118 protein-coding genes and 1 riboswitch (2 of these 119 running past the window's edge) are annotated in these 110,923 nt (G+C 64.4%); of the genes, 74 read left to right on the forward strand and 44 right to left on the reverse strand.

What is annotated here, in order from left to right; all coding sequences use genetic code 11:
- The 4 genes from pgi to V6B15_RS03880 form a co-directional block, all read left to right on the forward strand.
- On the forward strand, positions 1-1,027 hold the 3' portion of the coding sequence (pgi, locus tag V6B15_RS03865) for a glucose-6-phosphate isomerase (RefSeq protein ID WP_334200102.1). Its footprint begins 530 nt before the window's first position; only the last 1,027 of its 1,557 coding nucleotides appear in the window; its start codon lies off the left edge, out of view; the stop codon is at positions 1,025-1,027.
- A 108-nt stretch (positions 1,028-1,135) separates the two neighbouring features.
- The gene (locus V6B15_RS03870; protein ID WP_334200103.1) at positions 1,136-2,221 is read left to right on the forward strand and encodes a PAS domain-containing protein; all 1,086 of its coding nucleotides are present in this window, start codon (positions 1,136-1,138) and stop codon (positions 2,219-2,221) included.
- Positions 2,218-2,571: a response regulator gene (locus V6B15_RS03875; protein WP_334200104.1), complete on the forward strand. Its 354-nt coding sequence runs from the start codon at positions 2,218-2,220 to the stop codon at positions 2,569-2,571. Before V6B15_RS03870 ends, V6B15_RS03875 begins: the two co-directional genes overlap by 4 nt.
- A gap of 248 nt (positions 2,572-2,819) precedes the next feature.
- The gene (locus V6B15_RS03880) at positions 2,820-4,208 is read left to right on the forward strand and encodes a DEAD/DEAH box helicase (RefSeq protein ID WP_334200105.1); all 1,389 of its coding nucleotides are present in this window, start codon (positions 2,820-2,822) and stop codon (positions 4,206-4,208) included.
- Here V6B15_RS03880 and V6B15_RS03885 read toward each other — a convergent pair.
- Positions 4,205-5,305, reverse strand: coding sequence for a mechanosensitive ion channel family protein (locus V6B15_RS03885; protein ID WP_334200106.1), 1,101 nt, complete (start codon positions 5,303-5,305; stop codon positions 4,205-4,207). The two genes, V6B15_RS03880 and V6B15_RS03885, sit on opposite strands and share 4 nt — an antisense overlap.
- Positions 5,306-5,459: 154 nt before the next feature.
- Here V6B15_RS03885 and gorA point away from each other — a divergent pair, with 154 nt between their 5' ends.
- Positions 5,460-6,824: a glutathione-disulfide reductase gene (gene gorA, locus V6B15_RS03890; protein WP_320182077.1), complete on the forward strand. Its 1,365-nt coding sequence runs from the start codon at positions 5,460-5,462 to the stop codon at positions 6,822-6,824.
- Here the strand turns inward: gorA and V6B15_RS03895 are convergent.
- Positions 6,821-8,221, reverse strand: coding sequence for a glycoside hydrolase family 140 protein (locus V6B15_RS03895; RefSeq protein WP_334200107.1), 1,401 nt, complete (start codon positions 8,219-8,221; stop codon positions 6,821-6,823). The two genes, gorA and V6B15_RS03895, sit on opposite strands and share 4 nt — an antisense overlap.
- A 190-nt stretch (positions 8,222-8,411) precedes the next feature.
- Between V6B15_RS03895 and V6B15_RS03900 the strand changes: the two genes are divergently transcribed.
- Genes V6B15_RS03900 through V6B15_RS03910 form a run of 3 tightly spaced genes read left to right on the forward strand, consistent with a single transcriptional unit; the run spans position 8,412 to position 10,315 of the window.
- Positions 8,412-8,975, forward strand: coding sequence for a hypothetical protein (locus V6B15_RS03900; protein WP_334200108.1), 564 nt, complete (start codon positions 8,412-8,414; stop codon positions 8,973-8,975).
- A gap of 21 nt (positions 8,976-8,996) precedes the next feature.
- A complete protein-coding gene (locus V6B15_RS03905) occupies positions 8,997-9,233 on the forward strand; it encodes a hypothetical protein (protein WP_320182082.1) in 237 nt (78 codons plus the stop codon).
- Between the two features lie 29 nt (positions 9,234-9,262).
- Positions 9,263-10,315 carry a TIGR00341 family protein gene (locus tag V6B15_RS03910; protein WP_334200109.1) on the forward strand — a complete coding sequence of 351 codons (1,053 nt, stop codon included), beginning with the start codon at positions 9,263-9,265 and terminating at the stop codon, positions 10,313-10,315.
- Positions 10,316-10,347: 32 nt separating this feature from the next.
- On the opposite strand, the gene V6B15_RS03915 is transcribed toward V6B15_RS03910, so the two are convergent.
- On the reverse strand, positions 10,348-11,463 hold the full coding sequence (locus V6B15_RS03915; RefSeq protein ID WP_334200110.1) for an NAD(P)/FAD-dependent oxidoreductase: 1,116 nt from the start codon (positions 11,461-11,463) through the stop codon (positions 10,348-10,350).
- A gap of 71 nt (positions 11,464-11,534) precedes the next feature.
- Here V6B15_RS03915 and V6B15_RS03920 point away from each other — a divergent pair, with 71 nt between their 5' ends.
- The 7 genes from V6B15_RS03920 to V6B15_RS03950 all read left to right on the forward strand — a co-directional run bounded on the left by V6B15_RS03920 (position 11,535) and on the right by V6B15_RS03950 (position 17,386).
- Positions 11,535-12,554, forward strand: a complete 1,020-nt coding sequence (locus tag V6B15_RS03920; RefSeq protein ID WP_334200111.1) for an NAD-dependent epimerase/dehydratase family protein — start codon at positions 11,535-11,537, stop codon at positions 12,552-12,554.
- A gap of 75 nt (positions 12,555-12,629) precedes the next feature.
- A complete protein-coding gene (locus V6B15_RS03925; protein ID WP_334200112.1) occupies positions 12,630-13,178 on the forward strand; it encodes a TspO/MBR family protein in 549 nt (182 codons plus the stop codon).
- A 295-nt stretch (positions 13,179-13,473) separates the two neighbouring features.
- On the forward strand, positions 13,474-13,719 hold the full coding sequence (locus tag V6B15_RS03930; protein ID WP_334200113.1) for an accessory factor UbiK family protein: 246 nt from the start codon (positions 13,474-13,476) through the stop codon (positions 13,717-13,719).
- Positions 13,720-13,956: 237 nt separating this feature from the next.
- Positions 13,957-14,244 carry a GIY-YIG nuclease family protein gene (locus V6B15_RS03935; protein WP_334200114.1) on the forward strand — a complete coding sequence of 96 codons (288 nt, stop codon included), beginning with the start codon at positions 13,957-13,959 and terminating at the stop codon, positions 14,242-14,244.
- A gap of 181 nt (positions 14,245-14,425) precedes the next feature.
- Positions 14,426-15,022, forward strand: coding sequence for a DNA repair protein RecO (gene recO, locus V6B15_RS03940; protein WP_334200115.1), 597 nt, complete (start codon positions 14,426-14,428; stop codon positions 15,020-15,022).
- Positions 15,023-15,143: 121 nt separating this feature from the next.
- Positions 15,144-16,211, forward strand: coding sequence for a 3-isopropylmalate dehydrogenase (gene leuB, locus V6B15_RS03945; RefSeq protein ID WP_334200116.1), 1,068 nt, complete (start codon positions 15,144-15,146; stop codon positions 16,209-16,211).
- 32 nt (positions 16,212-16,243) lie between these two features.
- Complete coding sequence (locus V6B15_RS03950) at positions 16,244-17,386, forward strand: glycosyltransferase family 2 protein (RefSeq protein ID WP_334200117.1); 1,143 nt, start codon at positions 16,244-16,246, stop codon at positions 17,384-17,386.
- Between the two features lie 223 nt (positions 17,387-17,609).
- Here V6B15_RS03950 and V6B15_RS03955 read toward each other — a convergent pair whose 3' ends face one another.
- Entirely contained in the window at positions 17,610-18,881 is a 1,272-nt protein-coding gene (locus V6B15_RS03955; protein WP_334200118.1) for a phospholipid carrier-dependent glycosyltransferase, read from the reverse strand.
- 43 nt (positions 18,882-18,924) lie between these two features.
- Positions 18,925-19,311 carry a hypothetical protein gene (locus V6B15_RS03960; RefSeq protein WP_334200119.1) on the reverse strand — a complete coding sequence of 129 codons (387 nt, stop codon included), beginning with the start codon at positions 19,309-19,311 and terminating at the stop codon, positions 18,925-18,927.
- A 75-nt stretch (positions 19,312-19,386) separates the two neighbouring features.
- Between V6B15_RS03960 and V6B15_RS03965 the strand changes: the two genes are divergently transcribed.
- Positions 19,387-19,926: a TetR/AcrR family transcriptional regulator gene (locus V6B15_RS03965; protein ID WP_334200120.1), complete on the forward strand. Its 540-nt coding sequence runs from the start codon at positions 19,387-19,389 to the stop codon at positions 19,924-19,926.
- Positions 19,927-19,966: 40 nt separating this feature from the next.
- Positions 19,967-21,172 carry a trans-sulfuration enzyme family protein gene (locus V6B15_RS03970; protein ID WP_334200121.1) on the forward strand — a complete coding sequence of 402 codons (1,206 nt, stop codon included), beginning with the start codon at positions 19,967-19,969 and terminating at the stop codon, positions 21,170-21,172.
- Here the strand turns inward: V6B15_RS03970 and V6B15_RS03975 are convergent.
- Positions 21,169-21,582, reverse strand: coding sequence for a DUF6628 family protein (locus V6B15_RS03975; protein ID WP_253515054.1), 414 nt, complete (start codon positions 21,580-21,582; stop codon positions 21,169-21,171). The genes V6B15_RS03970 and V6B15_RS03975 overlap by 4 nt on opposite strands.
- 143 nt (positions 21,583-21,725) lie before the next feature.
- Positions 21,726-22,040 (reverse strand): excalibur calcium-binding domain-containing protein, encoded by a 315-nt coding sequence (locus V6B15_RS03980; protein ID WP_334200122.1) that lies wholly within the window; start codon positions 22,038-22,040, stop codon positions 21,726-21,728.
- A gap of 53 nt (positions 22,041-22,093) precedes the next feature.
- Here V6B15_RS03980 and V6B15_RS03985 point away from each other — a divergent pair, with 53 nt between their 5' ends.
- A complete protein-coding gene (locus V6B15_RS03985; protein ID WP_334200123.1) occupies positions 22,094-22,705 on the forward strand; it encodes a 2-hydroxychromene-2-carboxylate isomerase in 612 nt (203 codons plus the stop codon).
- Between the two features lie 486 nt (positions 22,706-23,191).
- Entirely contained in the window at positions 23,192-23,590 is a 399-nt protein-coding gene (gene apaG / locus V6B15_RS03990) for a Co2+/Mg2+ efflux protein ApaG (protein ID WP_253515177.1), read from the forward strand.
- Positions 23,591-23,600: 10 nt separating this feature from the next.
- On the opposite strand, the gene V6B15_RS03995 is transcribed toward apaG, so the two are convergent.
- From V6B15_RS03995 to V6B15_RS04005, 3 genes are all read right to left on the reverse strand, one after another.
- Complete coding sequence (locus V6B15_RS03995) at positions 23,601-24,209, reverse strand: DUF305 domain-containing protein (protein WP_334200124.1); 609 nt, start codon at positions 24,207-24,209, stop codon at positions 23,601-23,603.
- Between the two features lie 61 nt (positions 24,210-24,270).
- A complete protein-coding gene (locus V6B15_RS04000) occupies positions 24,271-25,803 on the reverse strand; it encodes a Ppx/GppA family phosphatase (protein ID WP_334200125.1) in 1,533 nt (510 codons plus the stop codon).
- On the reverse strand, positions 25,800-27,965 hold the full coding sequence (locus V6B15_RS04005; RefSeq protein ID WP_334200126.1) for an RNA degradosome polyphosphate kinase: 2,166 nt from the start codon (positions 27,963-27,965) through the stop codon (positions 25,800-25,802). The genes V6B15_RS04000 and V6B15_RS04005 overlap by 4 nt, the downstream gene beginning before the upstream one ends.
- A 132-nt stretch (positions 27,966-28,097) precedes the next feature.
- Between V6B15_RS04005 and V6B15_RS04010 the strand changes: the two genes are divergently transcribed.
- The 5 genes from V6B15_RS04010 to V6B15_RS04030 all read left to right on the forward strand — a co-directional run bounded on the left by V6B15_RS04010 (position 28,098) and on the right by V6B15_RS04030 (position 32,540).
- Complete coding sequence (locus V6B15_RS04010; protein ID WP_253515060.1) at positions 28,098-28,895, forward strand: LysR family transcriptional regulator; 798 nt, start codon at positions 28,098-28,100, stop codon at positions 28,893-28,895.
- A gap of 230 nt (positions 28,896-29,125) precedes the next feature.
- Positions 29,126-30,736 carry a TadE/TadG family type IV pilus assembly protein gene (locus tag V6B15_RS04015; protein WP_334200127.1) on the forward strand — a complete coding sequence of 537 codons (1,611 nt, stop codon included), beginning with the start codon at positions 29,126-29,128 and terminating at the stop codon, positions 30,734-30,736.
- The gene (locus V6B15_RS04020; protein WP_320179910.1) at positions 30,733-31,356 is read left to right on the forward strand and encodes a TadE/TadG family type IV pilus assembly protein; all 624 of its coding nucleotides are present in this window, start codon (positions 30,733-30,735) and stop codon (positions 31,354-31,356) included. The genes V6B15_RS04015 and V6B15_RS04020 overlap by 4 nt, the downstream gene beginning before the upstream one ends.
- Positions 31,349-31,975 carry a TadE/TadG family type IV pilus assembly protein gene (locus V6B15_RS04025; RefSeq protein WP_320179911.1) on the forward strand — a complete coding sequence of 209 codons (627 nt, stop codon included), beginning with the start codon at positions 31,349-31,351 and terminating at the stop codon, positions 31,973-31,975. Before V6B15_RS04020 ends, V6B15_RS04025 begins: the two co-directional genes overlap by 8 nt.
- Positions 31,976-32,015: 40 nt before the next feature.
- Positions 32,016-32,540, forward strand: coding sequence for a GNAT family N-acetyltransferase (locus V6B15_RS04030; protein WP_334200128.1), 525 nt, complete (start codon positions 32,016-32,018; stop codon positions 32,538-32,540).
- Here the strand turns inward: V6B15_RS04030 and V6B15_RS04035 are convergent, their stop codons facing one another.
- From V6B15_RS04035 to V6B15_RS04055, 5 genes are all read right to left on the reverse strand, one after another.
- Entirely contained in the window at positions 32,541-33,194 is a 654-nt protein-coding gene (locus V6B15_RS04035) for a GNAT family N-acetyltransferase (RefSeq protein ID WP_334200129.1), read from the reverse strand. It abuts the gene before it with no gap.
- 115 nt (positions 33,195-33,309) lie between these two features.
- Positions 33,310-35,403 carry a catalase gene (locus V6B15_RS04040; protein WP_334200130.1) on the reverse strand — a complete coding sequence of 698 codons (2,094 nt, stop codon included), beginning with the start codon at positions 35,401-35,403 and terminating at the stop codon, positions 33,310-33,312.
- A gap of 97 nt (positions 35,404-35,500) precedes the next feature.
- A complete protein-coding gene (locus tag V6B15_RS04045) occupies positions 35,501-35,815 on the reverse strand; it encodes a hypothetical protein (protein WP_334200131.1) in 315 nt (104 codons plus the stop codon).
- 53 nt (positions 35,816-35,868) lie between these two features.
- Positions 35,869-36,030 (reverse strand): hypothetical protein, encoded by a 162-nt coding sequence (locus tag V6B15_RS04050; RefSeq protein ID WP_253515070.1) that lies wholly within the window; start codon positions 36,028-36,030, stop codon positions 35,869-35,871.
- Between the two features lie 91 nt (positions 36,031-36,121).
- Complete coding sequence (locus tag V6B15_RS04055) at positions 36,122-36,838, reverse strand: hypothetical protein (protein WP_334200132.1); 717 nt, start codon at positions 36,836-36,838, stop codon at positions 36,122-36,124.
- An 880-nt stretch (positions 36,839-37,718) separates the two neighbouring features.
- Between V6B15_RS04055 and V6B15_RS04060 the strand changes: the two genes are divergently transcribed.
- From V6B15_RS04060 to rpmD, 27 genes are all read left to right on the forward strand, one after another.
- Positions 37,719-38,012 carry a helix-turn-helix transcriptional regulator gene (locus tag V6B15_RS04060; protein WP_334200133.1) on the forward strand — a complete coding sequence of 98 codons (294 nt, stop codon included), beginning with the start codon at positions 37,719-37,721 and terminating at the stop codon, positions 38,010-38,012.
- A 4-nt stretch (positions 38,013-38,016) separates the two neighbouring features.
- Positions 38,017-38,916, forward strand: coding sequence for a reverse transcriptase family protein (locus tag V6B15_RS04065; RefSeq protein ID WP_334200134.1), 900 nt, complete (start codon positions 38,017-38,019; stop codon positions 38,914-38,916).
- 194 nt (positions 38,917-39,110) lie between these two features.
- On the forward strand, positions 39,111-39,734 hold the full coding sequence (locus V6B15_RS04070; RefSeq protein ID WP_334200135.1) for an SOS response-associated peptidase: 624 nt from the start codon (positions 39,111-39,113) through the stop codon (positions 39,732-39,734).
- Between the two features lie 381 nt (positions 39,735-40,115).
- Positions 40,116-40,487 carry a 30S ribosomal protein S12 gene (gene rpsL / locus V6B15_RS04075; protein ID WP_006831873.1) on the forward strand — a complete coding sequence of 124 codons (372 nt, stop codon included), beginning with the start codon at positions 40,116-40,118 and terminating at the stop codon, positions 40,485-40,487.
- 166 nt (positions 40,488-40,653) lie between these two features.
- On the forward strand, positions 40,654-41,124 hold the full coding sequence (gene rpsG / locus V6B15_RS04080) for a 30S ribosomal protein S7 (RefSeq protein ID WP_253515075.1): 471 nt from the start codon (positions 40,654-40,656) through the stop codon (positions 41,122-41,124).
- A 117-nt stretch (positions 41,125-41,241) separates the two neighbouring features.
- The gene (fusA, locus tag V6B15_RS04085; RefSeq protein ID WP_253515077.1) at positions 41,242-43,335 is read left to right on the forward strand and encodes an elongation factor G; all 2,094 of its coding nucleotides are present in this window, start codon (positions 41,242-41,244) and stop codon (positions 43,333-43,335) included.
- A 94-nt stretch (positions 43,336-43,429) separates the two neighbouring features.
- On the forward strand, positions 43,430-44,620 hold the full coding sequence (tuf, locus tag V6B15_RS04090; protein ID WP_253515080.1) for an elongation factor Tu: 1,191 nt from the start codon (positions 43,430-43,432) through the stop codon (positions 44,618-44,620).
- A gap of 324 nt (positions 44,621-44,944) precedes the next feature.
- Positions 44,945-45,256 (forward strand): 30S ribosomal protein S10, encoded by a 312-nt coding sequence (rpsJ, locus tag V6B15_RS04095; protein WP_006831877.1) that lies wholly within the window; start codon positions 44,945-44,947, stop codon positions 45,254-45,256.
- 275 nt (positions 45,257-45,531) lie between these two features.
- Positions 45,532-46,398: a 50S ribosomal protein L3 gene (rplC, locus tag V6B15_RS04100; RefSeq protein WP_253515082.1), complete on the forward strand. Its 867-nt coding sequence runs from the start codon at positions 45,532-45,534 to the stop codon at positions 46,396-46,398.
- A gap of 3 nt (positions 46,399-46,401) precedes the next feature.
- Positions 46,402-47,025, forward strand: a complete 624-nt coding sequence (rplD, locus tag V6B15_RS04105; protein ID WP_253515085.1) for a 50S ribosomal protein L4 — start codon at positions 46,402-46,404, stop codon at positions 47,023-47,025.
- The gene (locus tag V6B15_RS04110; RefSeq protein ID WP_253515088.1) at positions 47,018-47,326 is read left to right on the forward strand and encodes a 50S ribosomal protein L23; all 309 of its coding nucleotides are present in this window, start codon (positions 47,018-47,020) and stop codon (positions 47,324-47,326) included. The genes rplD and V6B15_RS04110 overlap by 8 nt, the downstream gene beginning before the upstream one ends.
- Positions 47,327-47,340: 14 nt before the next feature.
- A complete protein-coding gene (rplB, locus tag V6B15_RS04115) occupies positions 47,341-48,177 on the forward strand; it encodes a 50S ribosomal protein L2 (protein ID WP_253515089.1) in 837 nt (278 codons plus the stop codon).
- A 6-nt stretch (positions 48,178-48,183) separates the two neighbouring features.
- A complete protein-coding gene (rpsS, locus tag V6B15_RS04120; protein ID WP_253515090.1) occupies positions 48,184-48,459 on the forward strand; it encodes a 30S ribosomal protein S19 in 276 nt (91 codons plus the stop codon).
- A complete protein-coding gene (gene rplV / locus V6B15_RS04125) occupies positions 48,459-48,836 on the forward strand; it encodes a 50S ribosomal protein L22 (RefSeq protein WP_253515091.1) in 378 nt (125 codons plus the stop codon). Before rpsS ends, rplV begins: the two co-directional genes overlap by 1 nt.
- A 1-nt stretch (position 48,837) precedes the next feature.
- On the forward strand, positions 48,838-49,533 hold the full coding sequence (rpsC, locus tag V6B15_RS04130) for a 30S ribosomal protein S3 (protein WP_253515092.1): 696 nt from the start codon (positions 48,838-48,840) through the stop codon (positions 49,531-49,533).
- Between the two features lie 21 nt (positions 49,534-49,554).
- Positions 49,555-49,989 (forward strand): 50S ribosomal protein L16, encoded by a 435-nt coding sequence (rplP, locus tag V6B15_RS04135; protein ID WP_253515093.1) that lies wholly within the window; start codon positions 49,555-49,557, stop codon positions 49,987-49,989.
- Entirely contained in the window at positions 49,989-50,198 is a 210-nt protein-coding gene (gene rpmC, locus V6B15_RS04140; RefSeq protein WP_253515180.1) for a 50S ribosomal protein L29, read from the forward strand. Before rplP ends, rpmC begins: the two co-directional genes overlap by 1 nt.
- A 10-nt stretch (positions 50,199-50,208) precedes the next feature.
- Positions 50,209-50,499, forward strand: coding sequence for a 30S ribosomal protein S17 (gene rpsQ, locus V6B15_RS04145; RefSeq protein ID WP_253515094.1), 291 nt, complete (start codon positions 50,209-50,211; stop codon positions 50,497-50,499).
- A gap of 65 nt (positions 50,500-50,564) precedes the next feature.
- Complete coding sequence (rplN, locus tag V6B15_RS04150; protein WP_067464754.1) at positions 50,565-50,933, forward strand: 50S ribosomal protein L14; 369 nt, start codon at positions 50,565-50,567, stop codon at positions 50,931-50,933.
- The gene (gene rplX / locus V6B15_RS04155) at positions 50,933-51,253 is read left to right on the forward strand and encodes a 50S ribosomal protein L24 (RefSeq protein WP_253515095.1); all 321 of its coding nucleotides are present in this window, start codon (positions 50,933-50,935) and stop codon (positions 51,251-51,253) included. The genes rplN and rplX overlap by 1 nt, the downstream gene beginning before the upstream one ends.
- Complete coding sequence (gene rplE / locus V6B15_RS04160) at positions 51,246-51,824, forward strand: 50S ribosomal protein L5 (RefSeq protein ID WP_334200136.1); 579 nt, start codon at positions 51,246-51,248, stop codon at positions 51,822-51,824. The genes rplX and rplE overlap by 8 nt, the downstream gene beginning before the upstream one ends.
- A gap of 26 nt (positions 51,825-51,850) precedes the next feature.
- Entirely contained in the window at positions 51,851-52,156 is a 306-nt protein-coding gene (rpsN, locus tag V6B15_RS04165; protein WP_050599045.1) for a 30S ribosomal protein S14, read from the forward strand.
- A gap of 11 nt (positions 52,157-52,167) precedes the next feature.
- Entirely contained in the window at positions 52,168-52,563 is a 396-nt protein-coding gene (gene rpsH, locus V6B15_RS04170) for a 30S ribosomal protein S8 (protein ID WP_067464745.1), read from the forward strand.
- Positions 52,563-53,096 carry a 50S ribosomal protein L6 gene (gene rplF / locus V6B15_RS04175; protein ID WP_253515098.1) on the forward strand — a complete coding sequence of 178 codons (534 nt, stop codon included), beginning with the start codon at positions 52,563-52,565 and terminating at the stop codon, positions 53,094-53,096. Before rpsH ends, rplF begins: the two co-directional genes overlap by 1 nt.
- A gap of 1 nt (position 53,097) precedes the next feature.
- Complete coding sequence (gene rplR, locus V6B15_RS04180) at positions 53,098-53,442, forward strand: 50S ribosomal protein L18 (RefSeq protein ID WP_253515100.1); 345 nt, start codon at positions 53,098-53,100, stop codon at positions 53,440-53,442.
- Positions 53,442-54,275 carry a 30S ribosomal protein S5 gene (gene rpsE / locus V6B15_RS04185; protein ID WP_334200137.1) on the forward strand — a complete coding sequence of 278 codons (834 nt, stop codon included), beginning with the start codon at positions 53,442-53,444 and terminating at the stop codon, positions 54,273-54,275. The genes rplR and rpsE overlap by 1 nt, the downstream gene beginning before the upstream one ends.
- 5 nt (positions 54,276-54,280) lie before the next feature.
- Positions 54,281-54,466: a 50S ribosomal protein L30 gene (gene rpmD, locus V6B15_RS04190; RefSeq protein ID WP_253515105.1), complete on the forward strand. Its 186-nt coding sequence runs from the start codon at positions 54,281-54,283 to the stop codon at positions 54,464-54,466.
- A 58-nt stretch (positions 54,467-54,524) separates the two neighbouring features.
- Here the strand turns inward: rpmD and V6B15_RS04195 are convergent, their stop codons facing one another.
- Positions 54,525-56,045, reverse strand: a complete 1,521-nt coding sequence (locus V6B15_RS04195) for an ArnT family glycosyltransferase (protein ID WP_334200138.1) — start codon at positions 56,043-56,045, stop codon at positions 54,525-54,527.
- A gap of 120 nt (positions 56,046-56,165) precedes the next feature.
- Here V6B15_RS04195 and rplO point away from each other — a divergent pair, with 120 nt between their 5' ends.
- The 12 genes from rplO to V6B15_RS04255 all read left to right on the forward strand — a co-directional run bounded on the left by rplO (position 56,166) and on the right by V6B15_RS04255 (position 66,923).
- On the forward strand, positions 56,166-56,690 hold the full coding sequence (gene rplO, locus V6B15_RS04200; protein WP_253515109.1) for a 50S ribosomal protein L15: 525 nt from the start codon (positions 56,166-56,168) through the stop codon (positions 56,688-56,690).
- A 104-nt stretch (positions 56,691-56,794) separates the two neighbouring features.
- The gene (secY, locus tag V6B15_RS04205; RefSeq protein WP_253515110.1) at positions 56,795-58,159 is read left to right on the forward strand and encodes a preprotein translocase subunit SecY; all 1,365 of its coding nucleotides are present in this window, start codon (positions 56,795-56,797) and stop codon (positions 58,157-58,159) included.
- A gap of 31 nt (positions 58,160-58,190) precedes the next feature.
- A complete protein-coding gene (locus V6B15_RS04210; RefSeq protein ID WP_253515111.1) occupies positions 58,191-58,838 on the forward strand; it encodes an adenylate kinase in 648 nt (215 codons plus the stop codon).
- A 67-nt stretch (positions 58,839-58,905) separates the two neighbouring features.
- On the forward strand, positions 58,906-59,550 hold the full coding sequence (locus V6B15_RS04215) for an SRPBCC family protein (protein WP_334200139.1): 645 nt from the start codon (positions 58,906-58,908) through the stop codon (positions 59,548-59,550).
- 84 nt (positions 59,551-59,634) lie between these two features.
- Positions 59,635-60,996, forward strand: a complete 1,362-nt coding sequence (gene gdhA, locus V6B15_RS04220) for an NADP-specific glutamate dehydrogenase (protein WP_334200140.1) — start codon at positions 59,635-59,637, stop codon at positions 60,994-60,996.
- Between the two features lie 279 nt (positions 60,997-61,275).
- The gene (gene rpsM / locus V6B15_RS04225) at positions 61,276-61,644 is read left to right on the forward strand and encodes a 30S ribosomal protein S13 (RefSeq protein ID WP_253515113.1); all 369 of its coding nucleotides are present in this window, start codon (positions 61,276-61,278) and stop codon (positions 61,642-61,644) included.
- A 55-nt stretch (positions 61,645-61,699) separates the two neighbouring features.
- Positions 61,700-62,089, forward strand: a complete 390-nt coding sequence (gene rpsK / locus V6B15_RS04230) for a 30S ribosomal protein S11 (RefSeq protein ID WP_253515114.1) — start codon at positions 61,700-61,702, stop codon at positions 62,087-62,089.
- A 107-nt stretch (positions 62,090-62,196) separates the two neighbouring features.
- Complete coding sequence (locus V6B15_RS04235; protein WP_253515116.1) at positions 62,197-63,252, forward strand: DNA-directed RNA polymerase subunit alpha; 1,056 nt, start codon at positions 62,197-62,199, stop codon at positions 63,250-63,252.
- 217 nt (positions 63,253-63,469) lie between these two features.
- Complete coding sequence (rplQ, locus tag V6B15_RS04240; protein WP_253515118.1) at positions 63,470-63,892, forward strand: 50S ribosomal protein L17; 423 nt, start codon at positions 63,470-63,472, stop codon at positions 63,890-63,892.
- Positions 63,893-63,983: 91 nt separating this feature from the next.
- Entirely contained in the window at positions 63,984-65,366 is a 1,383-nt protein-coding gene (locus V6B15_RS04245) for a serine hydrolase domain-containing protein (RefSeq protein ID WP_334200141.1), read from the forward strand.
- A 133-nt stretch (positions 65,367-65,499) separates the two neighbouring features.
- Positions 65,500-66,066, forward strand: a complete 567-nt coding sequence (locus V6B15_RS04250) for a hypothetical protein (RefSeq protein WP_253515122.1) — start codon at positions 65,500-65,502, stop codon at positions 66,064-66,066.
- Between the two features lie 116 nt (positions 66,067-66,182).
- Positions 66,183-66,923: a hypothetical protein gene (locus V6B15_RS04255; protein WP_334200142.1), complete on the forward strand. Its 741-nt coding sequence runs from the start codon at positions 66,183-66,185 to the stop codon at positions 66,921-66,923.
- Here V6B15_RS04255 and V6B15_RS04260 read toward each other — a convergent pair.
- The 3 genes from V6B15_RS04260 to V6B15_RS04270 are packed head-to-tail and all read right to left on the reverse strand — an operon-like array spanning position 66,920 to position 69,587.
- Positions 66,920-67,540, reverse strand: coding sequence for a trimeric intracellular cation channel family protein (locus tag V6B15_RS04260; RefSeq protein ID WP_253515126.1), 621 nt, complete (start codon positions 67,538-67,540; stop codon positions 66,920-66,922). The genes V6B15_RS04255 and V6B15_RS04260 overlap by 4 nt on opposite strands.
- The gene (locus tag V6B15_RS04265; RefSeq protein ID WP_334200143.1) at positions 67,537-68,238 is read right to left on the reverse strand and encodes a PepSY domain-containing protein; all 702 of its coding nucleotides are present in this window, start codon (positions 68,236-68,238) and stop codon (positions 67,537-67,539) included. The genes V6B15_RS04260 and V6B15_RS04265 overlap by 4 nt, the downstream gene beginning before the upstream one ends.
- Positions 68,239-68,252: 14 nt before the next feature.
- Positions 68,253-69,587, reverse strand: coding sequence for an amidase family protein (locus V6B15_RS04270; protein ID WP_334200144.1), 1,335 nt, complete (start codon positions 69,585-69,587; stop codon positions 68,253-68,255).
- 127 nt (positions 69,588-69,714) lie between these two features.
- On the opposite strand from V6B15_RS04270, the gene V6B15_RS04275 reads away from it, so the two are divergent.
- Positions 69,715-71,400, forward strand: a complete 1,686-nt coding sequence (locus V6B15_RS04275) for a dipeptidyl-peptidase 3 family protein (protein WP_334200145.1) — start codon at positions 69,715-69,717, stop codon at positions 71,398-71,400.
- On the opposite strand, the gene V6B15_RS04280 is transcribed toward V6B15_RS04275, so the two are convergent.
- The 9 genes from V6B15_RS04280 to V6B15_RS04320 all read right to left on the reverse strand — a co-directional run bounded on the left by V6B15_RS04280 (position 71,382) and on the right by V6B15_RS04320 (position 82,149).
- Positions 71,382-72,191, reverse strand: coding sequence for a hypothetical protein (locus V6B15_RS04280; protein ID WP_334200146.1), 810 nt, complete (start codon positions 72,189-72,191; stop codon positions 71,382-71,384). The genes V6B15_RS04275 and V6B15_RS04280 overlap by 19 nt on opposite strands.
- Positions 72,192-72,240: 49 nt before the next feature.
- Complete coding sequence (gene lpdA, locus V6B15_RS04285) at positions 72,241-73,653, reverse strand: dihydrolipoyl dehydrogenase (RefSeq protein ID WP_334200147.1); 1,413 nt, start codon at positions 73,651-73,653, stop codon at positions 72,241-72,243.
- Between the two features lie 10 nt (positions 73,654-73,663).
- Positions 73,664-74,902, reverse strand: coding sequence for a 2-oxoglutarate dehydrogenase complex dihydrolipoyllysine-residue succinyltransferase (gene odhB / locus V6B15_RS04290; protein ID WP_334200148.1), 1,239 nt, complete (start codon positions 74,900-74,902; stop codon positions 73,664-73,666).
- Between the two features lie 17 nt (positions 74,903-74,919).
- Complete coding sequence (locus V6B15_RS04295; protein WP_334201324.1) at positions 74,920-77,751, reverse strand: 2-oxoglutarate dehydrogenase E1 component; 2,832 nt, start codon at positions 77,749-77,751, stop codon at positions 74,920-74,922.
- A 97-nt stretch (positions 77,752-77,848) separates the two neighbouring features.
- The gene (gene sucD / locus V6B15_RS04300) at positions 77,849-78,739 is read right to left on the reverse strand and encodes a succinate--CoA ligase subunit alpha (protein WP_320179935.1); all 891 of its coding nucleotides are present in this window, start codon (positions 78,737-78,739) and stop codon (positions 77,849-77,851) included.
- Positions 78,736-79,224 (reverse strand): hypothetical protein, encoded by a 489-nt coding sequence (locus V6B15_RS04305; protein WP_320179936.1) that lies wholly within the window; start codon positions 79,222-79,224, stop codon positions 78,736-78,738. Before V6B15_RS04305 ends, sucD begins: the two co-directional genes overlap by 4 nt.
- A gap of 8 nt (positions 79,225-79,232) precedes the next feature.
- On the reverse strand, positions 79,233-80,195 hold the full coding sequence (mdh, locus tag V6B15_RS04310) for a malate dehydrogenase (RefSeq protein WP_253515140.1): 963 nt from the start codon (positions 80,193-80,195) through the stop codon (positions 79,233-79,235).
- 405 nt (positions 80,196-80,600) lie between these two features.
- Positions 80,601-80,942 carry a hypothetical protein gene (locus tag V6B15_RS04315; RefSeq protein WP_320179938.1) on the reverse strand — a complete coding sequence of 114 codons (342 nt, stop codon included), beginning with the start codon at positions 80,940-80,942 and terminating at the stop codon, positions 80,601-80,603.
- A 118-nt stretch (positions 80,943-81,060) separates the two neighbouring features.
- On the reverse strand, positions 81,061-82,149 hold the full coding sequence (locus tag V6B15_RS04320; RefSeq protein ID WP_334200149.1) for a cell wall hydrolase: 1,089 nt from the start codon (positions 82,147-82,149) through the stop codon (positions 81,061-81,063).
- 161 nt (positions 82,150-82,310) lie between these two features.
- Positions 82,311-82,501: riboswitch (cobalamin riboswitch) on the forward strand.
- A gap of 90 nt (positions 82,502-82,591) precedes the next feature.
- Here V6B15_RS04320 and V6B15_RS04325 point away from each other — a divergent pair.
- Genes V6B15_RS04325 through V6B15_RS04340 form a run of 4 tightly spaced genes read left to right on the forward strand, consistent with a single transcriptional unit; the run spans position 82,592 to position 86,986 of the window.
- Positions 82,592-84,499: a TonB-dependent receptor plug domain-containing protein gene (locus V6B15_RS04325; RefSeq protein ID WP_334200150.1), complete on the forward strand. Its 1,908-nt coding sequence runs from the start codon at positions 82,592-82,594 to the stop codon at positions 84,497-84,499.
- Positions 84,496-85,311 (forward strand): ABC transporter substrate-binding protein, encoded by an 816-nt coding sequence (locus V6B15_RS04330; protein ID WP_334200151.1) that lies wholly within the window; start codon positions 84,496-84,498, stop codon positions 85,309-85,311. The genes V6B15_RS04325 and V6B15_RS04330 overlap by 4 nt, the downstream gene beginning before the upstream one ends.
- Positions 85,308-86,261 carry a FecCD family ABC transporter permease gene (locus V6B15_RS04335; protein ID WP_334200152.1) on the forward strand — a complete coding sequence of 318 codons (954 nt, stop codon included), beginning with the start codon at positions 85,308-85,310 and terminating at the stop codon, positions 86,259-86,261. The genes V6B15_RS04330 and V6B15_RS04335 overlap by 4 nt, the downstream gene beginning before the upstream one ends.
- A complete protein-coding gene (locus V6B15_RS04340) occupies positions 86,258-86,986 on the forward strand; it encodes an ABC transporter ATP-binding protein (protein ID WP_334200153.1) in 729 nt (242 codons plus the stop codon). Before V6B15_RS04335 ends, V6B15_RS04340 begins: the two co-directional genes overlap by 4 nt.
- On the opposite strand, the gene V6B15_RS04345 is transcribed toward V6B15_RS04340, so the two are convergent.
- The 9 genes from V6B15_RS04345 to V6B15_RS04385 all read right to left on the reverse strand — a co-directional run bounded on the left by V6B15_RS04345 (position 86,987) and on the right by V6B15_RS04385 (position 96,780).
- On the reverse strand, positions 86,987-89,230 hold the full coding sequence (locus V6B15_RS04345; RefSeq protein ID WP_334200154.1) for a M3 family metallopeptidase: 2,244 nt from the start codon (positions 89,228-89,230) through the stop codon (positions 86,987-86,989). It lies immediately after the preceding gene.
- Between the two features lie 132 nt (positions 89,231-89,362).
- A complete protein-coding gene (locus V6B15_RS04350; protein WP_334200155.1) occupies positions 89,363-89,989 on the reverse strand; it encodes a hypothetical protein in 627 nt (208 codons plus the stop codon).
- Positions 89,986-90,531, reverse strand: coding sequence for an RNA 2',3'-cyclic phosphodiesterase (gene thpR, locus V6B15_RS04355; protein ID WP_334200156.1), 546 nt, complete (start codon positions 90,529-90,531; stop codon positions 89,986-89,988). Before thpR ends, V6B15_RS04350 begins: the two co-directional genes overlap by 4 nt.
- Before the next feature lie 107 nt (positions 90,532-90,638).
- Positions 90,639-91,550: a lysozyme gene (locus V6B15_RS04360; RefSeq protein WP_334200157.1), complete on the reverse strand. Its 912-nt coding sequence runs from the start codon at positions 91,548-91,550 to the stop codon at positions 90,639-90,641.
- A 171-nt stretch (positions 91,551-91,721) separates the two neighbouring features.
- Complete coding sequence (locus V6B15_RS04365) at positions 91,722-92,900, reverse strand: GGDEF domain-containing protein (protein ID WP_334200158.1); 1,179 nt, start codon at positions 92,898-92,900, stop codon at positions 91,722-91,724.
- A 161-nt stretch (positions 92,901-93,061) separates the two neighbouring features.
- Positions 93,062-95,110, reverse strand: a complete 2,049-nt coding sequence (locus tag V6B15_RS04370) for a M13 family metallopeptidase (protein ID WP_334200159.1) — start codon at positions 95,108-95,110, stop codon at positions 93,062-93,064.
- Positions 95,111-95,227: 117 nt separating this feature from the next.
- A complete protein-coding gene (locus V6B15_RS04375; RefSeq protein WP_334200160.1) occupies positions 95,228-95,527 on the reverse strand; it encodes a hypothetical protein in 300 nt (99 codons plus the stop codon).
- A gap of 12 nt (positions 95,528-95,539) precedes the next feature.
- Positions 95,540-96,265 (reverse strand): hypothetical protein, encoded by a 726-nt coding sequence (locus tag V6B15_RS04380; RefSeq protein WP_334200161.1) that lies wholly within the window; start codon positions 96,263-96,265, stop codon positions 95,540-95,542.
- 53 nt (positions 96,266-96,318) lie between these two features.
- Positions 96,319-96,780, reverse strand: a complete 462-nt coding sequence (locus V6B15_RS04385; RefSeq protein ID WP_334200162.1) for a hypothetical protein — start codon at positions 96,778-96,780, stop codon at positions 96,319-96,321.
- Between the two features lie 359 nt (positions 96,781-97,139).
- Here V6B15_RS04385 and uvrA point away from each other — a divergent pair, with 359 nt between their 5' ends.
- From uvrA to V6B15_RS04405, 4 genes are all read left to right on the forward strand, one after another.
- Positions 97,140-100,070, forward strand: coding sequence for an excinuclease ABC subunit UvrA (gene uvrA / locus V6B15_RS04390; RefSeq protein ID WP_334200163.1), 2,931 nt, complete (start codon positions 97,140-97,142; stop codon positions 100,068-100,070).
- Between the two features lie 75 nt (positions 100,071-100,145).
- Entirely contained in the window at positions 100,146-101,270 is a 1,125-nt protein-coding gene (gene halA / locus V6B15_RS04395; RefSeq protein WP_334200164.1) for an anti-phage Hailong system effector protein HalA, read from the forward strand.
- Positions 101,267-101,947, forward strand: coding sequence for a nucleotidyltransferase domain-containing protein (locus V6B15_RS04400; RefSeq protein WP_334200165.1), 681 nt, complete (start codon positions 101,267-101,269; stop codon positions 101,945-101,947). Before halA ends, V6B15_RS04400 begins: the two co-directional genes overlap by 4 nt.
- A 307-nt stretch (positions 101,948-102,254) precedes the next feature.
- A complete protein-coding gene (locus V6B15_RS04405; protein WP_334200166.1) occupies positions 102,255-103,202 on the forward strand; it encodes a hypothetical protein in 948 nt (315 codons plus the stop codon).
- On the opposite strand, the gene V6B15_RS04410 is transcribed toward V6B15_RS04405, so the two are convergent.
- Complete coding sequence (locus V6B15_RS04410; RefSeq protein ID WP_334200167.1) at positions 103,192-103,896, reverse strand: LuxR family transcriptional regulator; 705 nt, start codon at positions 103,894-103,896, stop codon at positions 103,192-103,194. The two genes, V6B15_RS04405 and V6B15_RS04410, sit on opposite strands and share 11 nt — an antisense overlap.
- A 318-nt stretch (positions 103,897-104,214) precedes the next feature.
- Between V6B15_RS04410 and V6B15_RS04415 the strand changes: the two genes are divergently transcribed.
- Positions 104,215-104,844 carry a response regulator transcription factor gene (locus tag V6B15_RS04415; RefSeq protein WP_334200168.1) on the forward strand — a complete coding sequence of 210 codons (630 nt, stop codon included), beginning with the start codon at positions 104,215-104,217 and terminating at the stop codon, positions 104,842-104,844.
- 2 nt (positions 104,845-104,846) lie between these two features.
- Here V6B15_RS04415 and V6B15_RS04420 read toward each other — a convergent pair whose 3' ends face one another.
- The 4 genes from V6B15_RS04420 to V6B15_RS04435 form a co-directional block, all read right to left on the reverse strand.
- Entirely contained in the window at positions 104,847-105,362 is a 516-nt protein-coding gene (locus V6B15_RS04420; RefSeq protein WP_334200169.1) for a septal ring lytic transglycosylase RlpA family protein, read from the reverse strand.
- A gap of 911 nt (positions 105,363-106,273) precedes the next feature.
- Positions 106,274-107,491 carry an argininosuccinate synthase gene (locus tag V6B15_RS04425; protein WP_334201325.1) on the reverse strand — a complete coding sequence of 406 codons (1,218 nt, stop codon included), beginning with the start codon at positions 107,489-107,491 and terminating at the stop codon, positions 106,274-106,276.
- A gap of 137 nt (positions 107,492-107,628) precedes the next feature.
- Positions 107,629-107,892: a DksA/TraR family C4-type zinc finger protein gene (locus V6B15_RS04430; protein WP_334200170.1), complete on the reverse strand. Its 264-nt coding sequence runs from the start codon at positions 107,890-107,892 to the stop codon at positions 107,629-107,631.
- Between the two features lie 70 nt (positions 107,893-107,962).
- Positions 107,963-109,237: a class I SAM-dependent methyltransferase gene (locus V6B15_RS04435; protein WP_442969004.1), complete on the reverse strand. Its 1,275-nt coding sequence runs from the start codon at positions 109,235-109,237 to the stop codon at positions 107,963-107,965.
- A gap of 101 nt (positions 109,238-109,338) precedes the next feature.
- On the opposite strand from V6B15_RS04435, the gene V6B15_RS04440 reads away from it, so the two are divergent.
- Entirely contained in the window at positions 109,339-109,776 is a 438-nt protein-coding gene (locus V6B15_RS04440) for a DUF1801 domain-containing protein (RefSeq protein WP_334200172.1), read from the forward strand.
- Here the strand turns inward: V6B15_RS04440 and V6B15_RS04445 are convergent, their stop codons facing one another.
- Both V6B15_RS04445 and V6B15_RS04450 read right to left on the reverse strand, forming a co-directional pair.
- On the reverse strand, positions 109,777-110,517 hold the full coding sequence (locus V6B15_RS04445; protein WP_334200173.1) for a molybdopterin-dependent oxidoreductase: 741 nt from the start codon (positions 110,515-110,517) through the stop codon (positions 109,777-109,779).
- Positions 110,514-110,923, reverse strand: partial view of a cytochrome b/b6 domain-containing protein gene (locus V6B15_RS04450; RefSeq protein WP_334200174.1) — the 3' portion only. Its footprint extends 256 nt past the window's final position; the window shows 410 of its 666 coding nt (coding positions 257-666); the start codon falls outside the window, past its right edge — the gene reads right to left on this strand; it ends in the stop codon at positions 110,514-110,516. The genes V6B15_RS04445 and V6B15_RS04450 overlap by 4 nt, the downstream gene beginning before the upstream one ends.

Here is a 110,923-nt window from a genome sequence, read left to right on the forward strand (position 1 = left end):
CAACATCGATGGCGTCGCGCTCGAGGCAGCCTTTGCGAAGTGCGACCCGGCCAAGACTCTGATCGCGGTGGCGAGCAAGACCTTCACCACGATCGAGACCATGACCAATGCCGCCAGCGCGCTCAAATGGCTGGGCGACAATGGAGTCTCCGACCCCGGCGGGCGCGTCATCGCGCTGACCGCCAATCCTGAAGGCGCGGTCGAATGGGGCGTCGACGAAACACGCATCCTGCCGTTCCAGGAAAGCGTCGGCGGGCGTTACTCGATCTGGTCCTCGATCGGCTTTCCGATCGCGATGGCGGTGGGGATGGACGATTTCCGCGCCATGCTCGCAGGCGCCAAGGCGGTGGACGAACATTTCCGCGACACCGACGGCGCGGCCAACCTCGTCCTGCGCGCGGCCTTCGCCGATCTCTATTACACCCGCGTGCGCGGCTGCCAGACGCGCGCGGTCTTCGCCTATGACGAACGCCTCGGCCTGTTCCCCGACTATCTCCAGCAGCTCGAGATGGAATCGAACGGCAAGCGCGTCACTGCCGACATGCAGCCGGTCGATGGCCCGACCGCGCCGATCACCTGGGGCGGGGTGGGCACCGATGCGCAGCACGCGGTGTTCCAGTTGCTCCACCAGGGCACGCATCTTGTCCCGGTCGATTTCATCGCCAGCATCGCCCCGGGTGACGAGCTCGACCCCGCGCACCACCGCATCCTGCTGATGAACTGCTTTGCGCAAGGCGCCGCGCTGATGGCAGGCAAGCAGGGCGCCGACCCCGCGCGCAATTACCCCGGCGACCGCCCCAGCGCGACGATCCTGTGCGACGATCTCGACGCCGCCGCACTGGGCGCGCTGATCGCCTTCCACGAACACCGCGTCTTCGCCAGCGCTGTGCTGATGGGCATCAACCCGTTCGACCAGTTCGGCGTCGAACTGGGCAAGCAGATGGCCAAGGCGATCGAACAGGGCGGCGAGGCATTCGACGCGAGCACCGAAGGGCTGCTGGAAGCGGCGGGGCTGGCCTCCGGCTGAGGTCCGTCAACCGCACAATTCGGGAACTTCACGGCATCCGGAGTTTTGATGCTGGTAACCGCTCGCGCAGAGGCGGCACGTCGCTAGAAGTCGTATGAGACCCACCGGATGTCGGAAATTCCGTCGCACCCCCTGAGCCAGGCGCTTGGCACGCCCAGCGCCGAATTCGATACCCCAGATGCCTTCGACGGCGCCTCGGGCCTGCTGTTCGAGCAGGCGATGGCGCAGACGCGCATGGCGGTCTGCCTGTCCGACCCGACGCTGCCCGACCACCCGATCGTATTCTGCAACCGTGCCTTCGAACGGCTCACCGGATATAGCGCGGACGAAGTCGTCGGTCGCAATTGCCGCTTCCTCCAGGGCGCGCGGACCGACCAGGAGCAGGTCGCCAAGATCCGCCAGGCGATCCGCGACGAGGAGGTCATCGTCGTCGAGCTGCGCAATTACCGCAAGGACGGCTCCAGCTTCTGGAACGCGCTGCATCTCGGCCCGATCTACGACGCCGAAGGCAAGCTCAAATACTTCTTCGGCAGCCAGTGGGATGTCAGCGATATCCACCTCGCCAAGTCCGAGGAGCGCCACGCCAAGGCGATGGCGCGCGAAGTGTCGCACCGGCTGAAGAACGTCTTCGCGGTGATCGGCGCGATCGTGAACATCACCGGGCGGTCGATGGGTGCGCGCGATGTCGCACGCAAGGTCAACGACCGGGTGCAGGCGCTCGGCCGCTCGTACGAACCCACGCTCGACGATGCCTTCTTCGGCACGATGGAGATCGGCCAGGCCGTGCGGTCGGTGCTCAAGCCCTATGATCCCGAGGGCGAGCGGTTTGTCTTCAACGGCAATGGCTTGCGCACCGAACCCAATGCAATCTCGGCGATCGGGCTGACGCTGCACGAACTCGCCACCAATGCGATCAAATATGGCGCGCTGTCGAACGACGTCGGCACCGTCGCGGTCGAATGGCGCCACGAGGAAGACAAGCATGGACGCAATTCGGTTATCCTCATCTGGACCGAACGCGGCGGGCCCGAAGTGAGCGCGCCGCCCGATGGCTCCACCGGGACCGGCTTCGATATTTCCGAAAGCCTGCTGCGGCATTCGCGCGGCGTGATCGAACGGCATTGGGACCGCGAGGGGCTGCGAGTGGAAATTGCGCTCCCGATCGGCCGCGCCAGTGCCGGCGGTGGCCGATGAACCGCGTCCTGATCCTCGAGGACGAACCGCTGATCGCGATGGACCTGTCGATGGCGTTCGAAGACTGCGCCATCGCGGCGGTCACCGCGGTCACCTGCGCCGAAGCCTGCACGGCCCTGGCCGAACAGGCGATCGACGGCGCGGTGCTCGACGTCAATCTGGGCGGCGGCGAGACCTGCGAGCAGATCGCGCTCGTGCTGAAGGAGCGCGCGATTCCGTTTATCCTCAACACCGGCGATCTCGACCGGTCGGGCGAGCTGCTGCGGGCGATCGACGCGCCGGTGGTGGCCAAGCCGACCCCTGCCGACCGCGTGGTCGAACGGCTGATGGAGCACGCGCGCACCAGCTGATCCCGCCGCGCGCGGCGAGCCATGCTGCACTGCGGCATTGACTTATCGCGCGCCATGCCCCACATGCCGCTCCATCGAAGCGCGCTAGCCAGCGTGAAGCGGCGATCGGCTTACAGCGATCGCCCCGGCCGCGCCTCGGTTCCTTTTTCCAGACTTCCCTATTCACGCGGGTGGTTATTCAACCCCGCGAACGCGCCCGGATTCCGCGATGGAAGTCTGCGCGCGCCGCATCATAAATGCGAGTTTTCATGACACAGTTTTCCGATCTTGGGCTGTCGCAGCCCGTCCTTCAGGCGCTTGACCTCAAGGGCTATTCCACCCCCACGCCGATCCAGGAAGGGGCGATCCCGCCCGTTCTCGAAGGCCGCGACCTGATGGGTATCGCGCAGACCGGCACCGGCAAGACCGCCGCCTTCATGCTCCCCAGCATCGACCGGCTGCGTAACGCCGACAATCAGACGCCGTTCAAGTCCTGCCGCATGCTGGTGCTCGCACCGACGCGCGAACTGGCCGGCCAGATCGCCCAGAGCGCCAAGGATTACGGCCAGCTGGCGGGTCTCAAGGTCCATTCGATCGTTGGCGGCACCTCGGTCAACAAGGACCGTAACAAGCTCCACCGCGGCACCGACATCCTCGTCGCCACGCCCGGCCGCCTGCTCGATCTGATCGACCAGAAGGCCTTCACGCTCGACAAGGTCGAAGTGCTGGTGCTCGACGAGGCCGACCAGATGCTCGACCTCGGCTTCATCCACGCGCTGCGCCGGATCAGCCAGCTGGTCCCCGAAGACCGTCAGACGCTGTTCTTCAGCGCCACCATGCCCAAGCAGATCCAGGAACTGGTCGGCAAATATTGCCGCAATCCGGTCAAGGTCTCGGTCACGCCCGAAAGCACCACTGCCGAACGGATCGACCAGTATCTCTTCATGGTCCAGCAGGACGAAAAGCAGACGCTGCTCGAAATGATGCTGTCCGAACGCCACCAGGTGCCGGGCAAGTTCGAACGCGTGCTGATCTTCGCGCGCACCAAGCATGGCTGCGACCGCGTGGTGAAGAAGCTGGCGCAGGTCGGCATCCCCGCCAACGCCATCCACGGCAACAAGAGCCAGCCGCAGCGCGAACGCGCGCTCGACGAGTTCAAGCGCGCCAAGACGCCGATCCTGATCGCGACCGATGTCGCCGCGCGCGGGATCGACATCCCCGGCGTGAGCCATGTGATCAATTACGAACTGCCCAACGTGCCCGAGCAATACGTCCACCGCATCGGCCGGACCGCGCGCGCGGGTAAGGACGGCATCGCGATCGCCTTCTGCGCCGAGGACGAGCGCGATTATCTCAAGGATATCCGCAAGAAGACCGATGCCGAGTTCGAACGCCTGCCGCTGCCGGACAATTTCCGCGCGGTCGTCGAAGGCGTCGGCCCGACCAAGCGTGCGGCCCCCGGGCAGCGCATGGCCAAGCCCAAAGTTCGCCCGACGGGTGATGCGGTGAAGCGGGCCAAGCCCAAGGACAAGCACCCCGCGCGCAAGGGCCGTCCCAGCGGCGCTGGCGGACCGGGTGGCGGCGGCAATGCCGGTGCCGGCAAGCCCGGTGGCGGGCGCAGCCGCAATCGCCGGCGCAGCAGCGCCGCGCGCGCCTAACTATCAGGGGCGGGGCCGGTCGTTTCCGGCTCCGCTTCCCCGTTCATCAGCCGCAGCCGCGCAAAGGCTGCGGGCTGGTGGTCGGCCAGCCATTCGAGCATGCCTTCGCGGATGTCGCAGCGCAGGTCGAACAGCGTGGGCGAATCCTTCGCGCTCATCAGCAGCCGCACCTCGATGGCATCGCGCTTCGTGTCAGTCACCTGCACCACCTGCACGCGGCCGTCCCAGCGCGGATTGTCCGCGATCTGGCGTTCGAATTCGGCGCGGATCGGGCCGATCCGGGTTGCCGGGTCGAGATAGAGCATCACCGAACCCAGCAGCTGCGCGGTCTTCTTGGTCCAGTTCTCGAACGCGCCCTCGAGGAATTGCGATGTCGGCACGATCAGCCGCCGCTCGTCCCAGATCTTGACCACGACATAGGTCGTGCGGATGTCCTCGATCCGCCCCCATTCGCCCTCGACGATCACCACGTCGTCGATATTGATCGGCTCGGTCAGCGCCATCTGCACGCCCGCGATCAGCGATTTGAGCGCTGGCTGCGCCGCCGCGCCCACCGCGAGGCCGGCCAGCCCCGCCGAGGCGACCAGCGTTACCCCGATATCGCGCACGCCGGGGATCGACAGCAGCACCAGCCCGACGGTCACGAAGATGATGATGAAGGTCGCGATGCGGCTCAGCATCGTCAGTTTGGTGCGCTGCCGCCGCGCGGCGAGATTGTCCTCGACCGAGATATCCGCGCGCAGCTTCATTGCCTCGATCAGCGCCTGCAAGATCGCCAGCGCGATCCACCCGATCACTGCGGGCATGACGAAACCGGCGACGCGTTCCCACACTGTCTCGAAGGCGGGAATCTCGCGCGCGGTCAGCACCAGCGCCAGCGCGACCAGCGCAAAGCGCGTGGGCATGGCGAGCCGCCGCACCAGCATCTCGTCCGCCTCGCTCCGTGTGCGCCCCACGACGCGGCGCAGCAGGCGGAACACCACCCAGTGCAGCAGCAGCGCGGCCAGCGTGGCGGCCACGGCCAGCGCCACCAAATTCCATGGTTGCGGCAGGATCGCCGTCCCGCGGGCGGCGTAATCGGCAAGCGTATCGGTCATGCGGTCTCCCGTTGGATGGCTGCGGACAGGTGCAGCATCCCCTCCCAGGGACTGGCCCTTCAATGGGCCGGCGGGGGGCGTGGTTCCCGCTTGCCCCTTGTGCCGCGCGAAGGCAGGCCCCAAGTGCGGCGCGCATTCACAACGGAGACAGGTTTTGGCGGCAGGCACCAGCGGCGAGTATGATTTCGACCTCTTCACCATCGGCGCAGGCTCGGGCGGCGTGCGCGCCAGCCGCGTGGCGGCGGCGCATGGCGCCAAGGTCGCCGTGGCCGAGGAACACCGCGTCGGCGGGACCTGCGTCATCCGCGGCTGCGTGCCCAAGAAGATGCTCGTCTACGGCGCGCATTTCGCCGAAGACCTGAAGGACGCGCGCAATTTCGGCTGGTCGACCGAGAACGCGACCTTCGACTGGATCACGCTGCGCGACAATGTGCTCAACGACGTCAAGCGGATCGAGGGCGCCTATACCAACACGCTCGAAAGCCACGAGGTGACGATCTTCAAGGAGCGCGCCGAGATCACCGGCCCGCATGAGATCACGCTGGCGAGCGGCAAGGTCGTGACCGCGAAAACCATCCTGATCGCCACCGGCGCACGCCCGCGCATGCCCGAATGCCAGGGCGCCGAACATGCGATCAGCTCGAACGAGGCGTTCCATCTCGACGAACTGCCCAAGAAGATCATCATCGCGGGCGGCGGCTATATCGCCAATGAATTCGCCGGCATCTTCAACGAGTTCGGCAGCGAAGTTCACATCGTCAATCGCGGCGACCGGCTGCTGCGCAGCTATGACGAGGCGGTGCGCGACCGGCTGCTGCAGATCTCGACGATGAAGGGGATCCAGTTCCGCTTCAACACGACGTTCGAATACATCAAGCCGTGTTCGGAAGGCGGCTATTTCGTCAAGATGTCCGATTGCGACGAGGAAAAGGCCGATCTGGTGCTGTTCGCGGTCGGGCGCATTCCCAACACCGAAGGGCTGGGGCTGGAGAATGCCGGCGTCGAACTGGGCGAGGGCGGCGAGGTCAAGGTCGACCGCTTCAGCAAGACCAATGTCGATCACATCTATGCCGTCGGCGACGTGACCGACCGCGTGCAGCTGACCCCGGTCGCGATCCGCGAAGGCCAGGCCTTTGCCGACAGCGTGTTCGGCGATGGTGAACCGGTGGCGGTCGACCACAGCTGCATCCCCAGCGCGGTGTTCAGCCACCCGCCGATTGCCGCGGTCGGCCTGACCGAGGGCGAGGCCAAGAACCAGCTCGGCAGCGTGAAGGTCTATCTGTCCGACTTCCGCCCGATGAAGAACGTGCTCGCCGGGCGCAACGAACGCAGCCTGATCAAGATGATCTGCGACGGCGACAGCGGCCGCATCGTCGGCATCCACATGATCGCCCCCGAAGCGCCCGAGATGATGCAGGCCGCCGCGATCGCGGTGAAGGCGGGGCTGACCAAGGAAGATTTCGACGCCACCACCGCAATCCACCCGACGATGGCCGAGGAACTGGTGCTGATGCGCTAGGGCGCGGCGCACTCGGCCTCGATCAACAGCACCCAGTCTTCGCCATCGCCCGAGGACGGCGGGACGAAGGACTGGATGCCCTGGCTCTGTTCGCTGCGGAAGCGGTAGGTCGCGCCGTAGCGCGGGTCGAACCAAGACTGCGTGTGCATCCCCCCGTCCAGCGCGCCGAGGTCGATGGTGAAGGGTGCGCCGCGCGGCGAATAGGCGATGATCCGCTGCCCGTCCGCCGCCCGCGCCAGCCGCACCTTGGCGGCGCCATGCCGTGGCCCGTCGAGGATCAGGTCCTGCCGCGGTTCGAGTGTGGCGAAGTCCTGCGCTTCCATGAAGCGGCGCAGCAATCCCATCTGGCGCGCCCCCGGATCGTCGATCGCATCGGACCATGGCCGGTTCGCGCCGATCGCGGGATCGCGCCCCGGTGCCCACATCTGCCACACATTGTTGTTGCCATAGGTGTGCCCCGCCGCCCCTGCGAGCACTGCCCACCATGCCGCCTGCCGGGCATCGTCGTCGTCGAAGCGCAGCCGCGGGTCGTGGCCATGGTTGTAGAAGCCGACCGGAATGCCTTCATAGCGCGGTTCGCCGTCGATCACGGGGCGGCGCGGGGTCAGCGCGCGGTCGTGCTCGACATAGAGCCCCGTATCGAGATCGCGCGCCGCATGCGACGACTGGTTCATGTAGAAGTCGAGCCAGTCCGCATCGCGCACCTGCGCTGATGAGAGCCCCGGGCCGCGGGGGTGGAAAGTGATCAGATGCCGGCCGCCGTCGCCCTCGCGCAGGCCGCGCGCCATCGCGTCGATGATCGCGCGTTCATCGGCGGTGCGCACGTTCGAATCGCCGCCGAGGATCCAGATCACCCCCGCATCGCGGTAGCGTTGCCCGAGGAACCGCCCATAGGCATGCGCGCTGGCCGGCGTGAAAATCTGCGAGTCGCCATCACGCCAGTACCGCCCCCACGAGGGCAGCAGGCCCACGGTCAGCCCCAGCGCATTGGCACGCGCCACCACATGGTCGATATGCGCGAAATAAGCCTCGTTAGGCTGCGCCGGATCGCGCCCGATCAGCGGCAGGTCGCCATAGGCATTGGGTTCGTCCAGGCCGCGCAGTTCGGCCAGCGCCACCGCCTGGATCACGGTGAACCCCTTGTCCGCGCGGTCCCGCAGATAGATTTCGGCCTCCTCGCGCGTCAGCCGGTGGAACAGAGCCCAGGCGGTATCGCCGAGGTAGAAGAACGGCTCGCCCTCGCTGGTCTGCATGTGACGCCCGCCGGGGGCGATTTCGAGCGTGGGCCGGGCGTGTGCCGCCGTGGCCAAGCCGCCGACCGCGGCAGCGACCCCGGCCAGCACCAGCGCCGCCGCCACCGCGCGCCGTATCGATTTCGGATATGCGAATGTCGTCATGCTGTCCTCCCCGCCCGGCTCGCCACCACATGGTAACCGGTGTCATAAAGCCTGTTCGCCCATTGCCGCAAGTTGAAAAACGGGCGGCTGCGGCATGGTCACGACTGGGGATGGGACGGCGGGACGTCGGCGTGGTACGGTGCGCCATCGCGCGGCGCAGGCGCATATCCGCTTTGCAGGAGTACAGCATATGACCACCGCACCCGATGCTTTTCGCATCCGCGAGGCCGTCGCCTATTTCGACGCCAGCACGGATCTCGAGGAAGCGATCGACGAGCTGCTCAGCTCGGGTTTCGACCGCGCGGAAATCAGCCTGCTGGCGACCGAGAAGACGGTCGAGGAGCAGCTTGGCCACCAATATCACAAGGTCGCCGAGCTGGAGGACGATCCCGCCGTGCCGCGCGCGATCTACATCCCGAAGGAATCGATTGGCGATGCGCAGGGGGCGTTGATCGCCACGCCGCTCTATATCGCGGCGGCGACCGCGATCGGCGCCATCGTGGCATCGGGCGGCTCGCTCCTCGCAGTGATCGTCGGCGCGGCGGTTGCGGGCGGGGCCGGCGGCGCGCTGGGCGCCGGTCTGGCGAAATTGGTGGGTGACCGGCACGCCGAAAACCTGCAGAACCAGCTTGAACATGGCGGGCTTCTGCTCTGGGTGCGCACCTGGGACAGCGGCGACGAACAACGCGCGGTCGACATCCTGACGAAGCATTCGGGTCACGATGTCCATGTGCATGGCGCGCCGCAGAGTTGAACGGATAACAGGAGAAGTTCGGTGATCGGGAAGATGGTGGCACTCGGGCTCGCAGGGTTTGCCGGATACTCGCTGTTCAAGCGCAAGGACGCATCCCGCAATGCCGCCTTTGCGAAAGACCAGCCGCATAATTTCCATACCGACGTGCGCGATGCCGGTCCCGGCGCAATGCGCGATCCGGACGCGCGCGAATGGACCGAGACCGACGAGGATCTCGACGAAAGCTTCCCCGCGAGCGATCCGCCGGGTGGCTATTGATCCGCGCGCGGCGTGATCGGGTAAACTGAATGCCGGCCAGGCTCGTCCAGATCTACCTGCCCGAAGACCGGGTCCCGGATCTGGAGACCATCCTCGATCGTCACACGCGCCGGTTCTGGCGGGAAACCGTGCCCGGGGCGCAGGAAAAATACACCTGCATCGTCCAGCAACGCTATACCGAACGCCTGCTTGCCGATCTCGACGAGGCTTTCGGAGACCTGCCGGACTTCTCCGCGCTGGTGTCCGAGCTGCAGGCGGTCCTTCCGGTGGTCGAAGAAACGCCGGTCACCGAATTGCCGCTGTCGGCCGACCTGCCGACCCCCACGCGGATCGAGCGGTTCTTCAGCCGCGACCGGCTCAGCACCGATGAACTCTACGACGACATCGAGGAGAGCCTGCATCCCGGGCCCGCATACCTGCTGACGGTGACGCTATCGGCGATCATCGCCGGCCTGGGGATGCGCAGCGGGCAGACCGCCGTGGTCATCGGCGCAATGATCATCGCGCCGCTGCTCGGGCCGACGATGGGGTTGGCGCTGGCGGCCACGGTGGGCAATTGGAAGCTGGGCCGGCAGGCGGCCGCGACGCTCGCCATCGGCTGCGTCCTCGCGGTGCTCGCGGGTGTCGTCCTCGGCATGACGGTGGTAATCGACCCGCTGGTCCCCGAACTGAAGAACCGCACGCTGGTCCAGCCCGCCGATATCGCGCTGGCGCTGGCCTGCGGCGCTGCCGGCGTGCTGGCGTTCAGTCGCGGCGCCTCGCTCGCGCTGGTCGGGGTGATGATCGCCGTCGCGCTGGTTCCGCCCCTGACCGCGGCGGGCATCTATACCGGGGCGGGCATTCCCGAAGCGGGCGCCAATGCGCTGTTCCTGTTCACCGTCAACCTCGTCTGCGTCAATGTCGCGGGGATCGCGATGTTCTTGATCCAGGGCCTGCCGCCGACCAGCTGGAGGATGACCAGCGGGATCATGCTGGTGTGGGTGGTGCTGCTGATCCTGCTGATGTCGATGATGGCGGGGCGGATTTTCCTCGGCTTCGGCTCGTGGGACCTCGTGATGGACTACCTGACCGCCAGCCGGTGAGGCGCGGGTAATCCGGCGCCTGCGAGCAGCCGCTACTTCGCGCCTGCGTGCAGCCGCGCCGCCGCCAGCATCTGGGGCGTCACGCCCACCGCCCGCAGTTCCTCCGGCCATGCGCTGCTCGTCACCAGAGCCTCTACCGCCAACGCCATGGCGGGCGAGGTCTGCAGGCCGAAGCCGCCCTGTCCCGCCAGCCAGAAGAAACCGGGGGCCGCGCGGTCGAAACCCGCCACCGGTAGCCGGTCGGGCGTGAAGCTGCGCAGGCCTGCCCATTTGCTCGCCAGCCGCGGCACGGTGAGCGTGGTGGCTTCCTCCACCCGCCAGGCGGCCAGCGCGACGTCTTCTTCCTCGGGCTGCGCATCGCAGGGCGCGCTTTCGCCTTCGTCCATCGGGCTGGCGAGCAGGCGGCCGCTGCCTTCGGGTTCGATATAGAAACCCGGCCCGACGGTCTTGGTGAAGGGCCAGCCGGTGACGTCGACCGGCACATCGAAAGTGATGACCGTGCGCCGCAGCGGGGTGATGCCGAGCGGGGCGATCCCGCCCATCTGCGCGACCGTATCGGCCCACGCCCCCGCGGCATTGACCACCACCCGCGCGGCATAGCTTGCCCCCGGCGTATCGACGATCCAACCTTCGCCCTCATGGCGCAGCGCGGTCACCGGCGCCTTGGCCGCGACCGATCCGCCCGCGGCGACCAGCGCCTTGCGATGCGTCTCCAGCATTGCATGCGCGTCGAGCTTGCGCGCCTGCAGGTCGAGCAGCGCGCCGACAATCCCGCCATCGCCCTCGCGCAGCACGGGCACATGCTCCTGTGCCGCGGCCACCGACAGCCGCCGGACATGTGGTGCCCATTCGCGGTAATTCGCCTCCAGCCGGTCGAGCGCATCCTCCTGTCCCGCCAGCGCCACGAACAGCGCGGGGTGCGGCTGCGCGCCCGGCGCTTCGAACAGCGGGATGCTGGCGGCGGTCAGCGCGCGGACGAGCCAGGCATCCATGTCGAAATGCGCAAAGGCGGCGCTGCGGCCCGAGGAATGCACCCCCGGCGCGTCTTCCGCCTCGCACACCAGCGTTTCCCCATGCCGCGCCAGCCGCGCGGCGGCCGACAGACCGGCTATTCCGGCCCCGACCACGAGGTAATCGACCTGTTTCATCGCAACTGCGTTGCCCCTTGCAACCATTCTGCCTAACTCTCCGCTTACCAAAGGATGCGGGGGGCAGACAGATGGCAATGACAATATTGGTAACCGGGGGCACGGGCTATATCGGCGGCGAGGTGATCGACCAGCTGCTGGCCAGGGGGCACACCGTCCACACCACCGTACGCGACAAGGCCAAGAGCGAACCCAGACTGCGCGCGCGCTGGAGCGATGCGGGCGAACGGCTGGCGGTGTTCGAGGCCGATCTGATGAGCGATGCGGGCTGGGCCGAAGCCAATGTCGGCTGCGACGCGGTGGCGCATGTCGCCTCGCCCTTTCCGATGGCCATGCCCAAGGACAAGGACGAGCTGGTGGTACCCGCGCGCGAAGGCACGCTGCGCGCGCTCGAATTTGCCGACAAGGCGGGGATCAAGCGCTTCGTCCAGACCAGCAGCGCCGCGGCGATCGCTTATGGCCAACCGGAAAAGGACCATTTCACCCATCTCGACTGGACCAACCTCACTGCGGGCGTCCCGCCCTATATCGAGAGCAAGACCGTGGCCGAACGCGCCGCGCGCGACTGGGTCGCGACCAAGGCGCCGACCATGGTGTTCTGCTCGATCAACCCGGTCGCGGTGTTCGGCCCGGTCTATGACGACGACATGTCGACCAGCGTCGAGCTGGTGAAGAAGATCGTCGATGGCTCGATCCCGCTGATCCCCAACATGGGTATCTGCGTGACCGATGTCCGCGATGTCGCCGAGGCGCATGTCCGCGCGCTCGAGGCGCCCGCCGAAAAGGTCCGCGGCGAGCGTTTCCCGACCTCGGAGAAATTCCTCTGGCTGCGCGAAATGGCCGATGTGGTCCGCGCGCGCGTCCCCGAACATGCCGGCAAGGTGCCCAGCCGGCCGATGCCCAACTGGCTGGTCCGGCTGCTCGCGCTGTTCATGGACGAAATGAAGCAGATCAAGGGCGAGCTCGGCAATGTCCGCGATGTCTCGGGCAAGCATACCGAACAGGTGCTCGGCTATACCTTCATCCCCGCCGAACAGACCATCGAGGACACGGTCCGCAGCCTGTTTGCCAAGGGTATCGTGAAGCGCTGAACCCACCATCGCATTGCCAGCCCGCACGGCGCTCGGCAAAAGACGCATGAAACGAATCGTTGACGGGAAAATTACATGAACATGCTGGCGTCGCGCGGGCAATTGCGCGCAAGTTTCATTCGCTGGGCGCTGTTCACCGTCCCGCTCTGTGTGCTGCTCGGCTTCGTCGCCGGCCAGCTCGGCGGGCCCGACACCGCGTGGTTCCAGCAGCTGGAAAAACCGGGCATCTATCCGGAGCCCAAATGGTTCGGGATCGTCTGGACGATCCTCTATGTCATGATCGGCCTGTCGGTGGCGATCGTGGCCTCGGCCTGGGGCGCGCGCGGACGGACCGCCGCGCTGTGGGTCTTCGCGGTGCATTTCGCGCTCAATTTGTCGTGGAGCTATATGTTCTTCGGCGCGCAGCAGATCACCGGTGCGCTGGTGCTGCTGGTGGCGATCGTGCTCACGCTGCTGGTGGTGATCGCGCTGTTCTGGCGCGTCCGGCGGCTCGCCGCACTGCTGCTGCTGCCCTATCTCGCCTGGGTCTGCTTCGCCACCGCTCTGAACTACCAGTTCCTCCAGCTCAACCCCGATGCCGATGGCGGGTATCCCGAGGGCGCGGTCGAGCGGGTGAGGATTTAGGGGATTTCGGTGTTTCGAACCCGCATCCGCGGGTTCGTCCTCGGGGCTGTTCCTCCGCTTCGCTCCGGGCCCCTGCGGGCGGCCAGTCGGCCTTGCCTCGCCTACGGCTCGGATACCAACGCCACCATGCTGGAGTAGCGCTGGTCCCGTCCGCGACCAGCGGATGGCAAGCGCGACCGCGCGCCCGCAGCGATGCGACCGTCAGGTCGCATGAGCGAGGATAGCCTAAGGCCGCGGACGCGGCCGCCGGCGCTTGAGGCTAGACAAAAAACCCGCCCAACCCCATGTGGGCCGGATGCAATCACAGAACCCGCTCGTCGCCGATTTCGTCAAACTCGCCAATTCGGCAGCCGGTACGCTGGCCGGCATGGGCCGCGAGGCGCGCGACGCCGCGCGCGAACGCGCCAAGGAAAGTTTCGGCGGGATGGATTTCGTCACCCGCGAGGAATTCGACGCGGTGAAGACCATGGCCAGCAAGGCGCGCGCCGAGGCGGAAGACCTCAAAGCCCGCGTCGAAGCGCTGGAAGCCCGGATCAAGTGACCGTCGCCCCTGCGAAGGCAGGGGCCCATCCAAGGTTGCGGTAGGCGGTTCGCCGGATGGCGGAGTTACTCTGGTGACTAAGGGGCAATTCCAGGCCGTCGATCTTATCTAGGCCCCTGCCTTCGCAGGGCGACGGTATGGGTTATAGTCGCTGTCATGGGACAAACCGCCCAATCTACTCTCGTCGCCCCTGCGCAGGCAGGGGCCCAGCTGACCTTTCCACCAGCGGCTCGCTAGATGCCGGGCGGCTGGGTCTATATCATGACCAACGGCCCGCACGGCACGCTCTACATCGGGGTCACCGCCGACATCGCCGCCCGCGTGCATGCCCATCGCGAAGGGCAGGGGTCCGAATTCTGCCGCAAGCACGGCCTCACGCGCTTGGTCTATGCCGAGCAGTATGAGGAAATCCACGACGCCATCGCACGCGAAAAGGCGATGAAGCGGTGGAAGCGGCAATGGAAGCTCAGGCTGATCCGGCGCGACAATCCCGATTGGAACGACCTGTTCGAGACGATCCTGTGATGGTGCCATTTCGCTGATCTTGTCTAGGCCCCTGCCTGCGCAGGGGCGACAGAATACCTGAGCTCTCTCCGTCGCCCCTGCGCAGGCAGGGGCCCAGCTGACATCGAAGCCCGCGATACGCCGCCCCACAAGTCGACTCCGCCGTCTTCGCAGGATCGATCCGAGCGGCTAAGGCCGCCCCATGCAGCTTTCCGCCCCCGCCATCCTGCTTGCCGCGCGTGCGCATGGCGAGACCGCGGTGATCGCGCGGATGCTGACCGAGCAGCACGGCATGGTCGCCGCCTATGTCGCGGGTGGGCGCGGGCGGCAGCTGCGCCCGGTGGTGATCCCCGGCAACATCGTCCAGGCCGAAATCCGCGCCAAGTCGGACAGCCAGCTGCCCTTCGCGCGGCTCGAACTGGTGACCAGTCGCGGGCCGTGGCTGGGCGAGCCGCTGGCGGCTGCGGCGATCAACTGGGTGACCGCGCTCACTGCGAGCGCGCTGCCCGAGCGCAATCCCTATCCCACGCTCCATTCCGCGCTCGGCGGCTTGCTCGATGCGATCTGTTCGTCGGACAGCGCGCGGCAGTGGGTCGAGGCGCTGGCGGTCTATGAAGCGCTGCTGCTGCGCGAGCTGGGCTATGGCGGCCAGCGGCCCGCGATAGCCGACCTTGGGCAGGCCTTGGAAATTCTCGACCGGCAGGAGCCGCTGATCGCGCGCTACCTGCTTGCCGACACCCGCGCCGACGTCCTAGCTGCACGGCAACTCCTCAGGCAGCGGCTGGCACGGATGGTTTAGCCGCGTTCAAGAATGGTTCGTCGCCCCTGCGCAGGCAGGGGCCTAGACACCGTCCGTAGAGCGCCCCGAGGGGCAGATAGGCTCCTGCCTGCGCAGGAGCGACGAGGCTGGAGAACCACGCTTGAAAATCGCACTATTCGCCGGCGACGGCATCGGGCCCGAAGTCATCGCGCAGGCGCGCCGCGTGCTCGAAACGCTGGACATGCCCGGGCTGACGCTGTTCGAAGGCGATGTCGGCGCCGCCGCCTATCGCCGCCACGGCCATCCGCTGCCGCCCGAAACGCTGGAAATGGCGCGCGCGGCCGATGCAGTGTTGTTCGGCGCGGTGGGCGATTTTGCCTGCGACGATCTGCCGCGTGAACTGCGCCCCGAACAGGCGATCCTAGGTCTGCGCAGCGAACTGGGGCTGTTCGCCAATCTGCGGCCCGCGGCGGGCTTCCCCGGGCTTGAACACCTGTCCTCGCTTAAGCCCGAAGTCGCGCGCAGCATCGACTTGCTGGTGGTGCGCGAACTCAATGGCGACGTCTATTTCGGCGACAAGGGCGAGCGCGGCAGCGCGGGCGGGCGCGAGGGCTGGGACATGATGTCCTACAACGAGGCCGAAGTCCGCCGCATCGCGCACAGCGCGTTTCGCGCGGCGATGGGACGCGGCAAGAAACTGACCAGTGTCGACAAGGCCAACGTCCTCGAAACCAGCCGCATCTGGCGCGAAACCGTGATCGAAGTGGCGCAGGAATATCCCGAAGTCGAGCTCGACCACATGTATGTCGACAATGCCGCAATGCAGCTCGTCAAGTCGCCCGGCCAGTTCGACACCATCGTCACCGGCAATCTGTTCGGCGATATCCTCTCCGACCAAGCCAGCGCCTGCGTTGGCTCGATTGGCCTACTCGCCAGCGCGTCGCTGGGCGAACGGCAGACCGACTACGGCACCTTTGGCCTGTACGAGCCGATCCACGGCAGCGCGCCCGATATTGCCGGGCAGGGCAAGGCCAACCCGGTCGCGGCCGTGCTCAGCCTGGCGATGCTGCTGCGCCACTCGCTCGGCCGCGAACAGGATGCCGCGCGAATCGAACACGCGGTCGAGGCGATACTGGCCGATGGCGTGCTGGGCGGCGACCTTGGCGGGACCGCTTCGACCGGCGATATCGGCGATGCGATTGTTAGGAAGATCGTAACCACATCTTGAGGATTGCGGCATAACCGGGTCATGCAATGGATATGACACCGCAGACGCAGCCTTCCGTGGCCGATCCCGCCCCTGCCAGCGCCAGCACGCTGGATCTCGCGATCATCCTGCCGACGCTCAACGAGCGCGACAATCTCGCCCCGCTGGTCGAACGGATCGAAGGCGCGCTGGGCAAGACCGGCTGGGAAGTGCTGGTGGTGGACGACAATTCTGCCGACGGGACCAGCGACGAAGCGCGGCGGCTGTCGCTCTCCGACCCGCGCGTGCGCGTGCTCCAGCGGATCGGTCGTCGCGGCCTGTCGAGCGCCGCGATCGAGGGCTTTTGCGCCACTGCCGCACCCTATGTCGCGGTGATGGATGCCGATCACCAGCACGATCCGCACTTGCTGGTGGCGATGCTTGCCAGCGTGAAGGCGGGCGAAGCGGATGTCGCCGTCGCCAGCCGTTTTGCCGATGGCGCGAGCATGGAGGAATGGGGCCGCCCCGACCGCGAGAAGCTGTCGAGCGTCGCCAACATGCTTGCCCGCAAACTCACCGGGGTCGACCTCAGCGACCCGATGAGCGGGTTCTTCCTGCTCCCGTCGGCCACCGCGCGACGGCTGGTGCCCAATCTCTCGGGCATCGGCTTCAAGATCCTGCTCGACCTGCTCGCCACTTCCGAAACACCGCTCAAGGTGAAGGACTTCCCGATGAATTTCTCCGCCCGCCGCTCCGGCGAAAGCAAGCTCGACCGCGCGATCGCGCTCGATTTCCTCGCCGGTCTGTACGACAAGAGCTTTGGCCGCATCATCCCGACGCGCTTCGCGCTGTTCGGCACGGTCGGGGTCATCGGCATCGGCGTGCACATGGCGATCCTCTATGCCTTCCTGCTGGTGGCGGGGACGAGCTTCAGCTGGAGCCAGGCGGTCGCGACCTTCGGCGCGATGACCTTCAACTTCTGGCTCAACAATTTCCTCACCTATCGCGACCGCCGCCTGAAGGAACCCAACCGCGTGTTCTGGGGCTGGGTCAGCTTTATCGCCGCCTGTTCGATCGGCGCCTTCGCCAATGTCGCGGTGGCCACCACGCTCAACGATCGCGGCCTGCACGAAGTGCTCGCCGCGCTGGTCGGCATCGGCATCGGCTCGGTATGGAACTACGCCCTGTCGAGCCGCTTCGTCTGGGGTAGGTATTAGGTTTGCTGGGTGCGGTCAGAACATCCGTCCTGACCTTGCTGGTCCGTCCCACGCCTGAGTTTTTGTTGTGTGCGCCTTCGACATCCGTCGAAGGCTTGCGGCACCAGCCCACTCCCCCACCCGGCCACCCACGGGATCATACTGACTGGGTGGCCGGGTGGGGGAGTGGGCTGGTGCCGCCGCAAGGGAAGCGCGGATGCGCTTCACGCACCCCACCAAAACCCTACCGCCAGCTTTCCAGCCAGGTCCACACCGCGAAGCTGTCAGGGCCCACCAGCGGCGCGCCGCTGATGATCGGGTAGAACCAGCCGAACACCAGCACGCTGCCGAGGAGCGGGGCCAGCGCGCTCTTGCGCCAGCCGTTCTGCCACAGCGCATCGCAGACCAGCGCCAGCGCGGCGAGCAGCGCCATGCTGGGCAGCGCATAGTGATAATAGAACTGCACCGGCTTGCTCGCCACGATCCAGAATCCCAGGCTCACCGCATAGACCAGCGCCACCGCCAGCGCGGTCCAGTGACGGCGCAGCACGCCGTGCCAGGCGCACCACGCCAGCGCGGGCAGGCCGAGCAGCATGGTCAGCGGATTGCCGATCAGCATGATCCCGCGCTGCACCCCCGCGACCGGTTCGTAGAGATACCAGATCGAGCGCGCGTTCAGCACCCATTGCTCCCAGGTCGACTGGTAGGGATGCGCCTTGAGCACCTGTTCCTGCTGCGACAGCATGAACTGGTGATGGAACACGAGCCCCTCCGAAATCGGGTGGACGCGGAAGAAGAAGCCGGGCGCGAAGCTCGCCGCATAGACCGCCAGCGGCACCGCGCCGAGCCAGAGCGCGGCCTCGACCAGCGTGATCCCGGGCACCGGCGCGCCGCGGCGGCTGAAGAACAGGCGGCGGCGTCCCGCCAGCGCGCGTGCGGCGAGAAAGCCCAGGCCCGGCAGCATCGCCACTGCCAGCGCGTTCCACTTGGCGCCCATCGCCAGCCCCAGCGCCATGCCTGCGAGCACCAGCCGCCAGCGGCCTTCCTCGGGCTGGCGGATCGCCGCGGCGAATTGCCAGGCGGCAACGCTGAGGAAGGCGAGGTAGAAGATGTCCAGCATCGCGATGCGCGCATGGATGAACAGGTGGAAGCCGGTCGCAAGCAGCAGGCCGTAAGCCAGCGCGGCGAAACGGCTCAGCGTGCCGAACCACAGCGCGCGCATTGCGGCGAACAGCGCCAGCGCGCCGAACAGCGTGGGCAGCAGCCGCCAGCCCACCGGATTGTCGCCGAACAGCGCGATCCCCAGCGCGATCAGCTCCTTGCCGACCAGCGGATGCTCGCGATTGGTGAACTCGCCCAGCATCAGCAGCTCGCGCGCGGCGGGCAGGTAGTGGACCTCGTCGAAATAGAGGTGCGGCACCGCGGTCAGATACGGCAGGCAGCCGAGCCAGAAGGCGAGCGCCAGCACGGCGCACCAGCGAAGCGGATCCTGGACCTGTTCGGGCGCGCGGCTCATCGACAAGCGGCTTAGGAAAGCCGCGCGCGCCCTTCAAGCGAGTTCAGGGAGTTGTGCGCCGTTCGAGCCAGAACAGCCGCGCGACCATGGCGAGCAGCCCGATACTGGCGGTGGCCGCGACGAACAGCAGCCAGGGTAACAGGTTCATCCCCGCCGCACGCGCTCGTGGAGCGATGAAGAAGGCCGCGATCCCGACAGCGAACAGCAGGTCCCACCACACCTGCACGCCCCAGAAGTTCTGCGTGTGGTTGGTCCAGACCTGTACTACGCCATCCTGCGCGATGGTAATGGCCGTAAAGGCGCCGAAACCGGCGCTCAGCGCGGCGGCCAAGGTAGCACTCCCGACCTTGGGCGAACCGGACAGAATGTAGGCCAGGACGGCGATGGCTGCGACCACCCCGCCCGCTGCGAGGAATTCGAAGGCATTCATGACGGCAAGCTCCCGAGTCGAATGTAGCAAGTGCTACACTTGTAGCGACCTGTAGCGATCGCTACAAGCCGGCAAATGTCGCCCGCCCGTCTGACCCGCGAAACCCTGTTGCCGCTACTGGCGGCCCATGTCCTTCAGAATGGTCTTGCCGATGCTTCGCTGCGCCCACTCGCCAAGGCGGCGGGGACCAGCGACCGGATGCTGATCTACCACTTCGGCACCAAGGACGCGCTGGTCGCGGCAGTGCTCGAATATCTAGCGGGCATGTTCGCAACCGCGCTCGGCACCGCGTTCCCCAAGGATCGCAGCACCTCGCGCCGTGCCTGCGCGCAAACGGTCTATGCGGTCACCGGAGAGTCCCAGTTCGCCCCCTTCTTCCGCGTGTGGTGGGACATTGTCGCGGGCTGTTCGGACGATAACGCCGCCTACCTCGATGCCGCAGGCAGGATCATGGACGTCCTCTTGGCCTGGGTGGTCGACCATTTGCCGGCCGACGATCCCGACCCCCAGGCGGGCGGGCGCGCGGTGCTGACCGTAATCGAAGGTGCGCAGATGCTGCGCGCGGTGGGCCGCGGCGATTTCGCCCAAGCGGCGCTTGCGGCGCTGGAAGGCTGAGCCGCTTGCCGCATCGCGCGCGCATGCTATCGCCCCTGTCATGAAGAAGACCACCGGCATGGACCGTTCGATCACCGCCAAATGGCGCCCCGCGACGCAGGCGGTGCGCGGCGGCACCTGGCGCAGCGAACATGGCGAGACCAGCGAAGCGCTGTTCCTCACCTCGGGCTATACCTATGACGACGCGCAGACCGTCGCCGACCGCTTTGCGGGCGAGGATGCGGGGATGACCTATTCGCGCCTCCAGAACCCGACCGTCGCCATGCTCGAGGAACGCATCGCGCTGATGGAAGGTGCCGAGGCATGCCGCGCGCAGGCCAGCGGGATGGCGGCGATGACCGCGGCCCTCTTGTGCCAGCTGTCGGCGGGCGACCATGTGGTCGGCGCGCGCGCGGCCTTTGGCTCGTGCCGTTGGTTGCTCGACCATTTGCTGCCGCGTTTCGGGATCGAGACCAGCGTGATCGACAGCGCCGACAACAATGCGTGGGAAGCCGCGATCCGGCCCAACACCAAGGTGTTCTTCTTCGAAACCCCCGCCAATCCCACGCTCGACATTGTCGATCTGGCGCATGTCTGCAGCGTCGCGAAGGCGCATGGCATCGTCACCGTGGTCGACAATGCCTTCGCCACCAGCGCGCTGCAACGGCCGCTCGATTTCGGGGCCGATGTGGTGGCCTATTCGGCGACCAAGCTGATGGACGGGCAGGGCCGCGTGCTCGCGGGCGCGGTGTGCGGCTCGCAGCAATGGGTGGACGATGTGCTGCTGCCCTTCCAGCGCAACACCGGCCCCAATTGTGCGCCGTTCAACGCCTGGGTGGTGCTCAAGGGGCTCGAAACGCTCGACATGCGTGCGCGCCGCCAGAGCGAAAATGCAGTCGCGCTGGGCAAGTTCATCGAACCGCGCGTGCCCAAGCTGCTTCATCCTGGGCTGCCCAGTCACCCGCGCCACGAACTGGCCCTCGAGCAGATGGTCGCCACCGGGCCGATCTTCGCGCTCGACGTGGGCGACCGCGCCACGGCCTTCGCGCTGCTCGACGCGCTCGAACTGGTCGATATCTCGAACAATATCGGCGATACGCGCAGCCTGATGTGCCACCCGGCGAGCACCACGCATGCGGGCATGACGCAGGAGGCGCGCGACGAGATGGGCGTGACCGAAGGCTTGCTGCGGATCAACGTCGGACTCGAGGACGTCGAGGACGTCAAGGAAGACCTCGACCGCGCGCTGGCCGCCGCGGGGCTCTAGCGCCGCCAGTCGTTGCGGGTCGCGAGCCGCTCCAGCTCGTCGCCCAGCGCATGCGCGGTGGTCATTGCGATGGCGCAGCCGGCATCGTCGGTCAGCACGCCGTGGACATCGAGCCCGCCGCCGCCGATCATCGCCATCAGCAGTCCTTCGTCGCGCGTCATCCCTGCCGCGCAGCACGGCGCGAGCAGGATCCTGCGCCGCGAGGTCCGCGCGAGATCCACCACCAGCGCGCGCGCCAGCACCAGCAGGCGGCGGAACTCGGTCCCCCCGGCATCGAGCGCGAGCATGGTCGCGCGCGCATCGTGCAGGCCGTGCCCGGCCAGCCTGCGGACAAGCACCAGCGCGAGCGTCTGGTGCCGCCGCGCGGGAAGGGGGAGGTCGAGTGCGGTCGAATCGTGCGAATGGGCCATGCCGTCTCCTTTGCAGACCCGCATCGTATGCTAATGCAAATCATTCGCAACCCTGAATGGATCGGTCTGTCCCCGTTTTCCGCGAAGTCGGCCGAAGGATCGCCGGCGGCAGCGGCGGGGGAGCGGCAGGAAACGCCGGGCCGCTAGCGCCCGCGATAGGGTTCGCAGGCCACCCCGTCATTGTCGCGGTCCAGCGCGGGCCGGTAACCGGGCTGCCCGCGATAGATCGGCGCTGCGCCCGCCTGCCGCGCGGCGGTGCAATTGGGAAAATAGACCCCGCCCTGCAGCTGCGCGGTCGGGGCCGGCTGCGTGGTGCGCCGATTGCGATGGCAGTGATACTCGCCCGTCTTGCGGTTGTTGTGGCAGCCCTCGGCATTGAGACCCCCGGGATGCGCAAGCGCCGGCAGCGGCGGGCTGGCAAGCAGCGCCAACGGGAGAAGCAGGGCGAAGCGTTTCATTCTCGCATCCCTACCACCAAACGGTTACCGCAGGGAAAAGGGAGAGGCCTCGCATGACCAAGACGCTGGAATATATTTTCGATCTCGCCGCGCCGAACGGCTATCTCGCATGGTATCCGCTCAAGCAGATCATCGCGCGCACCGGGGCGCAGCTGGTGGTGACGCCGGTGTTCCTCGGCGGGATGCACAAGCTCACCGGCAATGCCCCGCCGATGATGCGTGACGCCGATGTAAAGGGCAAGGTTCCCTATGCCGCGCTGGAATTCCAGCGCTTCCTCGACCGGCACGGCATGGACCAGTTCCGCATGCATCCCGCGCTGCCGTTCAATTCGATCCTGCTCCAGCGCGTGCTGGTGGCGGCATCGGACGAGGCCGAACGCCAGGCGCTGGTCGAGGCGCTGCTGCCCGCCGTGTGGGAGCGCAATATCGATTGCGGCGATGCCGAAGTGGTCGGGGCCGAACTGGCGGCAGCCGGGTTCGACGCCAAGCGCCTGCTCACTGCGACGCAGGATCCGGGCGTCAAAGCGAAGCTGGCGGACAATACCGAAGCCGCGGTCGCCCGCGGCGCCTTCGGCATCCCGACCTTCTTCGTCGATGGGGAAATGTGGTTCGGCAAGGAACGCCTCGACCAGATCGAGGCCTATCTTGGCGGCGGCAGGCCCTAGATCGAGAGGTAGAGCATCGCCGGAAGCGGCGAACACAGCACCATCGCCGCCAGCGAATCGCCACCCTGATCGCGCACGAGGCGCCTGATGAATGCGAACAGCATATTCCGACTCCCCCCGTCGTGATCCAATCCGTCGGCCGCGCGCCCCGAATGACTTCGGCAATGAATAGGTGCGACCCGTTTGTGCCTTGTGCAGCACAGCTCTTGGGAAAATCTCACCAGTCCCGGTAAACCGAAATTAACCCGGTCCGGGCCCGCCAGTCGCAATACCCGCCGCACCGGTGGAACTGGTGTTCGACGAGGAAGGGCATTCTTTCGACGAGCCCGAAAACGAGCAGCGATGGCTCGATCAGCTCACTGCTTTCCTGGCCAAGCATAACCCCGCCGACTGAGCCCGGTCGCGCATTGGTCGTAAACCGGGGCATGGGAAAATTTCGTGCGTTTCCTTGCGCGGGGCGTTGGGGACGCTAGATTGTCCCCCGTGATCAAAGAACTTTTCCAGCATGCCGCCATGACCGACGGGATTACCGTCCGGGTCGCGGTGAACTTCCTGCCCGAGCAATCGCGCCCGGAAGCGGGCAAGTGGTTCTGGGTCTATCACATCCGCATCGAAAACGGTTCGCACGAGCGCGTCCAGCTGATGACGCGCCACTGGCGGATCACCGATGGCGCGGGCATGGTCAGCCATGTCGATGGCGATGGCGTGGTCGGCGAACAGCCGGTGCTGATGCCCGGCCAGAGCCATGATTATGTCTCGGGCTGTCCGCTCGATACGCCGCACGGGTCGATGGAAGGCTTCTACACCTTCCATGCCGAAGACGGCTCGCCGATCGAAGTGCGTATCCCCTTCTTCCCGCTCGCGGCACCGGCCACGGCGAACTGACCCGTCCGGGTTAGCCGCCCGGGTCGAGTTCTTCTTCCATTTCCGCAGTAACCGGGCGTTCGAGCGAAGCCTTCGCCTCGGCCTCCAGCTTGGGCGTCAGCGCCGCTGTGCGCGGGGGAAGGGCAGTGCCGTCACCCAGCTCGCCATTGGCTTCGATATCCGCCAGCAGCAGCTTCATCTCGGCAATTTCCTTGACCTGCGCCTCGATGATCTCATCGGCGAGCGCGCGCACCCGCGGGTCGCTGATTTCAGCGCGTTCGCTGGTGAGGATCGCAATCGAGTGGTGCGGGATCATGGCCTTCATCCAGGCCTCGTCCTCGACCGTCTGCTGGCTGCGGACAAGGAACAGGAACAGGACGAAACCCGCGCCCGCCAGCCCCATGACGACAAGCTTGGCGGCAAGGCTCTTGTACATGCCCCACATGAAGCCGAGCATGATGATAACCATCGCCATGCCCATCATCAGCGCCATCCACATGCGGGTCTGGCTGAAGAAGGCGTGATCCGCTTCCCACAGTGCAGAGTATTTGAGCACGAACATGGTCACGATCGACGTCGCGATCATGGCGAAGAAGGTGGGCCATTGGCCGTGATGGCCGCCGCTGTGTTCACTATCCATCGGTTTTCCCCTTTGTTCCCAGGGCCAACGGGCGAGCGACGGGCGTCGTTCCGAGCTGCGGCTAGTCGTCTTCCTGATCTTCGCCGGCGCCGGAAAAGTTGAAGCTGCCGATCTTGATCTTGGCCTTGAGGCCGAGCCATTGGGCCAAATTGTCGAAATCCTGCGTCGCGGGATAATTGGCCAGCGCGGCGCGGCTTTCGTCGAGCCGCAGGATCAGGCTCTTCTTCTTGCGGCGCAGTGCGCTGGTGGTGAGCGAGACGCGGCTGCCCCCGCCAAGCCGCCGGGCCAGGCGGAAACCCAGCCCCCAGGTCACGCCTTCGTGCAGATCGTCATCGCTGGCGAGCACGCGCAGCTTGTCGGGCAATTCGGTGCGGCCAAGACTGCCGAACAGCGCGGCGCAGATCATGGCGCGGCCGCGCGCGTCGAGATCGATCCAGCGTTTGCCCAGCGCCCATTCGGCCGCATGGCTCTCGCGCAGATTGGGTTCGACCCGGTGAAGCGCGCCCGACAATTGCGCCGCGGCGAGCCGGAGGCGTTCGTTGAGCTTGCCATCGCCTTCGCTCAGATCGACCGTCCATGCCGCCAGCAGCGTCGCCTCGGTGATCGAGGAATCGCGCGGCGCGGCATAGGCGGTCACTCCGGCGAGCAGCGGATCGGCCTTCATCTGCGCAGGCTCGAGCCGGCTGTAGAGCAGGCCCTCGCGGATGCCCCATGACGAGAACACCAGTTCGTCGGGCTCGATCCGGTCGAGCAGCGGGCGCAGCAGCGCCGCGGCGTCGGGCAGGTAATGCGCGCGCATCGGGCTGATCCCGCTGATTTCGCGCAATTCCTCCGGATCGGCCGCGATCAGTTCGCGGGCCAGCCGCCGCGCATCGTCGGGCAGCAGCGTGAAGCCGTGCGGATCGGTCAGCGGAAAATCGAAATAGCGCATCGCATAGGCCGCCAGCGCGCGCCAGGTGCCGCCGATCATATACATCGGGCCGGGATGCTTGGCGGCCCAGCCGACCGCGGCGAGCTGTTCGTGCACCGCAGCCTCGAAGGCGTCGGCGCCGTCGCTGCGCAGCGCGGGCAGGCGCAGCGTGCCCAGCTGCAGGCTGGCCGCCTCGTGACAGGCATTGTCCGCGACCGAGACCAGTTCGAGGCTGCCCCCGCCAAGATCGGCAACCACGCCGCGGGCGCCGGGGAAGGCGCCCAGCGCGCCCATCGCCGAAGCGGTGGCTTCCTGCTCGCCCGTCAGCAGCCGCGGTTCCAGCCCGAGCGCGGCGACCTGCTCGAGGAATTGCGCCCCGTTCTTGGCGTCGCGCGCGGCGGCGGTGGCGACCGTCTGGACGTCTTCGATGCCGAGATCGCCGATGATCAGCGCATAGCGCGCGAGCGCGGCGAGCGCTTCGTCTGCGGCCTCATCGGGGATGCGCCCGGTCTCGGACAAATCGCGCCCGAGCCGCGCGGCGACCTTCTCGTTCCACACCACTTCGGGCGCGCGCGCGGTGCCTTCGTAGATCACCATGCGCACGGTGTTGGAGCCGATGTCGATGACCGCGCGCGGGGGCTGCATCAGCCGCCGCTGCCACTTGGCCGAACGCGATCCGCTCACTGCGAGGACCCCCGCAGCGTCAGGCGTGGGACTTCATGGTCGGCAAGCGCGGCACCGCGCCCGGATAGCGATGGATTGGCCATGAAATACTGGTGGCAGTTGAAGCCGCCTTCCTCCTGTCGCAAGCGATGATACTGGCCGTCGGGACCGAGCTGCCAGCTTTGTTCGGTGTCGAGAATATTGGCGAGCATGACCTGGCCCAGGACCTGGTCGTGCACGGTCTTGTTGGTAATCGGGACCATCACCTCGACGCGGCGCATCAGATTGCGGCTCATCGCGTCGGCGCTGGTCAGATAGACCTTCGCCTGCCGGCTGGGCAGCGCCTTGCCATTGGCAAAGGCCCAGACGCGCGAATGTTCGAGGAAGCGGCCGATCACCGATTTGACGCGGATGTTCTCCGACACACCCGGCAGGCCCGCGCGCAAGCTGCAGATACCGCGCACCACCATGTGGATTTCCACGCCCGCCTGGCTGGCTTCGTAAAGCTTGTCGATCATCGGCTTGTAGGTGATCGAATTGAGCTTCACCCAGATGCCCGCGGGCTTGCCCGCATGCGCATTGGCGATCTCGGCATCGATCAGCTGGTACAGCGTGTCCTGCAATCCGATCGGCGACAGCGCGATGCGTTCGAGGTCGTCGGGCTGGATATAGCCGGTGATGAAATTGAACATCTTGGCCGCATCGCGCCCCAGCGCGGGGTCGGCGGTGAAGAAGCTGAGGTCGGTGTAGATCTTGGCGTTGATCGGGTGGTAATTGCCCGTCCCGAAGTGGCAATAGGTGCGGTAGCCATCCTCTTCGCGGCGCACCACCAGGCTGACCTTGGCGTGCGTCTTCCACTCGGTGAAGCCGTAGATCACCTGCACCCCGGCGCGTTCGAGTTCGCTCGCCCAGTGGATATTGCGCTCCTCGTCGAAGCGCGCCTTCAATTCGACCACCGCGGTCACTGCCTTGCCCGCCAGCGCCGCCTCGATCAGCGCGGCGATCACTGGCGACTGGTCGCCCGCGCGGTAGAGCGTCTGCTTGATCGACACCACCGCCGGGTCGCGCGCGGCCTGGCGCAGGAAATCGACCACCACGTCGAAGCTTTCGAACGGGTGGTGGATGACGATGTCCTTCTCGCGGATGGCGGCGAAGCAATCTCCGTCATGCTCGAGGATGCGCTCGGGGTAGCGCGGGCTGAAGGGTTCGAACTTGAGGTCGGGGCGCGGCTCGTTGCAGATGACCGCAAGATCGGCGAGGCCGAGCATGCCGTCGCTCTTGACGATCATCGCCTCCTCGACCTCGAGCTGTTCGCGCAGCAGCGCTTCGGCGGTCTCGTCGCAATCCTCGTCGAGCTCGAGCAGCACGGTGCGCCCGCGCCGCCGCCGCTGGATCGCGGTGCGGAAATACCGCACGAGGTCCTCGGCCTCTTCCTCGACCTCGATATCGCTGTCGCGGATGACGCGGAACACGCCGTCGCCCAGCACCTTGAAGCCGGGGAACAACTGGCCCGCAAAGCGCGTGACCAATTGCTCGATTGCGACATAGATCGCCTTTTCGCCCGGCACGCGCACGAAACGCGGCGCGCCGCTGGGGATCAGCACCATCTCGATCAGATCCGCCTTGCGCCGCCCGCGCTTGAGCCGGAAGATCACTCCGATCCCCTTATTGGCGACGAAGGGGAAGGGGTGGCTGGGATCGATCGCCTGCGGCGTGATCAGCGGGAGGATGTCGCTTTCGAAATATTCGCCCAGCCATGTCAGCTGGTCCTGCGCCAGCCGGTCGATCGGCGCGAGCATGATGCCTTCTTCGAACAACAGCGTGCGCAGCGTTTCGAGGCTTTTCTGCTGGCGGTCTTCGAGCGTGAGCAACTGGCCGCGAATCGCTTCCAATTGCTGGCGCGGGCTGGCCCCGTCGATCGCCTGCGTCTCGATCCCGCGCTGGACCTGCCCCTCCAGCCCGGCGATGCGGACCATCGTGAATTCGTCGAGATTGCTCGCCGAAATCGACAGGAACCGCAGCCGTTCGAGCAGCGGATACCGCTCGTTCTCGCTTTCCGCGAGCACGCGGCGGTTGAACGACAGCCAGCTCAGCTCGCGATTGGTATAGCGGTCCCGGGGCGCGGGGGGCGCCGTGATGCCCGCGTCATTGGCCGGGATGGTGCGGGATGCTTCGACAGTCATGCTGGTGTGGCTTGGGCCATGATCCTCATGTGTGACGCTTGGGTTACAAACTGTCCTATCGTCTCGCTAAAGGAAAGGGATGACCGCTGCATCTTGTTTCCTGAGTGTGCCGCATTTAAGTCGCAATGCACCATGAAGCGTACTCACCTGCCTCTCAACGCCCTGCGCGTTTACGATGCCGCCGCGCGGCATCTGTCCTTCACCCGCGCTGCGGACGAGCTGGCAGTGACGCCCGCCGCCGTGGGCCAGCAGATCCGCGCGCTCGAGGATCACCTCGGCACCGTGCTGTTCCGCCGCACCAGCAAGGGGCTGGAGCTGACGCAGGAAGGCGCCGCGGGCCTCGATGCGCTGCGCGAGGGTTTCCTCAAGTTCGAGGAAAGCGTGTCCGCAATGCAGGCGGGCCAGGCGCTCGACAGCTATACCATCGCCTGTCCGCGCGAATTCTACGCGCAATGGCTGGCGCCGCGGCTGGCGCGGTTCGGCGAGAAGAACCCCGAAATCCGCTTTACCTTCGTCGCCGACGAACATGCCGATTTCACCGAGGCGAACCTCGATTGCGCGATCCGGCTGGTCGACGGCCCGGGCGAGTTGCAGGGGATCGAGCTCGACGAGGCGCGCCGCGTCACCGTGGCTCGCCCCGAAAGCCACGGCGGGGCTCCCGACAAGTGGATCGACTGGGGCCTGCCGCTGCAGGACGGCGTGGCGGCGCATGTCACCGTGTCCAACGCCGGCCAGGCGCTGTCCTCGACGCTGGCGGGGCTGGGCAAGGCGATCCTGCCCGAACTGCTGGCGAAGGATTCGATCGATGCGGGCCTGCTCGAGGTGCTCGACGGCCCGCATACCGGGCGGCGCGCGTACTGGCTGGTCGCACCGACCCCGCAATGGCGGACGAAAAAGGTAAGAGCGCTTGTTGCGTTTCTTTCCGAATAATAACTCGCGCCAAACTATAAATAGATCAACCCGAAAAGAATGCGACTATGATTAGTTGAGTCGCTTACTCTGGTTTTGGTCTTTTTCTTGAAATTGATCTATTTATTCCACGGGTCATCGAGCCCGGTTTCCTCACATGCTATACAAATTTTTGCCTTTTGTTAACCATGGTGAAAAAGCCGTTCTTAACGGTGCGCTGGCTACCTGCTGTCCCACAGGGGGCTACCTATATGATCTGTATGCTGCGCAATCTCTGGAACGACACGAAGGGCAATACCCTGGCGATCTTCGCTGCGGCATTGATCCCGCTGGTCGTCGTCATCGGGAGCAGTCTCGATCTCAGCTTCGCCTATATGGCCAAGGCCAAACTGCAGAACGCCTGCGACGCCGCGGCGCTGGCCGGCCGCCAGTCGATGGACGGCAATCGCTGGACTACCGCCAATGAAGACGAGGCGAAGAAGTTCTTCCAGTTCAATTTCCCCGAAGGCACACTGGGTGCGCAAGACCTCAATTTCGAGATCGACACCGATCCCAACGACAATGCGCAGATCATCGGCGTCGCCAACGCGGTCATTCCGACCTCGCTGATGCATATCTTCGGGTACGACACCGTGCCGATCCAGGCCAATTGCGACGCCAAGCGCGACCTTGGCCATAACGACGTGATGCTGGTGCTCGATACGACCGGCTCGATGGGCAACCGGCCGTCCACCGGCGGCAGCCTCGACAAGATCGATCTCCTGCGCAACGGCACGACAGGTCTGTACCGCGCACTCGACGACAGCGGCAACGGATCGATCACCCGTTTCGGTATCGTGTCCTATTCGCATACGGTGAATGTCGCGCGCAGTTTGCGAAATATGGATATCCTGGAGGAGCAGGAACATTTCGAACGGGTTTACAAGCAACGGGTCTGCTACGACGTAAAGGTCAATGGCAACTGGCGGGACGACTATTGCACCGTCAACACCTACGATGACCGCGATGACATCAGGAGTACGGGTTGGCGGTATCCGTCCAACAACCGGCGGAACTATACTTACAATGCATCCACCGAGTATGAATATCGCACTGTCGACATCGAAGATTCGCAGTGGGGCAGAGGGTATCGGACTACCGAACAGAACCTGACGGCCTTCCGGACCAGCGGCGACGGCTGTATCGAAGAACGGTCCAGCATCGGCCAAACCGTAAGCCCGGTCACGCTGCTCAAGACTGTCAGCCAGAATGATATCGATGCGGTCGCGGCCAACAGCAGCGACACGACCTATCAGTGGGGACGCTACGATCCCGACAGCCAGGAAGGCGAGTCGCAGAGCGGCTGTCCGTCGGAGGCGCAAAAGCTCAAGGTCTACAATAGCGAAACCGCATTCGACAACGCGATCGACGCTGCCACGGCGAATGTGACCGGCGGTACCTATCACGATATCGGCATGCTGTGGGGCGCGCGCTTCCTCTCGCCGACCGGGATGTTTGCTGCCGAAAACCCGACCAAGCACGGCCTTGTCCCGGTGAACCGTCATATCGTCTTCATGACCGACGGCGAACTCGACACCGGCGATACGCTGTACTCGGCCATGGGCATCACCAGGTATCACGAGCGGATCAGCGGGTCGGGTACGCAGGAAGAGAAACATGTCAGCCGGTTCCACTCGATCTGCAACCGGGTGAAGGCGACCGGCACCACCATCTGGGTGATCGCGCTCGACGAGAACGACACCGATGATATCGCGATCTGCGCCACCAGTGCTGCCCATTTCTACACGTCCGACGGTTCCGATCTGGAGCAGATCTTCGAGACGATCGGACGCGGCATCGGCAATCTGAGGCTCACCCGGTGAGCGGGCTGCGTACCAGCCTGCACCAGCTGCGCGATGACGAGCGCGGTGCGACGATCGTCGAATTCGCATTCGTCGTCGGCCCCATGCTGCTGTTGCTGATGGGCGGGCTCGAACTGGGCTACAACAGCTATGTCCGGTCGACCATGCAGGGCGCGCTCAATGATGCGGCGCGGACCGCGGCGGTGGAATTCCCGATCATCAACGTGCCTGGCAGCACGGTCGAGGAGCAGGTCGAAAACCTGATCGAGGAAACGGTCAAGCATGTCGCACCCAATGCGTCGATCGAGGTGACGCAGAAAAGCTATTTCGAATTCTCCGCCATCGGCAATCCGGAGAAACTGATGACCGACAACAACGGCAACGGGCAATTCGACGCCGACGATAACGATTGCTGGGAAGACGCCAACGGTAATGGCAGCTACGATACCGACGCGGGCAAAACCGGCAATGGCGGCGCGGACGACGTCGTGCTTTACAGCGCGTCGATCAGCACTCCGCGGATCCTGCCGCTGCAGAACTTCCTGCCCGGCGTCGGCCCGACCATGGAGTACACGCTCCAGACCGCGGTCCGTAACCAGCCCTATGACAAGCAGGCAACCGCGGCGGTGATTTGTGCTTGAGTCGCTACGCACCCTCGCCCGCGACACGCGCGGTCTGGCGCTGACCGAGTTCGCCTTCGCGGCGCCGATCTTTCTCATGCTGGTGCTGACCGGGCTCGAACTGTCGAATCTTGCGCTGTCGCATTTGCGGGTCAGCCAGATGGCGATGACGGTGGCCGACAATGCCGGGCGTGTGACCTCGGGTATCGATGAAGCCAATATCTACGAGGTCTTCACCGGCGCGGACTATGCCTCGAGCGGGCTCGATTTCGAACCCAACGGGCGCATGGTGCTCTCCAGCCTCGAGCACAATGGCCGCTCGGGTTCGGACGAGGGACAGACGATCGTCTGGCAGCGCTGCTGGGGCGACGATACGTCGGTAACCCCGAGCTATGGCGAACAAGGCGACGGCAAGGACGACGACAGCCTCGAAGACGGTCTGGGCACGGGCAGCGACAAGATTACCGCGCTCGAAGATACCGCAGTCATGTTCGTCGAAGTGACCTACGACTACCAGCCGCTGGTCTCGACCGGGTTTTTCGATCCGCCGACCATCCGCTACGAAAGCGCGTTCAACGTGCGTGGGCGGCAAAACAATGAAATCAGCAACACGCAGAACCTGACCCGGCTGACCTGCTGAGGCGCTTGCCTCGCGCCCGCTGCGCGCTAGACCTGCGCCGATGACCGCGGTTCCCGAACTTCACACCCCGCGCTTCACGCTGCGCCCGCTGCGCCGTTCGGACGCCGCCGCGCTGCTGCCCACGCTGGGCGATCCCGCGCAGTGCCGCTTCCTCACGCGCCCCGCCTTTGCCGAAGAGGCCGAGCTGTGGGGCTGGCTCGCCGATCCCGCATGGGACGGGCGCAGCTGGATCGCACAGGATGCCCAAGGCACGGTCGCGGGGCGCTTCGTCGCAGTGCCGGGGCACGAGGAGCGCGTGGTCGAGATCGGCTACATCACCTGCGCCGCCTGGCAAGGACAGGGCGTCGCGCGCGAATGCATGGCGGCGCTGGTCGCGCAGCTCTTCGCCGAGGGCGCGCGCAAGCTCACCGCCGAGATCGATGCCGAAAACCACGCCTCGCTGCGGCTGGCGGAGGCGCTGGGCTTCACCCGCGAGGCGCTGCTGCGCGCACACGAGACGACGCATGATGGGCTGCGCGACGTGTGCCTCTACGGCCTGCTCGCCAGCGACCCGCGCCCCGCCTGATCAGCCGCCGCCCGCCGCTTCGCGCGCGTCGAAATGCGCGAAGATCGCGGCGAGCCCGCCGGGGCGGCTTTCCTCGCGTAGCCGTGCCAGCGCGGGCGCAACCTCCACCCGATATTCCGCCTGCGGTCCGTCCTGCGCGACATGCTGGCCGCCCAGCCGCTTGATGAAACTGCGCGCGGCCTCGTTTTCCGACAGCACATGCGCGCGAAACGCCTCGAGTTGGCCGCCTGCGGCATCGAGCAGCAGCGTCGCGGTCAGCAGCCGGCCGATCCCCAGACCGTGATAGGCATCGACCACGCCGACCGAAAATTCGGCCACCGCATCGCCCTCGTCGGGACGCATCGCGTGGACCACGCCCATCGCGGGATGGTCGGGATCGGACAGGTCGAGCGCGCCCCAGGCGAGGTGGAGCACGCCATCGGCATCGAGCAGGCGCTCGATCACCCAGTCGGGCGGGCTCGCGCCGCCGGAAAAGAACCGCAGATAGCGTGAGCGCGGGCTCATCCGCGCGATGCCGGCGCGCAGCCGGTCCTCGTCCTTGGGGGTGACCGTGCGGATGCAGATCGTGCGTCCGTCTTCGAGGCGCGTGTGGATCGACGTCTCGCCGCAGCTATGCGAGGCCAGATCCAAAGGGATATTCCCGCTTTCTGCCATTCATGACCTCCACCCGCACGGCGATCGCCGCATCGAAGGATAGCCTAGGCGTATTCGCGGGCCTGTGCCAGCGGGGAAGGGGCACCCGCCGCAGCGGATGCCCCCGATACCGGCATCAGTCCTGCTTGACGCTTTCCCGGTCCCAGAAGCGCAGCTTGCCGCAGGTCTCGATGAAGCTCGCCGCGGCGTCCTTGCCCGACGAGACATCGACGAAGCCGTCGTCGCGGCGGCTCCACACGCCTGCATTTTCGAACAGCGGCTGGACCGCGGGGACATAGGCCACGAACTTGGCATGCGCGAAGGCGTCGTTGACGAAGTCGATGCTCGGCTTGTCTTCGGCGTAGCGCTTGCCGCTGTCCTCGCCCATCACCACCGCGACCGCGTCATAGACCACCGAGGGGCCGCCATCGATCTTCTCGTCGGCTTCCATCATGTTGCCATCGGACAGCTTGGCGCCCGCGACATGCGGGGCGATGATTTCCGCCATCGCGCCGGCATCCTTGGCCGCCTGCTGCAGCGCCTTGACCACGCCCGCATCGGCGCCCTCGGCAATGTAGATACCCAGCTTGCGGCCCTTGAAGCTGTCGGGGCCGTTCTTGAGGATCGACAGCGCGGGGCTTTCGGGGAGGTCGGTGATCGGCTTGCGCGCGAAGGGCACCTTGTCGGGCAGTTCGGTCAGGCCGATGCCGTCGGCGACGTCCTGCGCCAGCCCTTCGTCGATATGCCGCAAATGGCCGACCATGCGCTTGCGGATATCCATCCGCTGCACTTTCGACAGCTCGAAGGTCAGCGCATTGCCCATGTGGGTCTGCTCGACCGGGGTCTGCGAGATATAGAACTGCCGCGCCTGGCTGTAGTGGTCGGCGAAGGTCGGGCTGCGCTCGCGCACCTTGGCGCCGCTGATCTCGGCCGGATACGACTGGAAGCCGCGTTCGGCCGAGGCCCGCGGACCGGGATCCACGTCTGCGCCATCGCCGCTGCCCCAGCTGTTGGGTTCGTAATTCACGCGGCCCTTGGGATTGTGCATCGCCATATGCCCGTCCTGCTGGAAATGCCGCACCGGGCATTTGGGCGCATTGATCGGCAGGTGCGTGAAGTTGGGCCCGCCGAGCCGCTTGAGCTGCGTATCGAGATAGCTGAAATTGCGGCCCTGCAGCAGCGGATCGTCCGAATGATCGATGCCGGGCACGATGTTCTGCGTGCAGAAGGCGACCTGCTCGGTCTCGGCGAAGAAATTGTCGACATTGGCGTCGAGCGTCAGCGTACCGATGATCTCGACCGGGACCTGTTCCTCGGGGATGATCTTGGTCGCGTCGAGCACGTCGAATTCGAACTGCTCGGCGAACTCCTCGTCGAACACCTGGATGCCCAGGTCCCACTGCGGATAGTCGCCCGCGTCGATCGCGTCCCACATGTCGCGGCGATGGAAGTCGGGGTCCATCCCGTTGACCTTGAGCGCCTCGTTCCAGACCACCGACTGCAGCCCGAGCGAGGGCTTCCAGTGGAACTTGACGAAATGCGCCTTGCCCTCGGCATTGACCAGCCGGAAGGTGTGCACGCCGAAGCCTTCCATGAAGCGGAAAGACCGCGGGATCGTGCGGTCGGACATGATCCACATGACCATGTTCATCGCTTCGGGGCTGAGCGAGATGAAGTCCCAGAAATTGTCATGCGCGGTCTGCGCCTGCGGGAAGCCGCGATCGGGCGCGGGCTTGGCGGCGTGGATCAGATCGGGGAACTTGATCGCGTCCTGGATGAAGAACACCGGGATATTGTTGCCGACGAGGTCCCAATTGCCCTCGCTGGTGTAGAACTTGGTCGCAAAGCCGCGCACGTCGCGCGCGAGGTCGGGCGAACCCTTGTTGCCCGCCACGGTGGAGAAGCGCGTGAAGGTCGGCACCTTTACGCCAACCTCGTTGAAGATCGCCGCGCGCGAATATTGCGGGATCGCCTTCTTCAGCTCGAAATGGCCGTGCACGCCATAGCCGCGCGCATGGACCACGCGCTCGGGGATCCGCTCGTGGTCGAAATGGAAGATCTTCTCGCGCGCGATTTGGTCTTCGAGCAGCTGCGGCCCGCGCGGACCCGCGCTCAGCCAGTTCTGGTCGTCGGCCACGGGGTGGCCCTGCGCGGTGGTCATCACGTGGTCGTCGTCTTGCGGCTTCTGGTGGTTTGCGCCGCCGTCGGAGAGGTCGAATAGGTCTGCCATGGGGTTCCTTCCGTCACATCGTCGGGGGAGGGGGGAGGGGGGGACGATACGGGAGATGAACCCGCGACCCGCGCAATCGTTGCAGAGCCCACAATAGTTATGTTGGGCGCTTCAGCCACGCCAGCGCCCCGCTCTCCATCCCCTTGAACTTGGGCCAGCCCGCGGGATCGTCGTCCAGCGGCGCGCAGGCGATCGCAGCGTCGCCGGGCAATTGCCACTTGATCCGGTGATAGAGCTTCGAGCGCGTCAGCGGCGAGCGGATCAGCCACAGCCCCTCAGCCAGCGGATGCCCGTCGCCATGCAGGTCGAGCGGCGCGTCGGGCGTGGCCGCGGGGTCGTGCCACACGAGGTAGAGCGTGGGCGCTGCGCCCTCGTCATCGGTCTCGTCGGTCTCGGTTTCGTCGGATATCATGCGGGCTCAACGCACGGACGGCGCCAAGGTTCGCGCCTCGCGCGCGGCCTGCCTCACAGCAGCGGCCCCAGCACCAGCGCGAGCAGCACGAAGCCGACCAGCCCGGCGATGAAGATCACGCGGTTGCGGCGCCGGGTGAGGATGATCTCCGCCCCGCGCGCCTTGTCGGCGTCGATATGGATGGGCTCGTCGGGGCGCTGCTGCGGGTCTGCCATGATGGTCTCCTTTACCCCTTCATTGCATGGGGCGGCGGGTTGGTTCCGAAAGCCGCCCCCGCGACCCATGACCGCGCCCCATGCCCGCCGGTCAGGCCCCCGCATCACCCTCCGCCGAGCCGCGCCCCGCGCGCACCGCGGCCATCGCCTGCGCGCCCACCTCGCGCAAGCGTTCGCGCTTGTCCGCCGCATTCATCGCTGCCAGCCCCTCCTCGTTCGCGCGCATATGTTCGAGCTTGGCGTTGAGCGAGGCGAGCACCTCCGCCTCGCCCGCGCCCGCCAGCGGCTCCTGCTCGGCCAGCACTTCGGCGCGGATGCTTTCATAGACCGGGTGGCCGGGCTTCAGATCATGCACGCCATAGCGATCGGGCAGCCGGTGGCGGAGCAGGAAGCGCAGCAGCGCATTGTCGGGCTTGTCCCAATGACCGAGGATCTCTCCGCCCGAGACGATCGGCGTGCGCGTGCCCAGCAGCGCGCGCTCCATCGCCATGTCCTCCAGCCGCGCCGCCCCGCGCTCGAGCGCCGCGTCCCAGGCACCGGCAAACCCCTCCGCCCCCGGCCGCGCGCGCAGCTTGTACAGCGCCTCGAGGCTTTTCCCGATCCGCTTGGCCGCCACCTTGACGATACCCGTCGCGGCGAGCGTGGCGACGAAGCGGCGCTGGAGCTCGGGCGTGATCGAATTGCGGCGCGGGGCCTTGTGGTGGAAGGGCGCAAAGGCGAGGAGGGGATCGTCAGCATCCGGTTCATCGCCGAGATGCGCGACGACGGAGGTGGCTTGGCGCGCGATTTTACGGTTGGGTTCGGTCATCTCTCACCCGTTACGGTGACCAGTGGCTTTTCATCAGTCATTGCGAGGAGCCGCAGGCGACGCGGCAATCCAGTGAAGGCGTTCCGTGCCGCTCTGGATTGCTTCGCTGCGCTCGCAATGACTGGGGGTGGAGGCAGAGCGCAATTTCTCGGTGGCGCGCAATCGGAGGGCATCGCGCTGTCGTGGCGCGTACCAAGACGCGAACACATTGCTGGTTTTGTGGGGCGAGGGTGGTCCATGACCGCGCACAGGATGCAAATTTCGGGCGAGTAGGAAAATGGTTTTTGGCAAATTCTCTGCGACCGCATCGGGATGGAATGCCGATCCTCGGGCAAAAAATTCGCTGACAGCGAATTTTGGTATTGCAGAACCCGGAGGATTGTCCTACATAGCGGGCGTGTGATTAGCGGAAAAAGTTTTCATACTCTGCTCCGAACGATTTGGGGCGTGGAAGTTTCGGCTTCTAATGTTTGTTCCGCTCAAGCGGTCGGCCCCTCGGGTCGGAGCGCGGAGGGGGAAGGCAGACGCGATAGCGAAAACTACTATCGCGTCTAGGTGTAAGATGCAGTTGCTGGGTCCGGCCTTTGATTGGCGAAAACCCCCAACAAGAGTGGTTCGTTCGGAACCGTTCAATGGGGCAATCAGAGGAGACCTAATATGGTTGAAATAAAGAACACACACCAGCAGCAGCGATCGCGTGATCGAGAGGTTAAACCCTCTTGTGAGCGTAGCGGGATTTTCAGGAAGCTGAAGAGACCGCAAACTCTGAGGCTTGCCTTCAAAGCAAGCCTTTGGGTTTTCCGCTTGGTGCGGCTGGCCCTGAGGGTTTTTGAACTCTTTGAATGATCGCTAATCTTATATCTTTTTGAAAGGAGATATCATGCTTGGAGAAGCACTTAGGCTCATTCGTGTCTTTCACGATCTCAAACAATTTGAGGTCGCGGAAAGGCTAGGGGTGTCCCGCTCTCATATTTCAGATATTGAGAAGGGTAACCGAGAGCCGTCGTTAGATTTAATTCGAAAGTATTCGAAGGAGTTTGGGGTTTCACCCTCTGAGATCATGTTTTTCGCTGAAGGCGTTGGAAGCGCCAATAGGGGAGAACGTGCGCGCACCTCAATCGCTTCGAAGGTAATTGATATGCTGCGCTTCATTGAAATGAAGGCGCAGGCTTGAGGTCATGAAGACGCACGGTCTGAAGGACTCGGTGTTCTATCGTCTGAGGACGAAGAAGAAACTCGCTGAGGTTCTTCAGATAAACCCAGTTGCATTGAATAGGCTCATAAAACAGAGCCAGTTGTATGAACGTCGCTGGAAGCTAAAGGAGGCGGAAGAATGGCGGAAGACCATTCCTCCTGAAGAGATTGCGTCGCAGTACCGTCCGATTGACATCCCTGATGGCAAGCTAAAGCGTCTGCAATCCCGTATTGCAGATCTATTGATGCGAATTGCGGTTCCAGTGTGGCTATTCAGTCCTGTGAAGGGGCGTTCATATGTTCATAACGCCGCGTATCATCGAGGTGGGCGCGCATTTTGCTCATTGGATATCGCTGACTATTTCAGCAATTGTACCGCAAATCACGTTGCTCATTATTTCCGGACGGTGATGCAATGTGACCCAGACGTGGTGGCGTTGCTCTTGAAAATCGTCACCAAAGACGGCGTGCTTCCACAGGGGTCGCCGTGCAGTCCGATACTCGCGTATTTTTCTTCCATGTCCATGTGGAAGGAGATCGTGGAAATTGCTGAGGGAGCCCACTTGAAGGCTTCAGTCTATGCTGACGATCTCACACTTTCAGGAGATAAAATCCCTGGTGCAGTAATTTGGCAGATCAAGAAGACAGTCCGCCGCCACGGCCATAATCTGAAGGCTGAGAAAGCGATGAGCATGATTGATCGTGCTGCTGATATTACCGGCTGTATTATTAACGGGAATGAAGTGAAGCTCCCAAATCGGCAAGAACACCAAATTTACAAGCTTCGTAGTGCGTGGCACGAAGCAAATCAGGCGGAGAGAGAGATTATTACTCGCCAGATGAATGGGCGTTTGGCGCAGAAACGCCAAGTTGAAAATGCATGACTATTAGGCTCCTGCCCCGCACCTACCTTGACCCCCGCACGCCCATCTACTCCGTACGCCCCATCCGGTGAAGAAGCAGCCTCGCGTCATTCCCTCTTCGGTCAGATAGAGCCGAACATCGCCGGTCATGGCCCAGGAACTTCCTCTCTCGCCCTCCCTAGGCACCCGAGCGCCCACCCGCTACGCCAGCACCCATGTGCAACCTCTACCGCATGACCAAACCGAACTCCGAAGTCGCGCGCTGGTTCGATGCGATCGACCAGCTGGGCGGGGCGAATTTCGGGGAGGAGGTCTTTCCCGGCTATCCCGGCGCGGTGGTGGCCGAGGGGGCGCTGGTCTCGATGACGTGGGGCTTCCCGCTCAGCCGCAAGGGCGCGAAAGGGCAGCCGCTCAAGCCCAAGCCTGTCAACAATACGCGCGCGGACAAGCTGGGCGGCTTTTTCTGGCGCTACAGCTTCGCGGAACGGCGCTGCCTGATCCCGCTTACGGCGTGGGCGGAGGCCGAAGGGCCGAAGGGCGGCAAGACGCGCAGTTGGCTTTCGCTTCCCGATGGCGGATTGCTCGCCGCCGCCGGGGTCTGGCGCGATAGCGACGAATGGGGCCGGTGCTATTCGATGGTGATGACCGAGGCGGCAGGTCCGGCCGCCGATTGTCACGACCGCATGCCGGTGATCCTCGCCCCCGATGATTATGGCACATGGACAGACGGCGATGCAGAGGCCGCGCGGGGGCTGTGCCGGGCGTGGACCGGGCCGCTGGCGCTCGACCGGACGCAGCAGCCGTGGGCGGGCGGCGCGGCGCAGGCTACGCTCCTGTAGGACCCTTGACCGCGCACCCCCATCCCACTATGTGCGCCCCCATCCGGTGTAGGAACCGCCTCGCGTGATTCCCTCGTCGGTCAGATAGAGCTGAACATTGCCGGTCATGTCCCGGGGCCTGGTGCGTCATGCACTCGGGCTCTTTTCTATTGCAGCGATCCTTCGGGAACGCTCGGGGCAGCCGTCAAAGTAACCCGGTGGCCGTGTGGGCCGTGGGTGGAGTGTTTCAGTTCAGTCGTCATTCCAGCGGAAGCTGGAATCTCGTGCCGCTTGCGTCGCGCTTGCGGAAACAGACCCCAGCTTGCGCTGGGGTGACGCTGGACCAAATCACACCGCCGATACCCCGCTAGTCGCCGCCATCACACGGTGAAGAGAGAACTCATGCCGACGATCAACCAGCTGGTCCGCAAGGGCCGCGTTCCGCAGAAGGCCAAGAGCAAGGTCCCTGCGATGGAACAGAACCCGCAGAAGCGCGGTGTCTGCACCCGCGTCTACACGACGACCCCGAAGAAGCCGAACTCGGCTCTGCGTAAAGTGGCCAAGGTCCGCCTGACCAACCAGCGCGAAGTCATCTCCTACATCCCCGGCGAAGGCCACAACCTGCAGGAACACAGCGTCGTGCTGATCCGCGGCGGGCGTGTGCGCGACCTTCCCGGCGTGCGCTACCACGTGCTGCGCGGCGTGCTCGACACGCAGGGTGTCAAGGACCGCAAGCAGAGCCGTTCGAAATACGGCGCCAAGCGTCCGAAGTGACCTGACGGCCTGCGGCGTCAGGTCATCCTGAACTCGTTTCAGGATCCATGGTGCCGCAAGCGAAGGTTTCGCAAGTTCTAGCGCCGTCCATGCCGCCCGATGGACCCTGAAACGAGTTCAGGGTGACGGGTAGGGGAGCGGGGCTTCAAAAGAAGGAATTCGTGACATGTCACGTCGTCGTCGTCCCGAGAAGCGGGAAATCCTGCCCGATCCCAAGTTTGGTGATCAGGTGCTGTCGAAGTTCATGAACAACCTGATGTATGACGGCAAGAAAGCCGTCGCCGAAGGCATCGTCTACACCGCGCTCGACGTGGTCGAGGCCAAGGCCAAGGCCAACCCGGTGGAAATGTTCCACACTGCGCTGGAAAACATCAAGCCGCAGGTCGAAGTGCGTTCGCGCCGTGTCGGCGGTGCGACCTACCAGGTGCCCGTCGAAGTGCGCCCCGAGCGCGCGCAGGCGCTGGCCATCCGCTGGCTGATCACCGCGGCGCGGGGGCGTCCGGAAACCACCATGTCGGCACGCCTCTCGGGCGAGCTGATGGATGCCGCCAACAACCGCGGCAATGCGGTCAAGAAGCGCGAAGACACGCACCGCATGGCGGACGCCAACCGCGCCTTCTCGCACTACCGCTGGTAGGGCGCCCCGCTTGTAAGGCCGGGGGAGGGGGTTTCCTTCCCCCCGGTCTTCAAGCGGTCATACTGATACCCATATGGGGCGTGCAGCTGCGCTAACCCCGAAATCGAGGAAATCCACATGGCTCGCGAATATCCGCTGGAGCGGTACCGCAACATCGGCATCATGGCCCACATCGATGCCGGCAAGACCACCACGACCGAGCGTATCCTCTACTACACCGGCAAGTCCTACAAGATCGGCGAAGTCCATGACGGCGCCGCGACGATGGACTGGATGGAGCAGGAGCAGGAACGCGGCATCACCATCACCTCGGCCGCGACCACCACGTTCTGGCAGAACGAGGACGGCAAGGGCGAGAAGCACCGCATCAACATCATCGACACCCCCGGGCACGTCGACTTCACCATCGAAGTCGAACGCTCGCTGCGCGTGCTCGACGGTGCGGTGGCGGTGTTCGACGGTGTGGCCGGGGTCGAACCCCAGTCCGAAACCGTCTGGCGCCAGGCCGACAAGTACGGCGTCCCGCGCATGTGCTTCATCAACAAACTCGACCGCACCGGCGCCGATTTCTATTACTGCGTGCAGTCGATCATCGATCGTCTCGGCGCGACGCCGTTGGTGCTGTATCTCCCGATCGGCGCGGAAAGCGATCTGTCGGGCGTGGTCGACTTGGTCAACAACCGCGGAATCGTGTGGGAAAACGACGGCCTCGGCGCTGACTTCAAATATGTCGACATCCCCGCCGACCTGGCCGACAAGGCCGCCGAATATCGCGAGAAGCTGATCGAGACCGCCGTCGAACAGGACGACGACGTCATGGAAGCCTATCTCGAAGGTGAGGAACCCGATGCGGCAACGCTCAAGAAGCTGATCCGCAAGGGCACCATGGCGCGCGACTTCGTGCCCGTGATCTGCGGTTCGGCGTTCAAGAACAAGGGCGTCCAGCCCCTGCTCGATGCGATCGTCGACTACATGCCGTCGCCGCTCGACGTTCCGGCCATCAAGGGCGTCCTGCCCGACAGCGATGAGGAAGACACTCGTGCATCGTCCGACGACGCGCCGTTCTCGGCGCTCGCGTTCAAGATCATGAACGATCCCTTCGTGGGCTCGCTCACCTTCACCCGTATCTACTCGGGTCACCTCACCAAGGGCAGCGTCCTGAACTCGGTGAAGGACAAGAAGGAAAAGATCGGCCGCATGCTGCTGATGCACTCGAACAACCGCGAAGACATCGACGAGGCATTCGCCGGCGATATCGTCGCGATTGCCGGCCTGAAGGAAACCACCACCGGCGATACGCTGTGTGATGCCTCCAAGCCGATCATCCTCGAGCGCATGGAATTCCCCGAGCCGGTTATCGAACTGTCGGTGGAACCCAAGACCAAGGCCGACCAGGAAAAGATGGGCGTCGCGCTCAACCGCCTGGCTGCCGAGGATCCCAGCTTCCGCGTCACCACCGACCACGAATCGGGCCAGACGATCATCAAGGGCATGGGCGAGCTTCACCTCGACATTCTCGTCGATCGCATGAAGCGCGAATTCAAGGTCGAAGCCAATGTCGGTGCACCGCAGGTCGCTTACCGCGAATATCTGGGTAAGCCGGTCGACGTCGATTACACCCACAAGAAGCAGTCGGGTGGCTCGGGCCAGTTCGGCCGCGTCAAGGTCAAAATCACCCCGGGTGAGCGCGGCCAGGGCTTCGTGTTCGAAGACAGCATCAAGGGCGGTAACATTCCGAAGGAATACATCCCGGCCATTGAGAAGGGTTTCCGCGAGCAGGCCGAAAGCGGCCATCTCGTCGGCTTCCCGATCATCGACTTCACCGTCGAACTGTATGACGGTGCCTACCATGACGTCGACTCGAGCGCGATCGCGTTCGAAATCGCCGGCCGCGGTGCCATGCGTGAAGTCGCTGACCGTGCTGGCATCAAGCTGCTCGAACCGATCATGAAGGTCGAGGTCGTGACCCCCGAGGACTATCTCGGCGACGTCATCGGCGATCTCAACAGCCGTCGTGGCCAGATCCAGGGCACCGACAGCCGCGGTAACGCACAGGCGGTCGAAGCCAACGTGCCGCTCGCGAACATGTTCGGGTACGTGAACGAGCTGCGCTCGTTCACGCAGGGCCGCGCCCAGTACTCGATGCAGTTCAGCCACTACGACGAGGTCCCGGCAAACGTCGCGGCCGAGGTCAAGGAGAAGCTTGCGTAAGCCAGCTTTGAGGTTTAGGGGCGGCGCCTGATTCAGCGGGCGCCGTTTCCTCCCCGCATAAATCCCAAATTTTTAAGACAGAGGTTATTGGAAAATGGCGAAGGAAAAGTTCGAGCGCAACAAGCCGCACGTCAATGTTGGTACCATTGGTCACGTCGACCACGGTAAGACCACGTTGACTGCGGCGATCACGAAGGTGATGGCCGAAACCTATGGCGGTGCAGCGGTTGATTTTGCAAACATCGACAAGGCGCCCGAAGAGCGCGAGCGCGGCATCACTATTTCGACCGCACACGTCGAATACGAAACCGACGCACGTCACTACGCGCACGTCGACTGCCCGGGTCACGCCGACTACGTGAAGAACATGATCACCGGTGCCGCCCAGATGGACGGCGCAATCCTGGTCGTGAACGCAGCCGACGGCCCGATGCCCCAGACCCGCGAGCACATCCTGCTTTCGCGTCAGGTCGGCGTTCCGGCTCTGGTCGTGTACCTGAACAAGGTCGACCAGGTCGACGACGAGGAAATCCTCGAGCTCGTCGAACTGGAAGTTCGCGAACTGCTTAGCGCCTACGACTTCGATGGCGACAACATTCCGATCATCAAGGGCTCGGCTCTGGCCGCTCTCGAAGGCCGTGACGACAACATCGGCAAGGAATCGATCATCGAGCTGATGAAGGCTGTTGACGAGCACATCCCGCAGCCGGAACGCCCGGTCGACCAGGCGTTCCTGATGCCGATCGAAGACGTGTTCTCGATCTCGGGTCGTGGTACGGTTGTCACCGGCCGTGTCGAAACCGGCGTTGTGAACGTTGGCGACGAATGCGAAATCGTCGGCATCAAGGACACCACCAAGACGACCGTCACCGGCGTTGAAATGTTCCGCAAGCTGCTCGATCGCGGCGAAGCCGGCGACAACATCGGCGCCCTGATCCGCGGTGTTGCCCGTGAAGACGTCGAGCGTGGCCAGGTTCTCGCAAAGCCCGGTTCGGTTACGCCGCATACCGAGTTCAGCGCCGAAGTTTACGTCCTGTCGAAGGACGAAGGCGGCCGTCACACGCCGTTCTTCGCGAACTATCGTCCGCAGTTCTACTTCCGCACCACCGACGTCACCGGCGAAGTGATCCTTCCCGAGGGCACCGAAATGGTGATGCCGGGCGACAACGTGACGATCAACGTCAAGCTGATCGCACCGATCGCCATGGACGAAGGTCTGCGCTTCGCAATCCGCGAAGGCGGCCGCACCGTCGGCTCGGGCGTCGTGGCGAACATCACGAAGTAAGCTTCGCTTACCCGTAACCAAATCGCTGGCCCGCTCCTCTTCAAGAGGGGCGGGCCTTCGGTTTTTCGGGGCCTGATCGGCACCAGGGGCACGGCCTGCCGTGTCATATTCCGCCTTATGGCTGCAGGGCGGATTTGAGGGGTTGCCAGATTGGGGACTCACCCGTATATGCGCGGCCACAGACAAGGATTCGCCGCTCGGTATTCCTTGGCACAACCAATTCAACAAAGGCCGCCCGTCCCGGGAAACCGGACAAAGCGGGGCGGGCTTTTCTTTTTTGTGGGCCGCTATCGGTCCATTGGCTCTTTCGCATCGGTGTAGGTAATGGAAGCTCAGAATATCCGCATTCGCCTCAAGGCGTTCGACCATCGCGTTCTCGACCAGGCAACTGGCGAAATCGCCGACACCGCGCGTCGTACGGGTGCTCTTATTCGTGGCCCCATTCCCATGCCGACGCGTATCGAGAAGTTCACCGTGAACCGCGGCCCGCACATCGACAAGAAGTCGCGCGAGCAGTTCGAGGTGCGCACCTACAAGCGGCTGCTCGACATCGTGCAGCCCAACGCCCAGACCGTCGATGCGCTGATGAAGCTCGACCTGGCCGCGGGCGTGAACGTGGAAATCAAGCTCGCTTAAGAGTTTGCCGCAAGTTTCCGTGGATGCGGGACTTGCCGTCTGCCCGGCAGGACGTTAACCGGCCGGGATAGTTTCGGGGCGCTCGATAGCCCCGCCAGGCCGCAAGGCCCGGCAAGACATCGGGATACCGCCGGATTATCCGGGTCTGCGTCCCCCGTCTCGCTTCCCAGGCTTCGTGCCGCGGAAGCACTCAGCCCGGACGGGGCGACGCATCATAAAATGGGCTGGCAAGCACCTCGGATGGGCCGGGGTGCCTCTGTGTTAGGAGTTTTACGATGCGCACTGGCGTTATCGCAAAGAAAGTCGGGATGACCCGCCTCTTCCAGGAGGACGGTCGGCACGTGCCGGTTACCGTTCTTGCGCTGGAAAATTGCCAGGTTACCGCTCACCGTACTGCCGATCGCGATGGTTACTTCGCGGTCCAGGTCGGTTCGGGCGAAGCCAAGCAGAAGAATGTCAACAAGCCGCAGCGCGAAGCCTTTGCCAAGGCGGGCGTCGAGCTGAAGATGAAGGTCGCGGAATTCCGTGTCGAGGCCGAGGATGCTCTGCTTCCCGTCGGCGCGCGCATTTCGGCTGAACACTTCATTGCCGGCCAGAAGGTCGACATCACCGGCCATACGCAGGGCAAGGGCTTTGCCGGCGCGATGAAGCGCTGGGGCTTCGGTGGTCTGCGGGCTACCCACGGTGTCTCGCTCTCGCACCGTTCGCACGGTTCGACGGGTAACCGTCAGGATCCGGGCCGCGTGTTCAAGGGCAAGAAGATGGCCGGCCACATGGGCGACCGTCAGCGCACCCAGCAGAACCTCGAGATCGTTCGCACCGACGCCGATCGCGGCCTGCTCTTCGTCAAGGGCTCGGTCCCGGGCGCGAAGAACGGCTGGCTGCTGGTCAAGGACGCGGTCAAGATCGACCACGGTGAACTGCCGTTCCCGGGCGTGATGTATCGCAACCGCGACGAGTTCGAGCATGAAGAAGCCGCTGCAGGCCTGGTCGAGAGCTCGGCCGAGCACGAAGTCGGGACGGAAGTTTCCGCCGACCAGCAGGCCAAGCTGCTCAAGGAACAGGACGCCGGTGCCGACACCGAATCCACCACCGATACGCCCGCAGCCGACACCGGCGCGGACGATAGCAAGGAGGGCTGATCCGTGAAGGTGAAGGTCCAGAAAATCGACGGCAAGGCGTCGGGCGACATCGAATTGAACGATGACGTGTTCGGTATCGAACCGCGCGCCGATATCCTGCATCGTGTTGTCACCTGGCAGCTCGAGAACCGCCGCGGCACCGCCCGCCCGACGCGTGAGCGTTCGGACGTGGCGCGCACCGGCAAGAAGTGGGGTCGCCAGAAAGGCGGCGGCACGGCTCGTCACGGCGATCGCGCTGCTCCGATCTTTATCGGCGGCGGTAAGGCTCACGGCGCGCGCAAGCGTGACTTCGAGCAGTCGCTGAACAAGAAGGTCCGGGCACTCGGTCTCAAGATGGCTCTGTCGAGCAAGGCGAAGGATGGCCTCGTTGTCATCGACAGCCTCGAGCTGACGGACGCCAAGACCAAGGCGCTCAAGGCGCACTTCGACAAGGCTGGCTGGAACGGCAAGGTCCTCGTGATCGACGGCGAAAGCGTCAATGACGGTTTCAGCAAGGCTGCCAGCAACCTGCCCGGCGTCAATGTGCTGCCGGCCATGGGTGCCAACGTTTACGACATCCTGAAGCACGACACGCTGGTCCTTACCAAGGACGCGGTCGAAAAGCTGGAGGCCCGTTTCAATGGCTAAAAAGCAGGAAGTGGAAGCGCGTCACTACGACGTCGTGCTCGCACCGCACATCACCGAAAAGGCCACGCTGGCGTCGGAACACAACGCCGTCGTCTTCAAGGTCGCCAACGATGCCACCAAGCCGCAGATCAAGGAAGCGATCGAGGCGATCTTCGGTGTCAAGGTAATGGGCGTGAACACCATCGTGACGAAGGGCAAGACCAAGCGCTGGAAGGGCAGGCCCTACAAGCGCACGGACATGAAGAAGGCCATCGTCACCCTGAAAGACGGCGATTCCATCGACGTCACCAGCGGTATCTGAGGGGCTAGAGAGAAATGGCACTCAAGAATTACAAACCCACGAGCCCGGGCCGTCGCGGCCTGATCCTCGTCGACAAGTCGGGGCTCTACAAGGGCAAGCCGGTCAAGTCGCTCGTCGAAGGCAAGCGCAAGACCGGTGGCCGCAACAACAAGGGTCATGTCACCTCGCGTGGCATGGCTGGCGGTCACAAGCAGAAGTACCGCTATGTCGACTTCAAGCGTCGCAAGTGGGACGTCGAAGGGACCGTCGAACGGCTCGAGTATGACCCGAACCGGACTGCGTTCATCGCGCTGGTGAAGTATACCGACGGCGAACTGGCCTATATCCTCGCTCCGCAGCGTCTCGCTGTCGGCGACAAGGTCATCGCTGCCGAGAAATGCGACACCAAGCCCGGCAACGCCATGCTGCTCGGCCAGATGCCGGTCGGCACGATCTGCCACAACGTGGAAATGAAGCCGGGCAAGGGCGGCCAGATCGCCCGCGCTGCAGGGTCCTACGTTCAGCTGGTCGGCCGTGACCGCGGCATGGTCATCGTGCGTCTCAACAGCGGCGAGCAGCGTTACCTGCGTGCCGACTGCATGGGCACCGTTGGCGCCGTGTCGAACCCGGACAACCAGAACCAGAACCTGGGCAAGGCCGGTCGTCGTCGCTGGATGGGCATCAAGCCGCTGACCCGCGGTGTCGCCAAGAACCCGGTCGACCATCCGCATGGCGGCGGTGAAGGCCGCACCAGCGGTGGCCGTCATCCGGTCACTCCGTGGGGCAAGCCGACCAAGGGCGCCCGTACCCGCAAGAACAAGCAGACGGACAAGATGATCATCCGTTCGCGCCACGCGAAGAAGAAGAGGTAATCCGACATGGCTCGTTCCGTCTGGAAAGGTCCGTTCGTCGAGCTCAGCCTTCTCAAGAAGGCTGAGACCGCTCAGGACGCGGGTGCCAACAAGCCGATCAAGACCTGGTCGCGCCGTAGCACCATCCTGCCGCAATTCGTTGGTCTGACGTTCAACGTCTACAACGGTCACAAGTTCATCCCGGTCTCCGTTTCGGAAGAGATGGTCGGCCACAAGCTCGGTGAGTTCGCACCTACGCGTACTTTCCCGGGTCACGCCGCCGACAAGAAGGGCAAGCGCTGATGAGCAAGCAGAAAGCACCCCGTCGCGTGGCGGACAACGAGGCGCTGGCCGTCGCTACCACGATCCGTGGTTCGGCGCAGAAGCTCAACCTCGTTGCCGGCCTGATCCGCGGCAAGAAGGCCGAAGAGGCGCTCAACATCCTCGCTTTCTCGAAGAAGGCGATGGCGAAGGACGCCACCAAGGTTCTTGCATCGGCGATCGCCAATGCGGAAAACAACCACAACCTCGATGTCGACGCACTGGTCGTTGCCGAGGCTTCGGTGGGCAAGTCGATCACGATGAAGCGCTTCCACACGCGTGGTCGCGGCAAGTCGACGCGCATCCTGAAGCCGTTCAGCCGCCTTCGTATCGTCGTTCGCGAGCAGGAAGAGGCGTAAGATGGGCCAGAAGAGCAATCCGATCGGTCTGCGCCTGCAGATCAACCGCACCTGGGACAGCCGCTGGTACGCCGAAGGGCGCGACTATGCCAAGCTGCTCAGCGAAGACATCAAGCTGCGCAAGCACATCGTCGACAGCCTGCCGCAGGCAGCGATCTCGAAGGTCGTGATCGAGCGTCCGGCCAAGCTGTGCCGCATCTCGATCTATGCCGCCCGTCCGGGCGTCATCATCGGCAAGAAGGGCGCGGACATCGAAAAGCTGCGCACCAAGCTGTCGAGCATGACCGACAGCGAAGTGAAGCTGAACATCGTCGAAATCCGCAAGCCGGAAATCGATGCCAAGCTCGTCGCGCAGGGCATTGCCGACCAGCTGATCCGCCGTGTCGCCTTCCGCCGCGCCATGAAGCGCGCCGTGCAGTCGGCTCTCCGCCTTGGCGCGGAAGGCATCAAGATCGTGTGCGGCGGCCGTCTCGGCGGTGCTGAAATCGCGCGTGTCGAATGGTATCGCGAAGGCCGCGTTCCGCTCCACACGCTGCGTGCCAACGTCGACTATGCGGAAGCCGAAGCGCTGACCGCCTACGGGATCATCGGCATCAAGTGCTGGATCTTCAAGGGCGAAATCTTGGCGCATGACCCGACCGCCCAGGACCGCCTGATGATGGAAGCCCAGACCTCGGGCGTCCGTCCGGCGCGCTGATTGCAGGATTAGGAAAGAACCATGCTGCAACCGAAGAAAACCAAGTACCGCAAGGCGTTCAAGGGCAAGATCCATGGCAAGGCCAAGGGCGGCACCACGCTGAATTTCGGGTCCTACGGCCTAAAGGCGATGGAACCCGAGCGGATCACCGCGCGCCAGATCGAAGCGGCTCGCCGTGCGATCACGCGTCACATCAAGCGTCAGGGACGTTTGTGGATCCGCATCTTCCCCGATGTGCCGGTGTCGAAGAAGCCTGCCGAAGTCCGTCAGGGTAAGGGCAAGGGCTCGATCGAATACTGGGCTGCACGGGTCAAGCCGGGCCGCATCCTGTTCGAACTCGACGGCGTCGCCGGCCCGCTGGCCGCCGAAGCGTTCGAGCGCGCAGCGATGAAGCTGCCGATCAAGACCAAGGTCGTTGCCCGCCTGGGCGACACCTCGCACCTGGGAGGCGAATGATGGCCAAGACCGAAGACCTGCGCCAGAAGTCGGACGACCAGCTGGCCGAAGAGCTGACCACGCTCAAGCGCGAAGCGTTCAACCTCCGCTTCCAGGCGGCGACGAACCAGCTCGAGGCCCCGGCCCGCATCCGCGAAGTGCGCCGCACGATCGCCAAGATCAAGACGCTGCAGAGCGAGCGCACGCGCTCGGCTGAAGCGAAGGCTTAAGGAGTAGACCATGCCCAAGCGTATCCTGATCGGGACCGTCACCTCCGACAAGACCGACAAGACCGTTACCGTGCTCGTCGAACGCAAGGTGAAGCATCCCCTCTACGGGAAGATCATCCGTCGTTCGAAGAAGTACCATGCCCATGACGCGCAGAACGAGTTCACGCTCGGCGATGTCGTGCGCATCGAAGAAACCAAGCCGATCTCCAAGACCAAGACTTGGCAGGTGATCGATCGCGTTACCGCAGGTGGCACGCAGGCTGTCGAGGCGAACCTCGACGTCGAAGCCGCCGGTAACTGAGCTTTTATTGACGTAGGAACTGCCGGGCAAACGTCCCGGCAAGCCATTGAGAAGGAACCGGATCGATGATCCAGATGCAATCCAATCTCGACGTCGCGGACAACAGCGGCGCCAAGCGCGTCCAGTGCATCAAGGTACTGGGCGGCTCCAAGCGCCGGACTGCTTCCGTAGGCGACGTGATCGTGGTTTCCGTCAAGGAAGCCCAGCCGCGCACCAAGGTGAAGAAGGGCGATGTCCATCGCGCTGTCATCGTGCGCACGAAGAAGGACGTCCGCCGCCCCGATGGCAGCGTGATCCGCTTCGACAGCAACGCCGCGGTGCTCGTGAACAAGAGCGAAGAACCGATCGGCACCCGTATCTTCGGCCCGGTCGTGCGCGAACTGCGCGGTCGCGGCTTCATGAAGATCATCTCGCTTGCTCCGGAGGTGCTGTAATGGCCGCCGCAAAGATCAAGAAGGGTGACAGCGTCGTCGTCCTGTCCGGCAAGGACAAGGGCAAGACCGGCACCGTCGCGAAGGTCATGCCCAAGGATGGCAAGATCGTCGTCGAAGGCGTCAACATCGCCGCGCGTCACCGCAAGCCGACCCAGCAGAACCCGCAGGGTGGCATCGACCGTTTCGAAGCGCCGATGCACATCAGCAAGGTTGCGCTGGCCGATCCGAAGGATGGCAAGCCCACGCGCGTCCGTTTCCAAGACCAGGACGGCAAGAAGGTTCGTGTCGCCGTAAAGTCCGGAGAGACTATCGATGGCTGATTATACGCCCCGCATGCGCAAGCGCTACGACGACGAGATCGTCAAGGCGATGACCGAGAAGTTCGGCTACAAGAACGCTCTTGAAGTCCCCAAGCTGGAAAAGATCACGCTCAACATGGGTGTGGGCGAAGCCAGCCAGGACAAGAAGAAGGTTCAGACTGCAGCCGATGAAATGGCGCTGATCGCCGGCCAGAAGCCGGTTATCACCAAGGCCAAGAAGTCGATCGCGCAGTTCAAGCTGCGTGAAGGCATGCCGATCGGTTGCAAGGTCACCTTGCGCCGCGACCGCATGTACGAGTTCACGGACCGTCTGGTGACCGTGGCCATGCCGCGCATCCGAGATTTCCGCGGCCTCAACCCGAAGTCGTTCGACGGCCGTGGCAACTATGCCATGGGCCTGAAAGAACAGATCATCTTTCCCGAGATCAGCTACGACCAGATCGACAAGGTCCGGGGGATGGACATCATCGTAACCACGACGGCGAAGACCGACGAAGAGGCGCGCGAATTGCTCCGCCTGTTCGGTTTCCCGTTCCCGGCCGAAGTGTCGGAAGAGAAGGAGGCGGCGTGAGCCGCTAATAGAGGAACTTAAGTCCAATGGCGAAACTGAGTTCGATCAACAAGAACGAGCGTCGTAAGAAGCTCGTCAAGCAGTACGCGGAAAAGTTTGCGAAGCTGAAGGCTATCGCTGACGATGAATCGCTCGACGAGACCGAACGCCTGATGGCGCGTCTCAAGATGGCGGAACTGCCGCGTAACGCGAACCCAACCCGGGTGCGCAATCGCTGCTCCACCACCGGCCGCCCCCGCGGCTATTACCGCAAGTTCGGTCTCAACCGTATCGAACTGCGCGACCTCGGCAACAAGGGCCTGATTCCAGGCCTGACCAAGTCGAGCTGGTGAGGTAAAGACAGATGGCTATGACCGATCCCCTGGGTGACATGCTCACCCGCATCCGCAACGGCCAGCGCGCGAAGAAGGACAGTGTCCTTTCGCCCGCCAGCAAGCTGCGTGCGAACGTTCTCGAAGTGCTTCAGCGCGAAGGCTACATCCGTGGCTACAGCGAAGACGCTTCGGCCAAGCACGCACAGCTGCGGATCGAACTGAAATATTTCGAGGGCGAACCTGCTATCAAGCACGTTGCCCGCGTCTCCAAGCCGGGCCGCCGCGTCTATTCGGGTTCGAAAGAACTTCCGATCGTGCGCAACGGCCTTGGCATCACCATCGTCTCGACGCCCAAGGGTGTGCTTTCGGACGCCGAAGCGCGCACCGAAAACGTCGGCGGCGAAGTGCTGGCGGAGGTGTTCTGATGAGCCGCATCGGCAAAAGGGCGGTAGCGATCCCCAGCGGGGTCACTGCCAACATCGATGGCAAGACGCTCAGCGTCAAGGGGCCCAAGGGCACCCTCGACATGGGTCTGTCCGACCTGATCGAATACACGCTTGAAGACGGCGAGATCTCGGTCAAGCCGGCCAACGATACCCGCGCTGCCCGCAACCACTGGGGCATGCAGCGCACCATGGTATCGAACCTGGTCGAAGGCGTGACCGAAGGGTTCACCAAGGTCCTCGAGATCAATGGTGTCGGTTACCGTGCGCAGGCGCAGGGCAAGAAGCTCAAGCTTCAGCTCGGCTACTCGCATGATGTCGATCTCGATGTGCCGGAAGGCCTCGAGGTGAAGACCCCTGACCAGACCACCATCGAGATCAGCGGTATCGACAAGCAGGCCGTGGGCCAGTTTGCGGCGAATGTCCGCAAGTGGCGCAAGCCCGAACCCTACAAGGGCAAGGGCATCAAGTACCGCGGCGAGTATATCTTCCGCAAGGAAGGGAAGAAGAAGTAAGATGGCCAAGCTCTCTCTCTTTGAACGTCGCCGTCGCCGCGTCCGCACCGCGCTTCGCAACGTGTCGGGTGGCAAGCCCCGCCTGTCGGTGCACCGCACCGGCCAGCACATCTACGCGCAGATCATCGACGACGCCGCGGGCAAGACCCTCGCCGCCGCTTCGACGCTCGGCACGAAGAACTCGGGCGCCAATGTCGATGCGGCCAAGAAGGTCGGCACCGACATCGCCGCTGCTGCCAAGAAGGCCGGCGTGACCACCGTCGTCTTCGATCGCGGCGGCTTCCTGTTCCATGGCCGCGTCAAGGCGCTGGCCGACGCCGCTCGCGAAGGCGGGCTGGAGTTCTGATGATGGCTGACGAAAACAAGACCGAAAACACCGAAGCCGAAACCAAGGTCGAAGAGACCAAGGTTGAAGCGACTCCGGCCAAGGCCGAACCCGAAGCTCCCGTCACGAAGGAAGAGCCGGCTGTCGCCGACACGCCTTCGGAAGCAGCTGCCAGCCAGAGCCCCGCACAGGGTGCCGAAGGTCAGCCGCGCGAACGTCAGGGCCGTGGTGGCCGTGACAATCGCGGTGGTGGCGGCGGTGGCCGTGGCCGTGGTGGCCGCGACAACAACCGTCGTGGCGGACGCCGCGAGGAAGAAGACGACGGCATCATCGAGAAGCTCGTCCACATCAACCGCGTCAGCAAGACGGTGAAGGGCGGTAAGCGCTTCGGTTTTGCTGCACTCGTGGTTGTCGGTGACGGCCAGGGCCGCGTTGGCTTCGGCAAGGGCAAGGCTCGCGAAGTGCCCGAAGCGATCAGCAAGGCGACTGCCGCTGCGCGCAAGAAGATGGTCCGTGTCCCGCTGAAGGAGGGCCGCACCCTCCATCACGACGGCAAGGGTCACTTCGGTGCCGGTAAGGTTACCGTCCGTACCGCGCCTCCGGGTACCGGCATCATCGCCGGTGGTCCGATGCGCGCCGTGTTCGAGAGCCTCGGCGTTGCCGACGTGGTGACCAAGTCGGTCGGCACCTCGAACCCCTACAACATGATCCGCGCCACTTTCGACGCGCTGACCACGCAGACTTCGCCGAAGTCGGTGGCCCAGCGTCGTGGCAAGAAGGTTGCCGACTTGCTCGGCCGCGGTGGTTCTTCCGAGGCCGAGGCTGAAGCCGACGCCGCGGCAGTCGTGGAGTAATAACGATGGCCAAAGCGAAAACCGTCAAGATCAAGCAGATCGGTTCGCCGATCCGCCGCCCGGAAAGCCAGCGCCAGATCCTCATCGGTCTGGGTCTCAACAAGCTGCACAAGGTTGTTGAGCGTCAGGACACCCCCGAGGTGCGCGGCGCGATCGCCAAGATCCCGCATCTGGTGACCGTGGTCGACTAGACGACCGGATCATACCGAATTGAAGGGCCGGGCAACGCGAGACGTTGTCCGGCCCTTTTTATTTGTCCGCGGCTGCGCGGCAATGGCCGTAGACCACAACCTCGATGTCCCACCCCTCGAGCAGGGGTTCCGACGCCACCTTGCGGCAGTTCCGTTTCGCATAGGCGCGCACCAGCGTGCTGGTGGCGGTATTGGTAACCTTGGTGGTGCGGTCGACGATGGCGCCGGGGCGCTGCGCCAGCAGCCGCTCGACCTCGCTCAGCGTGGTGATGTGGCTGACGTCGCTCTCGGATGCCTGATGCAAGTGATTGGGGAATGCGAGGGGCGTGGGAAACCGCGACCCGGTAAGCGTGTAGAGCAGTGGCGGGCCGTCATAGATCAGCAGCGGGCCGTCGCCCTTGCTCTGCTCGATGGCGGCGGCGAGCCGGGACATGGCCGTGCGGGCCTCGCGGGTCTCCGCAAAACTGAAGAACGGATGGAAGAGTACCGGCATCACCGCCGCAATGCCGAGCAGCACGGCCCCCGTTCTTGGCCAGGCGAGGCTCGCCGGGGCGAGCGCGCACAAGGGTACCAGCAGCGGCAGGGCATAGTGCAGATAGAAGGCGGGGACCGAGAAGAAGCCGATCAGCGCGGCCAGCAGCCATCCGGCGAAGAAGACGCGATAGATTCCCGAGATCCGGGTGAGGGCGACCATGCCGGCTGCGCCAAGCGGGAGCAGCATCAGCGCGAGGATAAGCAGGCGCTGCATTCCGCCATTGTCTTCGACCGGTTTGCGCAGGTTCGAGAGGACCATTGCGGTCCAGTATTCATCCCAATACCCGTTGAGTGCATACCACGCAGCGAACAGCGCGCTCGGCAACAGGCCCAGCGCGATCCAGCCCAGAATGCGCAGCATGGTTGTGCGGCCGATACCGGCTGTCCCGATCTGCAACCCCGCTGCAAACAGGCCGAGGAACGTCGCCTCGAAGACCGCGGTGGTCTTTATGGTGATCGCGATCCCGGCAAGCAGCATGGCCAGCGCCACCGCGCGCTGCGCGGGGCGGCTTTCGAAGCGGGGAATGCTGGCGAGGCTGAGCGCGGCAGCCGCGGCGATGAACAGATTGTAGAATACCGGGCTCTGGCCCCCGTGGCCGTGAAACAGGCAGATCGCGGTCAGATAGGTGCCGGCCCCGAGCAGCGCGGGTCCCCGCGACGTCAGCCTCCGCGCCATGCCGTAAATGGTCAGCGCAGTTGCAGCGGCGAAGATCGTGGCGGCGATCTGGTAGGTGACATACCAGTCCGAAATGGCTGCCAGCGCGCCGAACAGCAGGAAATGCCCGGGCGGTTTGCGGTCCCACACATCGACATAGGGGATCGCGCCATGCACCATCTCAACCCCGGCGGCGAAGTAGAAGGTCTCGTCGATATGAAGGTCGGGATGGCCGAAGGTGGCGATGCGTGTTATCAACGCGAAGACGAGCAGCAGGAAGCCGATCAGCGCCGCTTCCCGCCCGCCCATCGGCGGCGCGGACCTGTCAGTCCCCAGACCCCGGTTTTGCAGAACCATATCGCCCCATACCTTGCCGATCGCCCTCGGCATCGCCACTATCAGGATCCGCCGAATTCGGGGTCGACAAGATCGGCCAAACAGACTATCGGCGCCCACTTCCCAACAGCGCGAACCCCGTGATGGGGCCTAGAAAGCGAAAGCGAGTGCACTATGAAACTTAATGATATCCGCGACAATGCCGGCGCACGCAAGAGCCGGATCCGTGTCGGCCGTGGCATCGGCTCGGGCAAGGGCAAGACTGCAGGCCGTGGCCAGAAGGGCCAGAAGGCCCGTTCGGGTGTAGCCATCAAGGGCTTCGAAGGCGGCCAGATGCCGCTCCACATGCGTCTGCCGAAGCGCGGCTTCAACAATCCGTTCGGCAAGGACTTTGCCGAAGTGAACATCGGCATGGTGCAGAAGTTCATCGACGCCAAGAAGCTCGATGGTTCGAAGGTCCTCGACCACGAAACGCTGCGGGCCGCTGGCCTCGCGCGTGGTGGCAAGGACGGCGTCCGCCTCCTCGCCAAGGGCGAGCTCAAGGCCAAGGTCACCTTCAAGGTTGCCGGTGCCTCCAAGGGCGCCATCGAGGCAGTCGAGAAGGCTGGCGGCAAGGTCGACGTGATCCCGGCCGACAAGCCCGAGCACGAGAAGAAAGCTGCTCGCGCCGAAGCCAACAAGGCTGCCAAGGCAAAGTAAGCGGGATAATTCGGGGGGCGGGTTCGACAATCCGTCCCCCGCTCCCTATCTAGCCTTCCTGTGCCGGGAGGGACCGGCGCCAATTCAGGATTGAACAGATTCCCATGGCATCACGCGCCGACAATATCGCGAGCAATATGAGCCTCGCAAACTTCTCCAAGGCCACCGAGCTGAAGAACCGTATCTGGTTCACTATCGCGGCCCTGATCGTCTTCCGCTTTCTCAGCTTCGTTCCGCTTCCGGGCGTGAATCCGCTGATTCTGGGTGACCTCTACGATCAGACGCGGGGCGGGATCCTCGACCTGTTCAACACTTTCTCGGGCGGCAGCCTTGAGCGCATGAGTCTCATTGCGCTCGGCGTCATGCCCTATATTACCGCCTCGATCGTGGTGCAGCTGGCAGCCGCGCTGCATCCCAGCCTCGCCGCGCTCAAGAAGGAAGGCGGCGCGGGCCGCCAGAAGCTCAACCAGTATACGCGCTATGGCACCGTGTTCCTGTGCGCGATCCAGGGCTGGTTCCTCGCGTCTGGCCTCGAAAGCTTCGGCGCGCAGAGCGGGCTGCAGGCGGTGGTCGATCCCGGCATCATGTTCCGCGTGGGCGCCGTCATCAGCCTGGTGGGTGGGACCATGTTCCTGCTGTGGCTGGGCGAACAGATCACCAGCCGCGGTATCGGCAATGGCGTTTCGCTGATCATCATGGCGGGCATTGTCGCCCAGTTCCCGACCTTCGTCTCGAACCTCGGTTCGGGCTATTCGGAAGGCTCGATCGCCACCGGGATCATCGTCGGCCTGATCGCGATGGTCGTGATCCTGATCCTTGTGATCTGTTTCATGGAACGCGCGCAGCGCCGCCTGCTGATCCAGTATCCCAAGCGCGCGACGCAGCGCGGCATGATGCAGGCCGACCGCTCGCACCTGCCGCTCAAGCTGAACACCGCCGGCGTCATCCCGCCGATTTTCGCCAGTTCGCTGCTGTTGCTTCCGCTGACGATCACTCAGTTCGCCGGCAATTCGGTCGATACCGATAGCGCGGCGGGGGGTGTGCTCCAGTCGGTGCTGCAATATCTCCAGCACGGCCAGCCGCTCTATATGGCGCTATATGCCCTCGGCATCATCTTCTTCTGTTTCTTTTACACCGCGATCGTCTTCAATCCCGAAGAGACCGCCGAGAACCTGAAGAAGAACGGCGGCTTCATCCCGGGTATCCGTCCGGGCAAGCGCACCGAGCAATATCTCGACTATGTGCTGACGCGCATCACCGTGATCGGGGCAATCTACCTGACGATCGTCTGCGTGCTGCCTGAATACATGATCGCACAGACCGGCGTTCCGCTGTTCCTCGGCGGCACCAGCCTGCTTATCGTGGTCAATGTGACAGTCGATACGATCAGCCAGGTCCAGTCGCATCTGCTGGCACACCAGTATGGCGACCTCATCAAAAAAGCGAAGTTGAAGGGACGCCTGCGTTAAGGCACAGCACGGGCGAAGGGGACAATACGCGATGGACATTATCCTCCTGGGCCCTCCGGGCGCCGGTAAGGGAACGCAGGCTCAGCGACTGGTCGAGCATCATGGCATGCGCCAGCTCTCGACCGGTGACATGCTGCGTGACACGCGCAAGGCCGATACCGAACTGGGCCGCACGGTCGCCGACATCATGGATTCGGGCGGGCTCGTTTCAGACGAGATCGTGTCGGCGATGATCGATGCCAAGCTGACCGAGATGGGTCCCGAGATCGGCGCGATCTTCGATGGCTATCCGCGCACCGCGGCGCAGGCCGACCAGCTCGACGAAATCCTCGCGCGGCACGGCCGCAAGCTCGACCATGTGATCGAACTCGAAGTGAATGAGGACGCGCTGGTCGAGCGGATCACCGGGCGCTTCACCTGCGCCAATTGCGGTGCGGGCTATCACGACGTCTTCAAGCTCCCCGAGAAAGAGGGCGTGTGCGACAAATGCGGCTCGACCGAATTCAAGCGCCGTCCGGACGATAACGAGGACACCGTGCGTACCCGCATGCAGGAATATCGCGGCAAGACTGCCCCGATCCTGCCGGGCTACGAAGCACGCGGTATCGTCAGCCGGGTCGATGGCATGGCTTCGATCGAAGACGTGACCCACGCGATCGACGCGATCCTCGCGGACTGATCGACCCGCCGCTTCCAAACAGGCGCAACTTCGCTTAGGACGTCTCTCCGCACAGGGGAGAGGGTCCATGCGTCTTGTCACAACCGTTCTTGCCGCAGCCACGCTGACGGCTGCGATGCCGCTTTCGGCCACGGTTGCCGAGACCAGCGAACGCGGCTTCGTTACGCAGGACCAGGCCGATGTCGCGGCCAGCCCGCTGGATACATGGCTCGCGCTGATCAGGCCCGCCGCCTGGTGGAACGACGCGCATACCTGGTCCGCCGATGCCGCCAATATGACACTGACCCCGCAGGCGGGCGGCTGTTTTTGCGAGCGCGTGCCCGGCGAGGACCGCGAGGACGGCTTCTCGCTCGACGGCAGCGTCCAGCACATGACCGTCATCCAGGCCTATCCGCTCAAGAACCTGCGCATGCGCGGGGGGCTCGGCCCGTTGCAGGGCGAACCGGCCACCGGCGTGCTGACGATCACGCTCGAGGAAATCGCGGGCGGGACGCGGATCCGCTGGGAATATGCCGTCGGCGGCTCCATGCGCTACGAGGTTGCCTCGATTTCGCAGGCCGTGGATGCCGTGATGAGCCAGCAATTGCATGGCCTCAGGGATTATCTCGGGGCGCTCGAAGGGGCGGGCGGAGCAGGCGGCGAAGCCGATGATCCGGCCGATGGGGAAGCGACTATCGAGGCGCAGATCGACGCCTTGCAGGACACCGAATAGCACAAGCCGACGAGCGCCCGCCGAACGGGCGCCGGGGTCGCAAACATCAACTCGCCCAACCGGGCACCAGGGGGGAATTGCGACATGGCATCCGTCTACGACAGGCACGTGGATCTTTCGACATTCATGGAGGGCGTGAAGAAGCGCAATCCGGGGCAGGACGAGTTCGTTCAGGCGGTCCAGGAAGTGGCGCAGGACGTCTTCCACTTCATCGAGGACAAGGAAGAATACCACGAGGCGCAGATCCTGCGCCGGATCGCCGAACCCGACCGGATCGTCAGCTTCCGCGTGTGCTGGGAAGACGACAATCACTGTATCCGCGTGCAGCGCGGGTGGCGGGTGCAGAACAACAACGCGATCGGCCCCTACAAGGGCGGGATCCGCTTCCACCCCAGCGTCAATGAAAGCGTGCTCAAGTTCCTCGCCTTCGAACAGACCTTCAAGAACTCGCTCACCGGCCTGCCGATGGGCGGCGGCAAGGGCGGGGCGAACTTCAACCCCAGGGGCAAGAGCGACAGCGAGGTAATGCGCTTCTGCCAGAGCTTCATGACCGAGCTCTACCGCCATATCGGCCCCGACACCGATGTCCCCGCGGGTGACATCGGCGTGGGCGGGCGCGAGATCGGTTATATGTTCGGTCAGTACAAGCGCATCACCAATCGCTGGGAAGGCGTGCTGACCGGCAAGGCGACCGAATATGGCGGCTCGCAAATGCGTCCCGAAGCGACCGGTTATGGCGCGGTCTATTTCCTGCAGAATATGCTGACGCACAAGGGCGACGCGGTCGAGGGCAAGAGCGCGGTGATCTCCGGCTCGGGCAATGTCGCGACCCATGCGGCGGAAAAGATCGTCCAGCTGGGCGGCAAGGTGCTCACCCTGTCCGACAGCGGCGGCTTCATCCACGATCCTGACGGGTTCGACCAGGACAAGATCGACTGGGTCAAGGATCTCAAGACCCGCCGCCGGGGACGCATCTCCGAATATGCCGACCACTTCACTTCCGCCTCGTTCCACGAGGGCCGGCGTCCGTGGGATGTGCCATGCGACCTGGCGCTGCCATGCGCGACACAGAACGAACTGAACGAAGGTGAGGCGCGCAGCCTGGTCGACAATGGCTGCAAGGCGGTGTCCGAAGGCGCCAACATGCCGACCACGCTCGACGGGGTGAAGGTCTTCCACGATGCCAAGATCATGTACGGCCCCGGCAAGGCGGCGAATGCCGGGGGGGTCGCGGTCTCGGGGCTGGAGATGAGCCAGAATTCCGAACGGATCGCATGGAACCACGAACGGTTGGGCCAGATGCTGACCGAGCTGATGGAGGGCATCCACGGCAAATGCGTCGAATATGGCGACCAGGGCGATGGCTATGTCGATTACGTCAAGGGGGCAAACATCGCCGGGTTCAAGAAGGTTGCCGATGCGATGCTCGCCTTTGGAGTGATGTAGGGTTTTGACCTTCGCGGCGTCAGGCGCTACAAGGCTTGCAACACCTCGCGAGCCGCCCATCCGGCGGTCTCGTTGGTTTGCGTGTGCTGGGCGGTTGACGCCGCGGGCGAATCCCCCTAAGCGCGCTCTTCATTCGACATTGCGGTGAGTCCGGCGGCGACAGCCATATTGGGCGCCCGCCTGCCCATTTGTATCAGGCAGGTACCGCAAGCGTCGATGAATGGAGCGATGAGATAGGGTTAACCGGATGTCCGGGCCCTGTGGAGCATGGAGAAGTAAGTGGCTCGTATTGCCGGGGTAAATATCCCCACCAACAAGCGCGTGATCATCGCGCTCACCTATATTCACGGAATCGGCCGGACCAAGGCCGTCGAGATCGCCGACAAGCTCGGCATTGATCACGCGCGCCGCGTGCAGGACCTGTCCGACGAGGAAGTTCTGCGCGTTCGTGAAACGATCGATGAAGAGCACATGGTCGAAGGCGACCTTCGCCGTGACACGGCTATGAACATCAAGCGCCTTATGGACCTTCGTTCGTATCGCGGCCTGCGTCACCGTGTCGGCCTGCCCGTTCGCGGCCAGCGCACTCACACCAACGCCCGGACCCGCAAGGGCAAGGCCAAGCCGATCGCTGGCAAGAAGAAGTAAGCGGAGGGACTTCCCTACGCTTTTGCCTTCTTGATAGATTAGAGGAATACAGACCATGGCACGCGAACCCGGCCGCGTTAGGCGCCGCGACAAAAAGAACATTTCGAGCGGCGTTGCGCATATCAACGCCAGCTTCAACAACACGATGATCACCATCACCGATGCACAGGGCAATGCGATCAGCTGGTCCAGCGCCGGCATGATGGGCTTCAAGGGCAGCCGCAAGTCGACTCCCTATGCCGCGCAGGTCGCCGCCGACGACGCGGGCCGCAAGGCCGTGGAACACGGCGTGCGCACCCTCGAGGTCGAAGTGAAGGGTCCGGGCTCGGGTCGTGAGAGCGCACTGCGCGGTCTTGCGGCAGTGGGCTTCACCATCACCTCGATCCGTGACGTGACGCCGATCCCGCATAACGGGGTCCGTCCTTCCAAGCGTCGTCGCGTCTGATCCGTACCTGCCTGGTGGCTCGCTAGCGGGCCGCCGACACCCTCTCACGGACCGGACGCTCTTCCAAAGAGCGCCGGTCCTGCCCGCATCCGAACCAGGGGATTTTCATGTCCGTCAACATCAAGAACTGGCAGGAACTCAAGAAACCCAATGTCCTTGATATCAAGGAATCCGGCGACAAGGCGCGCAAGGCGACCTTCGTGGCCGAACCGCTCGAGCGCGGCTTCGGCCTGACGCTCGGCAACGCACTGCGTCGCGTGCTGCTGAGCTCGCTGCAGGGCGCTGCGATCACCTCGATCAAGATCGAGAACGTGCTCCACGAATTCAGCTCGCTTGCCGGCGTGCGCGAAGACGTCACCGACATCGTCCTCAACGTGAAACAGATCGCGCTGAAGATGGAAGGCGAGGGCATGAAGCGCCTGCAGCTTTCCGCTACCGGCCCCGGTGAAGTGAAAGCCGGCGACATCGCCGTGTCGGGCGACATCGAAGTGATGAACAAGGATCTGGTGATCTGCCATCTCGACGAAGGCGCGACGCTCAACATGGAGCTCACTGCCGACATCGGTAAGGGCTATCGTCCGGCAGTCATGAACCGCCCCGTCGATGCGCCGATCGGCCTGATCCCGGTCGACTCGCTGTTTTCGCCGGTCCGCCAGGTCAGCTACAAGGTCGAGAACGCCCGCGTTGGCCAGGAGCTCGACTACGACAAGCTTTCGCTGTCCATCGATACCGATGGCACCGTCACTCCCGAAGACGCCGTGGCCTACGCTGCACGCATCCTTCAGGACCAGCTGACGCTGTTCGTCCACTTCGAAGACGGTATTCCGCAGCCCAGTTCGGCCATGATCGGCCAGGCTGCAGAGCCGCAGGAAAGCGACACCAACCAGCTCAACCGCTACCTTCTCAAGAAGGTCGACGAGCTGGAACTGTCGGTGCGTTCGGCCAACTGCCTCAAGAACGACAACATCATCTACATCGGCGACCTGGTCCAGAAGACCGAGGCCGAGATGCTCCGTACGCCGAACTTCGGCCGCAAGTCGCTCAACGAGATCAAGGAAGTGCTCTCGTCGATGGGTCTGCGCCTCGGCATGGACATCCCCGGCTGGCCGCCGGAAAACATCGAGGAAATGGCCAAGAAGCTCGAACAAGAGCTGCTGGGTTAATTTGAAGGTGCGGGGTCGGACATCCGTCCGACCCTTGCGGCACCAGCCCACTCCCCCACCCGGCCACCCATTCAGGATGCTGCCGTGGGTGGCCGGGTGGGGGAGTGGGCCGGCACCGCCCCGACCGCAAGGTCGGAAACAAACGGGAGGGTCAGCCCTATCCGACCAGCTACGGGCTACCTCGCACGGGCCCCTATCGAACGAAGGATGATTTGAAATGCGTCATAAAATTTCCGGCCGTAAGCTGCAGCGCAAGACCGGCCACCGTAATGCGATGCTCCGCAACATGGCCGCCGCGCTGATCAAGCACGAGCAGATCATGACCACTTTGCCCAAGGCGAAGGAAATGCGGCCCTACATCGAAAAGCTGATCACGCTGGCCAAGCGTGGCGGCCTGTCGAACCGTCGCCTCGCCATGAGCCGCCTGCAGGACGAAACCCAGCTCAAGAAGCTGTTCGACGTTCTGGCCGAGCGTTATGACGACCGTGAAGGTGGCTACAGCCGCGTGATCAAGGCCGGTTACCGCGGCAGCGACGCCGCCCAGATGGCGATCATCGAACTCGTCGACCGCGACGTGGACGCCAAGGGCCAGGATTCGGGCCCGGTCATGAACGAAGACATGGACCTCGAAGAGGCGTAAGCCGCTCTCGAAACCATACAAGCGGGGCCGGACAGGAAACTGTCCGGCCCTTTTGTTTTGCCTGCGCGAAAAGCCGTGCCACAAGGCGCGCATGATCAGACATGCTCTCGCAGCCGCCGTGCTGCTCGCCGCCACGCCCGCCGCTGCCCAATCGACTACGCAGGACGCGCTCGACGAACGTTACGATCGCGCGCTGGCGGCCGGCTATAAGGCGCTGTTCCTGTGCAGCGCCATCGCCAATGCGGAACGCAATGGCGCGGCCCGGACGCCAGCCAGCGTCGAGGCCTGGGAACTGACGGGCATTCAGGCACCGCTCGATGAGATCGCACCCAAGCTGGGCTATGAAGTCCATCGCCGGCCTGCATCCCGGGCTACTGCCGCGGGTTCGAAAGAAGTCAGCCATGTCAGCGTCGCGTGGTCCGACAGCATGCCGCCCCGCATCGCGATCCACGATTCGCGGATGGGCTGCCAGCTTGCCCCCATCGGAGGAGGGCTCCCGCCCTTCGTGACTACAAGGCCCGGCCAAAGCCATCCGGTCGCCGCGGTGACGCCTTTCGCGAAGGACGCGTTGCAAACGGTGGGCGAGGGCGCCTTCGCGCAGCGCTATGGCGAGAGCACACGGACCACGGCGGTGCTGGTCCAGCGCGGCGGAACGCTGTTGGGCGAAGCCTATGCGCAGGATTTCGGACCGGCCGTGCCGCAGCGCACCTGGTCGGTTGCCAAGAGCATTGCCGCGACCTTGGTCGGCGCCGCGCAGGCACGGGGCGAAGTACAGGTCGATACCCGCGCAGGATTGGGCGGCAGGATGCAGGACCACACCCGCTACGGGATCACGATCGACCATCTCCTGCGCATGGCATCGGGGCGTTACTCCGACACACCGGGAAACCGCACCGATCCGCTCTATTTCGGTGGCTCCTCGGTTACGGAAACGGCGAGCAGCTGGCCCGCCATCCATCCGCCGGGATCGGTCTATCGCTATGCCAATAACGACACGCTGATGGCGGTGCGCGCGATCAAGCCGGGGTTCGAGGAACATCCCCCGGCCGCGCTGTTCGAGGAGCTCGGCATGCACCACACCGTGGCCGAAACCGACTGGCAGGGCGATTACATCCTTTCCAGCCAAGTGTGGTCGACCGCGCGCGATCTGGCCAAGCTGGGCCAGCTCTATCTCGACGACGGTGTGCTCGCCGACGGCACGCGTATCCTGCCCGAAGGCTGGGTCGATTATGTCTCCGCGCCCACCGGTCCGCAGCCCGATGGCCCGTTCGGCTACGGCGCGGGGTTTTGGCTGCTGAACACTTCCGACGGGGTCCCGGCCGACACATTCGCCGCGATGGGGAATCGCGGGCAGTTCATCGTAATCGTGCCAAGCATGAACGTCGTGATCGTGCGCCGGGGTGAAGATCCAACCGGATCGCGCTTCGACATCGCTGCGTTCACCCGTGATGTGCTTGAAACGCTTGAGGATTAGGTGTTCATAAGAATAGCTCTATACCTGAACAATCGCTGTCGCCAGAGTTCAGCGTCACCTCACGCAGGTCCCTCTAGAACCCTTCTCATAGCCGAGGCAATCCCGCCGCGGCACCGACGAGGAGGACCTCGAGATGCAACAATTGACCAAAACGTTCGCGAAGGGTGGGATCGCAACGGCTGCCGTCGGCGCGCTGGCGCTGGCCGGAGCTACGCCCGCCCAGGCCCGCGGTGATGATGACGGGATTTCGGTGGGCGAAGTGATCGCCGGCGCAGTGATCATCGGCGGCATCGCCGCCATCGCCAGCGCGGCCAGCAAGGACCGCGACCACTACCGCGACGGCCGCTATTACCGCGATGGCCAACGCTACAACAACGGCAACGACTACCGCCGCACCGCCTATGCCACGCGCGGCAACCCGCGTTCGGCGGTCGAGCGCTGCGTCAGCGCCGCCCAGACCGATGCGCGCCGCTATGGCTATCGCATCGCGCAGGTAACCGACATCCGCGACGTCGACGACACCCGCTATGGCTGGAAGGTCAAGGGCACGATGGTCGTCGACGGGCAGCGCGGTTACAACTCGCGCTATGACCGCCGCGATCGCCGGTACAGCGACCGCGACAGCGGCAGCTTCACCTGCTCGATCGAGCGCGGCCGCGTTACCTATCTCGACTTCAGCGGTATCCGCGGACTGCGCTGATACCCGCTTTACGGACCACCCAGGGCGGTTCAGGCTTCATTTAGCCTGGGCCGCCTAGTCCTGTCCGATCGATAATCGCGCGCCGGGTGGGGGCGTGACCACTGGGGTACCAGGCCATGCCGTCCATCACATCGCTTTCCGCCGCGCCCGCGCTGCTTGCCGCGCTCTCGCTGACCGCCATGCCGGTGCAGGCCGCCGAACTGCCTGCGCCCGCAGCGCCCGTGGCGGCGCATTCCGCCCCCGTGTGGATGCCGGGCGATGACGACGCAGCAGGACATCGCCGCTATCGCCACCGCCGCGATCGCGGGGTGGATGCGGGCGATGTGCTGGCGGGTATCCTGATCATCGGCGGGATTGCCGCCATCGCCAATGCGGCGAAGGGCTCGAGCGAACGCTATCCGACCCGTGACAGCCGTTATCCCGAACCGCGCCGCGGCGGGGTCAGCTATGATGACGGACGCGGGATCGACCGCGCGGTCGACATGTGTGTCGAAGAGATCGAACGCAATGCCCGCGTTGAAACCGTCGATGCCGTCAATCGCGATGCGCGGGGCTGGACCGTCAGCGGCGCGCTCTACGACGGGCAGGGGTTCAACTGCGCGATCGGGGCCGATGGCCGTATCGAATCGATCGGCTATGGAACCGGCGGCTCCAGCTACGACAGCTACGGCAGCTATGACGACGCAGCGCGTCTTGAACGTGAGGATCGCCAGTATGACGATGCCTATTACGCCGCCATGCGCGCGCGCAGCGATACCGCCCAACCTGCCTATCCGGATGGTCCCTTGCCGGGGGATGAGGACGCGGTCGATGCCGATCTCGAATTCGGCACCGGCTACCGGGGCGCAGAGCGCTAGTCGCGCTGATAGGCGGGGAGTGCCAGGTTCCACCTGATCGCGGCCAGTCGCAGGCCATAACCCGCGGCGGTTGCGCCCACCCAGACCCATTCACGCATGATTCCCGCGACATCGCCGAGCACCGTCACGCTGGCCGACAAGGCTGCGGCGGTGACATAGAGTTCGGGCCGCATCAGGATCGATGGGCGCCCGGCGACCACGTCGCGGATGATCCCGCCGACACAGCCGGTGATGACCCCCATCAGCGCGGCGGGGACCGGCGGCACACCATATTGGAGCGCCTTGGCCGAACCGAGCACGGCATAGGCCGCCAGTCCCAGACCATCGGCAATCGACAGGAAGCGGCCCGCCCACCAGCGTGTGGGGATGAACCACGCGAACAGCGCCACCGCGAGGCATACGCCCGCGACCCCGCCATCGTGGATCCAGAAAACCGGCGCACCGATCAGCAGGTCGCGCACGGTGCCCCCGCCAACGCCGGTAACCAGCGCGAAGAAGGCCAGCGTGACGAAGGTCTGTCGCTCCTTGGCGGCGACCAGCGCCCCGGTCAGCGCAAAGATCGCCACCCCGGCAAGGTCGAGCCAGTCGAGCAGCGGTGTCAGGACTTCCGTATTCATTTGGCGCCCACCCGCACACTACGCCGGCGGAACAGCAGGATGCAGCCGAACAGCGCGCCGATTACCGACAGCAGGGCGAAGAAGATCAGGATCGGGTGATGCGTGTCCTCGCGCGTCTGCAAATCCATGATGTGCAGGCCCCAGACGAAATCGAAGGTCCGCCACCAGCGCGTGCGAACCGCCTCGATCTCGCCGGTTTCGGTGCCGACATAGACATGGGTGCCGTCCGCCAGCGCCACCTGCCAGACCGGCAGTGGGCGGCGGAAATCGAAGGGGACGTCGTCGGCTGCAAACCGCGCGGTCGCGGTGACCTTGTCGCCGCCCTCGATACCTTCGGCCACGATCAACCGCGCCTCGACCTCGGACAGCGGGCCCATCGCGCTGCCATCGGGGCGGTATCGCGCGGTCGTCCCGTCCATATAGGCGATGCGCGTAATCGTCTCGCCGCGTTCGACCTGCGTGGTGACCGCGCGCACCGGCCTCGTGCTTTCGGCGGGCAGCGAGACCGCGATCTCGGTATCTGCGGGCAGCGCACGTTCGGGCACCTCCTTGCGCAAATGGTTGCCGCGCACTTCCTCGATCGGCTTGGCCACCATGACCAGCCCGGTCACGGTCCACATCAGCACCGGCAGACCGACCAGCCAGCCCAGCCAGATGTGCCACCGTGAAATGCGCTGCATGATGCGCGGACGTTGCATTGCGTCGAGGCTCCCTAGCCGTGGAGGATCGTGCCGATCGCCTCTGCCGCGGCAAGGCAATCGAGATCCGCCCACCTGCGCGAGATGACTTGCATTCCGCAAGGCAAGCCGCCCGTTTCGCCCACAGGCAAGACGGTGGAGGGGAGGTTGGGATAGGTCGCCAGCCCCGCCCAGCACAGCGCGGTTGCCCCCGGCTGGTCGGTGCCGTTGATGGTCGCCATGCCATCGAAGAGGCGATCCTCGCGGTGGGGGAAGGCCAGCAGCGGTGCAGGCGGGGCAAGGACGAAGTCGTAGCTGTCGAACAGCGCGGCCCAGGCGAACTCGGTCCGCGCCTGCGCATCGCGCATGTCGAACCAGTCGGTCGCGCTGGCGCGTTGCCCGTCGGGCCCGGGCATGCCGCGTGCGAGCGTCACATTGAGCATGCGCATGTAATCGGCCTGCTGCGCGGCGAGGTCGGGGACGAGGTCGCTTGCGCGATCGACGCTGATACCCGCTCGTTCGAGCTCGGCGGCCGCCGCTTCGAACGGTCCGCGCACCGCATCGTCGGTCGGGCAGGACGGGTGATCGAGCAGCAGCAGGAAGCGGCTGTCCTTGAACGGTCTGGTCCGCGCGCGCAGCGGGACCGTCTGCGTCAGTTCGACCAGCAGCCGCAGGTCGGCGGCATTGCGCGCCAGGGGCCCGATCACCGACAACGCGCCGTCATGCGCCTCCTGCCCCGCTGCTACCGGGTGGACATGGCCGCGCTTCGAGATCAGTCCCCAGCTACTCTTGTGCCCCCAGACGCCGCAGAAATGCGCGGGGACGCGGATCGACCCGCCGATATCGCTGCCGAAGTCGCAGGGTACCATCCCGCTCGCGACCGCCGCCGCCGAACCGCCCGACGAGCCACCGGGAGACAGCGCGTGATCGTGCGGATTGTTGGTCCGGCCATAGACCGGATTGTTCGATTGCCAGTCGGCGAGGTCGGGCGGGACATTGGTCTTGCCGAGGATGATCGCGCCGGCGGCCTTGAGCTGGCGGACCACCCAGGCGTCGCGCGCGGCGATCGTGTCGGCATATTCGCTGTGACCCCAGCAAGTCGGCAGGCCGCTGACATCGAAGCTTTCCTTGATCGTCATCGGCACGCCGAACAGCGGCTGGTCCTGGGGCAGCCGCCCGGCGGTCATGGCCTTCGCCTGTTCCTGCGCTCGGTCGAAGTCGGTCACCACCACCGCGTTGATATGCGCATCGAGATGTTCGATCCGCGCAATCGCCGCTTCCACCGCCTCGAGCGGCGACATCTCGCCATGGCGGATCGCGCCCGCGATCTCGATCGCCCCGGGTTTCGTGGTCAGTGTCGGATAGGCCATGCTCTTTCCTCCCTGCGCGCCAATGTCGGATAAGCGAACCGCGCGGTCAATCGCGCTCTTGCGCAGGACACATCAGCGCCGCATGGCGTTTTCCAGCGATAGACCGAACAATTTCAGAGGATATCCCATGCGTCGCGCCATCCTGCCCCTGCTGCTCGCCAGTGCCGCCTGCACGCCTGCCGTCACCGACACGCGGATCGAACCCAGCGCGGTGCCGCCTGCCGCCGCGGCCCCCGATGGCTACGACCTCCAAGCGCAATACGCCAAGCTGGCGGTGATCGAGATGGCGCCCGACACGTCCTTCCTTACCGGGGAAGAGCGCGAGGTGGTCAACCTGCTGATCGAAGCGAGCGGCTATATGGACGAGATCTACCTGCGCCAGCGGGGCGCGGACTTGCCGCGGCTACGCGAGACGATCGCGCGCAGCCGCCGCGCCGACCGCGACATGCTGGTGGCGATGTTCGACCGCAATTTCGGTCCGTGGGACGAGGTCGCCGAACTGCACCCCTTCTGGGGGACGCAGGCCATGCCGGAAGGGGCAGGCTTTTATCCGCAGGACCTGACGCGCGCGGAATTCGACGCCTATCTCGCGGCCAATCCCGACCAGCGCGAGGCACTGACCAGCCCCTATACGGTGGTCAAGCGCAGCGGCGAGGGCTTCATCGCCGTCCCCTATTCGCAGGAATATCGCGAATGGCTGGTGCCCGCCGCACGCCTGCTCGAACGGGCGGCACAGCGGACGTCCAACCCCAGCCTGAAGAAATTTCTCTCGCTGCGCGCGGCCAGTTTCCTGACCGACGACTATTTTGCCAGCGAGATGGCGTGGATGGACCTACAGGATACGCCGATCGAGGTCGCGATCGGTCCCTACGAGGTCTATACCGACCGGCTGTACGGTACCAAGACCGCCTTCGAAAGCTTCGTGACGCTGCGCAATCCCGAAGAAAGCGCCGCGCTGGCGAAGTACAAGAACTACCTGCGGACGATGGAAGAGAACCTGCCCATCCCCGACGCGGACAAGAATTTCCAGCGCGGGTTCGAAAGCCCCATTGCAGTAGCCGATCAGGTCCATGGCGGCGGCGACAATGTCCCGGGCACGCAGACCATCGCCTTCAACCTGCCCAATGACGAGCGCGTGCGCGAGGCGAAGGGGGCCAAGAAGGTGATCCTGGCCAATGTGCTCGGCGCCAAATACGACCGTATCCTCGCCCCGATGGCCGATGTCGTGCTCAAGGATGACCAGGCAGCGCTGGTGGCTAAGAAATACATGGAAGCCAACACGCTGTTCCACGAGCTGTCGCACAGTCTCGGGCCGGGCACGATCACCGTCGATGGCCGGCAGACCACGGTGAACGAGGAACTGCGCGACCAGTATTCGGCGCTCGAGGAATCGAAGGCCGATGTGATGGGCATCTGGAACATCCTGCTGATGATGGAGAAGGGCGAAATCCCCGCCGCGGAAAAGCCCGAGCTGTTCTCGACCTATTTCACCGGCCTGTTCCGTTCGATGCGGTTCGGCACCGAAAGCGCGCATGGCCGCGGCGCCAAGCTGCAATATGGCTATCTTCAAGAGAAGGGTGCATTCGCCTGGGATGGCGCGGCGCAGCGGTACACGGTGGATTACGCGGCGATGGAAGCGGGCATCCGCGATCTGCTGAGCGCGCAGCTCATGCTGCAGGCGCGCGGCGATTATGCGGGTACCAAGGCCTTCTTCGATCGCCATGCGGTGCTCGACGATGCCGCCAATTCGCGGTTCGCGGCGATGGCGGACATCCCGGTCGATATCGCGCCGGTCTATCCCGACGGGGTCTGAGGGGCCTTTCGCGCGAGCGCCAGTGCCAGCCCGTATCCGAGGATCGGCGCGGCGCCGTAGCCGATGAGCACGCTTGGATAGTTAGACACCAGCGCGTCGAGCGAAAAGCCGAACAGCGAGCCCGCCAGCGCATGGCGCACGGGTTTCTCCGCAGGAAGCGCGTGAGCGATTAGCAGGAAGCTGGCGAGCAATGCGGCGGCGAGACCGAGCGCGGCAAATGGCTGGTGCAGCGCCAGGTCGACCAGCACGCGCTCGACGAAGGGCTGGGCGGGTAATTCGCCGCGCAGCCCCGCGCTGATGCTGGCGAGAAAGGCGATCCCCGCCACCGGCACCATCCGCCAGTCGCCATTCGCATTGTAGAGCCCGATGGCGGTCATCATCACCGCGAGGCCGGTCGCCGCGTCGGGCTGCAGGCTGGCCGCGAGCAGCGCTGCCAGCAGGATCGGCGGGGCGTACTCCGCGTCCCGCGCCGCCAGCACCACCAGTGCCGGAACAACCAGCGCACCGGCATGCAGCGTGACCGGCCCCAGCGGCAGCCAGCGCGCTATGCCGTTGAGGTGGGGGCCGCTGAGGAGCGGGATGAACAGCAGCGCCAGCAGCAGCACCGCCAGCACACGTTGGCGGCTGCCGGTCAGGCGTATCCGCACAAGGGCTGCAACCGGTAACGCCAGCAACAGGGCCAGCGCATTGCCGACCGGATAGGCCAGCGGAGCGCTGCCCACAGCAAGAAAGATCAGACCCGCCAGAACGGGCGTGCCGAGCGCGAGGACGATTGCCGCGCGCCCGGCCATTCAGCGGCCCTCGCTTGTCGCAGGAAGGGCCGCTGACTTCGCCATCCGGTCAGACGTGGATGGGCTTGCCCTGAACCGCCATAGCCGCTTCCTTGATCGCTTCGGAATGCGTCGGGTGGGCGTGACAGGTGTAGGCGATATCTTCGGATGTAGCGCCGAATTCCATCGCCTGCGTCGCCTGCGAGATCATCGTCCCGGCAACGCTGGCAATCGCCCAAACGCCGAGCACGCGGTCGCTTTCGGCTTCCGCAATGATCTTCACGAAGCCGTCGGGTTCGTGATTGGTCTTGGCGCGGCTGTTGGCCATCATCGGGAACTTGCCGACTTTGACCTTGGACTTGTCGCCGCCCATCTTCTCGATGGCTTCTTCCTGCGTCAGGCCGACACCGGCAAACTCAGGCCAGGTGTATACCACACCGGGGATGAGATCGTGGTTCACGATGCCCGTCTGCCCGGCGACATTCTCGGCGCAGGCGATGCCTTCGTCTTCGGCCTTGTGCGCCAGCATCGGGCCAGGGACCACGTCGCCGATCGCCCATACGCCGTCGACCTTGGTGCGGAAATCGTGATCGATCTCGATCTGGCCGCGCTGGTTGGTTTCCAGCCCGATCGCGTCGAGGCCAAGACCCTCGGTATTGGGGCGGCGCCCGATCGAGACCAGCACGCAATCGGCTTCGAGTGTTTCCGCTTCGCCGCCCGCGGCGGGTTCGAGCGTGAGCGTGGCCTTCTTGCCCTTGACGGTGCAGCCGGTGACCTTGGTCGACAGGCGCAGTTCCATACCCTGCTTCTTGAAGATCTTGGCGGCTTCCTTGCGGACATCGTCGTCCATGCCGGGGAGCAGCTTGTCGAGATATTCGACCACGATCACCTCAGCGCCGAGACGACGCCAGACCGAACCGAGTTCGAGCCCGATCACGCCGCCGCCGATGACGACCATTTTCTTGGGCACCGATTTCAGTTCGAGCGCACCGGTCGAATCGACCACGATCTGCTTGTCATTATCGACCTCGACACCCGGCAGCGGGGTGACCGAAGAGCCGGTGGCGATGATCACGTCCTTCGCGGTGAAGGTTTCGTCGCCGACCTTGACCGTATGCGCGTCCTGGAAGGTGGCATGGCCCTTCTTCCAGTCGATCTTGTTCTTCTTGAACAGGAATTCGATCCCGCCGGTCAGGCTCTTCACTGCATCGCGGCGCTGCGCGTGCATCTGCTCGAGATTGAGCTTCGGAGTGACGTCGACACCCAGCGCGGCCATCGAACCATTGCTCGCCGCGTCGAAATATTCGGATGCGTGCAGCATCGCCTTCGACGGGATGCAGCCCACGTTGAGGCAGGTCCCGCCCAGCGTATCGCGGCTGTCGGCGCAAGCGGTTTTGAGGCCGAGCTGGGCCGCGCGGATTGCCGCGACATAGCCCCCCGGGCCTGCACCGATGACAAAGAGATCGTAGTCGTATTCAGCCATTATTTCTTCCTCAAAGGTCGATCAGCATCCGGGTGGGATCTTCGATCGCTTCCTTGATGATCTTGAGTGCAGTGACCGCCTCGCGGCCATCGATCAGGCGGTGGTCGTAGGACAGCGCGATATACATCATCGGGCGGATGACGATCTCGCCATCGACCACTACCGCGCGGTCCTCGATCCGGTGCAGGCCGAGCACGGCGCTCTGCGGCGGGTTGATGATCGGCGTCGACATCAGGCTGCCGAACACGCCGCCGTTGGAGATGGTGAAGGTGCCGCCCTTCATATCGTCCATCGTCAGCGTGCCGTCCTTGGCGCGCTTGCCGAAATCGGCGATGTCCTTCTCGATCCGCGCGAAACCCTTGTCCTGCGCGTCACGGATGACCGGGACGACGAGGCCGTTGGGTGCCGACACGGCGACCGAGATGTCGACATAATCGTGATAGACGATCTCGTCGCCTTCGATATAGGCGTTGACCGAGGGGACGTCCTTCAGCGCGAGGCAGGCGGCCTTGGCGAAGAAGCCCATGAAGCCGAGCCGGATGTCGTGCTTCTTGGCGAACAGGTCCTTGTACCTGCCGCGCGCTTCCATCACCGCCGACATGTCGACATCGTTGAAGGTGGTGAGCAGCGCGGCGTTTTCCTGCGCGCCCTTGAGCCGCTTGGCGATCGTCTGGCGCATCCGCGTCATCTTGACGCGTTCCTCGCGGCGCTCGCCACCGGTGGAAGCGGGTGCAGCGGAGGATGCAGTCGGGGCCGCGCCGCCATCGCGCTTGGCATTCGCCGCTGCGATCACGTCTTCCTTGGTCAGGCGGCCGTCCTTGCCGGTGCCCTTGATGGTCGAGGGGTCGACGCCGTGTTCGAGCACTGCGCGGCGCACCGCGGGCGACAGCGTCTGTGCGGCGTCCGACGAGGCGGCGGAGGCGGGGGCGGGCGTATCGGCGCGTTCCTGCTTGCCTTCGGCGCGTTCTTCCTGCGCCCGGCCGGCTTCGGCACCCTTGGCGGCAGGCGCAGCGCCTTCCTCGATCACCGCGATGACCGCATCGATCTCGACCGTGTCGCCGACCGCGACCTTGAATTCCTTGATCACACCGGCGACGGGCGAGGGGGCCTCGACCGCGACCTTGTCGGTTTCGAGGCTGACGATCGGTTCGTCGACCGCGACCGCGTCGCCGACCTTCTTGAGCAATTCGCCGACGGTCGCTTCGTTGACCGATTCACCCAGCGTGGGAACTTTGACTTCGGTGGCCATAATCTCGCTTTCCCGAGTTACTTGCAGTCACTGCGGACGTTCGGCGCGCTGCCGTTGAGTCCGAGTGCAATGTTGACGAGGGCTTCCTGCTGCACCTGGTGGCGGCTGGCGTAACCCGTGGCGGGCGAGGCAGCGACTTCGCGGCCCGCATAGCAGGGCCGCATGCCCGTCTTGCCGGCGGCCTCGGCGGCTTCCTCGATCAGGCGATCGACGAAGAACCACGCGCCGTTGTTCTTCGGCTCTTCCTGGCACCAGACGATCTGCTCGAGATTGGTCATGCGTTCGAGACGCACGGCCAGCGGTTCGCCGGGGAAGGGGTAGAGCTGCTCGATCCGGACGATCGAGACGTCTTCAAGCTCTGCCTCGTCGCGGCGCTGCATCAGGTCGTAGGCGACCTTGCCGCTGCACAGCACGAGCCGTTTGACCTTCTCGTCGGCAATATCCTTCATGTCGGACTTGATCCGCATGAAGTGCTGATCGCCCATGAATTCCGCCGCATCCGACTTCGCCAGCGGATGGCGCAGCAGGCTCTTGGGCGTCATGATGACCAGCGGCTTGCGGAAGCTGCGCAGCATTTGGCGGCGCAGGACGTGGAAGTAATTGGCCGGCGTGGTGATGTTGCAGACCTGGATATTGTCGTTCGCGCACAGCTGCAGGAACCGCTCGAGCCGGGCCGAGCTATGCTCGGGCCCCTGGCCTTCGTAGCCATGCGGCAGCAGCAGGACGAGGCCGTTGGCGCGCAGCCATTTGACCTCGCCCGCGGCGATGAACTGGTCGATCACGATTTGCGCACCATTGCCGAAATCGCCGAACTGCGCTTCCCACATCACCAGGCTCTTGGGATCGGCCATGGCGAAGCCGTATTCGAAGCCGAGCACGCCATATTCGGACAGCGGGCTGTCATAGACCTCGAACTTGCCATGCGGCAGCGTGGTCAGCGGGATGTATTTGCGCTCGTCCTTCTGGTCGACCCAGACCGCGTGGCGCTGGCTGAACGTGCCGCGCCCCGAATCCTGGCCCGACAAGCGCACGCCGAAGCCTTCGGTGACGAGGCTGCCGAACGCGAGCGCTTCGGCAGTGGCCCAGTCGAACCCTTCGCCGCTGGAGAACATCTCCTCCTTGGCCTTGAGCACGCGGCCCAGCGTCTTGTGGATGGTCAGGTCGTCGGGCACCGAGGTGAGCGTGCGGCCGAGGCTGTCGAACAGCTTCTTCTCGAGCGCGGTTTCGACATTGCGCCGTGCGGTCTCGGGATCGGCGGGCTTGTTCATGCCCGACCACCGGCCACCGAACCAGTCGGCCTGGTCGGGCTTGTAATCCTTGGCCGCTTCGAACTCCTGTTCGAGGTGGTCGATAAACTCAGCGCTCAGCCCGTCGGCAAAGCCCTTCTCGATCACGCCTTCTTCCTCGAGGCGCGCGGAGTAGATCTCGCTGACCTTGGGGTGCTGGCGGATCTCGTCATACATCAGCGGCTGGGTGAACTTGGGTTCGTCGCCCTCGTTATGGCCGAAGCGGCGATAGCACCACATGTCGATCACGATGTCGCGGCCGAAGGTCTGGCGGTATTCGACCGCCAGCTTGCAGGCGAAGGTCACCGCTTCGGGATCGTCGCCGTTCACATGCAGGATCGGTGCTTGCACACCCTTCGCCACATCGCTGGGATAGGGCGAGGAACGCGCGAATTGGGGACTGGTGGTGAAACCAATCTGGTTGTTGATGACGAAGTGCAGGCAGCCGCCGGTGTTGTAGCCGCGCACGCCCGAGAAACCGAGGCACTCCCACACGATACCCTGGCCGGCAAAGGCCGCATCGCCGTGGAGCAGCACCGGCAGGACCTGCTCGTGCTGCTTGAGATCGTCGCGGATCGCCTGCTGTGCGCGGCTCTTGCCGAGCACGACCGGGTTCACCGCTTCGAGATGGCTGGGGTTGGGCACCAGCGACATATGCACGTTGATGCCGTCGAATTCGCGGTCGGTGCTGGTGCCGAGGTGGTATTTCACATCGCCCGAACCGCCGACATCGTCGGGATTGGCGCTGCCACCCGAGAATTCGTGGAAGATGACCTTGTACGGCTTGCCCATGACATTGGCGAGCACGTTGAGCCGGCCGCGGTGGGCCATGCCGTAGATGATCTCGCGCGTGCCCAGCTGGCCGCCATATTTGATCACCGCTTCGAGCGCGGGGATCATCGATTCGCCGCCATCGAGGCCGAACCGCTTGGTGCCGACGTATTTCTTGCCGAGGAATTTCTCGTACTGCTCGCCGCGGATCACGGCAGCGAGGATCGCCTTCTTGCCTTCGGGGGTGAACTGGATCGTGTCTTCGGGCGTCTCGAACTTGTCCTGCAGGAACCGGCGTTCCTCGGTGTCCGAGATATGCATGTATTCGAGGCCGACATTGCCGCAATAGGTCGCGCGCAGCACGTCGAAGAGCTCGCCGATGCTGACCCATTCGAAGCCGAACACGCCGCCGACATAAACCTCGCGGTCTTCCTGGCCGCCAAAGCCATGCCATTCGAGCGTCAGATCCTCGGGCACTTCGCGGTGTGACAGGCCGAGCGGGTCGAGATTGGCAGCCAGATGGCCGCGCACACGATAGAGGCGCACCAGCAGCATGGCGCGGATCGAATCGTCCGCCGCCTGCTCGATCGCCTTGGGATCGAGCGCCTTGCCCGTCTTTTCCGCCGCCTTGTCCACCGCCAGCCGCATCTGCGTGGGATCGAGCGCGGCGGTCAGATCCGCCTCGCTGTCGACCACTTCGGCAAGCCAGCGGGGGTTGCCCCAGCTCGGGCCCTGCTGCGGGCCTTCCTGGTCGCCCAGCTCGGGGAGGAAATCGTGGCTTTCGTTGCCCATCCGGGTCACCTTCTCGTGCCGACCTGCTGTCGGCTCTCTATGGCAATGCCTCAGCCGCGCGGACGGTCCCGAAACAGGGGGCCGTCCGCGCTGGCCGTCAGGCGAGTTCCTTCAGCAGCGCGTCGAGCGTGGTGCCGAGTTCGCTGGGCGAGGGGGAGACGCGGATGCCCGCAGCTTCCATCGCGGCGATCTTGTCGTCGGCGCCGCCCTGGCCACCCGAAACGATGGCGCCGGCATGGCCCATGCGGCGGCCCGGAGGCGCGGTACGTCCGGCGATGAAGCCGACCATCGGCTTTTCGCGGCCCTTGGCGGCTTCCTGCTTGATGAATTCGGCGGCTTCCTCTTCGGCGCTGCCGCCGATTTCGCCGATCATGATGATCGACTTGGTGTCGTCATCGTCGAGGAAGAGGTCGAGCACGTCGATGAAATTGGTGCCGTTGACCGGGTCGCCGCCGATGCCGACTGCGGTGGTCTGGCCGAGGCCGACCATGGTGGTCTGGTGCACGGCTTCATAGGTCAGCGTGCCCGAACGGCTGACAACGCCGACGCTGCCCTTCTTGAAGATCGAACCGGGCATGATGCCGATCTTGCATTCGCCGGGGGTCAGGACGCCGGGGCAGTTCGGACCGATCAGACGCGACTTCGAGCCTTCGAGCGCACGCTTGACGCGCACCATGTCGAGCACGGGAATGCCTTCGGTGATCGCGACGATCAGTTCGATCTCGGCATCGATCGCCTCGAGGATCGAATCCGCAGCGAAGGGCGGCGGGACATAGATGCACGAAGCGGTCGCGCCGGTTTCGGCCTTGGCTTCGGACACGGTGTTATAAACGGGCAGGCCGATATGCTCGCTACCGCCCTTGCCGGGGGTCACGCCCGCAACCATCTGCGTGCCGTAAGCGAGCGCCTGCTCGGTGTGGAACGTACCGGTATCGCCGGTCATGCCTTGGGTGATGACCTTGGTGTTCTTGTCGACGAGGATACTCATTCGGCACTCTCCTGGGGAATTGCGGAAATTTCGAAACGGGCGAACGGGCGCTTTGCATCACCCGCGGGATCGACCCGGACCGTATGGCCCGCGATCGTCCAGAAATAGCTGTAACCGTCCTGCTGTTCGGGCATGCCGATCGACTGCGAAACCTCTTGCAGCAGGGGGACGTAGGAAGCGGTGTCCGGAAGGAAGGCCTGCACGACGCAGGTCTTGGCCTCGAGTTGCTCGTTCGCAACGACGATCAGCGTGTTATTGCCCTCTTTCTGGTAAAGTCCCTTGAACACACGCTGCGATCGTGCGCCACGCCGCTTGGCATTGTCCCACTCCATCGGGGGCAAATTATCGTATCGCACATCATCGGTTTCGGTGATTGCCTGGCAAGCGGCGATCGCTTCTGCGACGTGCGGTGCGGTGGCTGCCTCCTGCTGCGCCGCGGCGGGAGCGGCGAGCAGCAGGGCGGGGAGGAAAAAGAGCTTCCGCATCGTCTCGCTCAGGCCAGCGAGCTGTCCAAGCCCTTGCAGGCTTCGAGCAGTTCTTCGACCGCATCGGTCGAGACCTTGAGGTTGGACTTCTCTTCGTCCGACAGTTCGATTTCGATCACCTCTTCGGTGCCGCCCGCGCCGATCATCGTCGGCACGCCGACATAGAGACCATCGAGGCCGTATTTGCCATCGACATAGCTGGCGCAGGGCAGGATGCGCTTGGTGTCACCGAGATAGGCTTCGGCCATCGCGATCGCGCTGGTGGCGGGGGCGTAATAGGCCGAACCGTTGCCGAGCAGGCCAACGATCTCGCCGCCGCCCTTGCGGGTGCGATCGACGATTTCGTCAATGCGGCTTTCCGAGACACCCTTGATCTTGGCGAAGTCGTTGACCGGGATGCCGTTGATCGTGGTGTAGCTGGTCACGGGGACCATGGTATCGCCGTGGCCGCCGAGCACGAAGGCGTTGACGTCCTTGACCGAGACGTCGAATTCCCAGGCGAGGAAGGTGGCGAAGCGCGCGCTGTCGAGCACGCCGGCCATGCCGACAACCTTGTTGTGCGGCAGGCCGCTAAATTCGCGCAGCGCCCAGACCATCGCGTCGAGCGGGTTGGTGATGCAGATGACGAATGCGTCGGGCGCGTTGTTCTTGATGCCTTCGCCGACCGACTTCATCACCTTGAGGTTGATGCCGAGCAGATCGTCGCGGCTCATGCCGGGCTTGCGCGGCACGCCCGCGGTGACGATCACCACGTCGGCGCCGGCGATGTCGGCATAGTCATTGCTGCCGGTGATCTTGGCGTCGAAGCCTTCGACCGGGCCGCACTGGCTGAGGTCGAGCGCCTTGCCCTGCGGCATGCCTTCGGCGATGTCGAACAGGACGATGTCGCCCATTTCCTTCTTCGCCGCGAGGTGGGCGAGCGTTCCGCCGATCATGCCGGAGCCGATAAGGGCGATCTTCTTGCGTGCCATGGAAATGAGGGTCCTTGTTCCTGCCGTGCGGGACAGAGATGATACCCGGACCGAAACTGGGCCATGCGTCAAGTGTCCCGCAGAGGAGGCATGGCACCCGGTCGATTGCGGTTGCGCCCTAGGCCCGCGCCGGAGGGATTGCAACCGCCAATGCTTGCAGCCCCCAAACTATGTTTGCAAATGGTTCGCAGTTGCAATAAGCGCGCGAATTCAAGGATATGCTGGCGGTGCGGGCAAACGGGATTGCAGATCGCGAATCCCTTGTGGCCTCGCTGGGCTGCCGCTCGCCACGGGGCGAGCGCCGCGACGCGAGCGTGCATTGCTGGCACGGATTTGCGCCCATGAGCACCTAAGCGGGCGGGTATGTCACCTCCGGAAGAATGCTTACCCCGGCTGCGCCGCGGCTTAGCGGGCGAGCAGCGCGTCGATCGCGATCGATCCCTCGAGGCTTTCGGCAAGCCGGCGGTCGAGCGTGCGGCAGACTCCCAGCCACCATTCATACGCTTCGGTATCGCCGGTGAAATGCGCCTGTTCGGCCTGCTGCCGCGCGGCTTCGGCGGCGCCCATGCCGTGTTCGGCAAAGTGCCGCAGCGCCGCGCGCATCATATGGTCGAAGCTCGAGGCTTCCGCCTGCATATGCGCCGCATCGCCATTGTCGTTGGCAGCGCGGGCGAGCGCCTTTTTCGCCAAGGCGCGGGCGATCGGCGAATGCGCGGCGGAACGAGCGGCGGCGAAATGGAGGGGCATGCCTCTATCCTTGTGAAGCGGCTGGGGGATCATTCTGTCCTACCCGGCCACCGCTAAGCTTCGGTTCCGCAGCATGGTTGTGAAGACGTAAAGGATTGCCTCCGCGCAAGCGACACGGTTACTTCCGGCCCGGCTCGCTGATCCATTTGCCCGAATTGGCATATTCGTCCTTCACGCGCCCCGATTGCGGCAGCTTGGTGCTCGCGGGGACGGCAGTCGTCGCACCCGTCGCGCCTACAGGGGCCGTCGACGCCGCGCCGAGGCTGATCGTGTCGTTCGACGGCGGGGCAGGGGCCACCGGACCCGGTACATCGAGTTCCGCCCGCCGGACATTGGGTGCAGCCAGCGGTTCGCTGCCGGCATAGGCATCGGTAAAGGCGCCCGCGGTGCCCGCGCCGCCCTTCCAGCGATAGAACCGGTGCGCGCCGATCGCGCCGATGAAATCCAGGCTCGCTGCCCAATAGGGGTTCACGTAATTGGTGTGGTAATGCGTCGCGAGCCCGATCGGCTGGTACACCTCGCCCGCCAGCGCCCCCAGCGCGACCGACTGCGCCACCGCCCAGGCCTGGCGGGCGGGCGTGCGGCGAAGCGATCCGTCGCAGGTGAAGCTGAACTGGCAGCCGGTTGTGCGCTCCGATCCCTGGAACACCACGCCGCAAATACTGGCCGGATAGGCCGGATGCGCGACCCGGTTGAGCACGACTTGCGCCACCGCCTGCTGCCCGGCGTAGCTTTCGCTGGCCGCCTCGTAATAGACCGCCATCGACAGGCATTGCAGCGCGCGGGCCTTGTCGAGCCCGCTGCCCGCCTGGCGGAACGCCTGCGCCGCGGCGCCCGCCCCGTGGCTTTCGGCAAATTCGACCGTTTCGAACGTGCCCTCGCTCTGGCGCAGGTCGCTCACATCGATCGCCAGGCGCGGGGCATCCTCGAGATAATAGAAGGCCGAGCCGGGGAAACTGTCACCCGGGGTTTCGAACGGCATGGGGGCGAAGGCGACGCGTTCCTCGGCAAGCCCCATCGCGCTTTTCAGATCCGCCCATTCGCCCTGCGCGGCAACCGTCGGCAATGCGATCGCCCCGGCGAGCAGCGCCCCGCGCGAGACCAGCTTGCGCCGCTTTTGGCGGCGCGCCTCGAACCGCCTGGCGCGTGCGGACGGGGCGCGCGGGGCACGCCTGCTTCGATCCGCTCTGGCCTTCGATTGACGCAATTCGCTTCCTGCTTTTGTCCGCTGCAATAGCCCAGCCTGGTCCATATCCATAGCCGGACGGGCGCACCATCCCGCATCGGGACGTAAGGTGCGGTTGCCATATAACTACCAGATAGTGCTTAACGAAGGATCGTCTTGTGCATTGCGGCATCGCGCGTTAGTCGGGCGGCCGAGTCACGGGTTGGCCTGTTCGCGCAGGCCCGAAGAGGGAAGGAGGTGCAAACCCTCCGCTGCCCCCGCAACTGTGACCGGGGAGCGATCCCGCTACATGCCACTGGGCCTTGCGTCCGGGAAGGCGGCGGGAAAGCGTCGATCCGGGAGCCAGGAGACCTGCCCATGACCGTCGTTCGGCCGCGGGCGGGGTGTATCGTAGGCAAACGTGGAAGGAGCGATTCTGCTCCCTCCCGTCATGGACGGCGATTCGTCTATGATAGGAGGTTACGTGTATAAATATCTGTTTTTCCTGACGGCTTCGGCCATTCCCGCTACTGCATTGGCGCAGAGCCCGAGCGAACAGGCGCTGGCCGAGATCGTCGACCGGCAGGATGCCGACGGGGCCACGCCGGCCGAAGTCTATGCTTCGGCGGCAGTACCGCGCGATGCGGCGGTGATCACGGTTACCGCCAATGGCCTTGGCACCGATCTGCGCAACACCGGCCAGTCGGTCACCGTCATCGACCGCACCGAAATCGAGACCATCCAGGGCGCCGATCCGGTGCGTGCGCTGAACCGGGTTCCGGGCCTGTCGCTGTCGCGCAGCGGCGGGATCGGCACGGTCACCAGCGTCAATGTACGCGGGGCTAGTGCCGATCAGCTGCTGGTGCTGGTCGATGGCGTGCGCGTGGCCGACCAGGCGAGCCCCTCGGGCGGGTTCGACTTCGGCAATCTGCTGCTGGGCACTGCGGGCAAGATCGATGTGCTGCGCGGTTCGAACAGCACCATCTGGGGCTCCGAAGCCGTGGGCGGCGTGGTCGATGTCTCGACCCGGACCGAGCGCGGTCTGACCGGCAGCGTCGAGTTCGGCGCGCGCGACACGCTCTTCGCCAGCGCGGCGGCGGGCGCGGGCAATGACGATGTGTTCTTCGGCCTGACCGGCTCGTGGTACGAAACCGATGGCTTTTCCGCCGCCGCTTCGGGCACCGAGGCCGACGGTTCGCAGCAATTCGCGCTGGGCACGACCGCCTTCGTCAATCTGACGCCAAGCCTCGAGCTGTTCGCACATGGCAATTTCGCCGAGGGCGAAGTCGAGATCGACGGCTTCCCCGCACCCACCTATGTGCTGGCCGATACCGAGGATACGCAGAAGACCACCCGCTATTGGGGCGATGTTGGGCTGGCCTATTACGGCAACGATCTCACGCTGCGCGCCGCCTACAGCCGTTCGGACACCGAACGCGCCAATCGCAATGGCGCAGGCACCGGAACCTTCGCCAGCGACGGCAGCTCAGAACGCGTTTCGCTGCGCGGCGAATACCGCCTGCTGGGCGGACTGGCGCTGGCCTTTGGCGGCGACCACGAATGGACTGCGTTCGAAACCAGCTTCGATGCTTCGGCCGAAACCGAGATCAGCGGCGCCTATGCGCAGCTTGGCTGGGTGATGGGGCGGCTGGCAGCGCATGCCGGGGCGCGCGTGGACGACCACGAACAGTTCGGCACGCATGTCAGCTTCGGCGGCGATGTCAGCTATGGCTTCGGCAGCGACTGGCGGCTGCGCGCGAGCGTGGGCGAAGGCTTCAAGGCGCCGACGCTGTACCAGCTGCTGTCCTTCTACGGGAACACCGAGCTCGAGCCCGAGGAAAGCACCAGCTACGATCTGGGTGTCGAGAAGGGCCAGCGCGGTTCGGGGCTGCATCTGGCGCTTACTGGGTTTCGCCGCGACAGCGACAATCTGATCGGTTTCGGCTTTACTGCGGAGCGCCCGTCGGGGGTCTATCTCAACACGGCGCGCGCGCGGGCGCAGGGTGTCGAGGCCGAAGCCGGCATCGACCTGCTGCGCGGGCTGCGGCTGGCGGGGATCTATTCCTATGTCGATGCCGAGGACCGTACCAGCGGGCTCGACCTTGCGCGCAGGCCCAACCATTTCGGGACGATCTACGCCGACTGGCAAAGCGCATTCGGCCTCGGTCTGGGCGCGGACCTGCGCATCGTCGGTCCCAGCTGGGATAACGGCGCCAACACGAACCGGCTCGACGGGTACGAACTGCTCGACCTGCGCGCTTCCTTCGGGATCGGCGACAATCTCGAACTGTTCGGCCGGGTAGAGAACGTCTTCGATACCGATTACCAGACGGTGGCCGGTTACGGCACTGCCGGACGCAGCGTGTTTGGCGGGATCAGGGCGAAGATGTGAAACCGCTGATCGTCGCATGGGTCCTGCTGCTCGCCGCTTGCGCGGGGGGCGGGGCCGGTGCGCCGCCTCCCGAACGCGGGCCGACGATCGTCAGCCTCAATCCCTGCACCGACGCCATCCTTGCCGAGGTTGCGGCTCCCGGGCAGTTGCTGGCGATTTCGCACTATAGCAAGGACCCGCGCGCCAGCTCGATGGAAGCGGCAGTCGCGGCGCGGTTCGCGGCGACCGGCGGGACGGTCGAGGAAGTGCTCGCGCTCGATCCCGACGTGGTGGTCGCGGGCAGTTTCCTCGCGCCGGCGACCCGCGCGGCGCTCGCCGAACTGGGGATGGAGGTCGTCACCTTCGATATCGCTGCGGATGTCGCTGCCAGCAAAGAGCAGATCCGCGATCTCGCCGCGCTGGCGGGCGATGAACCCGCGGGCGCGCGGCTGATCGCCCGCATCGACGCCGCGCTTGCTGCCGCCGCACCTGCGGATGGCGAGAGCGTCGCCACGCTGCTGTGGCAGCCGGGCGGGATCGTCGCCGGAGAGCAGACACTGGTCAGCGACCTGCTGGTCCGCACCGGCTTCGCCAATGCCGCCCCTGTGCGCGGGCTGTCGCAGGCAGAATATGTCGCGCTCGAAGACGTCGTCGCCGAACCGCCCGAAGTCCTGTTGATCGCGGGCGGTGAACTGGGTCAGTCGCATCCGGTTCTCGGCCGCCTGGGCGATATGCACCGGGCGCGGTTCGATACCAGCCTGCTCTATTGCGGCGGCCCCACGATCATCCGCGCGGCCGAGCGGTTGGCCGCGATCAGGGAGGCCGCATCATGAACCGCGCGATCGCGATCTTCGCCGGACTGTTGGCCATCGCATTGCCCCTGTCGCTGCTGGCGGGGCGGGTCTGGCTCGACCCCGCAAGCACGCCTAATGCCGCGCTCATCCTCGCCGAATTGCGCCTGCCGCGCGCGGTGCTGGCGATCGTCGTCGGTGCGGGGCTGGGCGCGAGCGGCGCGGCCATGCAGGGCTATCTGCGCAATCCGCTGGCCGATCCGGGCCTGTTCGGTATCGCGCCGGGCGCGGCACTGGGCGCGGTCGCGGCGCTGTGGTTCGGCTATGCCGCTGCGCCCTATCTGCTCCCCGCCTTTGCGCTGGTCGGCGCGGGCGGCGCTATGGCGCTGCTGGCCGCGATTGCCGGCCGGACCGGCGGGATCGCGCTGTTCACTCTCGCCGGGCTGATGGTCGCCAGCCTTGCCGGGGCGCTGACCGCACTGGCGATCAGCATGGCGCCCAATGCCTTCGCGATGAGCGAGATCGTCATGTGGCTCAATGGCGCGCTGACCGATCGCAGTTGGCGCGATGTCTGGGTGGCCGCGCCGCTGGTGGCGCTGGGGGTGGCGGTGCTGTGGCGCAGCGGCCGGTCGCTCGATGCCTTGATGCTGGGCGAGCCGGTGGCGCGGTCGCTGGGGGTCGACACGCACCGCTTGCTGTGGCTGCTGATCGTCGGGGTCGGATTGACCGTTGGCGCCAGCGTCGCTGTGGCGGGCATCATCGGGTTCGTCGGGCTGATCGTGCCGCATCTCGTGCGCCCGCTGACCGATCGGCGGCCCTCGCAGCTGATCCTGCCCAGCGCGCTGGCGGGCGCGCTGCTGGTGCTGGTGGCGGACAGCGCGGTGCGCGTGCTGCCGCTGGTCACCGAATTGCGGCTGGGCATCGCGCTCAGCCTACTCGGCGCGCCGTTCTTCCTGTGGTTGCTGCTGCGTATGCGCCGGGGGCTGGCATGAGGCTGGCGGCGGCACAATTGTCGATCGCCGAGCGGTTGGACCGGGTCTCGCTGATCCTCGAACCCGGCACGATAACCGCGATCTGCGGCCCCAATGGGGCGGGCAAGTCGAGCCTGCTCGAAGCGCTTGCCGGGCTGCTTCCGGCTGGTGACGGGGCGGTGTTTCTCGACCGGCAGCAGATCGCCGCGCTGCCCCTGCGCGAGCGGGCACGGCGTATCGGCTATCTGCCGCAAGCGCATGAAATCGCATGGGACGTGCCCGTGCGCAGTCTGGTCGAACTCGGCCGGCTGCCGCATGGCGACCGGCTGGCGGCACCGGTCGATGCCGCGCTCGACGCGCTCGATATCCGGGAGCTTGAAAAGCGCCGTGCGCAGTCGCTGTCGGGCGGCGAGACCGCGCGCGTCCTCCTCGCGCGCGTACTGGCGGGCGAACCGCAGTGGATCCTCGCCGACGAACCGCTCGCCGCGCTCGATATCGCGCACCAGCTCGCGCTGCTGAGGCATTTGCGGCGGGCGGCACAGGGCGGGGCGGGCGTGGTGCTCGTGCTGCACGATCTCGCCCACGCAATGAACCATGCCGACCGCGTCGTCGTACTCGATCACGGGCGCATCGCCGCCGATGGCGCATGCGAAGACGCGCTCGACCAGCAGGTGATCGAGCGCGTCTGGAAAGTGCCGGTCCGGTGGATCGGCGAACCGCTCCACCGGGCCTTGGTCAGCCGGTGATCAGTTGACCGTGCGCGGCGGCAGCTTGCCGTCGGACGCTTCGCTGTCCGCCGCTTCGCCGCCCGCGATCAGGCCACGCGCTTCGAGCATCGGGGTCACGTCGGGTTCGCGCCCGGCGAAGTTCCGGAACATCTCGAAATAGTCCATCGTCCCGCCCGTGCTCAGCACGGTCTTGCGATAATGGTCGCCATTGGCGCGCGTGAGCCCGCCATTGTCCATGAACCACTTGCGGCTGTCGCGGTCGAGCATCTCGGTCCACAGATAGCTGTAATAACCAGCGCTATAGCCGCTGGGCGAGCTGAAGATGTGGTTGAAATAGGTCGTCCGGTAACGCGGCGGGACGAGGTCGATTTCCAGCCCCAGCTGTTCGAGCGACTGGCGCTCGAACTGGCTGACTTCTTCCGGCGTATCGATCGCTGCGGCTTCTTCCTGCGACAGCGCGGCCCACTTCATGTCGAGCAGGGCGGCTTCGACGACTTCGCCGAAATCATAGCCCTGGTTGAACTGCGAGGCGGCCTCGAGCTTCTCGATCATTTCAGCCGGGATGGTTTCGCCCGTCTGGTAGTGCTTGGCATAGTTCGACAGCACCTCGGGATAGGTCGCCCACATCTCGTTGACCTGGCTCGGATACTCCACGAAGTCGCGCGCGACTGCGGTGCCCGACAGGCTTTCGTAGCGCTGGTCGGCGAAGAAGCCGTGCAGCGCATGGCCGAATTCGTGGAACAGCGTGTTGACGTTGTCGAAGCTGACCAACTGCACTTCGCCCTCGGGCGCCTTGGGGATGTTGAGCACGTTGTAGATCACCGGCTTGGTGCCCCACAGATCGCTCTGGTCGACGAAGTTGCTCATCCACGCCCCGCCACGCTTGGACTCGCGCTGGAACGGGTCGAAGTAGAACAGCCCCAGTTCGCTGCCGTCACGGTCGAACACGGTGTAGGTCGTCACATCGGGGTGATAGACGGGCAGGTCGCTGCGCTTCTGGAAAGTCAGGCCGTAGAGCTTTTCGGCGGCATAGAACACGCCGTCCTCGAGCACGGTATCGAGCTGGAAATATTCCGCCATCGCATCTTCGTCGAGGTCGTAGCGTTCGGCCTTGACCTTGTTGGCATAGCGGTACCAGTCCCACGGCTGGACTTCGAAATCGCCCCCTTCGGCAGCGATCGCTTCGTTGAGCATGGCGGCTTCGCGGCGCTGCGTATTGGCCAGCGCGGGGACCATGCGTTCCATAAAGCCGAGCGCAGTGGCGGGCTTTTCGGCCATGCGGTCCCACATCGCGTAGCTGGCCCAGTCGGCTTCGCCGAACAGCGCGGCCTTCTCGGCGCGCAGCGCGGCGGTCTTGGCCACCAATGGACGCGTGTCGATGTCGGTCGTGCCATTGGCGCGGTTGTAGCTCGCCATGAACAGCTTCTCACGCGCGGCACGGTTGGTCATGCTCGGCAGCAGCGGCTGCTGCGTCGTGTTCTGCAGCGCGATGGCGTATTTGCCCTCGAAGCCCTTTTCGGCAGCGAGGTCGGCGGCGGCCTTGATGTCGGATTCGGACAGGCCGGCGAGGTCTTCGCGGCTGTCGAAGATCACCGGCTGGTCGGCCATGGCGGCGCGGGCCTGCTGGCCGAACTCGGTGGTAATTTCGGACAGTTCGGAATTGATTTCCTTGACCCGCGTGCGCTGTGCTTCGGTCAGCAGTGCGCCGGCATGGACCATGCCGTCATAGGTGTCTTCGAGCAGCGCCGCGTCTTCGGGCGTCATCGTCATCGCGGCGCGGTTGTCATAAACCGCCTTCACCCGCGCGAAGAGTTCGGGGTTGAGGACGATCGAGTCGCCATGCGCGGTCAGCTTGGGGCTGATCTCGGTGTTGATCTCGTCGAGCCGGTCGGTGGTGTTCGACCCGGTCACGGCGAAGAACACGCGCGCGACGCGGCCGAGCATGCGGCCCGACTTTTCCAGCGCAACGATGGTGTTCTCCATCGTCGGCGGGGCGGGATTGTCGATGATCGCCTGGATCTCGGCCTTCTGGATCGCCATGCCCTGCTCGAAAGCGGGGATGTAATCGTCTTCGGAGACCTTCGAGAAGTCGGGCGTCTTGAACGGCAGCGTGCTGTCTGCGGCGAAATAGCCCGTGCCGGTCGGAATGGCGGCGGCGTCGGCGCTGGGTGTGGCCATGGTGTCGAGGTCTTCCCCATATGCGGTGGTGCAACCGGCGAGCAGTGCTGCGGTTGCGACGGTGGCCAGGATCTGGGCCTTCATGCTTGTCCCCTCAGGATGATATGAAACGCCGGACGGATGCCCGGCGCAATATTGCGATCATGGAAGTGCGATAGGACCGCTTCGCGACCGCGCGCAAGCGCGTACACGTCGCCGGTCGGCGCTGCTCCTACATTAATCGAACGGAATGCGGTCGCCCTGGTTCCGCTCGGCATGGTCGCGCGCAGTCTCCAAGGCTTCGTCGAGCGCCTGGCGATTGACCGTCACCAGCCGCGGACGCCCGCCGTCGCGGTCAACCACCAGCCAGACCGCCCCGAAGGTGAAGAACCCGCCCTGGTCCTTCGCCACGCTCATCTGCGACAGGTCCAGCCGCTGCAGCAGCGCGATCATCGCGGGATCGAAGATCTCGTCGAAGACCGCCTCGACCTCCGCGCGATCCTCGATTTCGCGGCGATTTCCCGCGGCATCGATATACACCAGCGGGAGCCCGATCTCCTCGAGCATCCGGCGCTTGTTGCCGCTGCTGGCAGCATCGCGCAGCGCCGCGATCGCGGCATCGAACTGGCTGGCGCTGGTCCCCGTCGCGCAGGAGATTGCCCCGCCATCGACGAAGTCATGCGTGCGGTCGAACTGCGCGCGCGGTTTCTCCTGGCTCGACCACACCAGCAGCAGGCAATCCTCCGGGGAAGCGCTCTCGCTCAGCAGGTCGGCCGGCTCCTCTGCGTCGGGCGCGCCTGCGGGCGAACAGCCGCCAAGCGCCAGCGCCAGCACCGTTGGCAGGGGGATGGGGTTGCGCATCATGGGTCGGGGGCCAGCGGATAGCGGACCACCGGCTCATAGACCGACCCCTCGGGCCGCAGGAAGCTTTCGTACAGGATGTACGAATCCGCGATCCACGGACCAAGCCGCAGACCCGCCGTCCGGGCGAGGAAGGGGGCGAGCGGCGCGGTCGCGCGGTTGGTGCGCGCCAGCGTGATATGCGGGTGGTATTTGCGGTGTTCGGGTTCCAGCCCCGCCGCGATGCAGATGCGTTCCACGCGCTGTTGCAACCGGCTCAGCTCCTCCGATGGCGCGATTCCGGCCCACAGCGTATGCGCAACCCCTTTCCGCTCGAACGCGCCGGTCCCTTCAATCGTCAGGTCGAATTCGGGCCCGCTGGCAGCGCGCAACCGCTCGGCCAGTTCGTCCGCCGCATGGGTATCGACCACGCCGATATAGCGCAGCGTCAGGTGCAACTGCTCGTCGTCCTGCCAGCGGGCGTTGTCGACGCCTTCCATCAGGTCGATCAGCGCATCGCGGATCGGGGGCGGGGGACGGATGCCGGCGAAAAGGCGGTGGGACATGGGATGATCACGCCGCTCGCTCGGCGCATTGCAGGGGTTTCACAGGGCCGCTGCCGGCCTGCCCGATTGGTAGGGCGCAACTCCGCGCCGGACAAGGCTATCCGCGCTCAGGCCGCATTGTGCGCGCCGCTTTCGCGCGGGTTCTCATAGGCTGCATCCATGAAGATGCTCATCCGGCGATTGCTGCGGTGCTCCAGCCCCTTGGCGAATGCACCACCGGCATGCGTGTAGTTGAGCTCGTCGGCAATCGCGTCGTAATCGCCCGCATCGATCGCCGCATTGAGACGCGGGCTTTCGCTGGGCGAGACATTGCCGATCCCGACATTGTAGACGAGGTCGAGCAGCGCATCGAATTCATGCTGGTGCAGCGGCAGGTCGCCGACCAATTGGCGCACACCCTGTTCGGCCTCGGCCAGATCGGCATCGAGAAAGGCGAGCACGCGCTTCTCGCTCACCCGGTCGCCGACCCTCAGCCGGTCGTGCGGCCGCACCAAATGGCCAACCCCGACGGTGGGATAGCCGGCGACATCGCGGTACACGGTATAGCGGACACCTTCTTCCTCGATCAGTGCCTGCTTGAACGTATCGCTCGCCGTTAGCAGCGGGGCGGGTTGGCGCACGCCTTGCGCGGGGTCGAGGACCATGTTGGCCGAACTCGGCTGCGGGGCCTTGGGCGGGCCGGTGAAGGCCGTCAGGCCGAGCGCCCCGGCGCCCAGCATCAGTGTTGCGTGCTTGCGAGTGGAGCGGCGCGGCCGGACGTCGAATGCCTTGGCGGCCGCCTGCCGGGCCCGCCGCAGCTCGCGGCGATGCTGGCGCTCGCGGCGGAGGCGTTTGAGGAAGCTTTCGGGTCTTTCACCGCTCTTCCCGCGGAGCGTGGTATGCGACCAGTCGACCTCGTCCAGCGGACGGTTGAGATCGTCGAGGATCGTCTTGAGCGTATCGTCTGTGTTCGCGCTTGGGGCGGACGCGTGGCGCGTGCCGCCGGCTTGGTTCCTGTCGTGCGCGGTGTCCTTGTCCATAAGGCGGGCACCTTTCATTGCGTAATCTGTGTCACACCGGCGCTGCGACCTGCACATGCGATTTCATGGGCTGTGGCGCGGTGTTGGTCTCGTCTATGGAACGGTTGGCAGGGGTGCTTTGGTCCCCGTTTCGTCGCTGCGAGGCAACGGTCGAGCGGTCAGGCGGCGCGCTCAGGCGGCGCGGCGGACCTGGTTGCGGCCCGTGTTTTTCGCTTCGTAACAGGCAATGTCGGCGCGCAGCAGCGCATCGTCCATGCCTTCGCCGAACCGCCAGCTGGCCAGCCCGATCGAGGCCGAGATGGCGATGTCGGGATATTGCTCGAATTGTTCCTCGAGCCCGGCAATCCGCAGCCGCAGCCGTTCGGCCGCTTCGGCGACCTCGACATCGTCGAGCCCGCGGACAATGACGAGGAATTCCTCCCCGCCGAGGCGGAAGGCGTGATGTTCGCTGGTGCCGCCGACCGCGTGGCACCATTCGCGAATCGTATCGGCGGTCGCGATCAGCACGTGATCGCCCACGCCGTGGCCGAAGGTGTCATTGATCGTCTTGAACCGGTCGAGATCGATGGTGAGCAAGTGCCGCGAAAGCGCACTGTGTTCCATCCGCGTTTCCTCGAACAGCTTGCGGCGGTTGAACAGGCCGGTGAGCGGATCGCGCCAGCTGAGGAATTCGGCATGCGCCAGCGCATCGGCCAGATCCTCGGACAATTGCCGGTTTTCGACCAGCATCTGCGCGGCGCTGCGGATATGCAGCCCGGTGGAGGAGCTGTAGATGCGGATGCCGATGACCAACAGCGCCAGGATCGCGATCAGCGCCGGATGCTGGACGCCGGGATGGAACAAATAATATCCGAAAGTGGTCAGCCAGAAACTGGCCAGCATGGCATCGCGCGCGGCCGGAAGCGCGGCCAGCGTGACCGCGATCAGCGTCGCTGCAACCAGCACTACGCCGCGAACCAGATTGACCGCCACCATCGAGCCATCGGGCGGCGGGGGCCACAGCATCAACCCCAGCGTCACGCCGGTAAGCGACATGGCAAACACCAGGATCCAGCGCGCAGAGCGCATCGGTTGGCGCGCGCGCGCCAGCTGTTCCAGTCGCGCGGCGGCCTTGCGGGTGTAGAGAAACGAGCAGAAACGCAATGCGAGCAGCACCGTCATGGGCAGCGGATTGGGCATTGCCGCCACCCCGACCGCCATCAGCGCGAGCGCGATCAGGCTGGCGGTGAGCGAACGCTGCTCGCGTTCGAGCATGGCGATCACCGCCTCGCGCTCGATCTCGTAGGGATCGACCGGGACGCGGTTCATCAGGCCGGCGCTATTGCCGTCGAATTGCTCGTCGATGTGCACCGGCTGCGACCCTTGACCCTTTTCTCGCGCGTAGGACCGCGTTTTCTAGCGCCCAATCGTTAACGATTTCGCGCCGGATATTCACGATGTCCCCGTAACCGGCGCCGCATGGCGGGCAAGTGCGGCGTGCGGCATATACGCTCCGCACGCCGCCTTCATGGTTACCAAATCCGTGCGCGGTCCTCGGGCGCGATATACATCGCGTCATCCGGCGTGATGCCGAAGGCTTCGTACCACGCATCGACATTGCGCAGCGGGGCGATGGTGCGATAGCGCGCGGGGCTGTGCGGGTCGGTCGCGACCTGGTTGCGCAAGCTGTCCTCGCGCGCCTTGGCCCGCCACACCTGCGCATAGGCGAGGAAGAAGCGCTGGTCGCCGGTCAGCCCGTCGATCACCGGCGCCTCTTCTCCGCCGAGCGACTTCTTGTAGGCATCATGGGCCACCAGCACGCCCGCCAGATCGGCGATGTTCTCGCCCATCGTCAGATCGGGATTGATGAAGCTGCCCGGCACGACTTCGAACGCGGCATATTGCGCGCCGAATTTCTTGGCTTCGGCCTCGAACCGTTCGGCATCGCCCGCGGTCCACCAGTCGCGGATCGCGCCGCTGGCGTCGATCTTGCGTCCCTGATCATCGAAGCCGTGGCTGATTTCGTGGCCGATGACCACGCCGATCGCGCCATAATTGACCGCGGGGTCGGCCCAGGGATCGAAGAAGGGCGGCTGGAGGATGCCGGCGGGGAAGACCATCTTGTTTTCCAGCCCGCCGTTATAGGCGTTCACCGTCTGCGGGTTCATGCCCCACTTCTTGCGGTCGACCGGCTTGCCAAGGTCGCTCATCTCGTAATCGGCGTTGAACTGCGAGGCAGCGATCATGTTGCCATAGAGATCGTCGGGCGACATCGGCAGCTGCGAATAGTCGCGGAATTTCTCGGGATAGCCGACCATGACGTCCATCCGCTCGAGTTTGTCGAGCGCGGCTTCCTTGGTCTCGGGGCTCATCCAGTCGTTTTCGCCAATCCGGTCACCCATGGCGAGCTTCAGATTGCGAACCAGCTCGTCCATCCGCGTCTTGGCGATCTTGGGGAAATATTCGTCGACATAGGCCTCGCCGACCAGCTCGCCGAGCGAGCCGTCGATCGTGTCGACTGCGCGCTTCCAGCGCGCGCGCTGCTCGCTCGTGCCGTTGAGCGCGCTGGTGTACTGGAACCGGCTCTCGACCATCTTCTGGTTGAGATAGGGCGAGGCCTGATGCGTTACCTGCGCCTTCTGCCACAGCTTGAGCGTGGCCAGATCGGTGCTGGCAAACAGCGCCGCAATCGCCTTCACCGCCGTGTTATCGGTGACGATGATGCGCTCCTGCGGCGGGATGTTGTGACCGGCGAAGAACGCGTCCCAATCCACGCCCGGCGCATAGGCAGCCAGTTCGCTGCCCGACATCGGGTTGTTGATCTTCTCGATCTGGCGCTTCTGTTCGGCATCCCAGTTGAGCTGCGCGACATAGGTCTCGAAAGTCATCACGCGGCTGGCCGCTTCGCGCGGGCTGGCTTCGCCGATATGACGGAAGGTGCGCTCGAGATAGGCGAGATAGGCGCCGCGCTGGTCGGCGAATTTTGCGTCGAAATAATATTCCTTCTCGGGCAGGCCGAGCCCGCCGGAAAACATCCACAGCGCGTTCATCGTCGGATCGTCGGGGTCGGCATAGGGGCCGGCACCGAACAGCGAGCCGCCGAACTTGCCATAGGTCGCGCCCATGTAGCGTGCGAAAGCGCTCTTGTCCGACAGCGCTTCGACCTGTGCCAGATCGCGCATCAACGGCGCGAGACCCGCGCGCTCGATCGCCGCCTCGTTCATAAAGCTGGTGTAGAGCGCGCCATATTGCGTGCCTGCGGGGGCTTGAGTGATCAGCCCGTTGACCTCTTCGGTCACATCCTCGCGCAGATTGTAGAACGAGCCGACCGAGGGGCGATCGCCGGGGATTTCGGTCCGGTCGATCCACGCGCCCGAGGCATAGCGTTCGAAATCGTCACCCGGATCGGCGGCGGTGTCGCGCGCGGTGAGGTCGAGCCCGAAGTCGCCGATCTTGGCTTGGCCGGTGACGACGATGGTGTTGGCGTCGGTTTCCTCGGCGAAGGACGGAGAGGCGAGAGCCAGCCCCAGCGCGAGCGCGGAAGCTGCCGTCGCGCGGGCGAAATGTCGAGTGGATGGCATGTGTGATTCCCCTGGGTTTTAGATCGTGCAGGGGCTTAGCTTTCGCCGAACAGAGACGACAACCATTGTCGTCGAACGCGCAAACGCGTTCGGCAAGCTACTTGCGGTTCGTAACCCCTAGTTCTCGTCTTCAGGTTCGCCGTCCGGCTCTGCTTCGCCTTCCTCATTCGCTTCATCGGCGCCAGCATCAATCGCAGGATCTACCTCCACGGTCACCGCTTTGGGATAGGTCAGGACGAGAAAAAGCTCTTCCCCGTCCCCAAGTTCGGTCAAAGGCCCGCCATCCTTGATGAAGCCGATCCCACCTTTTGCGGAAAGTATGGCTCCAGACACGCTGGCGCTTTCTTGAACGGCATTTTTGAAAAAGTCCTTTGCAGACTGCTCGCTGGTGAAAGCATTGGCGAAAAAGACGTTCATGGCAGGCTCTCCTCAATACTCGTCCCATTTGGCGACGCCTTCGTTGAATTTTGCGTTTCTCAAGAACGCCGGCGCACTGCCTTCGATGGCGGTTATGCAGGTTCCTTGCTCACTGCATGCATTGACCAGTGCAGTGCCGAAGGGTTGATTGATTGCGTCGACCAGCCCCTGCATTTTGCGTTTGAGGATAGTCTTGTCGGTCGCGACGACCTTGGCCTTGAGCTTGTCCAGCGTCGTGTCAAAGTTCTTGCCCATTCCCACGCCGAACTCGGTGTTGGCCGGAAAGAGCGAGTTCACGTCGAGCGGCGTGTCATTGGCGTTGATCGTGGCAGCGTTTGTAGAAACCAGCGCCGCGCCGCCCTTGGCGGAAAGGATCTGCGCGGCCATGCCGGTAGCGAAATACTGTGCCAGGCCGCCGTTCACATCTACGTCCGTGCTGGCCCCCGCACCGAACTCCGCTCCGAAGCTGGCAAGTACCGAATAGCTGTCCAGATTGCCGCCCTTGATTGAAACGAAAGAGCACGGGTGAATGGCATAAATGCCTCCCGTCACTTCGATAGGGTCCGTGACCGGACAAGGCCCTAGCCGGTTGTAGCCATCCTCGCTCGTATCCACTGTATTGGCCAGCAGGGGCATCACCACCGCTTCCTGTCTGTCATAGCCTACGATGATTTCGGGCACCTCGCCGGTCGATGCACCAGCCTTGATGCCAAATGTCGTATTGGTGCCGAAATACATCGTATTGCTGTGCCGTGTCGCTTGGACACAGCCCGCTGCGAGCGGCAGCAGGGCTAGGGCTGCAAGGTATTTGTGTGGTCGACTACGCATGGCGAACTCCCCTCAAGTGCAGACAGGACCTTGGCCGCATTCTCGGCTTCGGCCGCGGACCGGATGATCACCAACAGCTGGCAATCGCGCGGATCGGCAATGACCCACTGGCTATCCGAGTAGCCAAGCCAGGCGCCGCCTGCGGGCAGTTCGTCCCAGCCAAACCCCACACCGCTCCGTTTGACCGCCACCACACCGCCCGTTGTGCGCGGCAGTTCGACGCGGACTACGCCGATGCCGGTGATCGTCTCGCCGCCACCCTCACCGACCGTTACGTGGGTGCAGGCGGACAGCAGGCATGCAACGGCCGCGACAAGCCCGGCGTGGCCGGCGGATGATTGTTCTCGAACGCCGCTATGCACCTTGCGCGCGGGCCATCGAAGACAGCGCAACAATCGCCGTATTCGCGCACCGGCCCGGATCATTCTCCCCATTATCCGGCTCCCTCTATGTGAGGAAAACACTCGATAGTTGGGATCGTCAAGTCTTCGATCAAATACTGGCGGGAACCGTATGGTCGATTTGGGTGGGAAGAAAATGATTTCATCGTCCTGTCGGCGGTCGCCATTCTCTGTCGCCAATCTTGATTGCCGGATGATGCCCTGCAATTCTCTGCAATTCGCCAGTAAGTTGGATTGCCGCATGAATCCGCCGCGAGATGTTCCCGCGGCGTTGATATTTGGAGGAGGCGCCCCACATTCCCGGAACCGCCGGGCCGTCTGCTCGCTCGACACATACCGCCCCCCCTTGACCCAGGCGAACAATTCAGGAACACGCGTCCTTCATGGCCCTCACCAAAATTTCCGTCCGCGGCGCGCGCGAGCATAATCTCAAGGGCGTCGACATCGACCTGCCGCGCGACAGCCTGATCGTGATCACCGGCCTCAGCGGTTCGGGCAAGTCGAGCCTCGCCTTCGACACGATCTATGCCGAGGGGCAGCGGCGCTATGTCGAGAGCCTCAGCGCCTATGCGCGCCAGTTCCTCGAGATGATGCAGAAGCCCGATGTCGAGCATATCGACGGGCTCTCACCCGCGATCTCGATCGAGCAGAAGACCACCAGCCGCAACCCGCGCTCGACCGTCGCGACGGTGACCGAGATCTACGACTACATGCGCCTGCTGTGGGCGCGCGTGGGCGTGCCCTATTCGCCCGCCACCGGCCTGCCGATCGAGGCGCAGACCGTATCCAACATGGTCGACCGGGTAATGGAACTGCCCGAGGGCACACGCATCTACCTGCTCGCCCCCGTGGTGCGCGGGCGCAAGGGCGAATACCGCAAGGAACTGGCCGAATGGCAGAAGGCGGGCTTCACCCGTGTGCGCATTGACGGCGAGCTTCATGCGATCGAGGACGCGCCCGCGCTCGACAAGAAGTTCAAGCACGACATCGAGGTGGTGGTCGACCGGCTCGCGGTGAAGGAGGGCATCGAGACCCGTCTCGCCGACAGTTTCGAAACCGCGCTCAAGCTGGCCGAGGGGCTTGCCTATGTCGATCTCGCCGATGGCGCGGTGCCTGGGCGAGAGGACGAGGGGGCCGCGGCCGGCGGCGCGATGAAGGGCGCGGGGCTGCCCGCCAACCGCATCGTCTTTTCCGAGAAATTCTCCTGCCCGGTCAGCGGCTTCACGATCGAGGAGGTCGAACCGCGGCTGTTCTCCTTCAACGCGCCGCAGGGTGCCTGCCCGACCTGCGACGGCATCGGCGAGAAGCAGCTGTTCGACCCGCAGCTGGTCGTCCCCAACGAGGCGCTCAGCCTCAAGAAGGGCGCGGTGGTGCCCTGGGCGAAGAGCAACCCGCCGTCGCCCTATTACATGCAGGTGCTCGCCAGCCTCGCGAAGGAATACGAGTTCGACCTCACTACCCCGTGGCAGGAGTTCGACGCCGAAATCCGCGACATCATCCTCCACGGCACCAGGGGCCGCGCGATCCCGCTCACCTTCAAGGACGGGCGCAAGAGCTATACCGTCAAGAAGCCGTTCGAGGGCGTGATCGGCAATCTCAACCGCCGCATGCTCCAGACCGAGAGCGCGTGGATGCGCGAGGAGCTGGCCAAGTTCCAGACCGCTCAAGCCTGCGAGACCTGCAATGGCAAGCGGCTCAACCCCAAGGCGCTCAGCGTCAAGATCCCCGGCCCCGCGGGCCCGACCGACATCGCCACCCCCACGCAGATGAGCGTCGCCGATGCCAAGGCATGGTTCCTCGGGCTCGACGGACATCTGACCGACCAGCAGGCGCAGATCGCCAAGGCCATCCTCAAGGAAATCAACGAGCGGCTGGGCTTCCTCGACAATGTCGGGCTCGACTATCTCAACCTCGACCGTACTTCAGGTACGCTGAGCGGGGGCGAGAGCCAGCGCATCCGCCTCGCCAGCCAGATCGGCAGCGGGCTCTCAGGCGTGCTCTACGTGCTCGACGAACCCAGCATCGGCCTCCACCAGCGCGACAACGACCGGCTGCTCGAAACGCTGAAGCGCCTGCGCGACCTCGGCAATACGGTGATCGTGGTCGAGCATGACGAGGACGCGATCCGCGCCGCCGATTACGTGGTCGATCTCGGCCCCGGCGCGGGCGTCCACGGGGGCGAGGTGGTCGCCGAAGGCACGCTCAAGCAGGTGCTGAAAAGCAAGAAATCGCTCACTGCCGCCTATCTCACCGGCCGCCGCGAAATCGCGGTTCCGCCCAAGCGGCGCAAGGGCAACGGGCACAAGCTCACCGTCCACGGCGCGCGCGCCAACAACCTTGCCAACGTCACTGCCAGCCTGCCGCTGGGCACCTTCACCTGCGTCACCGGCGTCTCGGGCTCGGGCAAGTCCAGCTTCACCATCGACACGCTCTACGCCTCTGCCGCGCGCGAACTCAACGGCGCGCGCATCGTCGCGGGCGCGCACGACAAGGTCACCGGGCTCGAATATTGCGACAAGGTGATCGAGATCGACCAGTCGCCCATCGGCCGCACCCCGCGCTCCAACCCCGCCACCTATACCGGCGCCTTCACCCAGATCCGCGACTGGTTCGCGGGCCTCCCCGAAAGCCAGGCGCGCGGCTACAAGCCCGGGCGCTTCAGCTTCAACGTCAAGGGCGGCCGCTGCGAGGCGTGCCAGGGCGACGGCCTCATCAAGATCGAGATGCACTTCCTGCCCGACGTCTACGTCACCTGCGAACAATGCGGCGGCAAGCGCTACAACCGCGAAACGCTCGAGGTGAAGTTCAAGGGCCACTCGATCGCCGATGTGCTCGACATGACGATCGAGGATGCGGAGGAATTCTTCAAGGCGGTCCCGCCGATCCGCGACAAGATGCACATGCTCAACGAGGTCGGGCTCGGCTACGTCAAGGTCGGCCAGCAGGCGACCACGTTGTCGGGCGGCGAGGCGCAGCGCGTCAAGCTCGCCAAGGAACTCGCCAAGCGCAGCACCGGGCAGACGCTCTACATCCTCGACGAGCCCACCACGGGCCTCCATTTCGAGGACGTGCGCAAGCTGCTGGAAGTGCTCCACCGGCTGGTCGAACAGGGGAACTCGGTGGTGGTGATCGAGCACAATCTCGATGTGATCAAGACGGCGGACCACGTGCTCGATCTCGGCCCGGGCGGCGGGGTTAGGGGCGGGGAGGTTGTCGCGCAGGGTACGCCGGAGGAAGTGGCCGAGGTGAGCGCAAGTTATACGGGGCAGTATCTCAAGCCGATGCTGGAGCGGCAGCGAGAGGCGGCGGAGTAGTCATCGCGCAATAATAGTGGAGTTCGGGAGATAGCGGATTGAATCGATACTATCCTAGCATTAGCAATTGGGAGTATGCCTAGCTTACTAAAGTCACTTTTTGGAAAGAGCGAAGAGCCGCTTGTTTCATCTGCTTTGCCTGAGGCAATGGCGCCTCAAAAGCAGCACGTCACAGGGCATATTGGCCATCGGCGCAGAGACTGTTGGTGGGATCCTATCTACTCACCTACACTCGATGGATCGCTGACTGAGGGAGACTGGGATTTCGATCAAACAGCCGGGCCCTCCCAAAAATTCTTCATTGGCCAACATTTGGACGGAGTCGTCTCACGCGGAGACACATTCAAGGTCGTCGGTGTTACCTTTAAAGATTGTGATTTTCAGGGCGTGTTTGATTCCGACACGCTCTTCATGTTTGATAGGTGTCGTTTCGTAGGCTGTGATTTCGCGTATTCGAGCTGGAAAGACACACATTTTCGCAACTGTGAGTTTGAGAATTGTTCTTTTGCTCTCTCTCATTTCAATCGTTGCGAGTTTCGCGGTAACAAGTTCAATTCTATTGGTATTTCGGGAAGCAAATCGGATTTCGAGCGATCGTTCGTGACCAACCCGCAGGCTCTAATCGACGCAGGAGCAAGTCGAGCCGAAGGTGAAAAGCCGAAAGTGCGGAAGCGTTTGTATCAGTGGCATCGCCTACAGGGGAGCAAGGCGCATCTCTCGCGTACTCTCTTGGCCTCCCACAATCTGGTCGGTGATGACCACACATTCTACAAGACCGCAAAACTTCACGACTTACAGCAATCCAAGGCTAAGATTGCCTCCAATTTTTTCGAGTTGATATTCTCTGAGAGTAGGGGGCGATTTGCTGCGCTCGTGAGTCTCCTTTTAAACTTGGCGGAAAACGGCCTATTGAGGGTTGTCGGACTGCTTAACGGTTGGGGGTCGTCCGCCTTTCGCCCACTTTTAGGGATTGCCCTGCTTTGGTCCGCATTTGGCTGGGCCTACTTGCACTTGTTCGATACCGCCCAACCTTGGAGGAAGAGCTTCAATATCACGATCTTAGCGGGCTATAGCAATGAGTACGTCGATACGATCACACCGGGGTTAAATACGGCTCAGAGCTTTCACGCAGTACTTGCAGTGATATTTTATACTGTGTTCTTTGGTACAGTTATCGCGAAGTTGTCGAGGGTGAGATGACAGCGACGCTGATCTTGTACGGCAGTCGGGCGAGAGGCGATGCTCGCCCAAACTCGGACGTAGACATTCTTCTGGCACCGGATGAAGGGCAGATCGGTAAGCCAAAGAAATTTGATGGCCTAAGTCTTCATATCTATCCCAAGAATTGGTTGTTTGAAAACGCACGAAGCGGAGACCTTTTTGCCTATCATATAGCGTCGGAAGGTCTTTCCATACACTGCGCTGACGCTTTCCTTGCCTCTTTGCATGAAGCTTTTCGCTGGAAGGCCAGCTACGAAAAGGAGCGCGAAATTGCGTTGGCGGTCGCGACCTTGCTCAGTCGAACGAGCTGGGGCTGGAACGACGCAATCCAGCGCCGATTTTTCTGGGCCATCAGAACTCTCGCACTTACTCTACAGGCAGATAGGCAGTCGGTCGACTTCTCGCTGGCATCTATTGACGAAGCTCTCGGATTAGATGGATTTAGCGATCTGTTTGAGGGGCGCGACAAGGTAACAAGTGAAGATTGTATCGCGATGGGGGCGAAACTTTTGGAGAGATATAGTCAGTTTAAATCTGTTTCTAGCGAGGATATCTCTGAAATGCTGATGTCTTCTGGAGGTATAGGATTGAACACTGTAATGGTGCTCGAGACAGAGCAGGCCATCGACTCAGGTTCGCTTGCCACTTACTTGTAGCCAGCCCTTCAATGCTGTCCTACTCCCGATTCCCGAATAACTGCCCCGGTTCACTCAAACCCATGAGGTGAACCATGAGATCAGTTTTTTGTTTTGACCCTCAAACGCCGGGCGCGACGCGTCAGCGTCGCTTGGCTTCGCGGCATAAACCGCGGCGACCGATCGGCCTTGCCTCGCCTTCAGCTCGGATACTCTCGCCAGCTAGCGGCGTAGTGCCAATCCGTGTTGGACGGGTAACCCTGTCCTACACGCGCCGCGCTGTATAACTAACCCGGTTCCCCTGCTCACAACCCCCACAGGCGAACCGATGCACCACACCCCCGATACTCCCGCAAACCACCATCTCGTCCTCCACGTCGACAGCCTCGTCGAAACCCCTCCCGCTCCGCAGACGCAATTCGTGGTCGAGCGGCAGGTGGCCTTTCTCGAGGCGCTGGCGACCACCGGCAGCGTGCGCGCGGCGGCGCGGCGGGCGCGGGTGCCGCACCAGACCTGCTACCGCGCGCGGCGGGCCAGCGCGGGCTTCGGGCGCGCCTGGGATGCGGCGCTGGTGGTCGCGCGCGGCGCGGCCGAGGCCAAGCTCGCCGATTACGCCATGAACGGGGTCGAGGAGGAGGTGTGGTATCACGGCGACCTCGTCGGTTCGCGCAAGCGCGTCTCCGACCGGCTGCTGCTTGCGCATCTCGGGCGGCTCGACCGGATGCGCGGCGATGAACGGATCGAACGCCTCGCGGAGAATTTCGACGCCATGGTCCTGCGCCTGCGCCGCGGCGAGCCGATCGAGGGGGAGGATCCGCACCGGGACCCCGCTCATGCCGACCCTATCGAAGCAGGATCGCCTGACGCGGGAGCCGCAGGGCAGGTTCAGGGTGAGCGGGAAGGCGGCGAGAATTCTTCGCCTGGACCGTGTAACACCCGGTCCATGTCTCAGGGAGGAGAGCCGCAATACGCGCCTCCGCAGGCAGGCATGTCCCACCCGTCCGAACCGCCCTGCGACTGCGTCGGCGCGCGGCATGGGACCGATCGGGGGCAGCCGCATTACCGGCGCGGGGCCGACGGGCTCGAGCCGGTGGTCAATGTGGGCGCGGGCGGGCCGTGCTGCGATACGCCGCGCTGGCCCGATTGCCGCGCCTGCCCGCATTACCCGCCGGTCGACCGGATGCTCGACGAAATGGCCGAGGCCGAGGCGGAGGCCGGGATCGATGCGGAGGAGGGCGCGGACGCGGACGCGGGCGCCGTGACGCTCACACGTTGATCAGGCCGAACTTGAGTCCCTTGACCGCCGCCGCCGCGCGGTCGGACACGTTGAGCTTGATGAAGATGCGCTTGATATGCGTGGCGATCGTCGGGCGCTTGCTGCCGAGGATCATGGCAATCTCCTCATTGCTCTTGCCGCGCGCGATCCAGTGCAGGATCGTCACCTCGCGCGGGGCGAGGCGCGGGCGCTCCACGACGTCCTCCTCGAACTGGTCGATCCGCAGATGCGCCGCCTGCGCCACGCAATGCAGCACCGGGACATCGGCATGATCGACGCGGTCGGGATGGTCGGCCATCGTGATGCCGACCGCGGCGAGGTGCTGGCGCGGCCCGAAGGTCGGGAAGATATACCCGTCGGTCACGCCATGCGCGCGCGCCTGCTCGATGAAATGCAGCGGCTCGCCGGTCAGCGGCTTGCCCTGCGTGAACGTGCTGTAGCGCAGCGGCCGGCCCGACCGCGCCGCCAGCGCGGGGAAGGGGTCGAGCTGGCCGAGCCCCTCGCGGTACCCGGTCACCCAGGCCTCGGGAAAGCCGAGGAAGAGCATGTCGGTGTGTCCCGGCGTGTCTTGCGAGGGCCGCGCATAGCTCAGCGCCTCGAACCCGTGCAGCCGGTAGAACGCGCGGGCGATCGAGAGGACTTCGTCCATGTCCTCGGCCGCCGCGATCCGCCTGACGGCCCTGTTGTCTTCCATGCCTCGTGTAGCCCCCGGTCCCGCTTTGCCTGTGCCCGTCCTGATACGAGTGAATGTCATCCATCTGGACTAGGGGCAACATTCGGGAAGCGCGAAGATGGGGATTGAATCCGGATTCGGTACTGGCTTACCGCAATCTGACAATCGCGCGCGATTCCGCCGGTTTGGGTGTCATCCGGATGAACGACGTCCGGTCAAACGACCTCCAACCGGGTGACTGTGGCAAACCCCATGTTAAGCATACCAATTCGGGTGGGGCCGGGGATAAGTGAAGTTTTCCCGGCATGGGGTATTGACGGGGAACGGGATCGAGCCGCGATGCAGGAAAACACGTTTATTGTCGTCGACTGTAACTATCGTAACCGCAACGAATTGACCTTGGCCTTGGGCGAAATGGGCTATGTAGTGCCCGCCGACACGCTCGACGACTTGGGGGGCCGCTGGCCCGAGGGGGCCTGGCTGCTGGTCCACGACGAGGGGCCGCAATTGCCGCAGACGCAGCAGGCGCTGCGCAGCGCGGGGCAGTATTACCCGCTGGTCGCCTATTCGAAACAGGCCAGCATCGCGCATATCATGGATGTGCTCAGCGACGGCGCGGCGGGCTATCTCGAATGGCCCACGCCCGGCGAACGGCTGCGCCGCAGCCTCGGCAACATCATGACGCGCAAGTGGCAGGGTTCGACCACGCCCGAACAGGCGCGCGCAAAGCAGCGCGTCGGCCAGCTCTCGCCGCGCGAGCGTGAAGTGCTGTCGGGGGTGAGCGAGGGCTATTCGAGCAAGGAAGTCGCGCGCTCGCTGGGGATCAGCCCCCGCACGGTCGAACTGCACCGCGCCAATGTGCTGACCAAGCTGGGTGTCCGCAACGTCGCCGCCGCGGTGCGGCTGTCGGTCGAAGCGCAGCTCGACGCCGGGCCCGCCGCAACCCAGGAACGCGAACTGGCGCTGTAGCTCTAGCCCTCGAGCAGCGCTAGCTCGACCGTGCCATGACCGCGCCCGATCAGGCCGAGTTCGGTCGCTGCAGCGCGGCTGACGTCGATCACGCGGTTGCCGTGGAAGGGGCCGCGATCGTTGATGCGCACGGTGACCCGCTTGCCGGTGCGCGGATTGGTTACCTCGACCAGCGAACCGAACGGCAGCGTGCGATGCGCCGCGGTCATGGCGTGCATGTCGAATCTCTCGCCATTGGCAGTAAGGCGGCCGTGGAAACGGCGACCGTAATAGGAGGCCACACCGGTGCCGATCGAGCGGGTTACCGGCGGCAGTTCGACCGGAGGCTCGATCGTCGAGAGATCGACCACATGGCCGGCGGGCTGGGGCGCAGGGGGAAGCGTTTCGAACCGCGCAAAGCTGGCGTCGAACGAACCGGGCACCGCAGCGCGGTGGACATGTTCCTGCGGTAACGCCGCCGTGGCGGGGAGCGCCAGAGCAGCGAGGAAAAGGACATTACGAAACGCGCGATAGACCATGGTGGGAACCTCCCGTTCGGTTCCAGCGTCTATAAGGGAGGCGGTGCGCGGAGTCCTCTACATGGGCGGAGGCTGCCCCATTCATGCCACAGTTCGTCGCGCTTCGTGTGTCCTTCGGCAGTTCTACCGCATCTGGTGGGCGTCATCGGGACTGGCCACAAGCATTGCACCGACGCGCGATCCGGCCGCTAAAGGACCGTCCCGACAGGCCACAGAAAATGGGGCCGACATCGCTGCCGACCCCACTCTCACCGATGCGTGGCCTTGCCCGAAGGCAGGGGCTTGGCATCCGATGTCTCCCCGTCCGTGCCGTCCGAAGACAGGCTCTTCCGGTTCTGTCACCGGCGCTCGCACCGGCATCCGGCTCCGCCCTCATGCTGACCCGGTTGAGTGCGCCAGGTCGTGAGACCCTCGCTTCTTTCCCAGGCCGGCCCTCGACGGGCGGCTCCGCGATCAGTCCTTCCGTTCATGGCCGGGACCTTGAGGGGGTGAATTGCCGATCCGGTCCGAAGACCTTTTCCTGCAATACCGCCTCGGCATCCGACCGGGTTGGTCCGATCCATGAAAGACGTGCTTTTGCGTTCCATCATCGACCGTCATGCTTTGGACCGAAGTCCGCGGCGCGGTGGTCTCAAGAATGCATGGACAGCACCTTCCATGTCTTTCCGGTCCGAAATTTCTCCGTAATCAGAGGCTGTTACGCCTCAAACCCGGTGGAAGTCCCTCGCCGTTCCGATGACTTGAAGCTGCCCCTGACCACGCGATTCGTCCAGCGGACGAGGCCCGAGTTTTCCACTTTTCCAGCTTTTCGCTGTGGAGGAGGGTGGATAAGTCCACCATCCGTCGCAGAAATATGACTCTAGTCGCGCACCTTGCGCAATATTACGCCGAGAGCGCGCGTTTTTTCGTAATTAACGGTCGCGCTGCGCGAGCAGGCGCAGACGCAGCGCGTTCAGCTTGATGAAGCCTTCGGCGTCTTTCTGGTCGTAAGCGCCCGCATCGTCCTCGAAGGTCACATGCGCTTCGGAGTACAGTGAGTTCGGCGATTTGCGGCCAACCACCATGGCGGTGCCCTTGTAGAGCTTGAGCCGGACGGTGCCCGAGACCTTTTGCTGACTTAGGTCGACCGCGGCCTGCAGCATCTCGCGCTCGGGGCTGTACCACAGGCCATTATAGACCAGCTCGGCATAGCGCGGCATCAGTTCGTCCTTCAGATGCGCTGCACCGCGATCGAGCGTGATCTGCTCGATCCCGCGATGCGCACGGGCGTAGATCTCGCCGCCCGGTGTTTCGTACATGCCGCGGCTCTTCATCCCGACGAAGCGGTTTTCGACCAGGTCCAGCCGGCCGATACCGTGGGTCCGGCCAAGGTCGTTGAGCGCAGCCAGCAGCGTCGCCGGGCTCATCGCTTCACCATTGAGCGATACGCCGTCGCCCCGTTCGAAGCCGATCTCGATATATTCGGGCGTGTCGGGCGCGTCTTCCGGGTGGTCGGTGCGCGAATAGACGTAGTCGGGCGTTTCTTCCCACGGATCCTCGAGCACCTTGCCCTCGGACGAGGTGTGCAGCAGGTTCGCATCGGTCGAGAACGGGCTTTCGCCGCGCTTGTCGGTCGGTACTGCGATCTGGTGCGCCTCCGCCCAGGCGATTAGCGCGGTGCGGCTGGTGAGGTCCCATTCGCGCCACGGCGCGATCACTTTGATGTCGGGATCGAGCGCATAGGCCGACAGCTCGAAGCGGACCTGGTCGTTGCCCTTGCCGGTCGCGCCATGCGCGATGGCATCGGCGCCGGTCTCATGCGCAATCTCGACAAGACGCTTGGAGATCAGCGGGCGCGCGATGCTGGTGCCGAGCAGGTAATCGCCTTCATAGCGCGCATTGGCGCGCATCATCGGGAAGACGAAGTCGCGCACGAATTCCTCGCGGACGTCCTCGATGAAGATGTGCTGGTCGGGAATGCCCATGGCGCGGGCCTTTGCGCGCGCGGGTTCGATTTCCTCGCCCTGTCCGAGATCGGCGGTGAAGGTCACCACTTCGACCCCGCGTTCGACCTCGAGCCATTTGGCGATGACGGAGGTATCGAGACCGCCGGAATAGGCGAGGACAACCCTTTTGATTTCGGGGCGCATGGTATCGGACATTGGAAGGCACCTTCGTTGTAACGAGCGCGCCGCTAGCAGGGGGAGGGGAGTGTAGGCAATCGATTCACGCTTTGCGTGCGTCAAGCGCAGATGCTGCGCTAAACAAGGACAGGATCAAAGCGTAGTCAGCGCAGCTGGCTGTCTTTGCTCCCGCGCCGGTTGATGCCCGAATTGCGCGCGTTGGCATCGAGGCCAGACTGGCATTGCACACAGCGCTTCACACCCGGCAACGCCGCGCGGCGCTTCTCGGGTATTTCCTCGCCGCAGTCGACGCACCATTGCTCGCTTTCGCCCACGGGCATCCGTGCCCGCGCCGCGCTTACCGCGTCGGAGATCGTATCGTCGATCTGATCCTGAACCGCGCCATCGCGCGCCCAACCACCTGCCATGCTACTATCCTTCCGACGGCAGAGATGGGGTGGAATCGCGAAAAATCAACCGAATGGCCCGTGCGGCGATCTACTCTGCCGCCTCATCCAACGCGGGGTCGAGGTGCCATTTGGGCACGTTCCCCGCGTCCGCCGCGCGCAGCCGGGCGCTTTCGGTCTCGATATATTCGCGCGTCATGGGGATCGCATTGCGGTTCTTCACATGCTGCAGTTGCCAATTGACCATATTGCCATGGCGGAAGCTCTGCTCCGCGCCGGCGAGATAGAACAGCCACATGCGATAGAAGCGCTCGTCATACAGCGCCTCGATCTCCTTGCGGTGCAGGACCGTGCGCCGGTACCATTCTTCCAGCGTGTGGCTGTAATGGAAGCGCATCGCTTCCACATCCATCACTTGCCAGCGGTACTTCTCGCTCTGCGTCACGAGTTCGGACAGCGCGGGGATATAGCCGCCGGGGAAGATGTATTTGCGCGTCCACTTGTCGGTGAAGCCGGGCGCCCCCGCGCGGCCGCAGCAATGGCTGACCATGACGCCGTCGGGGGCGAGCAGGCGGTGGGTGTGCTCGAAGAACGCGGGATAATGCGGGGTGCCGACGTGCTCGAGCAGGCCGACCGAGCTGATCCGGTCGAACTGTCCCTGCACGTCGCGGTAATCCATCAGCTCGAAGGTGACGCGATCCGCCAGACCGGCGGCTTCAGCCCGTTCCTTGCAGAACGCGATCTGGTCGGGGGCCAGCGCGACCCCGGTGACCTCGATATCGTAATGCCGCGCGAGGTAGAGCGCGAAGCCGCCCCAGCCGCATCCGATGTCGAGCACGCGCTGGCCCGGCTGGATAAACATCTTGGCAGCGATATGCGCCTTCTTGTCGAGCTGCGCCTTCTCCAGCGACGTCGCTGCGGGATCCTCGCGGTAATAGGCCATGGTGTATTGCCGGTCCTCGTCGAGGAACAGTTCGTAAAGGCGGCGGGTGAGGTTGTAGGTATGCTCGGCATTCTTGCGCGCCTTGCCGCGCAAATTGACACTGTCGGCCTTGGCGAGCAGTTTCTGCGCCGCCTTGCGCAGCGGCCCCTGCGGCTTGAGCGAGGCCCCCGCTTCGCGCTTGGCGTTCATGGTCACGAACAGAACCAGATCGCGGATATCGTGCGGCGGTTCGACTTCCAGCCAGCCCCACATGAACGCTTCGCCCGCGCCGACCTGCGGATAGCGTGCGATGTGGCTGGCGGCCTTGCGATGCGTCAGCCGGATATGGAGCGGGGGTTCGCCTCCCTCCGGCGATCCGTATTCATAGGTCTGCCCGTCATGGTCGGTCACGATCAGGCGGCCGCGCCGGATTGCCGAATTCAAGAATTTGTCGAGCAGCCACATGCGTACCGGTCTCCCCGCAGTTTCCCCTGCGCCGGAGCCTGTGGCACATGGGGCAGCGAGTCAAATGATGGAGCCGCGCCATGGCCGAGGCGAAAACGCAGCCGACCGACACCGATCCGCGGGATTTCCTCGCCGCGGTGGAACCGGTCCGCAAGCGCGAGGAGGCGCAGGTGCTCGATGCGTTGTTCCGGCGGGTGACGGGCGAGCAGCCCAAGATGTGGGGGCCGAGCATCATCGGCTATGGCAGCTACTCCGCCACCTATGCCAGCGGGCGCGAGGTCGAATGGATGCGCACCGGTTTCAGCCCGCGCACGGCGAAGCACTCGCTCTATCTGATGGGCGGCTATTGCGATCCGGAGACTGGGGCCAAGCATGCCGATGCGCTGGAACGACTGGGCAAGCATACGCGCGGCAAGAGCTGCCTCTACGTCAACAAATTGGCCGACATCGATCTGGCGGTGCTCGAAGAGATGATCCGCGCGGACTGGGCGGAAATGAACCGGCGCTATCCCGCCTGATCAGATCCCGGCGTACCATTGGTATCCGGCGCGGTCTTCCCAATAGCCGCCTTGGCCCTTGCCGATATCGTCCAGGCTGGCGACCGCCTTGATCGCGGTGAGGTATTTGGCGTGCTTGTAGCCCAGTTGCCGCTCGATCCGCATGCGCAGCGGCGCACCATTGCGGATCGGCAGCGGTTCGCCATTGAGGCGGTGCGCAACGATCGTTTGCGGGTGATAGGCATCGAGCAGGTCGACGCTTTCGTAATAGTCCTGCCCGTTGAGATTGTCGGCGCAGCGGAAGACGATGAACTTGGCTTCCTCGCGCAGGCCCGCGGCGTCGAGCAGTAGCGACAATTGCGGCCCGCTCCATTCGCCGATCGCGCTCCACCCCTCGACACAATCGTGGCGGGTAACCTGGGTGCGCTGCGGAAGCCTGCGAATATTGTCGAGGCTGAGGCTCAGCGGTGTATCGACCAGCCCAGCGACCGTGAGCCGCCAATTGGCGAAGCCTTCCCCGGCATGGCGCGGGTAATCGCCGCTTTGCGGATCGGTCGAGCCATTGCCGCGGAAGTAGGGCGAGACCGCGCTGCGCGGATATTCGGGGGCGAGGGCCTCGCGGTCGCTCAGCAGCCGGTGGGCGCCCTTGTGCCACCCTTCGGCCGCGTTCAGCAGCGACTGGCCGACGTCGGTTTCGGCGATCCGGTTGCAGCCCGCCACGAAGGCCGCGCCGGCGGCGACGAGGAAATTCCTGCGCTTCACGGTTCGCGCCCTCCGGTGATCATGTCGCGCATCTGGCGGATCGGCCCGGCGAGGATGACCAGCACGACGTGGACGACGAAGAACGCGGCGATGGCAAAAGCGAAAATGAAATGCAGGCTGCGCGCCGATTGCCGCCCGCCAAGCAGTTCGACCAGCCAGCCGAATGACGGCCCCATGCCCGGGCTGATCGCGATGCCGGTAAAGATCATCATCGGCAGAAACACGCCGAGCACGAGGCCGTAGGCGAGCTTCTGGAGGAAGTTGTACTTGCCCCCGGCGTGGGCGAAATCGAGCTTGAGATGCGCGGCGATGTCGCTCCCGATTGCTGACGGGCGCCATTCGCTGCGGCGAGTGGCGATGTCTTTCGCGAAATGCCGGTTGGCGAGCATCGCGAGCCACATGAACA

Source organism: Qipengyuania sp. Mu-71 (genome assembly GCF_036867055.1).
Classification (GTDB): Bacteria; Pseudomonadota; Alphaproteobacteria; order Sphingomonadales; family Sphingomonadaceae; genus Qipengyuania; species Qipengyuania profunda.

Excerpts from the sequence above, each read along its gene's own strand:
- V6B15_RS03870 (WP_334200103.1), top strand. The coding sequence starts at position 1,136 with ATGTCGGAAATTCCGTCGCACCCCCTGAGCCAGGCGCTTGGCACGCCC.
- V6B15_RS03875 (WP_334200104.1), top strand. The coding sequence starts at position 2,218 with ATGAACCGCGTCCTGATCCTCGAGGACGAACCGCTGATCGCGATGGAC.
- V6B15_RS03880 (WP_334200105.1), top strand. The coding sequence starts at position 2,820 with ATGACACAGTTTTCCGATCTTGGGCTGTCGCAGCCCGTCCTTCAGGCG.
- V6B15_RS03885 (WP_334200106.1), bottom strand. The coding sequence starts at position 5,305 with ATGACCGATACGCTTGCCGATTACGCCGCCCGCGGGACGGCGATCCTG.
- V6B15_RS03895 (WP_334200107.1), bottom strand. The coding sequence starts at position 8,221 with ATGACGACATTCGCATATCCGAAATCGATACGGCGCGCGGTGGCGGCG.
- V6B15_RS03900 (WP_334200108.1), top strand. The coding sequence starts at position 8,412 with ATGACCACCGCACCCGATGCTTTTCGCATCCGCGAGGCCGTCGCCTAT.
- V6B15_RS03910 (WP_334200109.1), top strand. The coding sequence starts at position 9,263 with ATGCCGGCCAGGCTCGTCCAGATCTACCTGCCCGAAGACCGGGTCCCG.
- V6B15_RS03915 (WP_334200110.1), bottom strand. The coding sequence starts at position 11,463 with ATGAAACAGGTCGATTACCTCGTGGTCGGGGCCGGAATAGCCGGTCTG.
- V6B15_RS03920 (WP_334200111.1), top strand. The coding sequence starts at position 11,535 with ATGGCAATGACAATATTGGTAACCGGGGGCACGGGCTATATCGGCGGC.
- V6B15_RS03925 (WP_334200112.1), top strand. The coding sequence starts at position 12,630 with ATGAACATGCTGGCGTCGCGCGGGCAATTGCGCGCAAGTTTCATTCGC.
- V6B15_RS03930 (WP_334200113.1), top strand. The coding sequence starts at position 13,474 with ATGCAATCACAGAACCCGCTCGTCGCCGATTTCGTCAAACTCGCCAAT.
- V6B15_RS03935 (WP_334200114.1), top strand. The coding sequence starts at position 13,957 with ATGCCGGGCGGCTGGGTCTATATCATGACCAACGGCCCGCACGGCACG.
- recO (WP_334200115.1), top strand. The coding sequence starts at position 14,426 with ATGCAGCTTTCCGCCCCCGCCATCCTGCTTGCCGCGCGTGCGCATGGC.
- V6B15_RS03950 (WP_334200117.1), top strand. The coding sequence starts at position 16,244 with ATGACACCGCAGACGCAGCCTTCCGTGGCCGATCCCGCCCCTGCCAGC.
- V6B15_RS03955 (WP_334200118.1), bottom strand. The coding sequence starts at position 18,881 with ATGAGCCGCGCGCCCGAACAGGTCCAGGATCCGCTTCGCTGGTGCGCC.
- V6B15_RS03960 (WP_334200119.1), bottom strand. The coding sequence starts at position 19,311 with ATGAATGCCTTCGAATTCCTCGCAGCGGGCGGGGTGGTCGCAGCCATC.
- V6B15_RS03965 (WP_334200120.1), top strand. The coding sequence starts at position 19,387 with ATGTCGCCCGCCCGTCTGACCCGCGAAACCCTGTTGCCGCTACTGGCG.
- V6B15_RS03970 (WP_334200121.1), top strand. The coding sequence starts at position 19,967 with ATGAAGAAGACCACCGGCATGGACCGTTCGATCACCGCCAAATGGCGC.
- V6B15_RS03975 (WP_253515054.1), bottom strand. The coding sequence starts at position 21,582 with ATGGCCCATTCGCACGATTCGACCGCACTCGACCTCCCCCTTCCCGCG.
- V6B15_RS03980 (WP_334200122.1), bottom strand. The coding sequence starts at position 22,040 with ATGAAACGCTTCGCCCTGCTTCTCCCGTTGGCGCTGCTTGCCAGCCCG.
- V6B15_RS03985 (WP_334200123.1), top strand. The coding sequence starts at position 22,094 with ATGACCAAGACGCTGGAATATATTTTCGATCTCGCCGCGCCGAACGGC.
- V6B15_RS03995 (WP_334200124.1), bottom strand. The coding sequence starts at position 24,209 with ATGGATAGTGAACACAGCGGCGGCCATCACGGCCAATGGCCCACCTTC.
- V6B15_RS04005 (WP_334200126.1), bottom strand. The coding sequence starts at position 27,965 with ATGACTGTCGAAGCATCCCGCACCATCCCGGCCAATGACGCGGGCATC.
- V6B15_RS04010 (WP_253515060.1), top strand. The coding sequence starts at position 28,098 with ATGAAGCGTACTCACCTGCCTCTCAACGCCCTGCGCGTTTACGATGCC.
- V6B15_RS04015 (WP_334200127.1), top strand. The coding sequence starts at position 29,126 with ATGATCTGTATGCTGCGCAATCTCTGGAACGACACGAAGGGCAATACC.
- V6B15_RS04030 (WP_334200128.1), top strand. The coding sequence starts at position 32,016 with ATGACCGCGGTTCCCGAACTTCACACCCCGCGCTTCACGCTGCGCCCG.
- V6B15_RS04035 (WP_334200129.1), bottom strand. The coding sequence starts at position 33,194 with ATGGCAGAAAGCGGGAATATCCCTTTGGATCTGGCCTCGCATAGCTGC.
- V6B15_RS04040 (WP_334200130.1), bottom strand. The coding sequence starts at position 35,403 with ATGGCAGACCTATTCGACCTCTCCGACGGCGGCGCAAACCACCAGAAG.
- V6B15_RS04045 (WP_334200131.1), bottom strand. The coding sequence starts at position 35,815 with ATGATATCCGACGAAACCGAGACCGACGAGACCGATGACGAGGGCGCA.
- V6B15_RS04050 (WP_253515070.1), bottom strand. The coding sequence starts at position 36,030 with ATGGCAGACCCGCAGCAGCGCCCCGACGAGCCCATCCATATCGACGCC.
- V6B15_RS04055 (WP_334200132.1), bottom strand. The coding sequence starts at position 36,838 with ATGACCGAACCCAACCGTAAAATCGCGCGCCAAGCCACCTCCGTCGTC.
- V6B15_RS04060 (WP_334200133.1), top strand. The coding sequence starts at position 37,719 with ATGCTTGGAGAAGCACTTAGGCTCATTCGTGTCTTTCACGATCTCAAA.
- V6B15_RS04065 (WP_334200134.1), top strand. The coding sequence starts at position 38,017 with ATGAAGACGCACGGTCTGAAGGACTCGGTGTTCTATCGTCTGAGGACG.
- V6B15_RS04070 (WP_334200135.1), top strand. The coding sequence starts at position 39,111 with ATGTGCAACCTCTACCGCATGACCAAACCGAACTCCGAAGTCGCGCGC.
- rpsL (WP_006831873.1), top strand. The coding sequence starts at position 40,116 with ATGCCGACGATCAACCAGCTGGTCCGCAAGGGCCGCGTTCCGCAGAAG.
- rpsG (WP_253515075.1), top strand. The coding sequence starts at position 40,654 with ATGTCACGTCGTCGTCGTCCCGAGAAGCGGGAAATCCTGCCCGATCCC.
- fusA (WP_253515077.1), top strand. The coding sequence starts at position 41,242 with ATGGCTCGCGAATATCCGCTGGAGCGGTACCGCAACATCGGCATCATG.
- tuf (WP_253515080.1), top strand. The coding sequence starts at position 43,430 with ATGGCGAAGGAAAAGTTCGAGCGCAACAAGCCGCACGTCAATGTTGGT.
- rpsJ (WP_006831877.1), top strand. The coding sequence starts at position 44,945 with ATGGAAGCTCAGAATATCCGCATTCGCCTCAAGGCGTTCGACCATCGC.
- rplC (WP_253515082.1), top strand. The coding sequence starts at position 45,532 with ATGCGCACTGGCGTTATCGCAAAGAAAGTCGGGATGACCCGCCTCTTC.
- V6B15_RS04110 (WP_253515088.1), top strand. The coding sequence starts at position 47,018 with ATGGCTAAAAAGCAGGAAGTGGAAGCGCGTCACTACGACGTCGTGCTC.
- rplB (WP_253515089.1), top strand. The coding sequence starts at position 47,341 with ATGGCACTCAAGAATTACAAACCCACGAGCCCGGGCCGTCGCGGCCTG.
- rpsS (WP_253515090.1), top strand. The coding sequence starts at position 48,184 with ATGGCTCGTTCCGTCTGGAAAGGTCCGTTCGTCGAGCTCAGCCTTCTC.
- rplV (WP_253515091.1), top strand. The coding sequence starts at position 48,459 with ATGAGCAAGCAGAAAGCACCCCGTCGCGTGGCGGACAACGAGGCGCTG.
- rpsC (WP_253515092.1), top strand. The coding sequence starts at position 48,838 with ATGGGCCAGAAGAGCAATCCGATCGGTCTGCGCCTGCAGATCAACCGC.
- rplP (WP_253515093.1), top strand. The coding sequence starts at position 49,555 with ATGCTGCAACCGAAGAAAACCAAGTACCGCAAGGCGTTCAAGGGCAAG.
- rpmC (WP_253515180.1), top strand. The coding sequence starts at position 49,989 with ATGGCCAAGACCGAAGACCTGCGCCAGAAGTCGGACGACCAGCTGGCC.
- rpsQ (WP_253515094.1), top strand. The coding sequence starts at position 50,209 with ATGCCCAAGCGTATCCTGATCGGGACCGTCACCTCCGACAAGACCGAC.
- rplN (WP_067464754.1), top strand. The coding sequence starts at position 50,565 with ATGATCCAGATGCAATCCAATCTCGACGTCGCGGACAACAGCGGCGCC.
- rplX (WP_253515095.1), top strand. The coding sequence starts at position 50,933 with ATGGCCGCCGCAAAGATCAAGAAGGGTGACAGCGTCGTCGTCCTGTCC.
- rplE (WP_334200136.1), top strand. The coding sequence starts at position 51,246 with ATGGCTGATTATACGCCCCGCATGCGCAAGCGCTACGACGACGAGATC.
- rpsN (WP_050599045.1), top strand. The coding sequence starts at position 51,851 with ATGGCGAAACTGAGTTCGATCAACAAGAACGAGCGTCGTAAGAAGCTC.
- rpsH (WP_067464745.1), top strand. The coding sequence starts at position 52,168 with ATGGCTATGACCGATCCCCTGGGTGACATGCTCACCCGCATCCGCAAC.
- rplF (WP_253515098.1), top strand. The coding sequence starts at position 52,563 with ATGAGCCGCATCGGCAAAAGGGCGGTAGCGATCCCCAGCGGGGTCACT.
- rplR (WP_253515100.1), top strand. The coding sequence starts at position 53,098 with ATGGCCAAGCTCTCTCTCTTTGAACGTCGCCGTCGCCGCGTCCGCACC.
- rpsE (WP_334200137.1), top strand. The coding sequence starts at position 53,442 with ATGATGGCTGACGAAAACAAGACCGAAAACACCGAAGCCGAAACCAAG.
- rpmD (WP_253515105.1), top strand. The coding sequence starts at position 54,281 with ATGGCCAAAGCGAAAACCGTCAAGATCAAGCAGATCGGTTCGCCGATC.
- V6B15_RS04195 (WP_334200138.1), bottom strand. The coding sequence starts at position 56,045 with ATGCCGAGGGCGATCGGCAAGGTATGGGGCGATATGGTTCTGCAAAAC.
- rplO (WP_253515109.1), top strand. The coding sequence starts at position 56,166 with ATGAAACTTAATGATATCCGCGACAATGCCGGCGCACGCAAGAGCCGG.
- secY (WP_253515110.1), top strand. The coding sequence starts at position 56,795 with ATGGCATCACGCGCCGACAATATCGCGAGCAATATGAGCCTCGCAAAC.
- V6B15_RS04210 (WP_253515111.1), top strand. The coding sequence starts at position 58,191 with ATGGACATTATCCTCCTGGGCCCTCCGGGCGCCGGTAAGGGAACGCAG.
- V6B15_RS04215 (WP_334200139.1), top strand. The coding sequence starts at position 58,906 with ATGCGTCTTGTCACAACCGTTCTTGCCGCAGCCACGCTGACGGCTGCG.
- gdhA (WP_334200140.1), top strand. The coding sequence starts at position 59,635 with ATGGCATCCGTCTACGACAGGCACGTGGATCTTTCGACATTCATGGAG.
- rpsK (WP_253515114.1), top strand. The coding sequence starts at position 61,700 with ATGGCACGCGAACCCGGCCGCGTTAGGCGCCGCGACAAAAAGAACATT.
- V6B15_RS04235 (WP_253515116.1), top strand. The coding sequence starts at position 62,197 with ATGTCCGTCAACATCAAGAACTGGCAGGAACTCAAGAAACCCAATGTC.
- rplQ (WP_253515118.1), top strand. The coding sequence starts at position 63,470 with ATGCGTCATAAAATTTCCGGCCGTAAGCTGCAGCGCAAGACCGGCCAC.
- V6B15_RS04245 (WP_334200141.1), top strand. The coding sequence starts at position 63,984 with ATGATCAGACATGCTCTCGCAGCCGCCGTGCTGCTCGCCGCCACGCCC.
- V6B15_RS04250 (WP_253515122.1), top strand. The coding sequence starts at position 65,500 with ATGCAACAATTGACCAAAACGTTCGCGAAGGGTGGGATCGCAACGGCT.
- V6B15_RS04255 (WP_334200142.1), top strand. The coding sequence starts at position 66,183 with ATGCCGTCCATCACATCGCTTTCCGCCGCGCCCGCGCTGCTTGCCGCG.
- V6B15_RS04260 (WP_253515126.1), bottom strand. The coding sequence starts at position 67,540 with ATGAATACGGAAGTCCTGACACCGCTGCTCGACTGGCTCGACCTTGCC.
- V6B15_RS04265 (WP_334200143.1), bottom strand. The coding sequence starts at position 68,238 with ATGCAACGTCCGCGCATCATGCAGCGCATTTCACGGTGGCACATCTGG.
- V6B15_RS04270 (WP_334200144.1), bottom strand. The coding sequence starts at position 69,587 with ATGGCCTATCCGACACTGACCACGAAACCCGGGGCGATCGAGATCGCG.
- V6B15_RS04275 (WP_334200145.1), top strand. The coding sequence starts at position 69,715 with ATGCGTCGCGCCATCCTGCCCCTGCTGCTCGCCAGTGCCGCCTGCACG.
- V6B15_RS04280 (WP_334200146.1), bottom strand. The coding sequence starts at position 72,191 with ATGGCCGGGCGCGCGGCAATCGTCCTCGCGCTCGGCACGCCCGTTCTG.
- lpdA (WP_334200147.1), bottom strand. The coding sequence starts at position 73,653 with ATGGCTGAATACGACTACGATCTCTTTGTCATCGGTGCAGGCCCGGGG.
- odhB (WP_334200148.1), bottom strand. The coding sequence starts at position 74,902 with ATGGCCACCGAAGTCAAAGTTCCCACGCTGGGTGAATCGGTCAACGAA.
- V6B15_RS04295 (WP_334201324.1), bottom strand. The coding sequence starts at position 77,751 with ATGGGCAACGAAAGCCACGATTTCCTCCCCGAGCTGGGCGACCAGGAA.
- sucD (WP_320179935.1), bottom strand. The coding sequence starts at position 78,739 with ATGAGTATCCTCGTCGACAAGAACACCAAGGTCATCACCCAAGGCATG.
- V6B15_RS04305 (WP_320179936.1), bottom strand. The coding sequence starts at position 79,224 with ATGCGGAAGCTCTTTTTCCTCCCCGCCCTGCTGCTCGCCGCTCCCGCC.
- mdh (WP_253515140.1), bottom strand. The coding sequence starts at position 80,195 with ATGGCACGCAAGAAGATCGCCCTTATCGGCTCCGGCATGATCGGCGGA.
- V6B15_RS04315 (WP_320179938.1), bottom strand. The coding sequence starts at position 80,942 with ATGCCCCTCCATTTCGCCGCCGCTCGTTCCGCCGCGCATTCGCCGATC.
- V6B15_RS04335 (WP_334200152.1), top strand. The coding sequence starts at position 85,308 with ATGAACCGCGCGATCGCGATCTTCGCCGGACTGTTGGCCATCGCATTG.
- V6B15_RS04340 (WP_334200153.1), top strand. The coding sequence starts at position 86,258 with ATGAGGCTGGCGGCGGCACAATTGTCGATCGCCGAGCGGTTGGACCGG.
- V6B15_RS04345 (WP_334200154.1), bottom strand. The coding sequence starts at position 89,230 with ATGAAGGCCCAGATCCTGGCCACCGTCGCAACCGCAGCACTGCTCGCC.
- V6B15_RS04350 (WP_334200155.1), bottom strand. The coding sequence starts at position 89,989 with ATGATGCGCAACCCCATCCCCCTGCCAACGGTGCTGGCGCTGGCGCTT.
- thpR (WP_334200156.1), bottom strand. The coding sequence starts at position 90,531 with ATGTCCCACCGCCTTTTCGCCGGCATCCGTCCCCCGCCCCCGATCCGC.
- V6B15_RS04360 (WP_334200157.1), bottom strand. The coding sequence starts at position 91,550 with ATGGACAAGGACACCGCGCACGACAGGAACCAAGCCGGCGGCACGCGC.
- V6B15_RS04370 (WP_334200159.1), bottom strand. The coding sequence starts at position 95,110 with ATGCCATCCACTCGACATTTCGCCCGCGCGACGGCAGCTTCCGCGCTC.
- V6B15_RS04375 (WP_334200160.1), bottom strand. The coding sequence starts at position 95,527 with ATGAACGTCTTTTTCGCCAATGCTTTCACCAGCGAGCAGTCTGCAAAG.
- V6B15_RS04380 (WP_334200161.1), bottom strand. The coding sequence starts at position 96,265 with ATGTATTTCGGCACCAATACGACATTTGGCATCAAGGCTGGTGCATCG.
- V6B15_RS04385 (WP_334200162.1), bottom strand. The coding sequence starts at position 96,780 with ATGATCCGGGCCGGTGCGCGAATACGGCGATTGTTGCGCTGTCTTCGA.
- uvrA (WP_334200163.1), top strand. The coding sequence starts at position 97,140 with ATGGCCCTCACCAAAATTTCCGTCCGCGGCGCGCGCGAGCATAATCTC.
- halA (WP_334200164.1), top strand. The coding sequence starts at position 100,146 with ATGCCTAGCTTACTAAAGTCACTTTTTGGAAAGAGCGAAGAGCCGCTT.
- V6B15_RS04400 (WP_334200165.1), top strand. The coding sequence starts at position 101,267 with ATGACAGCGACGCTGATCTTGTACGGCAGTCGGGCGAGAGGCGATGCT.
- V6B15_RS04405 (WP_334200166.1), top strand. The coding sequence starts at position 102,255 with ATGCACCACACCCCCGATACTCCCGCAAACCACCATCTCGTCCTCCAC.
- V6B15_RS04410 (WP_334200167.1), bottom strand. The coding sequence starts at position 103,896 with ATGGAAGACAACAGGGCCGTCAGGCGGATCGCGGCGGCCGAGGACATG.
- V6B15_RS04415 (WP_334200168.1), top strand. The coding sequence starts at position 104,215 with ATGCAGGAAAACACGTTTATTGTCGTCGACTGTAACTATCGTAACCGC.
- V6B15_RS04420 (WP_334200169.1), bottom strand. The coding sequence starts at position 105,362 with ATGGTCTATCGCGCGTTTCGTAATGTCCTTTTCCTCGCTGCTCTGGCG.
- V6B15_RS04425 (WP_334201325.1), bottom strand. The coding sequence starts at position 107,491 with ATGCGCCCCGAAATCAAAAGGGTTGTCCTCGCCTATTCCGGCGGTCTC.
- V6B15_RS04430 (WP_334200170.1), bottom strand. The coding sequence starts at position 107,892 with ATGGCAGGTGGTTGGGCGCGCGATGGCGCGGTTCAGGATCAGATCGAC.
- V6B15_RS04440 (WP_334200172.1), top strand. The coding sequence starts at position 109,339 with ATGGCCGAGGCGAAAACGCAGCCGACCGACACCGATCCGCGGGATTTC.